This is a genomic window from Flavobacterium sp. SP2 (assembly GCF_057626655.1).
Window position 1 is genome coordinate 1 of sequence record NZ_JBVHBT010000009.1, and the last position, 115343, is coordinate 115343.

Here is a 115343-nt window from a genome sequence, read left to right on the forward strand (position 1 = left end):
AGCTTTATATGAACGTTGCCCTTAAATGCGAGTGCAAAAGTAATACTCTTTTTTAATCTCACAAGCCTTTTTTATCCCTTTTTTTAAAAGATTTTTTAAGAGCCTGAAATCAAGATATTTGAGGGCGAAAGTTTTTTTCTTCTTCTCATATATAAATTTGATTTCACAGTAATAGTATCTCTTGAAATTCAAAATCTATTCAAATGGTTTATTCTAATAGCCCCGATTGTAGTGGAAATAAAAACTGTTTTTTCTTAAAAACAGCTTTTATTGCAGCGAAAGCGGGAAATACCTTTGATGAAAATGCCCGAAACTTTCGCTGCTGAAAATACTTTAAGATATTATACCTATATATATTGTATGTGTTTTGGTAATCTTATATATTTGCAGTCCATAAAATTTAAGGAATGATAAAGATTACTCTACCTGACGGTTCGGTTAAGGAGTTCGTAAAAGATTCGACTCCGATGGATGTTGCAAAAAGCATCAGTGAAGGATTAGCAAGAAATGTGATTTCGGCTGCTTTTAATGGTACAACAATAGAAACTTCGACGGAATTGACCACCGACGGTTCTCTTATATTATATACGTGGAATGATAAAGAAGGTAAAAAAGCGTTCTGGCATTCTACTTCTCACGTAATGGCTCAGGTTTTGGAGGAAAAATACAATGGTATTAAATTGACTCTTGGGCCTGCGATTGATAATGGATTTTATTATGATGTGGATTTTGGCGATAATAAAATAACTGACGCCGATTTTAAAGCTATTGAAGATCGAGTTTTAGAAGTTTCAAGAGAGAAGCATGAGTTTAAAATGCGTCCAGTTTCAAAGGCAGATGCTTTGGAAGTATATAAAGATAATGAATATAAAACTGAATTAATATCAAATTTAGAAGATGGAACGATTACTTTTTGTGATCATGCCAACTTTTTTGATTTGTGTCGTGGTGGTCACATACCTAACACTGGGATTATCAAAGCCATGAAAATCATGAGCGTTGCTGGAGCTTATTGGCGCGGTGACGAGAAGAACAAACAGTTGACACGTGTTTACGGAGTTTCATTTCCTAAACAAAAAGATTTAACTGAATATCTAGAATTACTAGAAGAAGCAAAACGTAGAGACCACAGAAAACTAGGTAAAGAACTTGAATTATTTGCTTTCTCTCAAAAAGTAGGTCAAGGTTTGCCTTTATGGTTACCAAAAGGAGCAGCTTTGAGAGATAGATTGGAACAATTTTTGAAAAAAGCTCAGAAAAAAGGTGGTTACGAACAAGTTGTAACACCTCATATTGGTCAGAAAGAACTTTATGTAACTTCTGGACATTATGCAAAATATGGTGCAGATAGTTTTCAACCAATAACTACACCTGCAGAAGGAGAAGAGTTTTTGTTGAAACCAATGAATTGCCCGCATCACTGTGAAATCTATAATGTAAGACCATGGTCGTACAAAGATTTACCTAAACGTTACGCTGAATTCGGAACTGTTTATCGTTACGAACAATCTGGCGAACTCCACGGCTTAACTCGTGTTCGTGGATTTACTCAAGATGATGCACATATTTTCTGTACACCAGATCAATTGGACAGTGAGTTTAAAAAAGTAATAGACCTTGTCTTATATGTATTCGGTTCTTTAGGCTTTGAGAACTTTACTGCACAAGTATCTGTTCGTGATTTAGAAAATCCAGATAAATATATTGGTAGTGTTGAAAATTGGGAAAAAGCAGAGAATGCCATTATCAGTGCTGCAAAAGACAAAGGTTTAAACTATGTAATTGAAAGTGGTGAAGCTGCTTTTTATGGTCCAAAATTGGATTTCATGGTTAAAGATGCTTTAGGAAGAAGCTGGCAGCTTGGAACTATTCAGGTGGATTATAATTTACCAGAACGTTTTGAATTGACTTATAAAGGTGCTGATGATAAACTTCATAGACCAGTTATGATTCACAGAGCACCATTTGGAAGTATGGAACGATTTATAGCAATTTTACTAGAGCATACCGCAGGAAATTTCCCACTTTGGTTGATGCCTGAACAAGCTATTATCTTATCTTTAAGTGAGAAATATGAAAATTATGCTAAAAAAGTTTTAAATCTGCTAGAAAATCACGAAATTCGCGCCCTAATTGACAACCGCAACGAGACTATAGGTAAGAAAATCAGGGATGCAGAAATTCAAAAAATGCCGTTCATGCTTATCATAGGTGAGGAAGAAGAAAAAAACGGAACCGTTTCTATTCGTCGTCATGGACAAGAAGGAAAAGGAAATATCACGGTTACAATTGAAGAATTTGTGAAAATTGTAAACGAAGAGGTTGCCAAAACATTAAAAACATTTGAAGTTTAATCTACCTGTCGATAGACAGGCTAAAATAATTACGCCATAGCAATTAGAAACAACAGAGGTTATCAACCTCGAGTAGAAAAAAAAGATGAACACAGAATAAACAATTTTATTCGTGTGCCTGAAGTACGTCTTGTTGGAGACAATGTAGAACCAGGTATTTTTAAAACAGCAGATGCTATGCGTCTTGCTGATCAATTAGAATTGGATTTGGTAGAAATATCTCCAAATGCTGAACCACCTGTATGTAAAATAATGGACTATAAAAAGTTTGTTTACATGCAAAAAAAGCGCGATAAAGAATTGAAAGCTAAATCTACCCAGATTGTAGTTAAAGAAATTCGTTTTGGTCCGCAAACTGATGAGCATGATTATGAATTTAAAAGAAAAAATGCAGAAAAGTTCCTAAAAGAAGGTTCTAAACTAAAAGCATTTGTATTCTTTAAAGGACGATCAATTATTTATAAAGAGCAAGGTCAAATTTTATTATTACGATTAGCTCAGGATTTAGAAGACCACGGAAAAGTAGAAGCATTACCTGTCCTTGAAGGAAAGAGAATGATTATGTACATTGCTCCAAAAAAGAAAAAATAAGACTGTTAAAATTCGAAAGTTGGAAAGTCAAAAGTTCTTTAATGACTTTCAGACTGTAGACATTTGACTTTAGACTCAAAATAGTAAGTAAGTTAAATTTAAATAAATTAGGGAAATTATGCCTAAAATGAAAACCAAATCTAGCGCCAAGAAACGATTTAAAGTTACTGGTTCTGGAAAGATCAAAAGAAAACACGCTTTCAAAAGCCACATCTTGACTAAAAAGTCTAAGAAGCGTAAATTAGCTTTAACACATTCTGCATTGGTTCACAGTACAGATATGAAAAGCATCAAACAACAATTAAGAATCATCTAATAGTCGAAAGTTAGAAAGTCTTAAAGTCATAAAGTCCAAGACTTATGACATTCGACTTTAAAAACTTTAGACTAAAGAGTTCTTTAGGTTAAAACAATTTTAAATAACCTTGGAGTACGGCCTCAAGTTTCCTTGATTCAATTCGGAACGCCTGCTACAAAAACACAAGAAAATTATGCCAAGATCAGTAAATTCAGTTGCTAAAAGAGCAAGAAGAAAAAAGATAATGAAACAAGCCAAAGGTTTCTTTGGTCGTCGTAAAAACGTTTGGACTGTTGCTAAAAACGCAGTTGAAAAAGCGATGGTTTATGCTTATCGCGATAGAAAACAAAACAAGAGAAACTTCCGTGCTCTTTGGATCATGCGTATCAACGCTGGTGCAAGATTAGAAGGATTAAGTTACTCTCAATTCATGGGATTAGTTAAGAAAAACGGAATCGAATTGAACCGTAAAGTATTAGCAGATTTAGCAATGAATCACCCAGAAGCTTTCAAAGCTGTTGTGAATAAAGTAAAATAAAAAACGTTTGTACAACCTGTTTAACTTACTTACAAATAAAAAATCCCGGTCGAAAGATTGGGATTTTTTTGTTAACATAATAATTATGTTATCTTAATTTTCAATTAACAATCATGTAATAAACTTTGTAATAATTAAATTATATGACAAAAAACGAAAAACTATTGTGGGAAAAAGTTTCTCAATTCAATTTTAACGATGATGATAACGATTTCAAATTTTCAAATCGTTTAGCAAGAGAAAACGATTGGTCTCTTGATTATGCAAATAAGGTGATTGAAGAATACAAAAAGTTTATATTCTTATGCCACATTACCACTACTGGAGTGACACCTTCAGATCAAGTAGATCAAGCTTGGCATCTACATCTAACTTACACCAAATCCTACTGGATAGATTTATGTAAAAATACTTTAGAGAAAGAAATTCATCACAATCCTACAAAAGGAGGTACTTCTGAAGCGACTAAATTCGACTCTTTTTACTCACAAACTAAAGAAGATTACAAAGCAATTTTCAAAGTCGAACCGCCAATAGAAATTTGGCCAAATAATGAAACTCGCTTCAACGACATTCATTTCAAGCGCATTAACATCAATCGCAATTGGATTATTAAAAAGCCGTCTTTTCAACAAAAAAACATCTTTACGACGCTAATTATCGCATTAACATCACTGCTCTTTATCAAAGCTACTAACTACAGTGAAACATTTATAACTATACTAATCATTATAGTAATAGCAATTTTATTGTATAACGCTTCAAAGGATGGTAAAAACAATGGAAATGGTGGATCAGGTTGCTCAGCAGGATGCTATACTGATTCTAGTCACAGCGGATGCTCTGGAGATAGTGGCTGTTCGGGTGGTTGTGGTGGTTGTGGTGGTGGAGACTAATTCCTACCCAAAAACTTCTTCCTTCTTTCCATCAAAACTTGCATAAACCATACTTGGATGTGAATCTTGGTGGAATATATTTCCGTTTTTATCAATAGCGATTGCGCCTGCAAAACCATCGTAAGGTTTCAATTCAGTAAAAGTTTTCTCGAATGCTTTATCCAACGAAAAACCATCTGTAACTCGAGTTACAATTTTGGCTGCCGTAGCATTACTTACAATGTCTTCACCTACTCCAGTTAAGCTCACACCACAATATTCATTAGCATAATTTCCTGCAACAGTAGCACTATCGGATATTCGTCCTGGAATTTCAAATCCTTTTCCACCAGTTGATGTTGCTGCTGCGAGATTTCCATTTTTATCCAATGCTACACAGCCTACTGTTCCTGTACCAGTTGCGGCTAATTTTGCTTCATATTCGGCTCTTCGTTGTGGAATTTCTGTAGAAAATTTTTCAAATCCGTGTAGTCTAGCAAAATTCGTAGCTCCACTTCCACCCAAAACTCTATCATCAACTTTCATCAACTGTAAAGCAACCTGAATCGGATTTTTAACTTCTTCTATATTAATAACGCCACTAAATTTCTGAGAAGTTCCATCCATCAAAGAAGCACTCATTCTAATCTTCCCATCGCTCTGAATCTGCGAGCCAATACCAGCATTAAACAAAGCATCATCTTCTAATAAAGATACGGCATAAACAACAGTTTCAACAGCTGAATGACTTTGTAAATATGCATAGGCATCTTTCACAATTCGAAGTAAGGCCTCTTGCTTTGCAACTTTAGTTTCCTGATTAGTAGAAGATTCTGAAAAAAAACCACCGTGAATTATTATTTTCATTTTTTATATTAGATTTTAAATATTTGATATTAGATATCTAATATGTAATTAAATGTACTGTGAAGATTTAATAGTCATTTTGAAAGTATGGATATTAAATGTATCATTCATACTCATCACATGAGTAACCAGATGATTTATTGAAATCGGCTGACCTAATTCTACTTGAGTCAAATTGGTATCTTTAATCTCACGTCCATCAACTAAAATTACCAGTCCTGATCCTATAGCTTCCATCTCATTGTTGTTTTTTATTAATAATCCGGTATCTTCACCTAGACCAATTCCAAGCACTTTAGGATTTCCTACTACACTTTGAAAAAGTCTACCAATTCTACCTCTTTGTACAAAATGAGTATCAATAATTACTCCATCAATAAGTCCAAGACCACTTGTAATTTTCACTTCACCTTTCAGCAATGCTTCGCTACTACTTCCTTGATAAATCATGTTATTACTTGCCGCAGCCGCACCTGCCGATGTTCCGGCATAAATAAACTCCTCATTTTTATACTTCTCCAATAAAATATCATGAAAAGGAGTTCCACCAAGAATCGAGGTAAGTCGCAACTGATCGCCGCCTGTAAACATAACTACATCGGCAACTCTCAAACGCTCCAAAATTTCAGGATCCATAGCTTGTTCTCTACGAACAACATCTAAAATATCAACATTCTTTGCACCCAAATAACTCAAAGCTTTTACATATTCTGGACCAATCTCCTTAGGGATTTTAGATGCAGTTGTAACAACTTCAATTCTCGAATTTTCTTTATGTTTGGATTCGCTTATCAAGCGTTTCAAAATTCCTGTTTCAAAAAAATTTAAGTTCTTAGCCGCATTTTTATCCAAATCGGTTTCTGTAAAACTGCCTTTATCAACAGCACCACCTATAATAATTAATTTTCCAAGTATTTTCATTTTGTAAAAATAGAAAAATCTAATTTTAAACCAACTAAATATTTACTTTTTGAAGCATTATGGCAAGCGCTTTTTCAACAATGGCAATTCCTGCTTTCCGTTTTAGTGCCGTAAAAACGGCAGCTATCACTGCAATCAGGGCTAATAAGTTTAGATCTTACATCAAATAAAAAAGAAACAATACCTTGAAAATCAACCTAAAAATAGAAAATACAAATAAAACATTTAAAAATATTGATTAAACTCAATAAAAATTAGCGCTATATAACAAATATTTTTTATTTTTAACAAAATCATTACAACCTATTCAATAATACAAGTAGCAATACCCATGGAAATTTTAAAAATACAAGCATTACGAGGACCAAACATTTGGAGTGTACAACGCAAGAAACTAATTCAAATGCGACTGGACCTTCAAGAAATGGAGCAATTTCCTACCAACAAAATCGAAGGTTTTCGCGAACGAATCGAAGCCATGTTTCCTACCATGATCGAACACCGATGTTCCGAAGGTTGTCGCGGTGGTTTTTTCTCAAGAGTAGAACGTGGTACTTGGATGGGACATGTCATAGAACATATTGCCTTAGAAATACAATCGCTAGCTGGAATGGAAACCGGTTTTGGACGCACTCGAGAAACCAAAACTTCTGGAATATACAACGTAGTATTTAGCTACACCGAAGAAAATGTGGGAATGTTTGCTGCCGAAAGTTCTGTTGCAATTGCAGAAGCTTTAATTGCAGGTACCGAATACGACGTAGAAGCTGATATTCAAAAAATGCGCGAAATTCGCGAACGCGTCCGTCTAGGTCCAAGTACAGGAAGTATCGTTGAAGAAGCCGTTGCTAGAGATATTCCATGGATACGTTTGGGAACAAACTCTTTAGTACAATTAGGTTATGGCGTAAACCAAATGCGTTTTCAAGCCACAATAACCTGCAAAACAAGTAGCATTGCTGTAGATATAGCTTGCAATAAAGAACAAACCAAACGAATGCTAGATCAAGCATCTATCCCAGTAGCTAATGGTGGCATTTGTGTTGAAGAAGAAGATCTAGAGGCTATTATCAATAAAATTGGTTATCCCATAGTAATAAAACCACTAGACGGTAATCACGGCAAAGGTGCTTCAATAAATGTAAAAAATATTGAAGATGCAAAATCGGGTTTAGCTTATGCAAAAAAATACAGCCATCGTGTAATCGTAGAAAAATTTATAACAGGATTCGATTTCAGAGTATTAGTAATCGACAATAAACTAGTTGCTGCAGCAAAAAGAGAACCTGCACACGTAATAGGAAATGGCAAAGACAGCATTCAACATTTAATAGATATAACTAATCAAGATCCTAAAAGAGGTTACGGACACGAAAATGTACTAACACAAATCGACGTTGATAGAGACACATTAGATTTATTAGAAAAATTAAACTACACCTTAGAAACAGTTCCAAAAGCTGGAGAAACTGTATATCTAAAATCGACTGCCAACCTAAGTACTGGCGGAACTTCTGTTGATGTTACAGACATGATGCATCCCGAAAATATTTTCCTTTGCGAACGAATTTCAAGAGTGATAGGATTAGACATTTGCGGCGTAGATATTATGGCCGAAAACCTAACCCAACCTTTAAAAGAAAATGGCGGTTGCATACTAGAAGTAAATGCAGCGCCAGGATTTAGAATGCACTTAGCGCCAAGCGAAGGATTACCAAGAAACGTAGCTGCACCAGTTATAGACATGCTATATCCACCAGGAAAGCCAAGTAGAATTCCGATTATTGCAGTTACTGGAACTAATGGGAAAACCACAACTACACGACTAATTGCTCATATTGTAAAAAATAATGGTTACCGTGTTGGCTTTACAACTTCTGACGGAATTTATGTACAAAATCATTTGATGGAAAAAGGCGATACAACAGGTCCAATTTCTGCCGAGTATATTCTAAAAGACCCAACGGTAGAATTTGCTGTTCTCGAAACCGCTCGAGGTGGTATTCTTCGTTCTGGTTTAGGATTTAGCCGTTGTGATATCGGAATCATAACCAACATTCAAGAAGACCATCTTGGGTTGTCAGATATTCATACCCTAGACGATTTAGCAAGAGTTAAAGCCACCGTAGTCCGTAGTGTAAAAAAAGACGGTTGGGCAATTTTAAACGCCGAAGATGATCAATGTATGAAAATTGCCAACGATTTGAGCTGCAACATTGCTTATTTTAGTTTGAACGAAGACCATCCAAGAGTACAACAATTTGCCAAAGAAGGAAAAATTGTAGCAGTTTTTGAAAACGGATTTATAACAATCAAAAAAGGAGAATGGAAAATACGTGTAGAACGAGCAACCCATGTTCCGTTAACGTTGGGCGGAAAGGCCAAATTTATGATTGCCAATGTTCTTGCAGCTACTTTAGCCGCCTATTTGCAAGGTTTTAAAACAGAAGATATTAGTTTATCATTACAAACATTCATCCCGAGTGCGGCACAAACACCAGGTAGAATGAACATTTTTGAATTCAAAAAATTCAAAGTTCTAATTGATTTTGCTCATAATGCATCGGGATATCGTGGTGTTGAAGAATATTTAAGCAGTGTTGAAGCCACCAAAAAAATCGGAATCATTGCCGGAGTTGGTGATCGTCGCGATGAAGATATTAAAGAATGTGCTAAAATTGCAGGACGAATGTTTGATCATATCATTATCAGACAAGAAAAATACCTTCGTGGTAGAACCGAAGACGAGATAATTAATCTTATACTTGAAGGAATTTCAGAAAGCGGAAGAACAGTTACTCATGAAATTATTCCTAAAGAAGTTGAAGCAATTAAACACGCTATAAACAATGCTGTCGAAGGAAGTTTCATCACCGCTTTAAGCGATGTGGTTACCAATGCTATCAATATTGTCCAAGAATATTTAGATAAAGAACAAGAAGAGAATATTTAATAATTAGTATAAGAAATGGCAAATATCTGCTTGAATTTGAGTGGATGTGTCAATTTATTTTAGATATAAATATTTGAAAACAACAAAAAGACTATTAATGAAACATCTTTATTTAGTAATAATTTTAGTTCTCACTATCAGCTGTAATAATGAAAGACCAGAACCAAATTTTTATAAAAATCTTTACACTGGAGAAATTTTGAACAAAACTGAATTTGAAGAATTTAGGAAAACTCTATCTAAGGAAAATTCGAATTCAAAAGAGAAAACTAATTTAAATTTTGTTTTTTTTAAATTAGAAATGTCCTCTGACTCTATCATTCAGAATTTTAAGTACGACCTTAGAATTGGAGATGAGTATAAAAAGCGCGCGAATAAATATGAAAAAGTCGGAATGAAAATTCCACAACAAGATTTCACATCAATGAATGGAGAAAAAATAACTATTGGTGGTAAACAGAAAAAACCAACATTAATTAATCTATGGTTTATTCATTGTCCGGGCTGTGTAGCAGAAATTCCTGCTTTAAATAGACTTAAAGAAAAATATTCGGATAAAGTTAATTTTGTTGCTATAACTTATGAAAATAAAAATGACGTAACTGAATTCTTGAAAAATAGAAAATTTGAATTTACTCATATAGTAAATGTCGAAAACTACATTAAAGAAATTGGCTCATATCCATATCCTGAAAATATATTTATTGATAAAGAAGGATTTATAAAGAATATTGAAGGTCCAATTCCAAATCATAATGATAAAGATTTAGATAAATCAATCGAATATTATGAGCAAATATTGCAAAAATTACTATAAAAAAAACTATGTTTAAAATTGAAAATTATTGAAAGCATATAATAATAGGCTTCCAATTTCCCAGCTAGCGTGAGCTTCAAGCTCGTGCACACAAAAAATATAAAACTTAATATTACCACAGCTAGCGCGCGCTTCTAGCTCGTGCACACAAAAAATATAAAACTTAATATTACAACTTTAGAAATAGATATGAATTAGAGTGTGGGCACGAGCTAGAAGCTCGCGCTAGCAAATGAACAATTTAATTTTGTTATAAAAATTATAAAGCCTGTTTGAATAAAAATCAATCAGGCTTTTTTTATTAATTTAAATACAACAAAAACAATATGTTAACATTAAAACAGAAAGCTTTCCATCAGAATTAGTTATCTTTATGTAACTAAATCAAAATAGGATGAAAATCAATTGGGTACTCATTTCAATAATAATCTTTTTTGCACTACTACTAATTACCTTTCTTATTAAAAGAAATAGGAAAGATGAAAAAAATCTTGAAAAGTTTTATAACAAGCAAAGTAAATTAGAAGAAAATGAATCGGAATTGAATGAAGATGAAGAAAACTAAAGTCTAAAAAATACTTGAAAGATTAAATTAAGACGACCGTTTTTAAATAAATTACGTAAAACCACAAAAAAACATAAGACTGAATTAGAAATCTCCAATAAAATATAAGAACTTTGCAGACTTTTTAGCGTAAAAAACAACACGTTAAGACTAAGCAATTTCAAAAAATGAAAAAGAAGATAGAAATACTAGCTCCTGCAAAAGATTTAATTCACGGAATGGCAGCTATTAATGCTGGTGCAGATGCAGTGTATATTGGTGCACCGCAATTTGGAGCGCGATCAAATGCCCACAATTCACTTGAAGATGTAGCAGAATTGGTAAAATATGCACATCTATTTAATGCCCAAGTTTTTGTAGTGATCAATACCATTATATATGATAATGAACTGGAAACTTGTCGACTACTTATTTGGGATTTATACAAAATTGGAGTTGACGCTCTAATCATACAAGACATGGCAATTTTAGAAATGGATTTGCCACCAATTGTACTTCATGCCAGTACGCAAGCAAACAATCGTGATGCAAACAAAATAAAATTCCTAAAAGATGCAGGAATGAAGCGCGTAGTTTTAGCTCGAGAATTGAATTTGCATCAAATAAAAGAAATTAGCGAAGCAAGCGATGTAGAACTAGAATTTTTTGTAACTGGTGCATTATGTGTTTCGTTTAGCGGAAATTGCTATATGAGTGTTGCCAACGGAGAACGTTCTGCCAATCGTGGTTCGTGTGCTCAAAACTGCCGCTTGCCTTACAATTTAATTGATGGGCATGGCGATACTTTAATAAAAAACAGCCACTTACTTTCTATCAAAGACTTCGATGTTTCAGACCAAATTCCGAATTTAATTGAAGCTGGAATAGTGTCCTTTAAAATTGAAGGTCGATTGAAAGACATGGTATATGTAAAAAATAACGTGTCCTATTTACGTCAAAAATTGGATGCCTTCCTCGAAAAAAATAGTGATAAATATACCAAAGCATCATCTGGAAAAAGCACTTACACTTTTGAATCATCATTAGACAGAACATTCAATAGAGGTTATACCGATTATTTTGTAAACGAAAGACACCAAGCTATCGGATCTTGGGAAAGCCCAAAATCGAAAGGACAATACATCGGAAAACTAATTAGAACCTTAGGAAATTCGTATGAAATTGAAAACGGTCACGTGTTGAATAATGGTGACGGACTTTGTTTCATCAACGAGAACAATGAAGCCGATGGAATTTATGTCAATCGAGCTGAAAATGGACTTGTATTTCCAAATGTTCTTAAAGAAATTAAAGACGGAACCTTTATTTACCGTAATAATGATGCTGCTTTTATCAAAATTGTAGAACGCGAAGACAGCGCAGTTCGAAAAATAAGTACTAGTTTATTATTATTTGAATATGAAAACGGATTTGAATTAACCGCAACTGACGAAGACGGAAACGTAAGCTCGGTAAAGTTATCACATCCTAAAGAAACTACTAAAAACAACGAATCTCTAGAAGAAAACTTCAAGGTCAATCTTGCAAAAACTGGTTTTACACCTTATACTGCCGATGAAATAAACATTGTGTTTTCAGAAAATTGGTTCATTCCTATTTCAAAAATCAATGAAATGCGTCGTAATGTATACGAGCAATTATCAGAAATTAGATTGGCAAATTATCACAGAGAAGAGCATCAAATAAAAAAAACATCGCATCCATATCCCGAAACCAAATTGGATTTCATGTATAATGTTGCCAACAAACTGGCTCGTCAATTTTATGAAAGACACGGCGTTACTGAAATTGAAAAGGCATTTGAATTGCAATGGGATCCAGGAAAATCTCGCGTAATGACAACTAAATATTGTATTAAATACGAATTAGAAAAATGTCCTAAATACCACCGAGATACCATGGAAACTAAGTTAAAAGAACCTCTGGTATTGAAGCAAGGCGAATTAGAATACAAATTAAAATTCAATTGTAAACCTTGCGAAATGGAGATTTGGGAGAAAGATGCCGAATTTGAAATTGAAGAAGATTAGGTTTTAGATTGCAGAATAAGCAATATTATTTAAACAGTATAAGCAAGGATAATGATTTTAGTCTAACTAATCATTATCCTTTTTTTATACCTTTACAAAACAACAAAAAAATAGTAATCATGAACAAAAAAATTATTGTTTTCTTTAGCTTATTACTAGCTTTTACAGCGCAAGCACAATTAAAGAAAATCACATTAGAAGATGGCGTTTTACAACAAGGACGAAAATTTGGAGCCGATAAATTAACTGGTTTTCAGTGGATTCCAAACTCAAACAAATACGTTTATTACACCGATGGTTGGAGCAAAATGGTTACTGCAACTACTTCTGATAAAAAAACATCTGAATTAGTAACTCTTGCAGAAATTAATTCGGGCTTAGGTACGAAACTGAAAAATTTCTTCGGATTGCAATGGATTGATGCCAATACAATCATAATTTCGGAAAACGGAAACTATTATACCTACTCATTAACCTCAAAAACGGGTAAAAAAATTCAAGATGCTGTTGAAAATGCTGAGAATCTAACCTTTGATAAAGCCAATCAAAACCTTGCTTTTACTGAAGGAAACAACTTATACATTTTAAATAAAAACAAAGAAAAAATTGCAATAACTTCTAATTCTGATAAAAACATCGTTTCGGGACAAACTATTTCTAGAAGTGAATTCGGAATTTCAGGTGGAATTTTCTGGTCGCCAAAAGCAACCTTACTAGCTTTTTACCAAAAAGATGAAACCGATGTTGCCGATTATCCTTTATTAGACATTAATCAAACTCCAGGAAAATTGGTTTCGATTAAATATCCTATGATTGGTCAAAAATCAGAAAAACCTAAGGTTGGAATTTATAATCTAGCGACAGGAAAAACAGTTTTCATCAGTCCAAGAACTAATTCTGATGATTACTTAACTAATCTTTCGTGGACACCAGACGAGAAATATGTATTGATTGCTGAGTTAAACCGAGGTCAGAACGACATGAACCTGAATTTATACGATGCAAATACTGGTAAATTCATCAAAACGTTACTAAATGAAACCAATCCAAAATGGGTAGAACCAGAACACGATGCTTTTTTTCCAAGTGAGAAATCTAATAATTTTGTGTGGCACAGTGAAAAAGATGGATTTCAAAATTTATACTATTATACAATTGAAGGCAAATTGATTAAACAATTGACCAATAATAAATTTGTCACCAGAGATATCATTGGAACTAATACTGCTGGAACCGAAATATATTTCAAAGCAACAGGACCAAATCCGACGAATATGCTAGTTTATAAAGTAGATTTAAAAGGGAGACAAACTTTAATTACGAAAGACGAAGGCGTTCACAACGTTTCAATTTCATCTGATGGGAACTGGTTTTTTGATGAATATACCAATCATTCTACTCCATCAAAATCGGTTTTGTATGATAAAAATTTAAAAGCTACTACTTTATTAGAAAGCAAAAACAAATACGACGGCTATGAAATGGGTTCGGCTGAAATTAAAACAATTAAATCGGCCGATGGAACAACCGATTTATACACGCGATTAATAAAACCGAGTAACTTCGATGCTACTAAAAAATATCCGGTGATGGTGTATGTTTATGGCGGACCGCATGCGCAAATGATTACAAATTCCTATTTAGACGGAGCGAATTTATGGATGTATTGGATGGCAGAGCAAGGCTATTTAGTATTTACCGTTGATAATCGTGGTTCAGACAATCGCGGATTTGCATTTGAAAGCGTGATTCATGGAAAATGTGGAACCAACGAAATTGAAGATCAAATAAAAGGAATAGAATATTTAAAATCGTTACCTTTTGTTGATGGAAATCGTCTTGCTGTTCACGGATGGAGTTACGGCGGATTTATGACTAACTCCTTAATGTTAAGAAAACCAGACGCATTTAAAGTGGGTGTTGCCGGCGGACCAGTTGTAGATTGGAAATGGTATGAAGCTATGTACGGCGAGCGCTACATGGATACACCAGCAGAAAATGCAAAAGGTTTTGAAGAAGCGAGTTTGCTAACTTATGTAAAAGATTTGAAAGGAAAATTACTCTTAATTCACGGTACAAATGATGATGTCGTGGTTGAACAACACAATTTATCATTAGTGAAAAAGTTTGTAGAAGCGGGAAAACAAGTCGATTATTTTCCTTATCCTATGCACAAACACAATGTCACTGGAAAAGATCGTGTGCATTTAATGACTAAAGTATTGAATTATATCATTGATAATAACAAGTAAAATAAATTTCAACATAAAAAAATTCCAAATTCCATTATTTACGTTTTGGAATTTGGAATTTCTTTTTTGGTATTTATTTAAAAGATTATGTTTTTTGTTTTTTCTTTTTCGCAGCTGGAAATAATACATTATTCAAAATAAGTCTAAAACCAGGAGAATTTGGATGTAAGTCTAATACTGTTGGCTCATCTCCTACTCTATGTTGGTAATCCTCGGGATCATGACCACCGTAAAAAGTAAAAAAGCCTTTACCTTTTTGTCCATGAACATATCTTGCTTCTTCATTTAATTGATTTTCTCCTAAAACTAAGACGTTGGATTTGATTAACTCCCTTTCAAATGAAGTAGTTTGTCCCATAAATCCTTTTACCAACTGGGTATGATTTTGACATAACATACTTGGAATCACATCCCATTTGGCAGAATACTCCATCAGAGTAAAATAATCTTTTTCCATCGGAATTCGTCGCTTTTCGGTCATATCAAGATCAGAAAACTCGTAGTGATCGGGCTTACGATCTAGTATAAAGTTTTTAAAAGCGAAAGTTTTATTGTAATCTATTTTAGATTGGTAATTTGCTTCACTATCATCACCATCAAACATCGGCTCACAGATATCTACACCTTCGGCAGCAAGTGCAATATCAAAACTATCAGTTGCTGAACACATAGCAAACATAAATCCACCACCAATAACAAAATCTCTAATTTTTTTAGCAACAGCCAATTTTTCTTGAGAAACTTTAGAAAAACCCAACTTTTTGGCTAATGCTTCAGCTTCTTTTTTCTGATCAATATACCACGGTGCATTTTTATAAATTCCATAAAATTTACCATATTGACCTGTAAAATCTTCGTGATGCAAATGCAACCAATCATACAACAGCAATTGATCGGACAAAACTTCTTCGTCATATATTGCGGTAAACGGAATTTCAGCATAGGTCAAAACCATAGTTACTGCATCATCCCAAGGTTGTTTCCCTTTTGGAGTATAAACCGCAACTTTTGGCGCTTTTTCCAACACCACAGTTTCCATATTTTGTGAAGGCGATGCAATTTCATCCAGAATTTGATTGGCTTCACTGTCAGAAAGCAATTCAAAACTAACTCCGCGTATTTGACATTCTTTACGAATTTCTGACGCATCGGGTAAAAGAAATGAACCACCTCTATAATTAAGTAGCCAACTTGCTTTGTATTGTTTGTCTAAACACCAATAAGTAATTCCGTATGCTTTAAGATGATTTTTTTGACTTACATCATCCATTGGAAGCAATATAAAATTAGCTTTGGCTTGAAGAGCAAAAACTAAAAAGAGTAGTAAATATAGTGACTTACAAGATTTCATTTTTAAAAATATTTTATTCGAAGATACCATTTTACTATCAAATACCAAACCAATATGAAGTTAAAAAAAATTAGATAAAAATTAAAAAACAGGTAGAAATACGTATATCCAGTTTAAAATATCTCTTTACTTTTGACATTATTAATTAACCAAAAGATTATGAACAACAACGAAATATTTGAAAAAAACAATTATGGAAGACTTAAAGTAGTTCAAAAAATTGGATTATGCCTCTTTATCATTATTGCACTTGTATATTTGGTTCTATCAATCAAATTTATACTTTCATAAACTATCATCAATCAGTTTTAAAACTTTCAAACGAAATAGTGTCTTCGGCAAGATTATCGAGAGAAATAATTTTATTTTGAATTGCATAAACTACTAATCCGGCAACATTTCGTGTTCCAGATTTTAGTAAAATATTGTTACGATGTCCTTCAACTGTTCTTGCACTAATAAAGAGTTTTTCTGCAATCTCACTTGTATTAAACTGTTCGCATACAAGTTGTAAAATTTCTTTCTCTCTTACAGTAAAAAATTCTGAGTCCAACAAACTTCTGGTAGTCGAAGATTTTATAATATCTTCTTGAATTACTTGTAAAACAGTTTGGTTGTAAAAAAATCCTTTTACCGCAACTTCATTGATGGTATCAATCATTTCTTTTGGTGAAGCACTTTTAACTAAATAAGATGCGGCACCAACGTCTATCATGTTGGCAATAAACGATTTTGTATTATAACTGGTTAAAGCGATTATTTTTACACCAGCAAAATTTTTAAGTATCATTTTAGTAGCTTCAACACCGTTTATCAAGGGCATTTTTAAATCCATCAAGATAATATCAGGATAGGTATCGTTTTCGTTTAAAAAGTCGATTAACTCTTTCCCATTGGATGCTTCATATAAAATTTCTATATTTTCTTCCCGTTGAAGCAAAAAAGAAACACCTTTGCGAAACAATTCTTCATCGTCAGCTAGGATAATTTTTATTTTATTCTCCATATCTAAAAATTAAATTGTACTTCAATTCCGTTATTTAATGATGATTTTATTTTTAAATTTCCGTTCAAAAAGCTTACTCTACTCTCTATATTTTTCATTCCCAATCCCTTTTGGCATTGTGCGTTTTTTTGATCAAAACCTACTCCATTATCTGTATACAAGCAGGTTTCTCGACCGTCTATAGTATCAAATTTTATGGAAATGTGGGTTGCTTTACCGTGTCGCATGGAATTATTGATTAGCTCTTGCAAAATTCTAAAAATATGCAAATGGCGTTCTGTTTGTTCAAAATCGAATTTTAAATTGTTTTGATAATCTACGTTGACCGTTTTTCCACTGGTAACCTCAACAACTAATTCTTCAATACCCGAGTGCAATCCAAACTTTTCAAGTACTGGTGGTAATAAATCATGGGCAATTCGTCTTGAATTTTCTAGTGCTTTCTTGGTCAAATTAATAATATTATCGGTGATTTCTGAAAATTCTACAACCGACAAATTAGGTGTTTTGAGCAAATGACTGTTAAGCGAAACAATATTTAGCTTGGAACTAATATCGTCATGTAAGTCCTGAGCAATTCGCCTACGTTCGTCTTCTTGAGTAATAATTATAGAACGTAATAACGATTTTTGATGCTTTATTTCTAAGTCTTTTTTCTCTAATTCATTCTTGATAATTTTTTTTCTAGAAAAGTAAAAAAACAAAATCACGACGGAAGCCATGAGCAAAAAAGCCAGGAAAATGAATCCCACAACTTCATTAATTTCATTTTCAAAAAATGCTAAGTTTTTAGTTTCTTTCATAACTATTTTTTGATATTCTGTGCTTCCATTCAATAAAAATAAGAGTTAAGTATACAATATACAGTACAATATTCAACATTTGTAAAACAAAACTAAAATTTCGTCCATAAAATACGTGTAAATTTCTCAATAAAAAAGTAAGAGTACTACCAAATAGATAAATGAGGATACCACAATTGATAAAGTAAAATTCTTTTTTTCTAGATAACATATTGTAAAAATGGAAAGTACTGTATGTAATTAAAGTTATTGAGGTTAAAATAATTTCAATTAATGAAAACTCATGAAGTTGATCAGGATTAAGTATAAAATTTACAAGCAAAATAATGGGCACAGCGATTAATGCGTAATTTATTATTTTTCTTTGATTACTTTCATTTAAAAGTTCTAAAAAAAACAAACTCAATAAAATAAATTGTCCTGTGAAATAAACGTGTGAAAAAATTAAATTCTCATAACCTAATAGTACTACTACTCTTATTGTAATTTCAATTAAAACAATTATACCTAGATATATTGTAAATATTTTATATGCTTTTGTCTCTTTTTTAAAACGAAAAAGAAACAGCAAAAAATTTACTATCAAAAATATAGTAGAAAAGTATCGTATTAGATTAAATACCTCTTTCATAATTTAAACAAAGGACTATTAAAATCACAATCAGGTTTGCAAGCAGATGAGAAATCATAAATATATTGACCTCTACTATCATCAATTAAATCATTTCCATTAGAATCTACACCAACAATCATTAATTTGCATCTATCATTTTCGTCTATGCCTAAGTAGGTTCTTACATTAACCGTTTCAGGCTCAGCAATAACTTGCGTTAAGTCAATTTCTGGAATCAAAAATGCGATAACGTCAGGATTTGGATTTTTTCTCCAATTTGCAGCCCATAGTTGTGCTTGCTCTAAAGTAATTGTGTTTTGTGTCATTGTTTAGTTTTTTAGGGTTAAAAATAGTACTTGTTACTCGTCACCACTATAAATTCTTTTCCTTGAGGTATTGAAAATAACTATTAAAAGGATGGCAAGCGAAACAAATATAAAAAATAGAATGGTTACAGATTCAATTATTGTCGATTCATTTACATTGATCAATTTCATGCTACTATTTTTTTAGAGAAACTTTGTTTCCATTCAACAAATAGTAACAGTTGATACACAATGTAAGCCGACATATTAATATAAAATAATAAAGTGCTCGTGTCGGTTGTAATATTCACAATAATATTTCCGGCAAGAAAAATTACTAAAGTTCCTAATAAATAAATCAAAAGACCAACATTGGTATAATAAAACTTCTTTTTAGAATCCAACATGTTGTAAAAATGAAGGACAGCAAAAACTATTATGGGAACATAAGTAATAAAAACTTCTAGAGTATTGAAATTACTAAAAATAAAATTTTCTGAAAAGTAGGTGTAAATTAAGATTAGTAAAACAACAGGTATCGTTAATAAAACTGCTACTTTTTGTTGTTTTTTAGTAAACAAAGAATAAAAAAATAGACTCAATAACACAAATTGAAATACAAATAAAAAATGCGAAAAGAAAACGGAACTAATGTTAAGATTAAAATAAACAATAGATGCAATTTGCAAAACAAAAAATCCGACTAAATAGACCGTAAAAATTTTATAGGAATTACTGCTATCATAACGCAATCGTATGAGATACAAAATTACGTTTAATGCCAAAACAACAGTACCAAAATAGGCGAAAAATTCTAAAATCATAAACTAGTTTCTTTAGTCAAAATGTATAATCGATACTAAAATTATAATAATATTGTAACACTAAAAAATTTAGGACTAAAAACAGGTAGTTTTACGTGGTCAAATTGTAAGAATAAAAAACAAAAAAAATCCCGATATTTTCGGGATTTATAAGTTAAAAAGGAACATCGCTATCATCAATATCCGAGTTGATGTTGCTTCCAAAAGCTTCGTTTGCAGAAGGTAAATTCTTGGTTAAGAAAGGATTATCATCAAGATTCATTTTGGATGGCAAATCGTCAAACCCACCACTGTAATCTTCAAGATTGTCAAATTTACCTAAATTTCCAATAAACTTTAATCTTACATTTTCTAAACTACCATTACGGTGTTTTGCAATGATAAATTCGGCTTGACCAGCTGTTGGCGATTGTTCGTCATCATCCCATTCATCAATTTTATAATATTCTGGTCTGTAAATAAACGATACAATATCGGCATCTTGCTCAATCGCTCCAGATTCACGTAAGTCGGAAAGTAGTGGTCGTTTACTAGAACCACGTGTTTCTACCGCACGCGATAATTGCGACAAGGCAATTACAGGAACTTCAAGTTCTTTGGCCAATGCTTTTAAGTTTCTTGAAATTGTTGAAATTTCTTGTTCACGATTTCCGCCTCCTTTACCATTTCCACCTGCTGTCATTAATTGAAGGTAATCTACAATAATAAGTTTTATTCCGTGCTGAGAAGACAAACGTCTTGCCTTGGCACGCAAGTCAAAAATAGAAAGTGAAGGTGTATCGTCAATAAATAAAGGTGCTTTTTCTAAATCTTTTACTTTAACAGAAAGTTGTTCCCATTCGTGTTTTTCTAGTTTTCCCGTTCTCAGTTTCTCAGAAGACAAACCCGTTTCGGATGAAATCAAACGTGTAATCAACTGAACTGAGGACATCTCCAAAGAAAACAACGCTACAGGATGCCCAAAATCTATAGCTACATTTCGCGCCATTGAAAGTACAAATGCGGTTTTACCCATACCCGGACGCGCAGCAATAATTACCAAATCGGAAGGTTGCCAACCCGAAGTAACTTTGTCTAACTTCTCAAAACCAGTCGCAATTCCAGACAAACCTTCTTTTCCAGCTATTTCCTCGATTCGTTTCTTAGCTTGAATTACTAAACTCTGTGCTGTTTCAGAACTTCGTTTGATATTTCCTTGTGTAACTTCGTAGAGTTTGGATTCAGCTTTATCTAATAAATCAAAAACATCTGTTGTTTCATCGTACGATTCTTCTATAATTTCGGATGAAATTCGAATAAGACTACGCTGTATGAATTTTTGAAGAATAATTCTAGAGTGGAACTCAATATGCGCTGATGAGGAAATCTTTTGTGTAAGCTGAATCAAATAAAAATCACCTCCAGCTAATTCCAACTTTGCGTTCTTTTTTAGTTGTGCCGAAACTGTTAATAAGTCAACCGGCTGCGAATCTGTGAACAACTGAAAAATAGCTTCAAATATATGCTTGTGCGCATCTTTATAAAATGCTTCAGATTGCAAAATATCTATCACATCATCCACACCTTTTTTATCAATCATCATGGCACCAAGAACCGCTTCTTCAAGGTCTAGCGCTTGTGGTGGTAACTTGCCTTTTTCTAAATTAATAATGGTTGTTTTATCAATTTTTATTGGGCTGATATTTTGCATATTTTCCATAAAGCGAAAGTAACTAATTTTATAAAAAGTACACCATCTAGTTGTTAGTGCAAATTGTTTATAAGTAAATAAATATTGTTGATAACCAAAAAAAAATCCGAAACCATTGGGCTTCGGATTAAGTATAAATTTGTAAGAATTTACTCTTTATATTCGCCCATTTTGCTGTATTTGTCCATTCTTTGCGCTACTAAATCAGTTGTTGATAAATCTTTCAACTCATTATACGCTTTGGTAATGTATTGTTCAACAGTTTTAAAAGTGGTTTCCCGATCATAATGTGCGCCACCAAGTGGTTCTGGAATAATATCATCAACCAACTTCTGTTTTTTCATGTCTGACGAAGTAAGTTTCAATGCTTCTGCTGCTTGCTCTTTGTATTCCCAACTTTTCCATAATATTGAAGAACAAGATTCTGGCGAAATTACCGAATACCAAGTATTCTCCATCATCAAAACTTTATCTCCAACACCAATTCCTAACGCTCCACCCGATGCTCCTTCACCTACGATAACGCAAATAATTGGCACTTTTAAACGGCACATTTCCAGAATATTTCGGGCAATAGCTTCACCTTGTCCGCGTTCCTCAGCTTCTAATCCAGGATAAGCTCCAGGTGTATCGATAAATGTTACTACAGGAACTCCAAATTTTTCGGCCATTTTCATCAAGCGTAATGCTTTTCTGTAACCTTCCGGATTTGCCATTCCGAAATTTCTAAACTGACGGGTTTTGGTATTGTATCCTTTTTGTTGTCCAACAATCATAAACGATTGCCCACCAATTTTTCCTAATCCGCCAATCATGGCTTTATCATCTTTAAAGCTTCTGTCACCAAATAGTTCTAAGAAAGTATCGCCACACAAAGCTCTAACATGATCCATTGTATACGGACGATTGGGATGACGTGATAATTGCACACGTTGCCAAGCTGTTAGATTTTTATATATTTTGCGTTTAGTTTCTTCTAATTTCTTTTCTATTTGTTTACAAGTATTGGTTACATCAACATCTGATTCTAAACCAATAACTTGACATTTATCCAGTTGGTCTTCCAATTCTTTAATAGGAAGTTCAAAATCTAAATATTCCATAAAGTTTTATTATTCTTATTAGGTTGTACAAAGATAAAATTTTATATCGTCTGTAAAAGAAAATTTATGTTTTAAGTTTCAAACAATTGTTAAGTCGCTTTGGTTCTGCTTTTTATAATTCCGTTTAAAATTACTGTAATCAATATTATAGCGGCACCAATGTAAAATTCGGTACTCATTTTCTCTTTGTCTTCAAAAATAAGTACTGCCAAAATAATTCCGTAAATAGGTTCGAGATTTATGGTAAGCATTACGGTATATGGTGAAAGATATTTCATTACCGCTGTTGAGGCTATAAAGGCATAGGCGGTACAAACAGAACTTAAAATTAATAGATAAAATAAATCGGAAACCGATAATTGAAAAAATGACACAGAGAAACTATTGGTAAACGCCAACATTATCGAAAGGAAAAGTACGCCACCGCCGAGTTCATAAAATGATATTGTTGTCGGATTGTGTTTTTTTACAAATTTACTATTGATAACTGCAAAAAGTGCCGATAAAAAAGCAGATGTTAAAGCCAAAAGCATGCCTTCGAGATAACTACCTTCTACATTAAAAATAATATAAAGTCCGAAAACGACAAGTAAACCAAAGAATACTTCATACCAAACTACTTTTTTTCCGAAGAAAATGGGTTCTATCAACGAGGTAAAAAAAGCTCCAGTTGAAAGACACGCCAACGTAATTGAAACATTACTTACCTTAATAGCTTTAAAAAAGGTAAACCAATGCATGGCTATGATAAATCCAGCGACTAAGAATTGCAGTAATGTCTTCTTGGAAACTTGCATCGGTATTTTTTTCCATTTGATGTAAACGAAAATAAATCCAACGGCAAACAACATTCTAAACCATACAAGTGGCAAGGCATCTAATGATATCAATGCGCCTAGAATTGCTGTAAATCCCCATATAAAAACTATTAAATGAAGATGTAAATAACTTTTAAGATTATCGTTTGGCATTGCGTAATAAAAATATAGCTAAAATTCCGAAAACAAAATTTGGAATCCAAACAGCAATTATTGGTGGCCACGTAGATTTTTCAGCCAATACACCAAAAACTTTATCTAAAAATACAAAGGCAAATGCTAATAAGATTCCGATAGCAAGATTCATTCCCATTCCGCCACGACGTTTCATTGACGAAACAGAAACAGCAATAATTGTTAAAATAAAAGCCGAAACTGGAATACTATATTTTTTATAAAGTACCACCAAATATGTGTTTATGTTCGACGAACCTCTTTCTCGTTCCTTATCAATAAATTTTGTCAATTCAAAATATGGAAGTGTTTCAGCGATATACACAACAGGAGTTAAATCTTCTAAATCAAATTTAAAAACGGTATCTTTTTTTTCTTCTGAAAATAATTGATCGTTAACTTCGCCTATTTTTCGTTTTTTATAATTAAAAAGTGTGTATGTTTTTTTCTTTTCATTCCACTTAATTCTACTTGCAGTAACTTTATATTTTAGCTTGTCTTTGTCAAATTTTTCCATAGAAAAATCGAAAGCCATTTGAGAAACATTGTTAAAACTACTTACAAATATATATTCATCTTTACTGATTTGTCTAAATACATTCGAGCTTTCTCTCATTTCACTTTGGCCACCACCAATTAAGTACATGTATCTAAAGTTTTTAAATCCATCACTGGCTTTCGGTACTAAGAAAAAGCCCATCAAAAGGGCAAATATTGAAACAATTACCGCTCCAAAAATGTACGGTCGTAAGAATCTAGTAAACGAGATACCAGAACTTAGTATGGCAATAATTTCGGTATTATTGGCTAATTTAGAAGTAAACCAAATGATTGAAAGAAACAGAAAAATAGGAAAAAGTAAATTGGCAAAGTAAATTGTAAAGTCCACATAATAGGAAGCAATAGCTTTGAAAGGAACTTTATTCTCAATCATTTTATTGACTTTTTCGGATACGTCAATTACAATTCCGATAGGAATAAACATAAGCAACATGACCGAAAATGTAGCCAAATACCGTTTTAAAATGTACTTATCAATAATGCTTAAAAACTTCATCTACTCTATTTTGTGAAATTAAAAACTTATAAACGCTGACTCATATTTTTAACCATCATGTCTTTCCAAACCCTAAAATCGCCAGCAATGATGTGTTTTCTAGCTTCGCGAACCAACCACATATAAAATCCTAGATTATGAATAGTCGCAATTTGTTTTCCTAAATATTCATTAGAAGCAAATAAATGTCGCAAATACGCTTTTGTATATTCTGTGTCAACAAACGTGATTCCCATTTCATCTACTGGAGAAAAATCGGCTTCCCATTTTTTATTTTTAATATTTATGGTTCCGTTAGCGGTAAATAGCATTCCATTTCTTGCATTACGAGTTGGCATAACGCAATCAAACATATCAATTCCGAGTGCAATGTTCTCCAAAATATTAATTGGCGTTCCAACACCCATTAAATATCGAGGTTTGTCTTCTGGTAAAATTTCGGTCACCACTTCGGTCATGGCATACATTTCTTCGGCAGGTTCGCCTACTGAAAGTCCGCCAATTGCATTTCCTTGCTGATTAGAATTGGCAATATATTCGGCCGATTGTTTTCTTAAATCTTTATAGGTACTTCCTTGAACTATCGGAAAAAATGTTTGCTCGTAACCATATTTGAAAGGCAATTTATCCAAATGATTGATACATCGATCCAACCAACGGTGCGTCATTTTCATTGAGCGCTGTGCATATCTGTAATCGCATGGATAGGGTGTACATTCATCAAATGCCATGATAATATCAGCCCCAATAGTGCGCTGAATTTCCATTACATTTTCTGGTGTAAAAAAATGATAAGAACCATCAATATGCGATTTAAACTTAACACCTTCTTCTTTAATTTTTCTATTTGCGGAAAGCGAATACACTTGATAACCACCAGAATCAGTTAAGATATTACGATCCCAATTCATAAATTTGTGTAAACCGCCAGCCTTTTCTAAAATTTCGGTTTGCGGACGTAAGTACAAATGATAGGTGTTTCCTAAAATAATATCAGGATTGATGTCATTTTTTAACTCGCGTTGGTGCACACCTTTAACCGATGCAACAGTACCAACAGGCATAAATATTGGCGTTTCAATAACACCGTGATCAGTAGTTATTTTTCCAGCTCTAGCTTTAGAATTTGGGTCTTTTTGTAATAATTCAAACTTCATATAACATTTTTACAGTTGGCAAAGATAACAGAAATACGAATTATGGATTACGAATTCTTATTTTTTAATATTGATTTGTGATTTTGATCCCAAAATGAAATGTAATAAGGTAATAATATAACATAAAACCATAATAATATAAGAACTAAAATAAGTAAAATTAGGAACTTTGATTCAATCAAAAATTAACAATTTAAAACCAAAATATCATGAAAAATTTACTCAAAAAAATCATCCCGTTGTTTTTAATCTCGTTTCTATTTACAAGTTGTTCGGTAATTGAAGGTATTTTTAAAGCAGGAATGGGTGTTGGAATATTCATCGTAGTAGCTGTTATTGCAATTATAATTTGGATATTAAGCCGATTCATGAAAAAATAGTACTATTCAACTTAAAATCAGAACTAATTTTACAATACTTTTTATAAATCATAAATACCTAGTTTACACATGTCACTAAAATCTATCAATCCATATACATTTGAAACACTCAAAACATTTGAAGAAACAACCGACGCTCAAGTAGAAAAAGCGATAGATGATGCACACGATGCTTACAACAAGTGGAAGCTAACTAGTTATGAAGAACGTGCTGCGTTACTTGCAAAAATAGCATCAACTTTTAGAGCTAAAAAGAAAGAATTGGCGGAGCTAATTACTAGTGAAATTGGGAAATTAATAGCGCAATCAGAATATGAAATTGATTATTGCGCCAATATTTTTGATTATTATGCTACAAATGGTGCTGCATTTCTTCAGGACGAAAAAATCACAACTGATGTTGGAGAAGCTGTAATAACTAAAGCACCTATTGGAGTTATTCTTGCAGTAGAACCATGGAATTTTCCGTTCTATCAAGTTGCTCGTGTTGTAGCACCAAATTTAATGGTTGGAAATACGATTTTGTTAAAACACGCGTCCAATGTACCACAATGTGCTCAAGCGTTTCAAGACTTATTTACCGAAAATAATGCACCAAAAGGATTATTCACTAATTTATTTTTAGCATCAAAAAAAATAAAGAAAATTATTGAAAATCCTAAAATTCAGGGCGCCTGTCTTACAGGAAGTGAAAATGCTGGAGCATCACTAGCCGAAATTGCTGGAAAAAACATTAAAAAATCAGTACTAGAATTAGGCGGAAATGATCCGTTTATTGTATTAGAAGATGCTGATATAGATCGTGCAACTGATTTGGCCATAAAAGGTAGATTGGTCAATAATGGCCAAAGCTGTGTTGCGTCAAAACGTTTTATAGTTTTAGAAAAAGTTGCCGACGAATTTTTAGAAAAATTTACCAAAAAAATGGAAGCTATTAAACTTGGTGATCCAATGGATTCAGGAACACAACTTGGTCCATTATCAAGTCAAGACGCGCTAGACACACTTTTGGAACAAGTAAATACTACAATCAAACAAGGTGCTAAAGTAGTAACTGGCGGAAAACAAGCTGATTTAAAAGGCGCGTTTATGCAACCTACAATTCTGACCAATTTAAAACCGAACATGCTGGCCTATCAAGAAGAATTATTTGGTCCTGTAGCAAGTTTTTATAGTGTTAAAAGCGAAGAAGAAGCAATTGAATTGGCTAACGCAACCCGATTTGGTTTAGGAAGTTCCATCTTTTCAAAAGATATTGAACGAGCTAAAAAAATAGCTCGACAAATTGATTCAGGTATGGTATTCATCAATCAACCCACAAGATCAAACGAAAAATTGCCTTTTGGCGGAACAAAACGATCCGGTTATGGTAGAGAACTTTCGGCTTTGGGAATTGATGAATTTGTAAATAAAAAATTAATTCACACGGTTACCGAAACCGATAAAATTTAATCACTTTTTTAAAATCCCACTTAGTTGGGATTTTTTTATTTTAAACTATTTTGTTTTTTCTTAAAAGCGCTTAACATTTTAAGGCTTAAAGTACTGTAAACACAAAACGTATAATTTTTATTAGAATATCTAATAGTAAACTTAATAGAAAATTGTAATTTTGAAAGTAAGTTTAATCAAAACCAACCTGTTAAAATGAAGATAAAATTATTTTTTTTGATATTTTTTTGTGGATTTCTTGTAAGTTGTAGTTCGAAAATCGATGAGGAGAAAGCCATTACAGATTTACTCGAAAAAGAATCGGCAACATGGCGTTCTGGCGATAGTGAAGGGCATGCTTCTTGTTGGAAAATCCAGCCTTACAGTAAGGTTTTGGTTTCAACAGCAGATGGAATCGCACTAGACATTCCTCCAACTGCAATGATTGCTCCTATTAAAAACAGCGGTGGTGGAAGTTCAAAAAATACGAATTACAAAATAAAAATTGACAACAACATTGCCTATGTAAGTCATGATGAAGAATCTACCAACAGCAAAGGTGAAAAAACCTATTCTTACGAAATTAGACTATTAGAAAAATTTGATGGAAATTGGAAACTTGTTGGGCAATCCATCCATGCTTACAAGAGAGAATAATTCTACATAAAATCAATCCTGCTACGGCGGGATTTTTTTTGTAGATAACTTTTTAAAACTCTAAAAATTCAATAATCTAAAAATCGAATTATCTGATTATCTTTGCCGAAGTTTAACTTTAACAAACAAAATGAAAACTAGCACACAACAACTACACGATTTTACAACACAAGTACGAAGAGACATTTTAAGAATGGTTCATGCTGTAAATTCTGGACATCCAGGAGGTTCATTAGGCTGTACCGAATTTTTGGTTACTCTATACCAAGAATTGATGGATAGAAAAGAAGGCTTTGACATGAACGGAATTGGTGAAGACTTATTTTTCCTTTCAAACGGTCATATTTCTCCAGTTTTTTATAGCGTATTGGCTAGAAGCGGTTACTTTCCTGTTTCAGAATTAGCAACATTTAGAAAACTAAATACGCGCTTACAAGGACATCCAACAACACATGAAGGTTTGCCAGGAGTTCGAATTGCATCGGGTTCACTAGGACAAGGATTGTCTGTAGCAATTGGAGCAGCACAAGCTAAAAAATTAAACCAATGCAATCATTTAATTTATGCTCTTTTAGGCGATGGAGAATTGCAAGAAGGACAAAATTGGGAAGCAATAATGTATGCTTCTGCTAAAAAAGTAGATAATTTAATTGCTACAATCGATTTAAATGGAAAGCAAATTGACGGTACAACTGACGAAGTTTTAAACATGGGAAGTGTTCGTGCTAAGTTTGAAGCATTTGGTTGGGATGTTCTAGAAATTAAAGAAGGAAATAATATTGAAGCCATCGTTGCTGGAATGAACGATGCTAAATCTAGAACCGGAAAAGGAAATCCAGTTTGCGTTTTATTGCATACCGAAATGGGTAATGGAGTTGACTATATGATGCACACCCACGCTTGGCACGGAAAAGCACCAAATGATGAACAACTAGCAAATGCACTTGCACAAAACGCTGAAACTTTAGGAGATTATTAATTTTAGATTGCAGATTTTAGATTTCAGATTTCAGATATCTCTCTGAATCTTCAATTTTAAAATCTTTTATCTTTCAATTTATTAAAATGAAAAAATATACAAACACAGGAAGTAAAGATACCCGTTCAGGATTTGGAGCAGGAATGACCGAATTGGGACAAAAAAATGAAAACGTAGTTGCATTATGTGCCGATTTAATTGGTTCATTAAAATTTGACGATTTCAAAAAAAATCATCCAGAACGTTTTTTCCAAATTGGAATTGCCGAAGCCAACATGATTGGAATTGCAGCTGGATTAACTATTGGTGGTAAAATCCCGTTTACTGGAACATTTGCTAACTTCTCTACTGGAAGAGTTTACGATCAAATTCGTCAATCGGTAGCTTATTCTGATAAAAATGTAAAAATTTGTGCTTCTCATGCTGGATTAACATTAGGAGAAGATGGAGCAACACACCAAATATTAGAAGATATTGGTTTGATGAAAATGTTACCAGGAATGACTGTTATCAATACTTGCGATTACAATCAAACAAAAGCAGCTACTTTAGCTTTAGCCGATCATCATGGTCCAGCTTATTTGCGTTTTGGTCGTCCAGTTGTGCCTAATTTTATGCCTGCCGATGAACCATTTGTAATTGGAAAAGCAATAGTATTAAACGAAGGTTCAGATGTTACAATCATTGCAACAGGACATTTAGTTTGGGAAGCATTAATTGCAGCAGAAGCTCTTGAAGCAAAAGGAATTTCGGCAGAAGTAATAAATATTCACACAATAAAACCGTTAGATGAAGAAGCGATACTAAAATCGGTTGGTAAAACAGGTTGTGTAGTTACTGCTGAAGAACACAATATTCTAGGTGGTTTGGGAGAAAGCGTTGCTAGAACTTTATCTTTAAACAATCCAACACCTCAAGAATTTGTAGCAGTTCAAGATTCATTTGGCGAAAGCGGAACTCCAGAGCAATTAATGGAAAAATACAAACTAAACAACCAGGCAATTGTTGAAGCTGTAGAAAAAGTTATTAAGAGAAAATAATAAAATTAAGATCCAATCATATCAGCTCTACTTTTTTTAAGTAGGGCTTTTTTTTTGCATTCATACATTTGTTAATCCTATATTAAAGTAACATTATTTATAAGAAAAAACGCCTAATTTTGATTTAAAATTACTACTATAAAAGCTAGAGTAAATCTACTTTAAAAACATACCATAATAAATGATTACCCCAAAAATCCCTACAGATGAAAAAGAACGATTAAAAGCGCTTCTTTCTTATCAAATTTTAGATTCAGCAGCAGAAAAAGATTTTGATGATATTGTTCAACTTGCTTCAGAAATTTGTGAAACTCCAATTTCTACCATTACTTTAATTGACAGTACAAGGCAATGGTTTAAAGCTAAAGTTGGAATTGATTTTACTCAAGATCCACGTGAACATTCTTTTTGTGCACATGCTATAAATGATCCCAAAAAAATATTTGAAGTACAAGACACTCACAAAGACATTCGCTTTCAAAACTATCCAAATGTAGTGGGATATCCACACATTAGATCGTACGTTGGCATACCCTTAATCGACAACGAAGGCTTTGCTTTAGGTTCGCTTTGTGTTATAGACAATAAACCCAAAATTTTAAATTCATTTCAAAAAAGAGCGCTCGAGAAGCTTGCCAATCAAGTTATAAAACTGCTGGAACTTCGCAAAAAAAACTTTGAATTGGTTGAAAACCATAATCTGCTACTAGCAAAATATAAAGATTTAGAGCAATTTGCAGCAATAGTTTCACACGACATAAAATCGCCTTTAAACAACATAAGTTCCTTAACAACTTTAATAAAAGAATCCCCTACTTGTAAACTTGATGAAGAAGGACTGGAAATGCTTTCTTACATCGAAACCTCATCAGACGAACTAAAAAAGCTGGTAGATGCCATTTTATATTATTATAAATATGATAATTTGGAAGTAAATGTTACCGAAAACATTAGACTGAACGACATGCTGTTGTATCTTTTCGATTTACTTGACACCAAAAAAGAATTTCAATTGATACTGCCTGAGAAAAATTACAAAATCAAATCAAATAAAACTGCACTTGGTCAAATAGTATACAATTTACTTAGTAACGCCATAAAATATAATGATAAAGCGGTAGGAGTCATTTCAGTAACATTTTCATCAACTACCGAATTTGATATCATTTCAATAAAAGATAATGGAATAGGAATTGACAAAGCTAATTTTGAGAAAATATTCAAAATTTTTGAAACCCTAGGAAAAAAAGATCGCGCTGCTAATAAAGGAACTGGAATTGGACTATCAACAGTACAAAAACTAATTCAAAAACTAGATGGTAAAATTGAAGTTCAATCTGAAATAGGAATTGGAAGCGAATTTAAAATATATCTAAAAAAAGTTATATAAAAAGCTAACAGCATTCTGAAAAGACTACCTTACAAAAAAAATGACACTAATTAGTAAGGTTGAATTAGTAGAACAATTATTTGCAAAGTTGGAAATTGAAATTAATACTTTTCAAAAAGCCAGTTCATTACACTGCCTCTCTGGCTGCGGAAAATGTTGCACAACTCCCAATATTGATGCTTCACCTTTAGAGTTTTTACCTTGGGCACTTCATCTTTTTGTGAATAATGAAGCAGAAAACATGTTGGAACAGTTAAGTCAAAAAACAACATCTTTATGCACTATTTACAAACCATTAAGCATCGTAGATCAAGAAAATGGCAGGTGTACCAACTATAAATACCGTGGATTAATTTGTCGGCTTTTTGGATATGCTGCAAGTAAAAATCAATATGGTAAATTAAAACTTGCAACTTGCAACTTAATTAAAGAAAATCAAAAAGAACAATACCAACAAACTGCCGAAGCAATATCTAAAGGAATCTACGTTCCAATTTTTTCTGATTATTACATGCAGCTGGCCCAAATTGACTTCGAACTAGCACTAAAACTTGTCCCAATTAACGAAGCTTTAAAATATGCAATAGAAGAAGTTTTACAGTATTATTCCTACCGACCTTTTCCAACTGATTTAAAGGACATTGCTTAAATAAATTTTATAATATGTACTAACTAGTCATTTATTAAAAAAAAGTACATAACGCTAAACAGTTCATAAAATTTTCATAACTTCGTTAACTTTAAGAAGCTGCCCTAATCTTAAACCTAACCAATTACAAATTATATGAATTCCGCTATCCACAAACTACTTTTAGCTGATGATGATGCTGACGATTGCCTTTTTTTTAAAGAAGCTTTGGAGGAATTACCAGTTACATCTTCATTAAAAACTGTTTATGACGGTGAAGAACTAATGAATTGGTTGTATAAGAGTTACGACAATTTACCCGATGCACTCTTTCTAGATTTAAATATGCCTCGAAAAAGTGGTTTTGAATGTTTGGCCGAAATAAAACTTATTTCAGAACTTCAAAATCTTCCAATAATTATTTTCTCAACCTCTATGGATATGGATGTTGTAGACACTTTATACAATAATGGAGCTCATTATTACTTAAGAAAACCAGGAGATTTTTCAAAGTTAAAAAAAGTTATTCATGATGTGATTACGATCATATCTACTAATAATTTTATAAAACCTTCTAAAGATAAATTTATACTCCAATCATAATAAGTTTATGAGTGCTTCAGAAAAAAACAGCTTATATTTTCTCCAAAATGGTGGAGAAATGGGAAAACTTATTAGAGAAAAAGACTGGAGCAAAACAACTTTAGGAAAACCAGAAAACTGGCCATCAAGTTTAAAAACTATGATCTCAGTTATAATAAACAATCCATTTGCAATGATGATTGTCTGGGGAAAAGATTTTATACAATTTTATAATGATGCCTATCGTCCGATACTTGGGTCTACAAAACATCCACAAGTATTAGGACAAAGTTCGTTCGATACTTTCGAAGAAGTGTGGGATATTCTTAGCCCAATGTTCGACGATGCTATGAACGGTAAAATTGTACGACAATCTGATTTCTTTTTGCAATTACATAGAAACGGATCGCTCGACGATTGTTATTTTGACTTTGCTTACAGTCCGATTCATAAAGAAGATGGAACAATCGGAGGAATGCTGGTTACAGTACTCGAAACTACCGAAAAAAACCTAACTTCCAAGCATTTAAAAAAAAGTAATTCTAGATATTTTAAAAACATAATGCAAGCGCCAGTTGCTATGTGTTTTCTGCGTGGCGCAACTTATATCGTTGATATCGCTAATCAATTTATGCTTGATATTTGGGATAAAAAACAAGAAGACATTTTAAACAAACCTCTTTTTGAAGGTCTACAAGAAGTTAAAGATCAAGGCTTAGAAGAATTACTTCAACAAGTTTTTTTAAGCGGCGAAAAATATACAGCTTACGAACGCCCGGTTACACTGCTTCGAAATCAAGTTTTAGAAACTATTTATGTAAATTTTGTTTACGAAGCTTTTCGAGAAGAAGACAACAGTATCAATGGTATTGTAGTGATTGCCAATGATGTTACTACACAAGTAATAGCTAGACAAAAACTAGAAGAAAGTGATCAAAAACTTAGAAGTATTGTAGAAAATGCACCTTTTCCAATTGCACTTTACAAAGGAAAAGAAATGCAAATTGAATTTGCCAACGATGCCTTAAAAAAAGCTTGGGGAAAAGGACCAAACCTTATAGGAAAACGCTTTAAAGACGTTATGCCCGAGATGAAAAGTCAAAATATAAACGAACAACTTGATCAAGTTTTTACATCTGGAAAACCCTATTATGGGAAAAACAGAGAAGTTCAAGTTAGCATAAATGGAAATCTAGAAACTTTTTTTTACAACTATACCTACACACCCATCTTCAATTCTGATGGAAGCGTGTATGGCGTTATGAATACTTCTACCAACGTTACCGATCTAAATTTAGCCAAGAAAAAAGCGGAAGAAGTTGATGAACGATTTAGAAATACCGTAAAGCAAGCTCCAATAGGAATCACTATTTTAAGAGGAGAAGACTTTGTCGTCGAAATGGCTAACGATACCTACTTACTTCTAGTAGACAGAAAAGAGGAAACATTTGTTGGAAAACCTTTATTCGAATCATTACCAGAAGTTAAAGAATCAGTTGAAAAATTACTTTTAAATGTACTAGAAACAGGTAAACCGTATCATGGTATTGAGTATCCTTTAAATGTAAATCGATACGGAAGTAACGAATTATCCTACTTTGATTTTTTATATTCACCTTTACGAGAAGATGATGGATCAATTTCTGGAATAATTGTTACTGCAAGCGAAGTAACTCAATCGGTAAAAGCAAAACATTTCATAGCCGAAAGCGAAAAGCAATTCAGAACTATGGTTATGAATTCGCCTATTCCAATGACAATTCTACGAGGTAGTGAATTTATTATAGAAATGGCAAACAAAGCCATGTTTGAAACCATTTGGAGAAAGAAAGAACACGAAGTTGTTGGCATTGGAATTATCGACGTTTTCCCTGAACTTAAAGAACAAAAATACGTCGAACTGCTCAAGAATGTTTTTAACTCAGGTGTTGCCCATCGCGAAGTTGAATCGGCAGCGCTTGTTAGTGGAGATGATGGTATAAAGAAATTTTATCTTGATTATGAATATGCACCGCTTTTTGAAACAACAGGTGAAATTTCAGGTATTATGATTACCGTAAATGATGTAACCGATAAAGTTGAAGCACGAATAAAAACAGAAGACAGTGAAAAAAAATTTAGACTCCTTGCCGATTCCATGCCGCAACAAATTTGGACATCAGATACAAATGGAAATATAAATTATTTCAATAAATCGGTTTTTGAATTTTCTGGATTTTCTAAAAAACAAATAGACAAAGTTGGCTGGATCGAAATTGTTCATCCAGACGAACGCCAGAAAAACATTGAAGAATGGACCAAAGCAATACGTACAGGTAATGACTTTTTATTTGAACATCGCTTTCGAAGACATGATGGTGCGTATAGATGGCAACTAAGTCGTGCAATACCACAAAAAGACGAAGAGGGAAAGATTGTGATGTGGGTTGGAACCAGCACCGATATTCAAGACCAAAAAAATTTCGTTAACGAATTAGAACGACAAGTAAAACAACGAACTCAAGAATTACAACTTCTAAATAAAAATTTAAAAAGTAGCGAAGAACGATACCATTTAATGGTCGAAGAGGTTCAAGATTACGCCATATTGTATATTAACGCCGATGGAATTGTAGAAAACTGGAACAAAGGTGCCGAAAAAATTAAAGGGTATTCAGCAGAAGAAATCATTGGAAAAAGCTTTACAACTTTTTATACAGAAACAGATAGAGAAAATAATTTACCCGAAGAATTATTAAAAAAAGCATTTCAAACTGGAAGAGCTGTTCAAGAAGGTTGGCGTGTTCGCAAAGACAAATCTCATTTCTGGGCAAACGTAGTGATAACAGCCGTTCGCAATGATTCTGGTGACGTTATAGGATACTCAAAATTTACGCACGACCTTACGCAAAAGAAAAATGCCGAAGATACACTGCGTAAAAATGCCGAAGAACTTCAACACAAAAATGATGCGTTGGAAAAAATGAATAAAGAACTTCAATCATTTGCTTATATTTCAAGTCATGATTTGCAAGAACCTTTACGGAAAATTCAAATTTTCTCAACACAGATAATAGAAAAGGAGTTTGAAAATTTATCAGAAAATGGAAAAGATAAATTTCATAGAATGCAGAATGCAGCAAAAAGAATGCAAACATTAATTGAAGATTTATTAGCCTATTCTCGAACAAACACGAACGAAAAAAAATTAGAAAAAGTTAACTTAAAAACTATTATTGATGATGTAAAAGAGGATTTAGCAGAAGAAATTGCTGCTAAAAATGCGCATGTCGAAATCATTGAAGTATGTGAAGTAAAAATTATAACCTTCCAATTTCGTCAACTTTTATACAATCTTATTAGCAATTCAATTAAATTTTCAAACGAATCTGAAAAGCCGCATATAAAAATAGAATGCAGAATTGCAAAAGGAATAGAACTTAACAAGAGTAATCTTCAACCCAATATAAATTACTGTAACATCAAAATTTCTGACAATGGAATTGGTTTCGATCAACAATATGGTGAACGAATTTTTGAAGTCTTTCAACGACTTCACGGTAAAGAAAAATACTTAGGAACCGGAATTGGACTTGCCATTGTAAAGAAGATTGTCGAAAACCATGACGGTTATATCACCGCCACGGGCGAAATTAATAAAGGAGCATCGTTCGACATTTACTTTCCCGCAATTAAATAAAAAAATCCCAACTTAATTGGGATTTTTTATGAATTCTTTTTAGAAAACTCGGTATAGTTTAAAGCTAAAAATCAGCGGACTGTACGCAGGAATTGAACCTGCAGGACTAAAGTTGTAATATCCAAAAGCAGAAGGCAAGAACATTGCTCCAGCACCAAAATCTTCATACTGATTGGTGCCGATTACTGTTCCCATTTTGAACTCTGGGAAAATTTGTTGCCATCCACCAATTAATTGGTTTAAAGTAAAAGTTGCACCAGTTGAAGCATCGAACGCCGAATTATTTGTCAGAAACCCGTTGTAAGCAACAGTAATTTGATTAGTACTTGACGGACTTGTACCTACTCCTTCGCGAAATTTTAAATAATACAATTTGTGAACCACATTAGCAAAAGTCACATTTTTGACCAATAAGCTAGCTTTTGGAACTGTAGGATTGCTTCCCCAAATTGATTCTTCGCTTAAACTAGGAACCTCAGTGAAAACCGCATTCTGATCGTTCGCTGCTCCAGGATTATTCGTTACAGTTACCGAATGTGTTTTTAAGTAATTTTCAATTTTAGCAATATCAATGTTGTATTGTGTAGCATAGTCAACAGGTGCTGGCGTGGAGTTATTTTCTTCGTCTTTGTTGCAGGAAGCAAATAAAAGTGAAACTGCGATAGCAAGGGCGCTTTTTTTAATTAGATTCATTACAGTCATTTTTTAAATTTTATTTACTTAAATACATTTTTCGTCTAGAATACAATTCATAAAACTGATCGTCTTTTAAATCGTCTATAAACAAAATGCTTTCGCCTGTCGATTTCATTTCTGGTCCGAGTGCCTTGTTCACATCTTTAAACTTACTGAAAGAGAAAACTGGTTGCTTAATCGCGTAACCTTTCAACTGCGGATTGAACGTAAAATCGGTAACTTTATTTTCACCAAGCATTACTTTGGTTGCATAATTTACATAAGGTTCGCCATAGGCTTTTGCAATAAACGGAACCGTTCTCGAGGCTCTTGGATTGGCTTCGATGATATAAACCGTATCATCTTTTATCGCAAATTGAATGTTTATCAAACCAACAGTTCGTAAAGCCAAAGCGATTTTCTTAGTATGATCTTTTATTTGCTGCATTACAAATTCACCTAAATTAAATGGTGGCAAAGTCGCATTCGAATCACCTGAGTGAATTCCGCAAGGCTCGATGTGTTCCATAATTCCGATGATGTACACATTTTCACCATCGCAAATAGCATCGGCTTCTGCTTCAATTGCGCCATCCAAATAATGGTCAAGCAATAATTTATTTCCCGGAATTGATTTCAATAAATCAATTACATGTTCTTCTAATTCTTGTTTGTTGATGACAATTTTCATTCCTTGTCCACCCAAAACATAAGAAGGACGAACTAACAACGGAAAGTCTAAAGTATCTGCTAATTTCGAAGCTTCATCAGCACTTTCAGCAATTCCGAATTGCGGAAACGGAATATTTAATTCGGTTAACAATTCTGAAAAACGACCTCTGTCTTCGGCTAAATCTAAAGCGTCAAATGACGTTCCTAGAATTTTAATTCCGTATTTAGATAATTTTTCTGCTAGTTTTAAAGCGGTTTGTCCACCCAATTGCACAATTACACCTTCTGGTTTTTCGTGACGAATGATGTCGTAAATGTGTTCCCAAAAAACAGGCTCAAAATATAATTTATCGGCTGTATCAAAATCGGTAGAAACCGTTTCTGGATTACAGTTGATCATAATCGTTTCGTAACCGCATTCTTTCGCAGCCAAAACACCATGAACACAAGAATAGTCAAATTCAATTCCTTGTCCGATTCTATTTGGTCCTGAACCTAAGACTACTACTTTCTTTTTATCGGTTACAATACTTTCGTTATGAACGTATCGTTCGCCATTTGCTGTTTGAATTTCAGCTTCAAAAGTCGAATAGTAATAAGGTGTTTGTGCCTTAAATTCGGCAGCACAAGTATCAACTAATTTATAAACACGTTTGATGTTCATGTCATCACGCAATTTATAAACCTGACTTTCCAAACAACTCAACATGTGTGCAATTTGTCGGTCGCCGTAACCTTTCTGCTTTGCTTCAAGCAATAATTCTTTTGGTAAAGTGTCAATTTTATAGTTTGTGATTTCTCTTTCCAACAAATACAATTCTTCGTATTGTTTCAAGAACCACATATCGATTTTGGTAATTTCATGAATTCTGCTCAACGGAATTCCCATTGCGATAGCATCATAAATTACGAAAACTCGATCCCAACTTGCGAACGTTAATTTCTCAATAATTTGTTCGTAGTTTTTATATCCTTTTCCGTCTGCTCCTAACCCATTTCGTTTAATTTCAAGTGATTGTGTTGCTTTGTGCAGCGCTTCTTGAAACGAACGACCAATTCCCATAACTTCACCAACCGATTTCATTTGAAGACCTAAAGTTCTATCAGCACCTTCAAATTTGTCGAAATTCCATCTTGGTATTTTTACGATTACGTAATCTAAAGTTGGTTCGAATAACGCTGAAGTTGATTTGGTAATTTGGTTTTGAAGTTCATCTAAATGATAACCCAAAGCTAGTTTCGAAGCGATTTTTGCAATTGGATAACCAGTAGCTTTTGACGCTAATGCAGATGAACGAGAAACTCTCGGATTGATTTCGATGGCCACAATATCTTCTTTTTCGTCTGGAGAAACGGCAAATTGCACGTTACAACCGCCAGCAAAGTTTCCAATGGAACGCATCATCAAGATTGCCATGTCACGCATCTTTTGGAACGTTGTATCCGATAAAGTCATTGCTGGTGCAACGGTAATCGAATCTCCTGTATGAATTCCCATTGGATCCATATTTTCTATCGAACAGATGATGACTACGTTGTCGTTCTTATCGCGTAAAAGTTCCAATTCGTATTCTTTCCAACCCAATAAAGCTTTGTCAATCAAAACTTCATGAATTGGTGACATTTCTAAACCGTAAGTTAGTTTTTCGTCAAATTCTTCTTTGCTGTGTACAAATGCTGCTCCGGTTCCACCAAGTGTAAATGATGGACGAATTACTAATGGAAATCCGAATTCTTGAGCAATTTCTTTACCTTTTAAAAACGAAGTTGCTGTTTTTGCTGGTGCTGCTGGAATACCTATCTTCTCTAATAATTGTTTGAATTGTTCACGATCTTCGGTAATATTGATGGCATTTACATCGACACCAATCATTCTCACATTAAAGTCTTCCCAAATTCCTTTTTCATCTGCTTCTAAACAAAGATTTAACGCTGTTTGTCCTCCCATTGTTGGAAGAACAGCATCAATTTGAGGATGTTCTTTTAAAATTTGAATGATCGATTTGGTTGTCAATGGCAATAAATACACATGATCTGCCATACTTGGATCTGTCATGATGGTTGCCGGATTGGAATTGATAAGTATTACTTCAATTCCTTCTTCGCGGATAGAACGTGCCGATTGTGAACCTGCATAGTCGAATTCGCATGCTTGCCCAATAACGATTGGACCTGAACCAATAATTAAAACCGATTTGATTGAATTGTCTTTTGGCATTGTAGTTAGTTTGTTGTTGTGTGTTGTATTTTTATTTCAAAATTCGTTATTCCTTATTCATCTGTTCAACATTACATTTTAAAGTTTGAATAACGATTAACGAATGTTGAATTTTGAAGATTTATTCTAGCCCAGATTACCTCACTAAAACATTTATTTTCATAGGTGTTCGGTGAACACTTCGTGTTTGTAATGGAAATCCTTTTAAATTTTTCTTTAAAATTAAAAAGATTGCAATGAATAGCTGGAAATAGCTCCTAAAAATTATTAAAATTTATGAACAAGTTTAAAAAAAAGCCGCTACTAATAAAAGTAACGGCTTGATATTGATTATTGCTAATCATTATTTTTTGTGTCTTGGTTCGCAAGAAACAGTCAATTTATGTCTTCCTTTTGCTCTACGACGCGCAAGTACTTTTCTTCCATTTGGAGTTTCCATTCTGTCCATAAATCCGTGTTTATTTCTTCTTTTTCTTTTCGATGGTTGAAACGTTCTTTTGCTCATGACGTGGTATCTTTAAAATATGATGATAATAATGTTAATAGGTATTGAAAATTTGTCCTTTCAAAACCGAGTGCAAATATACAAACCTTTTTTTTTCTGGCAAGTAGTTTTATAAAAAATATTTTGAAAAACTTTATTACCTTTGTAGCTTAAATATTTTAATTATGTTTCACAAAAATATCAAACTTGTTCTTGCAGGTTTAATCTTAGTTACAGCGGTTTGGCAATTTACAGAAAGTAATATTGGTAATGGGATTTTTCTTATAATAGTGTCGTTAATTCCTGTTTTTTTATACTTTAAAAACGAATTTATACTATTAGCTTTTTTACAATTGCGTAAACAAAACTTTCCTGGAGCTCAAAAATGGCTTTCGAAAATTACTAATCCAGAAACGGCTTTGGTACAGAAACAACAAGGTTACTACAATTATTTGCAAGGTTTAATGCTTTCGCAAACCAATTTATTACAAGCTGAAAAATATTTCAAAAAAGCAATTCAACTTGGATTGAATATGGATATGGATTTGGCTGTAGCAAAATTAAACTTAGCTGGAATTGCAATGTCTAGAAGAAGAAAAATCGAAGCGACAAATCTAATTGCAGAAGTAAAAAAACTGGATAAGCAAGGCATGCTAAAAGATCAAATTACGATGATGAAAGAACAAATGAAGAAAATTTAATCATTATCCATCAATTTCAATAGTCTTAAAAAACGTCTAGATAATTTCTCGGCGTTTTTTTTATCCAATTATTTGGGCGAATAAGTCTTGTTTTTCATTAAGGTATTTGAATTCAAATCCATGTTGTTTCATATTCGTCTTGATAGGTTCAATATCATTTTTATTTTTTAATTCCAATCCAACGACAACCGAACCCATTTCACGACTGGTTTTCTTGGCAAACTGAAAATAAGTAATGTCGTCGTCTTCGCCCAAAATGGTGTTTACAAATTCCTTCAACGCACCAGGACGTTGCGGAAACTGAATCATAAAATAGTGCATCAATCCTTCGTAAAGGAGTGAACGTTCCTTGATTTCGGCAGTGCGTTCGATGTCATTATTGCTTCCAGAAACGATACAAACTACGTTTTTTCCTTTAATTTTTTCTTTGTAAAAATCCAATGCAGCGATTGTTAATGCGCCAGCAGGTTCGACAACCATAGCTTCTTCGTTGTACAAACGTAAAATTGTGGTGCACACTTTTCCTTCTGGAACCAAAATAATATCGTCTAGATTCTCTTTGCAAATTTCAAAAGTCAAATCGCCGACTTGCTTTACCGCGGCGCCATCAACAAATTTATCAATACTTTCTAGCGGACTATTTTCTCCATTTTCAATAGCCGTTTTCATCGATGGCGCGCCCAAAGGTTCAACACCAATGATTTTAGTTTTCGGACTTAATTCTCTAAAAACTGTTGAAAGTCCAGCCGCCAAACCGCCACCACCAATGGGAACAAAAACATAATCTATAAGTTGATTTGTGGCACTCAGAATTTCTAAACCAACCGTTCCTTGACCGGCAATGACTTTATAATCATCAAACGGATGAATGAATTTCTTATAATTTTCTGTAGCAAATTCAACTGCTGATGCATAAGCATCATCAAAAGTATCGCCAACCAAAACAATTTCTACAAACGATTTTCCGAACAATTGCACTTGTTTTATTTTTTGCTTCGGAGTGGTTTTTGGCATGTAAATCACACCGTGAATTTGAAGTAAATGACACGAATAAGCAACACCTTGCGCATGATTTCCAGCACTTGCACAAACAATTCCATGTGACTTTTCGGCGTCAGGAAGCGAACTCATTTTGTTGTAAGCACCACGAATTTTATACGAACGAACTATTTGCAAATCTTCACGTTTTAGTAAAATTGTTGCGTCAAATTCATCGGATAAATTTCGGTTTTCAATCAGTGGCGTGTTTTGAACTACGCCATCCAATTGATTTCTTGCTTGTACTATTTCGTTAAATAAATTCATTTATTTTTTCTTTAAACCATTAAGAAATTAAGAAAATTAAGTTCAAAGTCTATTCTCTATTTTCTATATTCTTTTCTCTATATTCTTTTCTCTATATTCTTTTCTCTTTTCACTCTTTTTACTCCACAATTTTCTTCATCGCAGTCATTGCTTCGCGCAATTCGGCTCCGCAAATTTCAATGGAATGATTTCTAATGGCAGCGTTTATTTTTACCAATTCGAAATTATCTACATTGTTATTACCTGTTGTATTGTAGTTTTTTCCAATCAAATTAGTGTCAACTTTTTTCATAAAATCAGCCAAAAGTGGTTTGCAAGCATGATCAAATAAATAGCAACCATATTCAGCCGTATCCGAAATTACACGGTTCATTTCAAATAATTTTTTCCTAGCAATGGTGTTGGCAATTAATGGCGCTTCGTGCAATGACTCATAATACGCCGATTCGTTTTTAATTCCTGCAGAAGTCATGGTTTCGTAAGCCAATTCCACACCCGATTTTACAAAAGCCACCATCAAAGTTGCATTATCAAAATAGTCTTGTTCGGTAATTTCCACAGTTCCGGCAGGCGTTTTTTCAAAATCCGTTTCGCCTGTTGCTTCTCGCCAAGTCAGTAAATTTTTATCACCATTTGCCCAATCTTCCATCATGGTTTGCGAAAATTGTCCCGATAAAATATCGTCCATGTGTTTGTTGAATAATGGTGTCATAATTTGCTTCAACTCCTCAGCAAGTTTAAAGGATTCTACTTTTGCAGGATTCGAAAGTCGGTCCATCATGTTGGTAATTCCGCCAATTTTCAAGGCTTCGGTAATGACTTCCCAACCATATTGCACGAGTTTTGACGCATAACCAGCATCGATTCCGTTTTCAATCATTTTGTTAAAACTCAAAATCGAACCGGTTTGCAACAAGCCGCACAAAATGGTTTGTTCGCCCATCAAATCCGATTTTACTTCTGCGACAAACGACGACAACAAAACGCCAGCTTTATCGCCACCAGTTCCAACGCAATACGCTTTTGCAATTTCCAATCCGTCACCATCTGGATCGTTATCAGAATGCACTGCGATTAATGTTGGCACACCAAAACCGCGTAAATACTCCGCTCGGACTTCACTCGCAGGCGATTTTGGTGCAATCATAACCACTGTAATATCTTCCCGAATTTGCGTTCCTTCTTCCACAATATTAAATCCATGCGAATACGACAAACACGCACCTTTTTTCATCAAAGGCACAATTTTATTGATTACAGCCGTGTGCTGTTTGTCTGGAGCTAAATTCGAAACCAAGTCGGCAGTTGGAATTATTTCCTCAAAAGTTCCTACTTCAAATCCGTTTTCGGTCGCATTTATAAACGATGCTCTTTTGTTATCAATCGCTTCCTGACGCAATGCATAGGCAACTTCCAATCCGCTATCACGCAAATTTTGACCTTGCGCCAAACCTTGAGCACCACAACCTATAATTACTATTTTTTTACCTTTTAATTTGGCTACACCATTTGCAAATTCGGAGCTTTGCATAAAATCACACTTTCCTAACTCTTGCACTTTTAGTCGATGCGGAAGTGAATTGAAATAATTTGACATTGTATCTATTTTTATATTTGTATTGTTATGGAATTTTGCATTTGATTTTTGATACTGCAATTGAATTTTGACATTGCCATTGAAATCTTACATTTCAAAAATCATACTTTTATGATTCAGAAATTCGTTGTTAATTGGTTGTTTCGTCGGATCATTTTTTTCCATATCCAACACTTTTTTATGAACGCCTTCGCTCGATTTGATAATGGCGATTCTTGAACTTCTAACAAATTCAATCAAGCCATATTTATCCAATTCTTTCAGTAAATTATTCACTTCTTCATCATGACCTGTCGCTTCAAAAACTGTGTAATCTTCTCTAATCACAACCGCTTTTGCACCAAATTCTCTCAGTAAACGTTCTACTTTTACATCTTTCATGATTACAGCTGTTGGCACTTTGTACAACGCCATTTGTTGCCAAATAATTTCGTCGTTGGTATTGTAATACACTTTAAAAACGTCTACGATTTTCTCTAATTGGCGCACTAAATTTTTAACTACCGTTTCGGTTTCTCTAACGACTAATGTAAATCTATAAATGTCTTTTATTTCGCTTGGAGAAGTGTTCAAACTTTCTAAACTAATCTTTCTGCGCGAAAACATAATCGCTATTTTGTTGATTAAACCTACTTGATTTTCGGTGTAAATGGTCAATGTAAATTCTTCTTTCATTGTTTTTTAGTTTAAAGTTTAAAGTTTCAAATTACTTAATCATTTAATAAATAATTCAAATTTCACGACCAACTTCTATATTGTATTATCAAAAATCAGATAATGGTTTTTACAAGAATTTCACTAATTTACACGAATCATTATCTTCAATGATTTCACGAATCTGTTCAAGGCACATAAAATTGATGTGAATTAATTTATACATTTTTTAATTCGTGAAAATTAGTGAAATTCGTGTCTAATTATTTTAATTCGATTGTTCAAGCTAAATTTCATCTTTCGATAAAACAATTTCAGCAACTCCTTTTCCTTGCGGCACCATCGGAAAAACATTGTCTTCGTGAATTACCGCTACTTCCAAAAGAAACGAACTTTCGTGATCTAGCATTTCTTTCAATCCTTGTCGTAATTCTTCACGTTTGGATATTTGCTTTCCATCAATATTGTATCCTTTAGCAACTTGCACAAAATTCGGACTCTGAATGTCCGTAAACGAATAGCGTTTTTCATGAAAAAGTTCTTGCCATTGACGCACCATTCCAAGAAAACTATTGTTTAGAATTAGGATTTTTACATTCGGTTGAAATTGCATAATCGTTCCCAGTTCCTGAATATTCATCTGCGCACCACCATCACCCATAATGGCAACCACTTGACGTTCTGGCGCACCAAATTTGGCTCCAATTGCAGCAGGAAGCGCATAACCCATGGTTCCCAAACCGCCACTTGTAATATTGCTACGAGTTTTATTTTGCTTGGCATAACGACACGCGACCATTTGATGCTGACCAACATCGGTTACTATTACTGCTTCACCATTGGTCAATTCGTTTAGAACATTAATTACTTCGCCCATGGTCAATCCGCCATCGGTTGGATTTAATTCTTTTTCAATTAAAAAAGTGGTTTCTCTTTCTCGTTTAATTTCAAATTCCTTGAACCATTCAGGATGCGTTTTTTGTTCTAACAAATTAGTTAGTAACGGTAAAGTTTCTTTGCAATTTCCCCAAACAGGAATAGTTGTTTGCACGTTTTTATCGATTTCGGCTGGATCAATATCTAGATGAATGATTTTTGCCTGCTTGGCGTATTTGTCTAATCTGCCAGTAACTCGGTCGTCAAATCGCATTCCGACTGCAATAAGAACATCACATTCGTTGGTTAGAAAATTCGGACCGTAATTGCCGTGCATACCTAACATTCCAACGCCAAGCGGATGATCGGTTGGAATTCCGCTCATTCCCATAATCGTCCAAGCTGTTGGCAAACCTGCTTTTTCTATGAAATTTTGAAATTCTTTTTCGGCAGTGCCCAATAAAACGCCTTGACCAAAAATCACAAATGGTTTTTTCGCTTGATTGATTAAAGTTGCGGCTTTTTCGATGTATTCTAATCGAACAATTGGTTCAGGGCGATAACTTCTCACGTGAATGCAAGGACGATAGCCAATATATTCAAACAGTTGGAGTTGTGCGTTTTTAGTAATATCAATCAAAACTGGACCTGGACGACCTGTTTTTGCAAGGTAAAATGCTTTTGCTAGAACTTCTGGAATTTCTTTCGCATCGGTTATTTGGTAATTCCATTTTGTAATTGGAATTGTAATGTTGATGATATCCGTTTCCTGAAAAGCATCGGTTCCTAATAAATGTGCAAAAACTTGACCTGTAATACAAACTAAAGGTGTGGAATCAATTAAAGCATCGGCCAAACCAGTGACTAAATTTGTCGCACCTGGACCACTTGTTGCAAATACAACTCCAGTTTTTCCGCTAACTCTGGCGTAACCTTGCGCTGCATGAATTGCACCTTGTTCGTGACGTACCAAAATGTGATTTAACTTGTTTTTAAAATCATACAAAGCATCATAAATAGGCATGATTGCGCCGCCAGGATATCCAAAAATAGTATCTACATTTTCAGATAATAAAGCATCAATAACAGCTAAACTTCCTGAAGTGGAAATGGGTTGTTTCTGTGCTTTTTCGATGGTGTCAAGTTCTAATGTTTTCATAGTATTTGTATTTTAATCTTCATCAGTTACACAACCTTCAGAAGCATCTTTAACCAATTTTACGTATTTGTATAAAACTCCATTTGTAACTTTTAGTGGCGGAATTAATAGACTTTTTCTTCGTTCATCCAATTCAGAATCGGATACTTTTAAGTTAATGGTATTCGAAACAGCGTCAAGTTCAATGATATCGTTATCCTTTACAAGTGCGATTGTTCCGCCATCGAACGCTTCTGGTGTGATGTGACCAACCACAAAACCGTGTGTGCCACCGCTGAATCTTCCATCTGTAATTAAAGCGACACTTTTTCCTAATCCTGCGCCAATAATTGCCGAAGTTGGTTTGAGCATTTCGGGCATTCCTGGTCCGCCTTTTGGTCCGACATATCTGATGACAATTACATCGCCAGCTTGAATTTTTTTGTCTTCAATTCCTTGAATTAATTCTTTTTCACCGTCAAAAACTTTGGCTGGACCAACAAATTTTTCGCCTTCTTTTCCTGTGATTTTTGCAACCGAACCTTTTGTCGCTAGATTTCCATAAAGTACTTGAAGATGACCTGTTTCCTTAATTGGATTTTCCAATGGTCGGATGATATTTTGATCTTCAAAATTGATAGCTGCAACATTTTCGAGGTTTTCAGCTAAAGTTTTTCCGGTCACGGTTAAGCAATCGCCGTGTAATTTTCCTTTGGATAATAAATACTTTAAAACCATTGGAACTCCACCTTTTTCGTGAAGGTTTTGCATTAAATAATTTCCGCCTGGTTTGAAATCGGCAATTAAAGGAGTTGTATTGCTGATTCTTTGAAAATCGTCTTGAGTGATTTTTACACCAACGCTTTTCGCCATAGCAATCATGTGTAAAACCGCATTGGTACTTCCGCCAAGCGCAATTAATGTTGTGATGGCATTTTCAAAAGCCTTGAACGTCATGATGTCTTTGGGACAAATATTTTTCTCTAATAATAATTTTATATACTGAGCCGCTTGCTTGCATTCTTCGATTTTTTCATCGCTAATGGCAGGATTTGAACTGGAATACGGCAAACTCATTCCGAGTGCTTCAATTGCAATTGCCATTGTATTTGCAGTGTACATTCCGCCACAAGCGCCAGCGCCAGGACAGGAGTTTTTGATAATTCCTTTGAAATCTTCTTCAGATATTTTGCCAGCAATTTTTTCGCCTAAAGCTTCAAAAGCTGAAACGATATTCAAATCTTTTCCTTGGTATTTCCCCGGAGCAATTGTACCACCATATACCATTATCGAAGGACGATTTAATCTTCCCATCGCTATGATTGAACCGGGCATATTTTTGTCACAACCTGGAATTGCAATCACCGCATCATAATAATGTCCAGCAACAACACTTTCAATACTGTCGGCTATGATTTCTCGGCTCACAAGCGAGTAACGCATTCCGTCTGTTCCATTGGTAATTCCGTCGCTGATGCCAATGGTGTTAAAAATTAAACCCACCATGTCTGTGGCATTTACTTCAACTTTTATATAGGAAGCCAAATGATTGAGATGCATGTTGCAGGTATTTCCATCGTAACCCATCGAGGCAATTCCGACGAAAGGTTGTGCCAATTGTGTGTCATTCAAACCAATTCCGTACAGCATGGCTTGTGCCGCAGGTTGCGTTGGATCTTGAGTTACGGTTTTACTGTATTTATTTAATTCCATTAGTAATTTGTTTCTTGTAATTCTTTTTCTAGAACTAAATTTTTATAAGCAGTTTGTAGTTTTTTACCTAAAGTATCGTTCCATTCTTTGGTAAATTTTTTATTTTCTAGTGATTGTAATCCGATGACTTCAGCAGCTGTTCCGCATAAAAAAGCACCATCAGCATTGGCTAAATCTTCGGGTAGAAATTCGCCTTCCACCAATTCGATTTCAAGATTTCTACATAAATCCATAACTGTTGCACGTGTTATTCCTGGAAGAATATTTCCAGTTTTTGGAGTGAATAGTTTTCCATCTTTTTCAAAAAATAAATTGGAACCTGGACCTTCTGCAAGAAATCCTTCGGTATCTAAAAGAATGGCTTCATCAAATCCTTTTTCTTTAGCTTCGGAAGCAGCAAGGATTGAGTTTACATAATGTCCGCAAACTTTAGCTTCGATTTTAGTAGATTTTGGATGCGGTCTGCTGAAGGAAGAAATGGTTACGTTTAGTAAATTATCTCCAAGATAAGCACCCCATTCCCATGCGCAAATCATTATGGAAACGCTATTTGGTTTTGTCAAGCTCATATTTGGACTGCAATAAACTAAAGGTCGAACGTACGCGTTTTTAAAGTTGTTTAATTCTAGGACTTTGTAGGTTTGATCAATTAAATCATCAACATCGTATTCGAATGGAATATTTATTAATTCACAAGAATTTTTCAGCCGTTCATAATGTTCTTTAGCTTTAAAAACGCGAGTTCCGTTATGTGTGTCATAGGCTCGGATTCCTTCAAATACGCCGTATCCGTAGTGTAAAGTTTGACTGTATAAATCGGTAGTTGCATCCGTTGCCTTTATAAAATCGCCATTTAAATAAATTGTAGTTTTTTCGTTGAAATACATTTTCAAAAAGTTTTGGTTAAAAAAAAACCTTTCTCAATTTGGTTAGAGAAAGGTTGGTATAGAGATACAATGTCCTGACTCGTCACGTAATGCGAATAATGATAATCACGACAATAATACTAGTTGCTAAATTTTTCATATATGTAAAATTTATTTGTTATTTGTCATATATGGTATCGCCTTTTTATTTATTGGAGTTTGCTTACGCAAACGTTTTGTTAATGGCGATTTCATGTTTACAAATAAAAAAAACCTCCTAAATTTTAGGAGGTTTCTATATGATTAAATACAACAACATCTCCTATTCCATTTCTGGAATGACAATAATTGAGATGATAATGTTGTTGGTGTTTTTCATTTTGAATTCTAATTTCTTTGACAAATATATTTTATTTATTCTTTTTAATACCATTTAATTCAAATTTATTCTCAAATTCATTAATTTTTATTAATAATTTAATAAAATAAATCAAAATAATAAAATATGTAATTTTACAATATAATAAATCATAATTATATAAAAAAATTAATATCCAGAAAGAGGAATTTCAATTTCGTATTTCTTTTTGGTCGGATTAGATAATTTTTTATCTCTTAACCAAGGATTATGAATTTTTAAAATCTTGTAATTAATCCCTTGTGTTTTAGCAAAAACAGCCAAATCGGTTATGGTAGAATCGACCTCCAATTTTTTGGTCGGAATGATTTCATACAACTCATTATTAGACAATTGAAATCCGTATAATGTTGGATTTTTCATAATTTCTTTCAACGCTAAAATTCTAAAAACGTATCTTGAAGTTTCATCAGTTAAGAGTAAATCATAATAATTGTCAACTTTTTGTTCTGCAATTTTATTGTTTACTCCTGTCATACCGCCATTATAAGATGCTGCGGCTAAAGTCCAAGATCCGAACTTTTGCTTTGCTGACAATAAATATTTACACGCTGCTTCGGTAGCTTTAATTAAGTGGTAACGTTCATCCACAATTTCGTTAACTTCCATACCTTTTTCTTTAGCAGTTTCGGGCATAAATTGCCATATGCCTTTGGCTCCAGAAGGTGAAACAGCATTTGTCAAAGCACTTTCTATTACGGCGAGATATTTAAAATCATCGGGAACTCCATACTGCTTTAAAATGGGTTCAATTATCGGAAACACGCGATTAGCTCGTTTTATAATCAATATTGTGGACGAATGTAAGTTCGCATTTACTAATAATTCTCGGTCAAAACGTTCTTTAACATCTGCAATTTGAAGCGGTGCTTTTTCTCCAGAGAAATCTACTTCAACAGGAAAATATTGCGAAGTACCTTCGTGTAATTGTTTCTTTTTCTCTTCGGTCGATGTTGCGAAAATAAATAATCCGCTTGTAAAAATAATAAATGCAACAGCACCAATAACTTGTATCTTTTTCATAATTTAAAATTTCCTTATTATGGATTTTTTCTTATTCTATTCAGGTATAACGGTAAAACTACAACAATTGAGCCGAAAGTTACAATTCTTGACCTAAAATTATTTTAGGTAAATTTTGATTAAGCCATTTAAATCGGTTCAAAATCATGATGTGCGTTCCACCTTTAATATTTACGAATTTTTTTATGTATTTGGATGGAAAAACCTCATCGGCATCGCCGTGAATGTGAATTACATTTGGATCAATCTTTGTTCGCTCCCAGCATACAACTTGCTCAATTGCCCAATCTAAATATTCTTTGTTACTCATAGATAAATACCTTTCATACAGCTTTAACCGTTGTTTCATTAAATCACCAAAAGCATATTTAACCAGCAAATCCATATTTCCTAAAAGACTAGTTGGCACTAACTTATAGGCTTTTGTAGTTTTGGCAATTTTCATTCTTCTTGGTAATTCTGTATTGCATTTTACACTAGAAATTATGATAATTTTTCTAACTTTAAGAAACTGTGCCATTTCTTGAACCAATATTCCACCAAAAGAAACTCCAATTAAAACTACATCTTCATGCTTAACATTTTCGGACATTCTTTTAGCATAACTAGTAAGTGTTTCCTGTTTTTCTGGTAAAAACCAATCCAATAAATGGATTTCAAAAACATCTTTTGGCAACTCAATTCGTTCAAAAATTGACGAACCAGCGGCTAAACCTGGCATAAAATAGACTGGAATCTTACTCATAATTTTTATATAATTTCGGTTACATATCCATAATTTATTCCGAAATTTGCATAAAATTACTTCTTTTGATTGATTCAGTTATAAAGCGAATGTTATTTTTAACTTAAAATGGAAATTAAAGACAATACTTTTTCACGACAATTTGAAACCTTGGTAGATGGAAAATTGATTTCAGTAGAATATTCTTTTCAAGAAAAGAAAATTTTTCTAACTAGAATCAATGTGCCAGAAGGTTTTACGGATGAAGACTTCATTAACGATTTACTGAAAAACATTATGGAGATTGCATACGAACGCAAGTTAAAAGTGGTTCCTATTCTTCCTAAGATTGCTTTGTTTTTTAGAAAAAATTCTATTTACAAAGATTTATTACCACCAGGAATTAAAATTTAGTTAGCTGGTAGTAGTTAGCAGATAGCAGATAGTAGTTAGCAGATAGTATTTAGCAGTTAGTAGTTAGTAGTTAGTAGTTAGCAGATAGTAGTTAGCAGATAGCAGGTAGCAGATAGCAGATAGCAGATAGTAGTTAGTAGTTAGCAGATAGCAGTTAGTAAAAATAATATATCATAAATAAACGTTTCAGAAATGAAGCGTTTTTTTTATTTTAATAAATTTTATACATTTATCAAATGGATTCTGGAGAACTAAATTTAAAGCTGCTTTCATTTTTTGAGACTATCGACAAATATTATGGATGCAAAACCGAAATTACCGAAGGTTTGTTTTGTAACACAAATACATTAGAAGCAGCCAATACCACTTGGAATTTATCGGAATTTGATTTAAGTCGCTCTGCATACCGAAAAAATGGCGGACGATTTATGTTTGAAGGAAACAAAATGTACTACGAAATTTCAGGCGAAAGAATCATCGATTTCAAACAACCTGGAAGGAACAAATTTGAATTTATTGAACAATATAGTGAGACCGTTTTTAGAATTACAAAAATTCGTTTTCACTATAAATATTAGTTTTATAAAAACACAGTTCTAATTCTGAAACCTCTTATTTATCTCAACTTTTTTAGTTATTTCCATACATTATTCTTTTATTTTACAGCATTTTATTATAAAAATTGAAAATGCAAAAATATTTGGCATCAAATTTGAATTGTCAAAAAATTGTAAATAATTCTCCTAGTAAATCCGGAATGCTAGAAATTATTTGATCAAAAAAAATCAATCTTAATTTCTAAAACCAATTTTAAATGAAAAATTTCCATTTTTATTTAATGGCATCTCTATTGCTATTATTTACCAATTGCAAAAATGCAAATTACTCTGAATCAGCCACAACCGATTCAACTTCAACAGAATCAATTGTAATTACCGAAACCGAATTCTCTGATAATGCATTGCCCGAAGCCAATGATGAAAGTTACGCTGCATTAGAAGAAAACCAATTTGAATCACCAACAAAATCGCCACTTTCTACCTTTTCCATCGACGTTGATAATGCTTCTTACACCAACATTAGACGATTTATAAACAGCGGACAACCAGTTCCTAAAGATGCTGTTCGAGTTGAAGAAATGATGAACTTTTTTAAGTATCAGTATCCTCAGCCGGAAGGCCAACATCCATTTTCAATTAATACAGAATACAGCCAAAGTCCGTGGAATACCAATCACAAACTTTTAAAAATTGGTTTGCAAGGAAAAAACATTCCGATGACCCATTTACCTGCTTCTAACTTAGTATTTCTGGTCGACGTTTCTGGTTCGATGAGTGACGATAATAAATTACCGTTACTAAAAGAATCGATGAAAATTTTGGTAAAAGAACTTCGCGACAAAGACAAAGTTTCTATTGTAGTTTATGCAGGTTCGGCAGGAGTCGTATTGGAACCAACATCGGGTGATGAAAAAGAAAAAATTATGGATGCCTTTGATGATTTACAAAGTGGCGGAAGTACCGCTGGTGGTGAAGGAATTGAATTGGCGTACAAATTAGCGCAACAAAATTTCATTAAAGAAGGAAATAATCGTGTGATAATTGCTACCGATGGCGATTTTAATGTTGGCGCGTCCTCCGATTCTGAAATGGAAGATTTGATTGAAGAAAAAAGAAAATCGGGTGTGTTTTTAACGGTTTTAGGGTACGGAATGGGTAATTATAAAGACAGCAAAATGGAAATTCTAGCCGATAAAGGCAACGGAAATTACGCCTACATCGATAACATTCAAGAAGCTAACCGATTTTTAGGAAAAGAATTTAAAGGCTCTATGTTTGCCATTGCAAAAGATGTAAAAATTCAAATTGAATTCAATCCGAAACACGTTCAAGCTTACAGATTAATAGGTTATGAAAATCGAAAACTAAATGCCGAAGATTTTAAAAATGATGCTATTGATGCTGGAGAACTTGGAAGTGGACACACGGTAACGGCTTTGTACGAGATCATTCCTGTTGGAGTTGAAAGTAATTTTACACCATCTGACTTAAAATATACCAAAGTTAAAAAAGAAGATGTGAATTATGAGGACGAATTGGCAACCATTAAATTTAGATATAAAAAACCTGATGGAGATAAAAGTCTTGAAATGATAAATACGATCGAAAATAAGTCGATTGCCTTAGAAAATAGTTCGGCTGATTTTAAATTTGGTTCTGCTGTGGCTTGGTTCGGTTTGAAATTGAGAGAATCCAAATTAATTACAAATAACTCCTCTGATGCAATTAAAAAATTAGCAAAATCAGGATTATCAAATGATGACGAAGGTTATAAATCGGAGTTTATTAGATTAGTTGATGCTGTAAATTAATAAGATATATATATCTAAAAAAAAGAAACCCTGAAAAATTATTTTCAGGGTTTTATATTTTAAACTTCTACGTTCAAAAATTCTAACCGTACACTTCCGTCTTCATCAATTTTGGTCAAATTAATTTTGTGCAATGTATTTACTAATTCTGGATTCCAAGGCGTTTTCACTTTGACATAATTTTCGGTGAAGCCGTGAATGTAACCTTCTTTATTATCAGATTCAAAAAGTACAGTCCTGTTGGTTCCTATTTGATTTTCATAAAAAGCGCGACGTTTTTTAACCGACAAACCTCGTAGCATTTTACTTCTTTTGTTTCTAACATTCATCGGAACTGGATTTTCCATAGTTGCAGCTTCGGTATTATCTCGTTCAGAATACGTAAAAACGTGCAAATAAGAAATATCCATTTCGTTTAAGAAATTATAAGTTTCCAAGAAATGTTCGTCGGTTTCACCAGGAAAACCAACAATTACATCAACACCAATGCAAGCATGAGGCATCACTTTTCTGATGTTTTCAACTCTATCGGTATACACTTCTCTTTGGTAACGGCGTTTCATTTTACCTAAGATTTCATTACTTCCGGATTGCAACGGAATATGAAAATGCGGTACAAAAGTTCTGCTTTTAGAAACAAAATCTATCGTTTCGTTTTTCAATAAATTCGGTTCTATAGAGGAAATTCTCAAACGTTCAATTCCTTCCACTTCATCTAATGCTTTTACCAAATCAAGAAAAGTATGTTCGTGTTTTTTATTTCCGAATTCGCCTTTTCCATAATCACCAATATTTACACCGGTTAAAACGATTTCTTTAATTCCTTGTTTCGAAATATCGGAAGCATTTTTTAATACATTTTCTAACGCATCACTTCTAGAAATTCCTCTTGCCAGTGGAATTGTGCAATACGTACATTTATAATCGCAACCGTCTTGCACTTTTAAAAACGCACGAGTTCTATCTCCAATGGAATAACTTCCTACGTAGAAATCGGCTTCTTCAATTTCGCAACTGTGCACTTCGCCCATATCATTTTTGGACAAATCGTTTATGTAATCGGTGATTTTAAATTTTTCTGTCGCACCAAGAACTAGGTCAACGCCATCAACAGCAGCAAGTTCTTCGGGTTTTAGTTGTGCATAACAACCAACGGCAGCAACGAATGCTTTATCGTTGAGTTTCATGGCTTTTTTTACAATTTGCTTGAATTGTTTGTCGGCATTTTCTGTAACCGAGCACGTATTGATCACGTACATATCGGCAACTTCTTCAAAATCAACTCGTTCAAAACCTTCGTCTTGAAAATTTCTAGCAATTGTAGAGGTTTCTGAGAAGTTCAATTTGCATCCTAAAGTGTAGAATGCTACTTTCTTTTTATTTTCCATAAGTAAGCTCAATTGATGAAATCGTTGTCAAATAATTGAGACTGCAAATTTAGGTAAAAAATTATAATAAAAGAGCCACAGATTCACGGATTAAAATAAATTCAAAATCTGTGAATCTGTGGCTAAAGAAATGTAATTACTCTTTTCTATACTTCTTCGTTTCTTCAAAAACGTGTTCTAAAATTTTAGCATCTTCATCCGAAAATTCTACATTTCGTCTTGCCATAACAATTTTGGCGGTTTGAAAAGCTTTAGATGTTAAGTAAGTTGTAAATCCAGAAGCGCCACCCCAAGAAAAACTTGGTACAAAATTTCTAGGAAAACCACTTCCAAATATATTGGTAGAAACTCCGACAACAGTTCCAGTATTGAACATGGTGTTGATTCCGCATTTGCTGTGATCGCCCATCATTAATCCGCAGAATTGTAATCCAGTTTTGGCAAAATTCTCTGTTTCATAACTCCACAATTTAACTTCTTCGTAATTGTTTTTTAGATTAGAATTGTTAGAATCGGCACCAATATTACACCATTCACCCAAAACAGAATTTCCTAAAAATCCATCATGACCTTTGTTAGAATAACCCATTAAAATCGAATTACTAACTTCGCCACCAATTACAGAATGTGGTCCAACGGTTGTTGCGCCATAAACTTTCGAAGCCAATTTTACTCTTCCAAATTCGCACAAGGCAAATGGTCCGCGAATTACAGAACCTTCCATAATTTCGGCATTTTTTCCTATGTAAATTGGTCCGGTTGATGCATTTAATGTTACAAATTCTAGCTTTGCTCCTTCTTCAATAAATATATATTCTGGTGCGATTACGTTTACCGATTTTGGAATTGGTTGTGAAGTTCTATCTTCGGTTAATAACTCAAAATCTTCTCTTAATGCCGCGTCATTTTTGGCGAAAATATCCCAAGTATGTTCTACAGTAAGACAATCTTCATTGAAATCTATGATTTCGTAGGTATCAAAATCTACCTGTTCTTGAGATTCATTTGTAAAAAAAGCAATTACTTCATCGCCTTTAAAAATGGCTTGGTTGGTTTCGAGATTTCTCACCATTTCTGACAGCACTTCGTTAGGAAGAAACGAAGCATTTATCATTATATTTTCTTCCAACTCTACCATAGGAAACTTTTCAGAAAGGTATTCTTCGGTCAAAGTTGTAGTGGTCGAACCCAAATATTTCTCCCATTTTTCACGAATAGTTAAAATTCCGATTCGAATATCGGCAACTGGTCTTGTGAATGTAAATGGCAAAAGTGCGTTACGAACGGTTCCGTCAAAAAGTATATAGTTCATTTTAATTTCAGATTTCAGATTTCAGATTTCAGATTTCAGTTTAATGGCTAAACGCAAAATTTTAAATCATTTGTAATGTTTTGCCAAAGTTACAAAAGTTTGTTGCATAAAAAAACCTCGAATAAATTCGAGGTCTTAATAAAGTTTGAACACTTATACAACAATTATTATTTTGCGTGTTTCGCGTATTTTGTTTTGAATTTATCAATACGTCCTGCAGTATCGATAAGTTTAGATTTACCTGTGTAAAATGGATGTGATGTTCTAGAAATCTCCATTTTAAATACTGGATATTCAACTCCTTCGTGAATAATAGTTTCTTTAGTGTCTACTGTAGATTTAGTAATAAAAACATCTTCGTTTGACATGTCTTTAAAAGCAACTAATCTGTAATTGTCTGGGTGAATTCCTTGTTTCATCTTGTAAATCTTTATTTGTTTATGGAATAACTTGTCTTGATGCTTTCTGAAAAAAGGTATCGACTTGCTATAACTTTTAATTATTATTTTTAATTTCAGTTTGCAAAAGTACAATAATATTTCAAATTTCAAATAAATACTTTGCTTTTTTTCATCATTGCAATAAATATTTTTTCGCTTTCGATGTGTGGATAATTGTTATATTTGTAGATTAATTTAAAACACCTCTAAACATGGAACAAAAAACTTCTGCAGCTAAGTCAGGCTTGCAATTTGCCTTACTTTTCGGAGTAATTATGATTTTTGAATTTATTGTAGGTTATGTTTTAAACATCGATCCTCAAACAAACCAGACGTACGGCATATCAATTCAAGTACTTAACTTTCTCGTTTTACCACTCCTATTTATATACTTAGGTTGTACAAATTATAAAATGAAACTTAATTCCGGTTTTATTTCTTTTGGCGAATGTCTTAAAATTGGCGTTTCAATTTGTGTTATTGGAGCTTTACTATACTCATTATTTCAAGCTGCATTTGTTTTAATTTATCCAGAATATTTTGAAGAAATGTTTAAAAAAATGAGAAGTGTAATGTTAGAAAAAAATCCTGCAATAACTTCAGAACAAATTGACATGACCATATCATTTAGCAGAAAATTTATGAATCCAGCCATTGCAATTCCAGCAACTTGCGTGATGTATGCGTTTATTGGCTTGATTTACTCCTTAATAATTGGTGCAATTGTAAAAAAAGACGCCAATCAAAGTTTCTAAGAATTAATGAATCTATCTATAATTATCCCATTATTAAACGAACAAGAATCGTTACCCGAGTTGCATTCATGGATTGAAAGAGTCATGAAAAGTAATAATTATTCGTACGAAGTTATCTTTATAGATGATGGAAGTACCGATGATTCTTGGAATGTTATTGAAAAATTATCTAACGAAAATCCATTTGTTAAGGGAATTCGTTTTCTGAGAAATTACGGAAAATCGCAAGCACTTCATGCCGGTTTTGCAAAAGCTCAAGGCGATGTTATCATTACAATGGATGCCGATTTACAAGACAGTCCAGATGAAATTCCTGGATTGTATGAAATGATAACGCAACAGAAATTCGATTTAGTTTCTGGCTGGAAAAAGAAACGATACGACTCGGTTGTTGCCAAAAATTTACCCTCAAAATTATTTAATTGGGCTGCAAGAAAAACATCTGGAGTTGAATTGAATGATTTTAACTGCGGACTGAAAGCCTACAAAAATGTTGTAATTAAAAACATTGAGGTTTCGGGTGAAATGCATCGATACATTCCAGTACTGGCAAAAAATGCAGGCTTTGGAAAAATTGGTGAAAAAGTGGTTATCCATCAGGCAAGAAAATACGGCGAATCGAAGTTTGGAATGAGTCGTTTTATTAACGGATTTCTCGATTTGATTACCATTTGGTTTTTATCACGCTACGGCAAGCGTCCAATGCATCTTTTTGGTGCCTTTGGAGTAATCATGTTTTTGATTGGTTTTTTATCGACAGCTTTAATCATTATTTTAAAACTTGTCAAATTATACAACGGTTATGAAACCATTTTGGTTGCCAATAATCCGTTATTTTATATAGCATTAACCGCCATGATTATTGGAACACAATTATTTTTAGCTGGATTTTTAGGCGAAATAATATTACGAACCAAAAACAACGAAGAACGTTACAAAATTGCAACTGAAATAAATCTTAATTAATTAAAATTTAGAAAAATGCACATCGAACAAAACATATTAGACAAAGTAAATGAATGGCTTACGCCGACATTTGATGAAGCTACGCACAATGAAATTAAGGAAATGATGACTTCGTCTCCTAAAAATCTGGAAGAAAGTTTTTATAAAAACCTAGAATTCGGAACCGGTGGAATGCGCGGTATAATGGGCGTTGGAACCAATAGAATAAATAAATATACCTTAGGAAAAAATACGCAAGGAATTTCTGATTATTTAAAAAAAGCGTTTCCTAGTGAACAAATAAAAGTGGCGATTGCGTATGACTGCCGTCATAATAGTAATACTTTGGCTAAAATAGTTGCCGATGTGTTTTCTGCCAATGGTATTCATGTATATTTATTTTCGGATATGCGAACTACTCCTGAACTGTCATTTACGGTGAAACATTTAAAATGTCATGCAGGAATTGTATTAACCGCATCACACAACCCACCGGAATATAACGGATACAAAGTATATTGGCAAGATGGCGGACAATTAGTTCCTCCACAAGATGGCGAAATTATTCAGCTAATTGAAGCGTTGAATTATGACGAAATTAAGTTTGAAGCCAACGAAAATCTGATAGAATATATCGATACCGAAGTTGACGCAGCTTTTGAAAAATCTACAGTAGAAAATTGTAGTTTCAACACGCCAACATCTGCTAAAGAAAATTTAAAAATAGTTTACACGTCATTACACGGAACTTCGATCAAATCGATTCCAAGTGTTTTGGCAAAAGCAGGTTATACTGATGTAAATAGTGTTGCAGAACAAGCCGAACCAAATGGAAATTTCCCAACTGTAAAATCTCCAAATCCAGAAGAACCAGAAGCGTTGACGATGGCATTGGCACTAGCCGAAAAAACAAATGCGGATATTGTTATTGGAACCGATCCTGATTCTGACCGACTTGGCGTTGCTGTGAGAAATAATGAAGGAGAAATGATTTTGCTTAACGGAAATCAAACCATGATTATCATGACTGCTTTTTTATTGGAGCAATGGAAACGCGCCGGAAAAATTACTGGAACCGAATTTATAGGTTCGACTATAGTTTCTACTCCAATGATGCAAGAATTAGCATCGGCATACGGAATTGAATGCAAAGTTGGATTAACCGGATTCAAATGGATTGCCAAAATGATTAAAGATTTTCCGAACCAAAAATTTATTGGAGGTGGCGAAGAAAGTTTTGGATTTATGGTTGGCGATGCGGTTCGAGATAAAGATGCTGTTGGTGCTACTTTATTGGTTTGCGAAATTGCAGCACAAGCCAAAGCATCTGGAAGTTCTCTATATAAAGAATTGCTGAATTTATACGTAGATCATGGATTTTACAAAGAATATTTAATTTCCCTTACCAAAAAAGGAATTGCCGGATTGGAAGAAATCAATCAGATGATGGTTGATTTGCGTGAAAATCCAGTTTCTGAAATTGATGGTCAACGTGTAGTTTGTATTGAAGATTACGACAATTCGACATCAAGAAATATGTTTTCTGGAGAAATTGAAACGTTGAATATTCCACAATCCAACGTGTTAATTTACTATCTTGAAGATGGTTCTAAAATTTGTGCTCGCCCAAGCGGAACTGAGCCAAAAATTAAATTCTATTTTAGTGTGAATACTACTTTAGACTCAGTTGAAAATGCCGACAAAGTAGCAGCTGAATTGGACGAAAAAATTAAAAATATAATCGCTGGAATGAATTTAATCTAATGGATGAAAATTTAAAAAAACTTATTCCTTTTGTCAAAGTTTATAAAAAAGACATCCTTTTAAATATTTTCTATAATATTTTTTATGCCTTTTTCTCTACTTTACTAATGGTTTCGATGATTCCAACTTTAAATGTTATTTTTGGATTGAATGAACAAATTTCATCACCACCAAAATATACAGAATTTGGAGAGATAAAGGCCTATGCTGAAGATTATCTTAATTATAAGGTTACAGAATTAACAAACAGTAATGGGTTTGAATATGCCATACTATTTGTAATTTCAATAATAATCATAACCGCATTTTTAAAAAATTTAACAAATTATTTTGCATCCTATCATGTTACAAGATTGCGTAACGGAGTTTTAAAAGATTTACGAGAAAAACTCTACAATGTGATTATCAACTTACCTATCTCCTATTATTCTGAAAGAAGAAAAGGCGACGTAATGTCGAGAATGTTAGGCGATGTCAACGAAGTTAAGAATTCATTTTTTCAAGTTTTAGAACTTGTGGTTAGAGAACCTTTAACCATTTTATTTTCAATAATTGCAATGTTTGTAATTAGTGCAAAGCTTACACTATTTGTTTTTATTTTTATTCCAATTTCAGGCATCATCATCTCAAGGGTTGGTAAAAATTTAAAATCTAAATCAACTAAAGCTCAAGAAGAAAATGGTGTGCAAATCTCAATTTTAGATGAAACTCTTGGCGGATTAAAAGTTGTTAAAGGATATAATTCAGAAAATATCTTTATCTCAAAATTCAATATTTCTTTGCAAAAACTCTTAAGATTATCCAACAGTATTGGAAACAAAAACAATTTAGCGTCACCATTAAGTGAATTTTTAGGTATTGTAACAATTGCTGTTTTACTTTGGTATGGAGGTCAACTTGTTATTGTAGACAAATCATTATCACCAACAACTTTCATAGCCTATATAGCTTTAGCATACACGATTTTGACTCCAGCGAAAGCAATTTCAAAAGCATCTTATCAAGTTAAAACTGGATTAGCGGCTGCAGAACGTGTTTTTACTTTACTTGAACAAGAAAACACCATAATTGACTCACCAGATGCAATTGAAAAAGAAGATTTTAATGATAAAATAACTATTGATAATATTAATTTCAAATATGAAAATGATAATGTTTTAAGTAATTTTTCTCTAGAAATCCCAAAAGGAAAAACAATTGCATTAGTTGGACAATCTGGTTCTGGAAAAAGTACTATTGCTAATTTGCTAACTCGTTTTTATGATGTTCACGAAGGAACTATAAAAATTGATGGAATAGACATTAAAGATATGTCGTTGAAATCATTACGTGATTTAATGGGATTAGTAACACAAGATTCTATTTTATTTAATGATTCCATAAAAAATAACATTCGACTAGGAAAACAAGATGCTACAGACGAAGAGATCATTGAAGCCTTAAAAATTGCAAATGCCTACGAATTCGTAAAAGAATTACCAAACGGAATTGAAACCAACATTGGAGACAGTGGAAATAAACTTTCTGGTGGACAAAAACAACGTCTTTCAATTGCACGAGCAGTTTTAAAAAATCCACCAATAATGATTTTGGACGAAGCTACATCGGCATTGGATACTGAAAGTGAAAAATTTGTTCAGGTTGCTTTGGAAAATATGATGCAAAATAGAACTTCGATTGTAATTGCACACCGACTTTCTACCATTCAAAAAGCAGATAACATTGTGGTCATGAATAAAGGAAAAATTGTCGAGCAAGGAACACATGATGAATTGCTAGCAATAAACGGAACTTATTCTAAATTGGTTATGATGCAAAGCTTTGAGTAAACGTTAAAAGACGAGAATAATGTACTGAATCATAAATTACTGAGACTAAAAAAATTTATTCTAATTCGTACTCCAATTAATGTATAAAAGTAATTCAAATAGTACGCTATCCGAAAATCCAGACACAGTTGTTTGGAAATATTTGGATTTGTCTAAATTTTTGGATTTACTTCTTTCTCGAAAATTATTCATGTCGCGGTCGGACAAATTTGAAGACCAATACGAAGGAACTTTTAGCGAACCAACCTACGAGGAAATAAAAAAACTATCTGAAAACAATCCTGAATTTTTAAATTATTATAAATCGCAGCGTGAAAAAGTAGTCATAAGCAGCTGGCATATCAACGAATACGAATCGTTTGCCATGTGGCAAATTTTTACACAAAACAGCGAAGGATTGGCAATCCAATCTACTATCGGACGGTTGCAAAAAGCGATGGAAGTCGAAAAAGATTTTGATCAATATATAGGAGAAGTAAATTATATCGATTATAAAAAAGAGTACATTCCGTTTAACGATAGCTTCTTCCCTTTTTTGTTTAAAAGAAAAAGTTTTCAGTACGAAAGAGAAGTTCGAATTATTGCCGATTTATCAAATCAAGAAATCAAAATCAATGATGGTTTGAAAATTGAGGTAGATATTACGCAATTGATAGAAAAAATATACATTCATCCCAAATCAGAAAATTGGTATAAAAAATTGGTCATTGAACTAGTTGACAAACTCGGATTTGACTTTGAAATAGAAAAATCTGATTTAGAAAGTGATATTCTAATATAAATGACGATTCATCCTAAAATAATTACACTTCGGTAGTATTTATTTAAGTTCAATTGTTGTTAGTCCTACTTTTACATTATCAATTTATAAGTAAAAAAACTTTGGATATAAAATTCTTTAAACCAAAAAACGAAATTCTTCAAAACTACATTGAAGGTTACTATTTTTTGACTAACTCCAAGCAAGATCAACCTGTAGAATACTTCACCTTTCCTAATAATTACAGTATTGTTTCAATCATTGAAAATGCCGAAATTACTTATTCAGAAAATCAAGGAACTATAACTGAAAAAAAAGGAACTTCATTGCAATCCGATTTAATATGTCACTATAAAAAACCTATAAAACTGAGTTATAGTGGCACTATTAACGAAATTACATTTTATTTCAAACCACTTGGTATTAATGCATTCATAACAAAATCACTTTGCCATTATTCTGCCGATTTTTTTGCAAATTTTATTCCTTATGATGATTACACAACTACATTTAGTTCAATTTTAAAAGAATCAAATCTTGATGTAAAACGTGAAAAAATAGAAGACTATTGGTTATCAAAACTCGTTGGCTTCAATCATCCCTTTTTACATGAATTACTAGTGGATTTTAAAAATGATTATTCGATGAGTGAACTGGCAAAAAAATATACCATTTCGCGGCAAAATATCAATAAACATTTTGAAACTAACTTGTGTAAATCGCCATCTGAATTTAAAAAAACACAACGGTTTAGAGAGGCTTTAAAAATGCAAATGAATAGTAAAAATAAAAACAATTTAACATCTTTATGTTATGACATGCTCTTTTATGATCAATCGCATTTGATAAAAGATTTTAAATCGTTAACAGGAATGACTCCTAAAAAATTTTTCAAAAACATTTCATCTCAAGAAAATAATGAAGTCAATTGGTTGTTTATTTAAGATTACATTTTTACAATTTTTATATTGATAAATAAATTATTTTTACTGAACTCTAATTACAAAAATTTATATTATGATAAATCTAATTGTAAAAATCGTTGTTGCTGCAATAACAATTGTTGTAAGTTGCTTGTTTTAAATTTCTGAAATAAAGAAAAAAAATCAACCAACTCAATAATTTATTTTATTAAATTAACCATTAATAAATAAAAACATGAAAAAGATATTTCCGCTTTTATGTTTGTTATTGCTACTTTCTTGTACAAATCATTCGAAGATTACTGAAACCAAAGCACTGGAAAACAAAAAATTAGTTGCAACCTACTTTGAACATTTCAACAATCACAGATGGAAAGAAATGGCAGAAATGTATACTGAAACTGCAGAATTTAAAGACCCATCTCTTGGTAACGGAATTGTTAAACAAACTCGAAAACAAACAACTAAAAAATATTCAGAACTCAATAAAACATTTCCCGATTTGAAAGACAAAGTGCTTTCGGTGTATACATCAGGTGAAAATCATGTTGTTGTAGAATTCATTTCGACCGGAACTGCGCCCGATAATTCGAAATTTGAGTTGCCAATTTGCACCATTTTCACCATCGAAAACGGAAAAATTACTAAAGATTTTACGTATTATGATAATTTTGAACAATAATGAATTTTAGATACATTCTTTTCGCACTAGTCATTTCAACAGGTTTGTTGGCACAAACTAAAAATCAAAAAATTAAAGTCGTACTTCTCGGAACTTTTCATTATGGAGCTACATCTGATAGAAATTCGACTAAATTTGAAGATTTATTTTCAGAAAAGCGTCAAACTGAATTGGACTCTTTATCCCATAAATTAAGTAATCTTGGTGTGAATAAAATCTTTATTGAAGATATTCCCAGCAATCAAAATCTACAAGACAAAGAATTTGAGCTATATAAATCTGGAAAGTTAACTGATGAAACAAAACTGAAAGACGAAATCGTTCAAATAGCCTACCGCACCTCAGTTTTAAGTAATGCAAAAATTGTTGCTGCCGATTTTAAACAAGAATTGCCTTATGACAAAATAAGTGAATATGAAAAAATTCATGAAAATGATGTCAATCCCTATTTGTTTTTTGAAGCTGAATATCCTTTTAAAGAAAAGAGAAAAAAATTGACCTATACACCATTAATGGAATATTACATCCAACTAAATAATTTGTATTCGCGACAAGCAACTATGTATGACTATCTTCACTATGCTTTGGGTTATGGCGTTAACGAAGACTACACAGGAGTTGCATTTGCAACCTCTTTTTACGACAGAAATTTAAAAATATTTACTAATATTCTTAGAAATATTGATTTAAAAACAGATAAAACGATTGTAGTTTTATTTGGCGCTAGTCACACAACTTTTTTGAGACAGTATTTTGAAAACCATCCCTATTTTGAAATAATAGAATTAGAAACAGTTTTTAAATAATTCTATTATAATCCAATAAAGACTACTGAGATACTAAGCCCTTACACAAAAAAAGTTAAAAGTAGAATGTATTTAGAATACATATATTCAAATCTAAATCGGATTGTACTCTAAGACTTTTAAATCTTTAGATAGTAAGTTCACAAAGTGATAATGAATTTTATCATCTTTATCGAAAGCCCCATTTTTATTACTATCATCAATACTTCTAAAGTATAATTTTCCAGTCGAATCAATAACATTCCAATCGATTAATTCACTCAAATCAGAAGAAATTTTAGTAAAATTTGAACCATCTGCAGTACTTATGTACAATGATTGAATATCATTTCTATCCAACTTCCCATCTTTATTTGTATCCGAATCTGACAAGGTATAAACCATAAATTGAAGTTTGCTTTTGTCAGCAAATGTCTTTAAATAAGTTGCTGTTTCAATAACAATAGGCTTTTCAGAAAGCACTTTTAACGAATCTGAATTTACAGCTTGAAACTTTAAGTTTGTCAAAAAACCTGTTATTTGAAAATCATTGGTGTTGGAAACTGTAAAACTTGGATTGTTTCTAGAACTTGCTGCATCATAAGCTCTACTTCTATCACCAGTTGTAACAGAACCTATTGGATGAATTAAAAAGTTAACACCATCAAAATGAATTGGTAAATCAGCAACAGCTAAAACTGAAGTATCTGCAACCGCTTGTACTTTTTCTTTTGCTGTTTTATCGTACCGCACTTTAGGCATCTCTTTCTCTTGTTTACAACTAATAAAAAGGATCAAAACAGTAAAAAACAAAATATATTTAGACATAACTATTTTTTATCAAATTTAATGAAAATTACAATCTAGCCGACAATTTTATGTTAAAAACTCGCTGGGTAAGATAATTGGGAATTCCATATTGATTTTTAGTCAGTGCATCGCGAACCCAAGTATTGGTAATTGCATTCTGATTATTAAACATATTAAAAATTTCGAATCCTACCGATAAATCTTTGAATTTTTTAAGCCAATGATTATCTGGACGTTCATTATTTTTTTCGGTTAATACATAAGAAAAACCAACATCTGCACGACGATAATCGCGTAATCGAGATTGGTATTGATACACATCAGCATACGATGGTGAACCACCTGGAAGTCCAGTGTTGTAAACCAAATTCAAATACAATTTTACATTTGGTAAATTAGGCATATAGTCCTGAAACAACATTCCAAATTTTAATCTTTGATCGGTTGGACGCGCTATATAACCGCGATTGTCTTGATTTTCTTCTGTTTTCAAATAACCAAAACTAAACCATGATTCAGTGCCAGGAACAAACTGTCCGTTCAAACGACAATCAAATCCGTAGGTGTAAGCAACGGCGTCATTATTGGCGCGATATCTTATCCTTACATTTTCCAAAGTGTAGGTATTAACATCGGTCATGTCTTTGTAATAAAGCTCTGAAACTAACTTGAAAGGTCGGTTCCACATTTTAAAGCTATAATCATTACTCAATACAAAATGCACCGATTTTTGCGCTTTCACATTAGGTTGCACTACTCCATTATCATCGCGAAGTTCTCTGTAAAATGGAGGTTGATAATAAAAACCAGAAGAAAATCTAAAAACCATATCGCGATTCCAATTCGGTTTTAGTGCAATTTGCGCTCGAGGAGAAAATACAGTTTGCGTTTTGGCGTTCGTAATTTCGTCACCAGAAACGGTCCAGTTGTGCGCTCTAATTCCGGCATTCAGCCACAATTGGCTTTCACCCAAACTAGTTTTGGTACTCCATTGTGCAAATCCAGACAAACGATCGATGTTTACAAAATTAATAGCACGTATGTTTTTATAAGGAACTAACGGACCAACATACGGATTGTAAGGTTGATCGTTTACTGGCAAATCTAAAATAGGATTGTTTAATGAAAACCCAGCTGAATCCACTACTTCGTATTCTACAATTCGGTCGCGGATGCTTTCATGTGTGTATTTGAAACCCCAATCTATTTGATGTTGCTTCTTGATGTTGTGGTTTCCTTTAATTTCGGCATTTACAATTACGGCGTCTAAATCATTTCTTGCATGTGTCAATTGTGATCCTGCAGCTCGATTAAATGTAACTTCACCCAGTGTTTCTGAACCAATATTAGTATCTACATCACCAAGAAAATAAGATGCATCAATATCGAAATATTCTTGTTCTTGTGTATGGTAAGCAGAAGCAATGAACTTATAAGTACTTGTTTCGTTTGCAACAAACGTTGATTTTATTGCACCAAAATAAGTTTGATATTCATCTTTTTCTTGACCTTCATAAAAAATTTGTAAAGCAATTGGCTCATCAATTGTACCAAAATTAGTCTGACGTGTTAACGGTTGGTAATTGTATTTATTCTGAGAAATATTTCCTAGAAAACTCCATTGCCATTTGGTAGAAGCATTATAGTTCACACTCGTTTGCACATCGGCAAATGTAGGTCTAAAATTAGTTTGCGTTTCTTGACTGTTCACCAAAAGCGAATTGTCGCGGTAACGAACTCCAGTAATGTTACTCCATTTCTGATTTTTAGAAACGCCTTCAACAGAAAGGCTTCCACCAAGAAAGCTAGCTTCTGCAGAAGCACCAAACTTCGTTGGTTTACGATACGTGATATCTAAAACAGACGACATTTTATCTCCATATTTGGCTTGAAATCCTCCAGCAGAAAAATCTACATTACCTACCATATCGCTGTTGGTAAAACTCAAACCTTCTTGTTGCCCAGATCGAATTAAAAACGGACGGTAAATTTCAATTTCATTAACGTAAACCAAATTCTCGTCGTAATTTCCTCCACGAACTGAATATTGGGTGCTTAGTGCGTTATTGGAATTAACACCAGGAAGGGTTTTTAATATATTTTCTATACCAGCATTTGCGCCAACCATTTTTCGTATAGTTTCTGGTTCAATGCTTATAATATTTTGAACCCTTCTTCTATTACTTGTGATTACCACATCTTCCAATTGTTCTGCACCAGTTGTCATAACCGGATTGAATTCGAAATCCTCATTAGGTTTTAACTGAAAAGTTCCCGTGATTTTAGACAAAGAAACATGTGAAAATACCAAAACCACTTTTTGCTTAGCAGGAACAGTAATGATGTAAAAACCACTGGCATCGGTAATGGAAGATTTACTTTGATAACTTACCGTCACACCTTCTACAGGCTGGTTGTTCTCGTCTAAAATGACTCCTTTAATTCTGGCGTTTTGCGAAAATGAAACTACCGATACCAGTAGAAAATAGAGACAGACTAATTTATTTTTTGCTTTCAAACTTTACTTTTTTTGACTTCTGTTAAATTGCGTTTCAAATATAGTTGAATTTCCTACATTATCGGTAACGACTACTTTCAAATTATTTTTCCCTTCCAACAACAAATTATCATCGAAAACGTGGGTTAATCGTTTGAGTTTGCTTTCGTATTCAAACAATACCCATTGATCATTGATATAACCGTTATAGGTTTTTATTCCTGATAAATCGTCTGAAATGGTTACTACTACACTTTTCTGACTTGAAATCCATTTGTCTTGAATCGGTTTAGCAATAGTTATTTTTGGTGCAATAGTATCTTTAGCTAACTTAAATTGCCCTAGAGTTCGAGCTTTACAAGTAAATGTGTTGTCGTTAAGTCTTGTCGAGATGTAGTATAATTTGGAACCACTTACGCTGGCAATGAACATTTTCTTTTTTTCCTCAACCGTTGAAGTTGTATCTTCAATAGAAATTGTAAAATTAGAATGAGCCGGAATTACATCTTCATGCAAAAATAACGTATTGTTCTTCACATCAAAATTCATGTAAAAATCATCGTAAAAAGTATTGGCTGGAAAAAAAACCGACATATTATCTTTCTCAAAATTAGTGTCGTTTTTAGCCTTTACAAAATATTTGGTCGGTTTACTTTCTATCGGAACTATGGTCGGACCAGTAGAATAGACAATTGGCACAGAAATTTCAGTTTTATTCCCATCAAAATCAGACACTATAATCTTTTCAGTTTCCATATAATTGGGAATAACGTTGATAATTCCGTTATTAAAATTATTTTTTATGTTACTCAATCCGTAGAAGTTTTTCATAAACAATTTTTGAACACGATGGCGCATTTTTTTATACCGGTCATAGTCTATAAAAGCGTTTACATATCGTGCTTCGTCAAAAGCCATGATATCAAATTCATAACCAAAAATAGGTTTACCACTGCTTAATAATTGTGCTTTATAAACGCCATTATTATTATAGGAAACATCATCATAATCGGATGTAATAATCCCAAAACCGATTTTTCCTATCGCAAATAATTTCTCGGCAACATAAGTGCCATCACTTTGTAACGATAAATTCAAAGCTACAGGTCGTTTGGACTGATTTACAACAGCAACATCGTCAATTGGATACGCAAGCAAACTATTTACAATTGGTTTTTTGGTATCTTTTACTTCTAAACCAAAAAAAAGTGGATTTATTATTTTTTCGGTTTTATTATCACGAAATTCAAAATGCAAGTGCGGACCTTCAGAACCTCCAGTATTTCCAGATAATGCAATAATTTCGCCTTTTTTGACCACCAATTCATCAGGCTTAAAAAAAACTTCTATTTCATAATTTTTTTCAGCGTACTGCAATTCGATAATCTTTTCTTCAATTTTTCCAACTGCTTTTTGCAAATGTCCATATACAGTGGTATATCCGTTGTTGTGCGTTACATATATTGCTTTTCCGTAACCTGAAGTTGAGATTTTAATTCTAGAAACATACCCATCAGCGGCAGCATACACATTAAGTCCTTCTTTTTGATTGGTTTTCAAATCGAATCCGGCATGAAAATGATTGGGACGTAATTCTCCAAAATTACCAGACAATTTAATAGGAATATCCAACGGTGATCTAAAATAATCTTTAGGGTAGTTTTCTTGTGATACTGCAGAAAAAGAAACTAAAATGGCGAATACAATACATTTCATGCTTAAAGGTTTTTGCTAAAATATAAAAAAGTTTAGTACTACTCAAAAAAAATAAAACTTCTCAATGATAACAAGCTATTTTACAAATTATTACAAGTGAAACTAAAAATAAATTAATTTTTTTGTTTAAAATATTGCTTTAATTGATTGAGAATTATAAATTTGTATGATTAAGTAATGAATAACGTCATCGATGAGTGGAATTGCAGAAATAATTGATACTCTTGAAATTAAAATCGAAAAACTATTTAGCAAAATTGATAGTTTGGAAGAAAATAATAAAATTTTAAGAGACGAATTAAAAAATGCTGTTCGTTCCAATAAAAATCATCTAGAAGAAATTGCCTCTTTGAAAAAAGAACATGAAACTTTAAAAATGGCAAATTCGTTACTAGGCAGTGAAGATTATAAAAGAGATACAAAACTGAAAATAAATTCTTTAATTCGTGAAATTGATTATTGCATAGCGCAACTATCTGATTAACACTATGGATGAGAAACTAAAAATTAAAATATCAATTGCAGATCGAGTTTATCCGTTAACGGTAGATTTTTCGCAGGAAGAAGGATTGAGAAGTGCTTCAAAAAAAATTGATGTGATGATTAAACAGTTTGAAGAAAATTATGCAGTACGAGATAAACAAGACGTTTTAGCCATGTGTGCGTTACAATTTGCATCACAGGTTGAACAAAAAAAAGTGGATAATGCTATCGATGGAACCGCATCTTTAGAACGATTATCAAAATTAAATAGTCGAGTTGACGCGTATCTTAATAAGTAATAAATACAAGAAATAAACGTTCATTTACATAAACTAAAAATACTGCCTACATTAGTACATTTTTGGTAAACTCAACACTAACAAATTAAAATGAGTAAATCGTCGCTACTATAGCATGCCATCCTTGAGTTGGAAGCTTGAACAGCGAGTTAGCTCAAAACTTGTCGATTCGAGTTTATGCAATCGCCTAATGTAGGTTTTTTTATATCTAAATTTTAACAAACATGAGTACAACATTATTTATAATTTTTGCAGTTCTAGCTGGAATCGGAGGTGGTTTCGCAATTGCAAAATTCTTGGAAAAAAGCAACGTTTCCAACATGATTAAAAACGCTAAAAAAGAAGCAGCTTCGATTTTGAAAGATGCTAATCTTGAAGCCGAAAATACTAAACAAACCAAACTACTTCAAGCTAAAGAAAAGTTTTTAGAATTAAAATCAGAACACGAAAAAGAAATTTTATCGAAAGATAAAAAACTAGCTGAAGTTGAAAAAAGAATACGCGACAAAGAATCACAAGTTTCTAGCGAATTATCAAAAGCTAAAAAAGTAAATGATGATTACGAAGCGAAAACTAAAGAATACAATTCAAAAATAGAATTGCTTGATAAAAAGCAAACCGAAATTGAAAAAATGCATAAAAGCCAAGTAGAACAACTAGAAGTAATTTCTGGATTGTCTGCCGATGAAGCTAAAGAACAATTGGTTGAAAGCCTTAAAGCTGAGGCTAAAACTAAAGCTATGGCGCACATTCAAGATACTATTGAAGAAGCCAAACTTACAGCAGCTCAAGAAGCAAAAAAGGTAATTATTTCAACTATTCAGCGCGTTGGAACAGAAGAAGCAGTAGAGAATTGCGTTTCTGTTTTCAACATTGAATCGGATGATGTAAAAGGTAGAATTATTGGTCGTGAAGGACGTAACATTCGTGCTCTTGAAGCAGCGACTGGTGTTGAAATTATTGTTGATGATACTCCAGAAGCCATTATTTTATCGTGTTTTGACCCTGTACGAAGAGAAATTGCACGACTTGCTTTGCACAAATTAGTTACCGACGGTCGAATTCACCCAGCGCGAATTGAAGAAGTTGTAGCAAAAACAACCAAACAAATTGACGACGAAATTATAGAAGTAGGAAAACGAACAGTTATCGATTTAGGAATACACGGTTTGCATCCTGAATTGATAAAAGTAGTTGGTAGAATGAAATACCGCTCTTCATACGGACAAAACTTATTGCAACACTCAAGAGAAGTTGCTAAGTTGTGTGGAATTATGGCGGCCGAATTGGGATTGAATGTAAAACTAGCAAAACGTGCAGGATTACTTCATGATATTGGAAAAGTTCCAGACGCTGAAAGTGATTTACCTCACGCATTACTTGGAATGCAATGGGCAGAGAAATTTGGCGAGAAAGAAGAAGTTTGCAACGCAATTGGTGCACACCATGATGAAATTGAAATGAAGTATTTAATTTCACCAATTATTCAAGTTTGTGATGCTATTTCTGGAGCACGACCTGGCGCACGACGTCAAGTATTGGATTCTTACATTCAACGTTTAAAAGATTTAGAAGAAATAGCTTTTGGATTTAATGGCGTTAAAAATGCTTATGCAATTCAAGCAGGACGAGAACTAAGAGTTATTGTAGAAAGTGAAAAAGTAAGCGACGAAATGGCGTCAGGATTATCGTTTGATATTTCGCAAAAAATCCAAACTGAAATGACTTATCCAGGTCAAGTAAAAATTACAGTAATTAGAGAAACACGTGCAGTAAATATTGCAAAATAATTTAGTTTAAAAACATAAAAAAAGGTTCATCTTAATTGATGAACCTTTTTTCATTTAAGCTAATGAAGGAAATATTGACTTAAAATTGTCAAACGTCATGGGCTTGTTCAAATACTTCTGAACCTCGTTTTTAAATTGTTCACATTTACTAGTATCAGCAATATCGTTAGATGAACTAACAAGATATACCAAAACATTTTTGGTTAATGATTGTTTGATAGTTTTAAATTCTTCCAGAAATTGCCATCCATCACAGATTGGCATATTGATATCTAAGAGAATTAAATCCGGAATTGTTTTGTTTTGTTTAATTTCTTCAATCGCTTGCAAACCATTAAAGAAATAAGTTGTAGTGACGTTTAATTCAGTTTTAGCAAAAAGTTTTTTCATAATAAAATGATAAACTAAATCATCGTCGACAATAAAAATAGAATTAAAATTTTTCATGAAATAAAAACAAAATATAAATTGGTTATTTAACCAAATATAGTTGTTTTTTAACATAATTAACAAGTTCCACAACATTTTTTAAGAAATGATAATGTTGCTAAGCAAAAGTTTACAATTTAATTAAATTTCATTAAAAATTTTCTCAAATTCCTCCATTGTAATGGGCTTATTGCAATATCTTTTGATATCATCTTTATAACTAGAAGCCTTATTGATATCAGAAATATCATCGGAAGAACTGATAAGATAAATTACAATCTCTTTGTTAAACGATTTTTTTATTTTTTTAAATTCATCCAAAAATTGCCAACCATCGTAAACTGGCATATTAATGTCCAATAAAATCAAATCTGGTGCTACATTAGTTTCTTTAATTTCTTCTAGAGCTTCAAAACCATTTAAAAAATAACTGGTATTGAATTTCATGCTGCATTTAGCAAACAATTTTTTAATAATGAAATGAAATACTAAATCATCGTCTACAATAAAAATATCATTAAACTTCCTCATTGAAATTAATTTTAAATGTTGTACCTTGATTTACTTTACTTTCAACCTCAATAGTGCCACCCATTGATTCAACTTGATTTTTGGTTATAAACAATCCAATTCCGCGAGCATTTTGATTCTTATGAAATGTTTTATACATCCCAAAAAGCTTTTCTCCATACTTTTCAAGATTTATTCCTAAACCATTATCGTGTATAGACAAAATACCTTTTTTATTTTCTCTTTTAAAGGAGTAAGTAATTACTGGAATTCTATCTGGATGCGAATATTTTATAGCATTGGTAGTAAAATTTAAAAAAATGCTATCCAAATACGCTGGGTTAAAATTGACCGTTTGATTGATGTCAATTTCATTAACTATGTGTACCTTATTCTCTTTAATCTCGTTACTTAAAATCTCTAATGTGCGGTTTAAATAACTATTTAGATTAAGATTTTCTTTTTTATGAATTACCGTCGAATGTATATCTACCAATTCTTTCAAATGCTCTATAGTATCCGATAATGCTTCAGAAGTGGTGCGCAAATGATTAAAACATTCTTCTTTGGTTTCTTGGTCATCGTCTGATTCAATAATATTTAAAAGCATCTTAAGATTTCCTGTATGCGATCTTAAATTATGCGAAACTATATGAGCAAAATTGAGTAAACGATTGTTTTGCTCATTAATAATATCGAGATTTCCTAAAAGTTCAACTTCTTTTTCTTTTTCTAAAGTAACATCGGTATGCGTTCCTATTATACGAATTGCATTATTATTAACATCACGTGCAATAACTTTACCACGACTTAAAACCCATTTATAAACCCCATTTCTTGATAAAACTCGTTTAGAATTCTCAAAAAATGATGTTTTACCGTGCATGTGCAGTTCAATATCATTTCGATAGTCTAACAAATCTTCTGGATGAATTCTTGAATCCCATTGGTCGTTGGTAGTAATTCCATCTGTTTCGTTAAAACCAATGATTGCTAAAGACTCTGTTGAAAAAAATACTTGACCAGTGGTAAGATTATAATCCCAAACACCACTTTTAGAAGCTTCTAGAGCAAAATGATAACGCTCTTCAGAAGCTTTAACTTCGAATTCTCGTTTCTTAGTATCATTTATATCGGTTAACCGACCAAAAAATACACTTTCTTGGTTATCATTAATTTCAATTTCGGCATCAACTTTAAGCCAAGTTTCTTGTTTTTCATTAATCTGGACTCTAAATTCATACGACCATGGTTTTTGCTCTCTTTTAGCTTGATGTATAGAATTAAAAAAACCCTCTCTATCTTGATGAAAAATTTTACTCGAAATTACTTTTTTTGGGTTTTGCAAAAGCTCATATTCTGTAATTTCAAAAAAAGACACAATACTACTGTTCACATAAGAGAAGTAGAATTTATCGTCTGAATCAATAGTTAGCTGAAATATTAAATCTGGAATTCGATTTAATAATTTTCTATAAAAACTATTCTTTTCTTCTAATAAGTAGTCCTTAGAATACCAAGTAGATTTCACCATGTACTGTAGGTTTGGGTATTTTATTTGTTAAATACGATTTGGAAGTAGTAACAAACGTTAACAAAAGTAACAATTCATTCGACAAAACGCAATAAATATCGATAAAAAACATATTTAATGAAATTTTAACACCTAATATCGTTAAAATCAGACTATCATGTTTATCTTATAAAAATAAAAATAAAAAATTAATAAGAATTTTACTTTCTTGGATGAAAGCTGTTCACTACTTCAGACAAATGTTTTCTATCTAAATGCACATAAATCTCGGTTGTAGTGATCGATTCGTGCCCCAACATTAATTGTATCGATTTTAAATCGGCGCCATTTTCTAATAAATGGGTTGCAAAAGAATGCCTAAAAGTATGCGGACTAATGGTCTTGTTGAGATCTATTTTTAAAGCTAATTCTTTAATAATAGTAAAAATCATAGCTCGTGTAAGCTGCCTACCTCTACGGTTTAAAAATAAAGTATCTTCATGCCCTTTCTGAATGGGTAAAAAAACACGTTTTTCATTTTTATAAATATTGATGTACTTTTTGGTAAGGCCACCAATGGGAACAAACCGTTGTTTATTTCCCTTACCTGTTATTTTTATAAAATCTTCATCAAAAAAAAGATCGGATATTTTTAAGGCAATCAATTCAGAAACTCGTAAACCGCAACCGTACAATGTTTCTAGCATGGCGCGATTTCGTTCACCTTCTTCTTTAGATAAATCTACTGCATTGATTAGGGCATCTATTTCTTGAATGGATAAAGTATCTGGAAGTTTTCTACCTAGTCTTGGCGCTTCAATTAATTCCATTGGAGAGTTAGACCGATAATCTTCAAAAATTAGATAGGAGAAAAAACTTTTTAAACCTGATATAATTCGAGCTTGAGAGCGCGCGTTAACCTCTTTAGACACGGCATAAATAAATTGCTGCACCTCATCTTCAGAAATTGTAATGGGCGAGACATTGAAATTATTAAATTCTAAAAAAGAACACAATCGCTCTAAATCAAACGAATAATTATCAATAGTATTTTTAGATAATCCACGCTCAATTTTTAAATAAGACTGAAAACTTTTAATATAACTATTCCAATTCATTACTACAAAGAAACGTAAAATTATAGCATAAAAAAACCACTTAATTGCTTAAGTGGTTTCTAATAAATTACTTTTTTATTTACAATTTTAAAACGGCACCTAAATTAAATGCTCCGAAAGAATTTTTTGCATCAAAATCAAATTCTTTTTTGTAAACATCTGAAAAACCACTTAATCCTTGGTAATCAATAAGAATACTAAATTTTTCACTTACTTCAATTTTATAACCAATACCAATATTTAACGAAATTTGCGTAGAATTAAAAGCATCTTTATTATCTCCAAAATTATCTTCTGCACCAGTTAAAAAACTTACGCTTGGACCAAAATTTAAATTCCATTTTCTTGTCGATCCAAAATGCCAGTTTGCATTTACTGGAATTGTAAGATACTTTACTTTTTGCTCATAACCACCATCACCTTCTGCTCCCATTACCTGATAATGTAATCCAGAACGCAAACTCCATCTTCCATTAAAAAAATAATCTCCACCAACACCAAATGTAACATCTGAATGAGCTTCTGGATCGATATCAATATCTCCATAAAAAGTAGAGGACGAGTAACCAATTTGAGGAATCAATTCAATCGTTCCCTTTTCTCTCTCTTGTCCATTGGCAAAGCCGAAAGCACAAACAGCCGCAACTGTTAATAATACTTTTTTCATTTTTGTTATTGTTTATAAATTAGTTAAGTAAAAATATTGTTTTGATTTTTTACTGTAAATAAACAGTAATACAGTTGTTAACAAAGTTATTAACAATTAAAAGTCTTAAATATTTACAAAACTTGAGACAACGTATACTGCTATTATATACATTTACACAAACCAATTTACTTTTATGAAATTACTTATTATAAACGGACCCAATTTAAATCTGTTAGGAAAAAGAGAACCCGAAGTATATGGAACTCAAACTTTCGAAGAATTTTTTCAAACATTACAATCCAAATTTTCAAATATTGAACTGAGTTACTTTCAGAGCAATATTGAAGGTGAACTTGTTTCGAAAATACAAGAAGTCGGATTTACTATAGACGGAATAATTTTAAACGCTGCTGCATACACCCACACATCGGTAGCCATTGGAGACGCAGTAAAAGCAATTACAACTCCAGTGATAGAAGTACACATTTCAAACACATTTTCAAGAGAAGAATTTCGTCACACATCGTACATTTCCAATCATGCAAAAGGAGTGATTCTTGGCTTCGGACTGCAAAGTTATGATTTGGCAATTCAATCGTTTTTATAAAAATATTTTTTTTCATACAACCAATTTGCTTTGAAAAGCGTCTCTAAATAAACTCTAAACCATGAACAAAATTACTTGCTTGCTAATGCTATTACTATGTAGTATTAGTTTTTCTCAAATTAAAGGAAAAGTTACCGACAAAGATGGATTGCCAATTCCGTTTGCAAATATCTATGTCAAAGACACCTACATTAGCACCACTTCCAATGAGCAAGGCTCTTACGAATTGAATGTCAAAATCCCAGGAAATTATGTAATTCTCTATCAATATCTTGGTTACAAAACTCATAAAGAAGTGGTGAATTTTCAAAACACAACTGTAAACTTAAGTGTAACTTTACAAGAAGAAGATTTTCAATTGAACGAAGTTGTGGTATCGGCTAAAAACAATCCGGCAATTTCTATTATCAAAAATGCTATTGCTAGTAGAAAACGAAATTCTGATAAAACTGCTAAGTTTACTGCCGACTTTTATTCAAGAGGAATATTTAGAGTAAAAGAGCTTCCTAAAACCATTATGGGACAAAAACTAGACATGTTTGACGAAATTATCGATTCTACTCGTAGCGGTATTTTATACCTTTCAGAAACTGTGTCCAAACTTAGTTTTCAAAAACCAGATAAAATGAAAGAAACTATTGTAGCCTCAAAAGTTAGTGGTAATGATAGCGGTTTTAGTTTTAATAATGCGGCATCTGTAAATTTTGACTTTTATGAAAACTTTCTAGAGTTTGATGTAAATGTTATTTCGCCTATTGCCGATGGTGCTTTCAATTACTACAAATACAAGTTAGACGGAACATTTGTAGATGAAAACAATCAAGTTATAAATAAAATTAAAGTTACACCAAAACGAGAATCTGAACCAGCATTTGAAGGATACATCTATATTGTTGAAGATTCTTGGGCTATTTATGCAGCAGATGTCAGTATCAAAGGAAGTCAATTGCAAAATCCAGCCTTGAATGTTTTAACACTTAAACAAAATTTCAGCTACAATTCGATCAATAAAATTTGGACAAAAAACACCCAAACCTTAGATTTTAATGCTGGTTTTTTTGGAGTTAACTTCAACGGAAAATTTACCCACGTGTATTCTAATTTTACTTTTCCAGAGAAATTTGAGAAAAAAACATTCTCTAGCGAAGTTTTAAAATTTGAGGAAGGCGCCAACAAAAAAGAAGATGCCTTTTGGGAAACCATCAGACCAGTTCCTTTAACTAGTGAAGAAACTACCGATTATACCAAAAAAGATGCTTTACAAGAGAAGAAAAAATCACAAAAATATTTAGATTCCATTGATGCTAAACGCAATCGTTTTGGATTTTCTGACGTATTGATGGGGTATTCTTATAAAAATTCGTTTAAAAAATGGTCGATAGATTATGATGGATTACTAATGAACACTTCGTTTAACACCGTTCAAGGTTGGAATACCCATACCGGAATATCGTACACCAAGCGCAACGAAGAAAAACGAACTTACACTAGATTAAGCTCCAAATTTGACTACGGATTTTCAGAAGAAAAACTGCGTGTTTCAGGAAGTTTTATTCACAAGTTCAACAATCTAAACAATGCTACATTGAGTATCTATGGTGGTAGCAGCGTAAATCAATTTAACCCAAATAATCCAATTTCAACAATTGTAAACTCGGTTAGTACTTTGTTTTTCAAAAACAACTTCATGAAGTTATATGAAAAAAATGCTATTGCAGCTTTTTACAGTCAGGAAATAACTAACGGTCTAAACCTTAGCGCAAACATAGAATATGCCGAACGCAAATCGTTATTTAATACTTCTGATTATACTGTGATAAAGAATGACGATTTATATACTTCTAACAATCCGTTACTTCCTAATGACAACATCACTCCTATTTTTGACAAACACAATTTGGTAAAAACCGCTGTCTCTGCAAGAATAAAATTTGGACAACAATATTGGACGCGTCCTGATGGAAAATTTAATATCGGAAACGACAAGTATCCAACAATTTTAATTGGCTATCAGAAAGCATTTGCTGCTACTGATAAAAAATACGAATTCGATTTAATAAATGCCACTGTAACGCACGATATTACTTTAGGAAATAAAGGCGAAATGAGATTTAACCTTAAAGGAGGAAAGTTTTTTAATGCTGAAAATATTGCCTTTGCAGATTACAAACATTTTAACGGAAACCAAACTCATATAGGTCTTGGAGAAAGTTATACCAACGTATTTAACTTACTACCCTATTATACAGCAAGTACCAATAACAGCTATTGGGAAACGCACATTGAGCACAATGATAAAGGATATTTTATGAACAAAGTACCGTTATTAAACAAATTAAAATCGCAACTGGTTTTAGGATTTCACAATTTGGCAGTTGCCGACAGAAAACCATATCAAGAATTTACCGTAGGATTGGATAACTTAGGATTCGGAAAATTTAGATTGTTACGAATAGATTATGTTCGTTCGTATCAAAATGGCTTTGTAGGCGATGGCGTAGTTTTCGGATTGAAATTTTTAGGTATTTTAGAATAATTTCATGAAACAACTGATCCTGCTTTCTACACTTTTATTTTTTAATATTGGCTTAGGTCAAAGTAGCATTGAAAATCTTAACACGAAATTAGATTCTATTTACAAAAAATCTAGTTTTCCTGGATTTGCAATTGCTGTAGTAAACGAAAAAGGTATATTGTTTCAAAATGCATATGGCTTTTCGGATTTAAAAAACAAAGAAAAATTTAGCGTAAATTCAGTTCAGAATATTGGCTCTATTAGTAAAACGTTTATTGGCGTAGCACTCATGAAATGTATTGAGTTAGGATATTTTGATTTAGAAACAGAAATTAATGCTGTTCTACCCTATTCGATTACAAATCCAAACAATGATGGTGCGCCAATAAAAATTAAGAATTTAACAACTCACACTTCTGGCATTCTTGATGATGAAGAAGTATATACTAAATCATTTTACGAAAATAAATTTACCGATAAGAAAAATAAACTTTATAAAGCATTTATAAAACGAAATACGATCTCAAATCGCACCGATTTGGAATTGGAATATTTTCTTAAAAATTATTTAGAGCCGAATGGAAAATGGTATAAAAAAAGTAATTTCAATACGAGTAAAGTTGGATTGGAATACAATTATTCGAACATTGCATCGGCACTTGCGGCACATTTAATAGAAATTAAAAGTAAAATGTCTTACGAAGAATTTTGTAAAAAATATATTTTCAAACCCTTACAACTTACTTCTACAAGCTTTCATCTAAGCGATACGATTGTACAAAAACATGTAAAAATATACAATCAAAAAAGACAAAATTATCCGTTGTATTCAGAAATTACCTATCCCGACGGTAGTTTAAAAACTACTTGTAACGACTTATCTATTTATTTATTAGAAATGATAAAAGGTTATGATGGAACTTCGCAATTACTAAATAAGGAATCGTTTCAGATGCTGTTTAAAAAACAATTTGATGATGCTAGTTTACCGGAACATTTCGATAAAAAAGAGCCTAATAGTGGTATTTTTTGGCGTATTAAAAAAAATGGATGGATTGGTCACTCAGGAAGTGATTTAGGCATTACAACCTTTATGTTTTTTGATCCTAAAACTAAAATTGGAAAAATTTTCATGACCAATATTGAGTTTGACAATCCTGACAACAATTCGATAAACGAAAAATTAGTGGCACAATTTATCGCAATTTGGTCAGCCATAGATAAAATTTAAATTCTAGTTATTTGTAAAAAACATCATATCCAAATCGAATTAATGTCAGAATTACAACTATAAGGAAAAAAATTCTAATAAAACCGTTTCCTTTTTTTATGGCAAATTTTGCTCCAAGCCAACCACCAAAAGCATTACAAACCGCCATTGGAAGTGCAAAAGCCCAAATAATTTTTCCTTTAAAAGCAAATAAGCAAATCGACCCTAAATTGGTTGCTAAATTTACCATTTTAGCATTTGCAGAAGCATGCAAAAAGTCGAAACCTAAAATCGTTACAAAAGCTACAACCAAAAAACTACCGGTTCCTGGACCAATAAATCCGTCATAAAAACCAACACAAATGCTTATAAAAAAAGCATAAATTAATTGTCGTTTTACTGATAAATTTTTCTCTTGATGTAAGCCAAAATTCTTTTTTAGAAAAGTATAAATTGCTAATAGAATCAAAATTATAAACAGCAACGGTTTCATAAAATCGTTACTAACATTAGTTAACAACATCGAACCGAAAAACGAGGCTGTAAATGCAAAAACTGCCATTATTGCAAGTAATTTCCAATTCATTTGCACTTTTTTCAAATATTGAAAAGCGGCAAAACTAGTACCACTAAAAGCTGGTATTTTCAACGAACCAATAATCGTTGCTACAGCATATTGAGGCATTAAAATTAGAGCAACTGGCGTTTGAATTAATCCACCGCCACCAACAACAGCATCTACAAATCCTGCAAAAAACGATGCTAAACACAATAAAATGATAATGTAGTTCTCCACTATATAAATTAAAAATCCCAATTCACATCAAGTAAATTGGGATTGTGTTATTTTTTATGAGGTGTATATTCGTCTTTCCATTCTTTCCATATAATTCCATGAAATTTCCCATCAGTACCAAGCCAAATACGAATTTCATTAACAAATTCGTTTCTCTCGAAATTACCTTTAAATCTGAAAATCTTTGTGTTTCCTATGAACGTATCATCAATAACCTCTATAAGTTTCATGCTAATAAACTTACCATTACGATTATTTAGAACATCGCACGCATACTGCATTTCTTGCAAGGAAAGTTTACTAAGTCCTTTGGTTACCTCTTTTTCTGTTAGCGGAACAAATTTTCTTGTTTCACAGGTTTCGAGTATCCTTTTTCCAAAATCATAAACTTTCTCCCTTTCTTTTTCAGAAATAGAATTTATCGGAACTCTTTGAAAAGTAGTTTTACACGAAGCAAAAAGTAAGATTATAAAAAAATATAATATTCTCATTAAGCTTCTCTAACAATATTAGCGCCAAGAGCACGAAGACGTTCATCTATTCTTTCGTAACCTCTATCAATTTGCTCAATATTTTGAATAACACTTGTTCCTTTAGCAGAAAGCGCGGCTATTAATAATGAAATTCCTGCTCTAATGTCTGGCGAACTCATTGTAGTAGCTTTAAGAATCGATTCAAAATTATGTCCCATAACTACAGCACGGTGTGGATCGCACAACATGATTTTAGCACCCATATCAATTAATTTATCAACGAAAAATAAGCGACTTTCAAACATTTTTTGATGAATAAGCACATCACCTTTAGATTGTGTGGCAACTACCAAGACAATACTTAGTAAATCTGGCGTAAATCCAGGCCAAGGTGCATCAGCAACTGTAAGTATTGATCCATCAATATCTGTTTTTATTTCGTATCCATCAAGATGAGCTGGAATATAAATATCGTCGCCTCTTCGTTCTAAAGTTATTCCTAATTTTCTAAAAGTATTCGGAATTACCCCAAGATTATCCCAAGAAACATTTTTTATGGTAATTTCACTTTTTGTCATGGCTGCAAGACCAATCCAAGAACCAATTTCTATCATATCTGGTAGAATTCTGTGTTTACAACCACCAAGAGCAGCTACACCTTCAATGGTTAATAAATTAGAACCGATTCCAGATACCTTGGCACCCATTGCGTTCATCATTTTACACAATTGCTGTAAATAAGGTTCGCAAGCGGCATTATATATTGTAGTTGTACCTTCGGCTAAAACTGCTGCCATAACAATATTGGCTGTTCCAGTTACCGATGCTTCGTCTAAAAGCATGTAAGCACCTTTTAGCTTTCCTTCAGTTTCTACTCCGTAAAAATGATCTTCACGATTGTATCTAAATTTAGCACCAAGATTTATAAATCCTTCAAAATGGGTATCCAATCTTCTTCTTCCAATTTTATCACCTCCAGGTTTTGGAATATATCCTTTTCCGAAGCGGGCTAAAAGCGGACCAACAATCATAATAGAACCTCTTAAAGAACCACCTTCTTTTTTAAAAGCTTCCGTTTCAAGATATCCTACATTAACCTCATCGGCTTGAAAAGTGTAAGCACCGTGACCAATTTTTTCAATTTTAACTCCTAAATTTCCAAGAAGTTTTATCAATTTATTGACATCAATAATGTCTGGTATATTGGTAATCGTTACTTTTTCTGGTGTTAAAAGTACTGCGCATAAAATTTGTAACGCTTCGTTTTTGGCACCTTGTGGTGTAACATCACCTTTTAGTTGAATGCCTCCTTCAATTTTAAAAGTTCCCATTTCTTCTGTTCTAAGTTATAGCTTATAAGATGTAAATTATAGATTATGTCTAAAAAACACATCCTACAACACCCATTTATTTTGGATTATTGTTATTGTTGTTATTTTTAATAAAAGGTTTTTTGCCATTTTGTGGCTTTTTAAACGCTTGGATTTTTAAGTTTTTTTGCTGTGGCAAAAGTGTTTTATTGGAAATCTTTTTGTTGGTACGAATTAAATCATTGGTAGTAGTAAGCTCTTCTTCGCTTTGTAACAAATTTAATTTACCATCTGAAAGTTCGTATAAATGCTGAAAAATGACTGAATCTTCTACCATATCTTTATTCCAACTCAGGTATGATTTCTTCATATGATTGGCGATTACCTTCACCAAAGCAGCTTTCATATCACTTTCTTCCCATTTGTTAGCAACATCGATCATAAACTTGATGTTATTACCGTAAAAACGGTATTTAGGAAATTTCTGAGGGTAACTTAAAATTTCAGGTTTTAAGTTGATGACATCTCGCGTTGGTATTGGATAAGGAGAATCGGCCACCAATCTGAAATCGGACATAATAAACAATTGATCCCACAGTTTATGTTGGAAATCTGGTACATCTCGCAAATGCGGATTTAAACTTCCCATTACTTGAATAATGTATTTAGCAGCTTTATTTCGCTCTACATCATCCATAATAATAGTAGCCTGATCGATTAGTTTTTGCAAATGACGACCATATTCAGGAATTATTAAATGTGGTCGTTCGGCATTGTATTCCATATTGAACACAACATCGTTGGCATTTTCTTTTATATATTTATCAGTCATAATTAAAACGATATAATTCCTTCAATTTTAGAAACTTGCAAATATTTCTCAATCACTTTATCAGGATTTTCCATCATTACATTTATAGAAATACTTGTAAACTTTCCAGTTTTGGATTGGTGTGTTTTAATAACCGCTCCAAGATTATTAAAGGTATTTTCAACTTCCATCACATTTTCAATACTTGTGGGAACGATAAATTTATACAAATATTCTGATGGCCAAGTAGAAGTATTTTGTAATTCTTCTTTTAAACGTATATAAAATTCTTCGGTTTTCTTATCCATTATTAATTTAAAATAAAGGCAAATATACATTTTTGATATTAGATTTTAGAGATTACAGACTAGATTTTTAAGAAATAGGACTGAACACTATTTTAACATCAACAGCAAAATATTTAGAATTTTAAATTAGTAAGAGTAGCAACCCATCTTGTTTTAAAAAATAAATAATCAAACACCATTCACAATCTAATAACTTTCAATAAATTTGCAACTTATTTCAAAATTTTGGAAAAAGAAATCGTAGTCATTATTGGCGGTCCAGGAACCGGAAAAACAACTGTTATAGATCATTTAGTAAGTAAAGGATACTGTTGTTATCCTGAAATTTCTCGCGAGGTAACCATGGAAGCCAAGCAACAAGGAATTGAACAATTGTTTTTAGAAAATCCGTTATTGTTTAGCGAACTACTTTTAGAAGGTAGAAAAAAACAATTTCACAACGCCGTAGCCGAACCCCATGCTGTAGTTTTTCTAGACCGTGGAATTCCAGATGTTCTAGCCTATATGCACTACATTGGTGATAGTTATCCTGCTTTTTTTGACCAAGCTTGTCGTGAACATAAATATACCAACATTTTTATTTTACCACCTTGGGAAGAAATATATGTAAGTGATGAAGCGCGTTATGAAAACTTTGAACAAGCCAAACTCATTTACAATCACCTTACCGAAACCTATCAAAAATATGGCTACAATCTAATTGAAGTTCCGCGTGACACTGTTGAAAACAGAGTGGAGTTTATTTTGAAAACACTGAAATAGAATTTTCTAAACCAATATAAATAAGTCTTTTCTTTAAAAGCGATGACAGCATAAGTAAACTTATTGTACATGCTATCTATTTTTTATATAGATTTATATTTTCAAATACATTTTCATTGACTCCATTAGAAACGCTTCAAAAATATTGGAAACACGATGCCTTTAGAACACCACAAGAAGAAATAATTACTTCTGTTTTAAACGGCAAAGATACTTTTGCACTCATGCCAACAGGCGGAGGAAAATCAGTAACTTTTCAAATACCTGCCATGATGATGGACGGAATTTGTTTGGTATTATCTCCATTAGTCGCTTTGATGAAAGACCAAGTTGCTAATTTACAAAGTCGAGGAATTAAAGCAATTGCATTAACAGGCGGAATTAGTGCTAACGAAATGATCGATTTGTTGGATAATTGCATGTATGGAAATTATAAATTTTTATATATTTCGCCTGAAAGACTTCAAAATGATTGGGTTTTAGATCGAATAAAAACGTTACCCATTAATCTTATCGCAATAGACGAGGCACACTGTGTATCGCAATGGGGTCATGATTTTAGACCAGCATACCTAAAAATTGCAGTATTAAAAAAACATTTCACTACAACTCCATTTTTAGCTTTAACTGCATCGGCAACGCAGCGGGTTCAAGAAGACATTGTACAGCAATTAGAACTTGAAAATCCGATACTTTTCTCAAAATCATTTGCTCGTGAAAACTTGGCTTATATGGTTTTTAATGTAGAAGACAAACTGCATTTGATGCAACAAATCTTGACTAAAAATAAGCAACCTTCCATAATATACGTAAGCAACAGAAAATCGTGTACCGATGTTGTTCGACAATTAGAAGGTTTGAATAGTACTGCAATACATTATCACGGTGGCTTATCATCTAAAGAAAAAGAAAATAACATGATGCTTTGGATGGATGAAAAAGTACAAGTAATGGTGGCTACAAATGCTTTCGGAATGGGAATCGACAAAGCTAATGTAAAGACCGTTATACATTTGAATATACCACAAAATTTAGAGAACTATTATCAAGAAGCTGGTCGTGCTGGTAGAAACGGTGAAAAAGCATTTGCAATAATGTTGGTAAATTCCTCCGATATCATTCATGCAGAAGCGCAATTTTTGAGCATCTTATCTGATAAAGCATTTCTGAATTTAGTTTTTGTAAAACTTTGCAATTACTTTCAAATTGCTTATGGTGAAGGAATTAATGAGAAGTTTAGCTTTAACATCAATCATTTCTGCACCAAATACAATTTATCTATTTTAAAAGTTTACAATGCCTTACAGTTTTTAGATCGTCAAGGAATACTAAGCCTTTCGCAGGAGTTTTCAGAAAAAATAATGCTTCAATTCATCATTTCATCTAAAGAAGTGTTACGCTATATGAGCCTAAATCCAAAAGATGAAGAAATAATCTTAACTATATTAAGAACTAATCCCGGAATTTATGATGCGCAAAGCGTGGTGAATATTTCGTTGATAGCCAAAAAATCAAATACTACTGAACAAGAAGTTTTGGCTGTATTGCACCAATTACACAAAAAGCAAATTATTGATTTAAATGCCAAAAATAATGATGCTACAATTACTTTAAACGAAGTTCGAGAAGATGACAAAACGATTAATCGAGTTGTAAAATATCTAGAAACCCAAAACAAATTAAAAACAGAGCAACTTCAATCGGTACTGCATTATATAAAAGAAGATAAAATTTGCAAAAGCAAGCTACTTCTTGCCTATTTTGGAGAAACTACTGCAACAGATTGTGGTGTTTGTTCTTATTGCATTGGCAAAAACAAATCAAGTGTAAAAACTGATGACTTAAATGATAAAATAATAAGATTACTAAAAATACAGGATTTGAATTCGAGAGACATTCAAAAACTGACAAAAAATTCAAAAGACGATGTTATCTTTGCTTTACAAAATCTGTTGGAAAATGATGAAATTATCATAAAGACCAACAATTTATATTCGATAAAAAAATAGGAATGGAAAAATTAAGAATTGTATTTATGGGAACTCCAGAATTTGCAGTAGGCATACTGGATACCATTTTAAAAAATAATTATGAAGTAGTTGGCGTTGTTACTGCAGCAGATAAACCAGCAGGTAGAGGACAAAAAATAAAATATTCTGCGGTAAAAGAATATGCTTTAGCAAATAATTTAAGTTTGTTGCAACCTACCAATCTAAAAGATGAAACTTTTTTAGAAGAACTGAAAAGTTTGAATGCCAATTTACAAGTAGTAGTTGCCTTTAGAATGTTGCCTGAAGTGGTTTGGAAGATGCCAAAATTGGGAACATTCAATTTGCATGCTTCACTCCTACCCAATTATCGTGGCGCTGCTCCAATAAACTGGGCGATTATCAACGGCGAAAACAAAACCGGAGTTACTACCTTCTTTATAGATGATAAAATTGATACTGGTGCGATGATTTTAAGTAAAGAAACTACAATTTCATTAAATGAAAATGCTGGAGAATTACATGACAGGTTGATGAATTTAGGATGTGAAACTGTTGTTGAAACATTACACTTAATAGAAAACAAATCTGTAAGTACTACAATACAAACCGAAAATGCCGAAATAAAAACAGCTTATAAACTCAACAAAGAGAATTGTAAAATTGATTTTTCAAAACCAGGAATAGTAATATACAATTTAATTCGTGGATTATCGCCCTATCCAACTGCTTGGTGTACTTTTCAAGATGGTTCGCAGGAGTGGAATGTAAAAATTTACGAAACTTTATGGATCGAAGAAAAACATGATTACAAAATTGGACAACTTATATGCACCAAAAAAGAGTTAAAAATTGCAGTTACTAATGGTTATCTAGAAATCAGAAGTTTACAATTTCCAGGAAAAAAACAGATGAAAACGGCAGAATTGTTAAACGGAATCTCTTTTTCTGACGAAGCAAAAGCGTTGTAAACCCACGTAATCACTGAAAAAAATAAATTATTTCCGATGAAATACATGTATTTATTAACAAATAGCTATACTTATCAACAAAAACAGTAAAAAATACGCTCAACGCTTGTGTAGTGTGTAATTTCTACTAAATTTGTTTTGAGTAAAAATAAAGTTTAACCAACAATTAATAACTATTATTATGAACAAATCAGAATTAATCGATGCTATTGCTGCTGATGCAGGAATCACAAAAGCTGCTGCAAAATTAGCTTTAGAATCATTTTTAGGAAACGTAGGTGCTACTTTGAAAAAAGGTGGTAGAGTTTCTTTAGTAGGTTTTGGATCTTGGTCTGTATCTAACAGAGCTGCAAGAGATGGAAGAAATCCACAAACTGGAAAAACTATTCAAATTGCTGCTAAAAATGTAGTGAAATTTAAAGCTGGTGCAGAATTAGAAGGTTCTGTAAACTAATCAGTTTTATTTTGATATAAGAATGATCACGCCAATGGCGTGATTTTTTTTGCAATAAAATTTGGATTTATCATAATAAATTGTAATTTTAATAAAAAATGATAGCTAATGACATCAGAAAAATTAAAAAAAGGGCAACTTCTTCTTGCTGAACCTTCTATATTTGGTGATGTATCTTTTAATAGATCTGTAGTTTTATTAGCTGATCATAATAAAGACGGTTCGGTTGGTTTTATTTTAAATAAGCCTTTAGAATACTCAATAAACGATTTACTACCCGAAATTAATTCATCGTTCAAAATTTACAATGGCGGTCCAGTAGAACAAGACAATTTGTACTTTATTCATACCGTTCCCGAATTAATTACAAATAGTATTGAAATTTCTAATGGAATTTTTTGGGGTGGTGATTTTGAGTTGACTAAAAACTTAATTAATGAAGGAAAAATCACCAAAGAAGACATTCGGTTTTTCTTAGGTTATTCTGGTTGGTCTGCCAATCAGTTAGAAGACGAATTAAATGCTAATTCTTGGATTATTACGCATAATAAACATCAGTCAGAAATTTTGAAAAAATCTTCCTTACACTTTTGGAAAGAAAAAATTAGTGAACTCGGCGGTGATTATTTAATATGGTCTAATGCACCTGAAAATCCTGTTTTAAATTAAATAATTAGTGAATTTAATTTTTCTAAAAGCACTTTAGCTATCGCATTTTTAAACTCTTTTTTTCGATATTTAGTAATCGATTGAATACCAACAATTACATTTGAAACAAATAACTCGTCAGCTTTCTGCAAATCAAATGGTGATATTATTTCTTCCGCAACTTCAATAAAATCAAGCTCTTTAGCAATTTTAAGAATTTGTTTTCTCATTATCCCATTCAAGCAACCTTCAGAAATTGGTGGAGTTATTAATTTATTATTTAAAACCATAAACAAGTTTCCGTTTAAGGCTTCTACCACATTTTTTTCGTTATTGACTAAAATGCAATTTTGTAAATCATTTTCTTCAGCAAAAATACTACCAGTGACATTAATCATTTTATTGGTAGTTTTTAACGTCGATACTAGTTGTTTGGAAATAAAAAAATCCTTGTATAAATCTACTTCATATGCTATTTCTGCAAAAATATAATTTTTACTTTCTAATTTTGTTGCTTCAATAACATACGAAATCGTCCTTGTTTTCGGTAAATAAAGCCCTCCATCATTTCTAAAAACGCTAAAACGCACTCTGGCTGAATCCTGAATATGTAACGTGCTGACTAATTGTAAAATTTCACTTTCAATAAATTCTAAGGTAAAATTTGAAGGAATTTGCATTCTCACAATTCGCATTGAAGCCATTAATCGAAAATAATGATCTTCCAAATAAAGAATTTTATTATTTACAATTTTCAAAGTTTCAAATAGTGCATCGCCGTAAAGAAATGCGCGATTGCTAGAAGTTAAAACTGTATTGGAAGTTTGGATTTCTCCATTAAAATTTATCATAAAAAAGTCCCGATTATTAGTCGGGACAAATATAAGTGTAAAATACTAATTTTAGGCAGAACCTATAACGTGTTTTAAGTCGGAAACTTGATTTTCCCAAAGTTGTGTCGATTCTTCAATCTCATCTTCAATTGCAAAATCTACTACCATCAGCGAAACATCTTTCGTAATCTCGTCCTCAAGAATTCTTAATTCAAAATAATAATCGGTGTCTTTATTATTTTCATCAAGCCATTTAAATTTTACTTTCTCACCAGATTTTTTAGAAACAAGCCTTGCATTTTCTTCAGAATCGTTCCATTCGAAAGTAAAATATTCACCTCTAGAGTTTACTGTATCAGCAAACCACTCTTGTAATCCTGAAGGAGTTGAAATGTATTGATATAAAAGTTGTGGTGATGAATTTATTGGAAATTCAATTTCGTAACGCACTTTTGAGGACATAATCTTAATTTTTTGGAAATATATAATTTTTATTTAAAAAAACACGTCTAGAAAAAAAATATTTTTTTTCAAATTAAAATTTGGACAATGTTATATTAGTAGTATATTTGCACGCTCAATAAAATTAGCACCAACAAATGGCGAGGTAGCTCAGTTGGTTAGAGCGCAGGATTCATAACCCTGAGGTCGAGAGTTCAAATCTCTCTCTCGCTACAAAAGACTGTCTGAAAAGGCAGTCTTTTTTTATTTCCTTACTTTATAAACTCAACAAAACACTAAACAACACCATCTTACAAAATAACATCCAAAAAATAATTGTATTTTGTAAGATAATTATTAAATTTATTATTTATTAATGTATTTTATCGATAATATATGCTTTTTATCGATAAAATATTTTTTTAAAATTGAAGTATTATTTATGTTTGTAGTCTTAAACCCTAACAGATCATGAAAAAAATTACTTTACTTTTAATCTTAAGTATTTTATTATCAAACTTTTCGATTGCTCAAAACAGTAACGTTAAAGAGAAAAAGATTAATCATAACGAAATCTCGACCTCGGAACAAATGTTATACAAAAGAGTTAAAATAGATCTTAAAACTCCCAATCTATTTAAAAATCTTAACGAAGCAGGTATAGACGTAGCTTGTGGAGTTTATTTCACAGAAACTCATATCCAGATTGAATTGTCAGAATATGAACTATCAAGAATATCAGAATACAATATTCCCTATACAATATTAATAGAGGATATGACCAAATTTTACTCTGAAAGAGCTGCTAAAGATATGCCACGTGCTCAATTAGAACTCTCTCGAGAAATACAATATACAGTATCCAATAAATCATCTAGTGTAAAAAACACAGTGATAAAGAATATTGGACAACACGATGACTGCAGTGAAATTGTTTGGAATACGCCAACTAATTTTAGTATACCTTCAACACATGGTGGTTGCTTTACTTATGCTGGAATGGCTGCTGAATTGGATAAAATGCGAAATTTATATCCAAATTTAATATCTGTAAAAGCGAACGCTTCACCAACAAATCAACTAACGCACGAAGGACGAGTTGTATATGTAGTAAAAATATCTGATAATCCAGATACAAATGAATCAGAACCACAAGCCTTAACGACTGGAATGACACATTCTAGAGAAGTTTCAAGTTTGATGAATCAGATTTTTTACATGTGGTATTTACTAGAAAATTACGAATCCGATCCTTTTATTAAAAATTTGGTGGACAATACAGAATTGTACTTTATTCCTGTTGTCAATCCAGATGGTTTAGTATGGAATCAAACTATAGCTCCTAATGGTGGAGGAATGCAAAGAAAGAATTTAAGACCTGGAGTTTGTAATGCAGGTACTACAGCGTCTAATAACAATACTAGAGGTGTTGATATTAATAGAAACTTTGGCTACCAATACGGTTTAGTTGGCTCTACAGCTACACCTTGTGACAATACATACCGAGGTACAGGAGCATTCTCAGAACCTGAAACGCAAATAATGCGAGATTTTATTTTATCTAAAAATATAAAAACCGCTCTTAACCACCATGCCTATTCCAACTTACTACCACATCCTGTAAATGGTAAAGATGCGGTTCAAACAGGAAGAGAAAATGAATATGCAAAATTCTGTCATGATATGACGCAATACAATAGATATGTTTATGGACCAGCACCAAGCGTTTTATATGCTGCTAGTGGAGATGCAAGCGATTGGATGGCAGGCGGACCAGCTGATGCGCAGGGAAATACTGGAAGTGGTAAAAACGTATTAGCAGTTTCTCCTGAAAATGGAGCACCATCTGGGGAAGGTAATTTTTGGCCGTCACCAACGCAAATAACATCTATTGCTAAAAGAGCAATGAGAATGAACTTTATTAACTCATATTACACTGGAAAATATGCAAAACTGCATGATTTAACACAATCTAATATAGGTTCTTTAAGTTCTAACTTAACTTTTGGTATTGAACGACTTGGACAAACAGCTTCTGATTTTACTCTAACTGTTACCCCAATTTCATCAAATATAACTTCAATAACTGCACCCACAACTCAAACAGGAATGGCTATTCTTGAGCAAAGAAATGTAACCGCTGCAATAGTTTTATCACCTTCAATTTTACCAAATCAAAAAATTGAATATAAAGTAACGTTGAGCAATGGTGATTACACCTTGTACGAGGCAAACTATGTTAAAATATATTCTCCAACAGTACTGTTTAATAATACAGATAGCGATGTATTAACTAAATGGACTGCAAATCCAGCAAATTCATGGAGAACAACTACTAGCCCTTTTTCAGGAGCAAATTCAATTAGCGATAGCCCTGTGGGAACTGCATACGCAAATAATACATCGAAAACTTTAACAACTACCAATAACATAAATTTATCAGGTTCTCAAAAAGTTTTAATTCAGTACTATGCGAAGTGGGATTTGGAAAGAAATTTTGATTTAGTGCAAATTGAAGGTTCGACAAATGGAACCAATTGGACCGCTTTATGTGGAAATTATACTAAGCCTACATCAACAGCATCTACAAATCCTCATGCTACAAAAGCAGCAAATAATGATTTCCAAAACACAAACGGAAATGGTGGCGTCCTATATGATGGCGATACAAGAGGTAAATGGGCTATGGAAGAAATAGTTATTGATGCATCTAACAACTCTTTTTTATTAGGCAGCACTACTGCAAAGTTTCGATTCAAATTAGCAACAGACAGCAGTAATGATGCAGATCAATACAATACTACTTTTGACGGTTTCTATTTCGACGAGTTTAGAGTAATTAAACAAATCTCAGAACCACCAGTAGCAAATTGTAAAAATGCAACTTTAGCACTTGGTGCTGGAGGAACTTTAACTGTTTTGCCTGCTGATGTAAACAATGGTTCTACAGATGATATTGCAATTACATCAATTACGGTATCACCTAATACTTTTAATTGTACGCACAGAAATACAACGCAAAATGTAACACTAACTGTTACTGATGCAGATGGTCAAACAAGTACTTGTGTTGCACAAGTAACAATTACTGATCCAAATCCTGTAACAGGAACTGTTTCTGCAAATCAAATTATTTGCGCTGGAACACAACCAACAAACATTACTTTAACAGGAAGTACTGGAACTATACAATGGCAATCTTCAATAAATAATTCAACATTTACTAACATAGCTGGACAAACTAACGCTACGCTACTTGGTTCAACTATTGGAACATTAACTGCAACACGCTATTATCGTGCGGTTATTACTAATGGGAATTGTGCTACTACTGCAACATCAGACGTGGTAACAGTTACTGTTAATCCAGCGCCTACAGCTCCTACAGCTACAAATTCGACTCAATATTCAACACAAATTCCTACAGCATCGGTATCTGATGTAAACGGATTTGTTACGCCAACTTTTACTTGGTATGCTGATAATACAACAACAACTGTATTACAATCAAGTACATCAAACACTTACCAAACAGCTGTAGCAACAACGACTACTTTTTATGTAAGTGTTACCAACCCAACTACTGGCTGTTTGAGTTCTAGAACACCTGTCACAGTAACTGTTTCGAGCATAACTTGGAATGGTAGTACAAATGGTCAGTGGACAACAGCTACTAACTGGACACCTAATATAGTGCCAAATGGAACTCAAAACGTGTTGATTTCATCAGGAACACCAAGTTTAAATACTGATTTTACTTTGTCTGCTGGCAACACCTTAACAATAAACGGTACCGGAGGTATTGTAGTAGAACCAAATAGAGTATTAAAAGTTGCTGGAACTGCAAATTTTAACAACCAACCTATTTTATTCAAATCAGACGCAACCGGAACTGGAATATTAGGCGAAATAACTGGAACTGTAACTGGAGTTGCTAATGCTACTGTACAACGTTATATTTCTGGAAGAAGAGCATTCCGCTTTTTAACTCCTGGTGTTACCACTACCACTTCTATATTTGAAAATTGGCAGAATAACGGTGCAACAACACCAAGCATTGGAACACATATAACTGGTGGAACTACTGGAGGATTTGATGCTACACAAACGAATAATCCATCATTACATACCTACAATGCGCAAGCAACTGCCAATAATACTGGTTTCACAGTTGTGCCAAATACCAATGCTACCTTCTTAAAAGCAGGAGTTGGTTATAGATTATTAGTAAGAGGCGATAGAAATGTAAATTTAAATATGACCTCTGCAGATAATATGAATGTTCCAACAACACTATTTGCAAAAGGTACCTTAACAACTGGTAATGTAACATTTAATACAAGCGGTGGATCGCCAGTATTGATGAACAACACAACGAATACGCAAACTAATGGTTATACATTAATTGGTAATCCATATGTTAGTCCGGTTGACTGGCATGCCGTTGCGAAAACTGGTGTAAACAATAATGCTTATTATACTTGGGATCCTACTTTGGGAACAATGGCACAGAGAGGTCGTTATGTAGTGTATTCTGCTAATACTGGAACTTCTAATATATATTTACCAAGTACTGGTACTGATATGGTTTCTAATCGAAGATACTTACAATCTGGACAAGCAGTATTTGTAAAAAATGCTGTATCAGGAACTCCTGCAACATTAACATTTGCTGAAAGTAACAAGGCTACAAATTCTTCCTATGTATTTCGTTCAACTTCAGAATTAGCAACAAGTAACAACAATTCATCGTTATATTTAACCGTTTACGAACCAAACGAACTAGCAATAGGCGGTATGCCAATAGACGGTGCACTGGCAATGTTTGGAACAGATTATGACACTGCTTTAGATACTAATGATGTAGTAAAACTTAATGCATCGGGAGAAAACATTGCTTTTACGAGAGAAAATAAAGATTTAGCAATTGAAACTCTTGCACCTGTTGTTCCAAATGACGAATTATACATCAAGACTACACAATTACAATCGAATAAAAATTATACTTTTAAAGTAAATACTGAAAATTTCGATACGGCAGTAAGTGCTATGATGGTTGATTTATATTTAAATTCACAAACCCCAATAGATTTAACACAATCTAGTTATGTATCATTTACAACCTCAACTGATGCAGCTTCTTATAGTGCAAATCGATTTAAAATTGTATTTACAAGCTCAACACTAGCTAACGAATCGTTCAATGATTCATCGTTAACAATTTATCCAAATCCGATATCAAACAATGAGTTTAACATTGCTTTGCCTAAATCAATTACAGGACAAGTTAAAGTGTCGGTAAGCAATATGTTAGGGCAAGAGATCTACAACGTTTCGCATGATGCTACTCCAACAATGTTAATTTCACCAAAACAACATTTAGAAGAAGGCATTTATATTGTAAGTATTACAAATAATGGACAAGTAGCACAAGGTAAAATAATTGTAAAAAAATAATATTGAATCGCTCACAAAATGAAAAATAAACTTAGAAAATCAATAATATTTTTGGTACTCTTAACACTACCGTTTTCAACTTTCGCAGATGATATTGACAACGGAAATGGTAATGGTGATGTTCAAGACGTTACTGCAGCACCTATAGACACATATATTCCTATTGCAATAATTACAGTACTTATTTCTAGCTACATAATTTTGCATAGAAGAAAAATTAGAATCTAAATTCTTAATTTTTACTACTAATTCTATAAACCGTCTCAAAAAACATGAGACGGTTTTTAATTTTATTAATTATTTTTGTAAGAATAATACTTATTATACACATATAATAATGTATTTCATCGATTATTTTATTCACTTTATCGATTATATTGAAAGTCTAACTTATATTTGCAGTGTAAAATTAAAATCAAAATTTACATCACATCATATACTAAACCCTAAGAGTTATGAATCGAATATTACTTTACAATTTACAACTTACAAAAAGACATTGTATTTACTTAATAGTATTACTACTCTCATTGACAGGCTATTCGCAATCAAAAACAATCTACTATGAGAATTTCGATGCGAATAATGGAAGTTGGACATCAAGCACTGCACTACTAAGAAGTGGTTCTTGGGCTTACAACGCTAATCCTATTGTAGGAGAAGGAAGTTACTGGAGTTTAAATAACTACAATAATTATGCAAATAATTATTTCACCTATTTAACAAGTCCTGTAATTTCAACTACTGGATTTAATAATGTAACATTCCTAATTGACATTCGATATAAAACCGAATCTGGTAACGACGGTATGAATATTGAATACACCACAGATCCTCTTGGATTAACTGGATGGACTAGACTTGGAAGCACCGGACAAGGTACAAACTGGTATAATGATAATGATGTAGATGCCATTGCAAACAACATGCACGGTTGGTCTGGTACTAACCTTGAAGTAGCAGCAAGTCCGTCAAAATTTATAGAATCGTCTATTACTAGTGCCTCGGTTTCTCAATTAAATAATGCAACTTCTTTACGATTTAGAATAGTATTTGCATCAGATAACAATGGTACTAACGACGACGGAGTAGCGATTGACAACGTCATTCTTAAAGGAGACCATTTAGTAGCTCCAGCTGATCCAGTTCGTGGACCAGGAAATATCAATAATAATTTAAAACTATGGTTGAAAGCCAATGTTGGAACCAACTCTTCAACTGACAATACAAATGTAACCTCTTGGGCTGATCAAGCATATGATAACCATGCCAACAGTTATGGAACTGTTACTCCAAAATACAGAAATGATGCAAGTCGAAATATTAATTTTAATCCAGTTATCGATTTCTCAAGAAGTAGTAGTAACGTACTAAAAGGAAAAGGCGGATATTGGTCTCAAGATTATTACGTTGTTGTTAAAACTAACAGTCTTGTTGATAAAACTACGGCAAATTCTCAAGAAGTAATTTCTGGAAGAATTAATAAAGACAATATGGGTCAAGATGGAACTGGACTAGGTTTTGGTAGAATTTCATCAAGATTTAATAGCAACAATCTAATCTCTCACATGATTGGAACTTATCTAAATGCTGATAATCCGATGAATCCTTCTTTACCTGATTCATATGGTAGATCCTACGCACCAGCAGCACCAGTAAATACAATTGGTGGTGATGTGATGATTTTAAATGTAAAATCTAATACTTCTGTAACTCCTAATGTTACTGAAATCTATTTAAATGGTAAAAAAATTGACAACCACACTGGAACAAGAGGATTATCTGGAACAGGAACACCATTAGTTCACTCCGATTTTAACAACTCAGTATACCAATTAGGTGTTGGAAGATTTACATTAAATGGATTTGCCTTAAACACCTATCTTGATGGTAGAATTACAGAATTAGCAAGTTATTCAACCGCAAGAAATGCAACGGACCAAAAGAAAATACTATCTTATTTAGCTCTAAAAAATGGTGTAACATTACATGATATTAACAGCACAACTGCCGACAATCTAGGCGATACCGATTATTTGGATTCTAATGGAACTGTTATTTGGAGTACTACTGCAAATGCTGGTTTTAATTATGACATTGCAGGAATTGGTAGAGATGACAACACCCAATTAAACCAAAAACAATCCAAAAGTGAAAACCCAAATACAGTTTTAACAATTGGTATTGGAGATATCGCTGCTACAAATAGTTTAAACACCAATACTTTTTCTACAGACAGAAGCTATCTAATTTGGGGTGCAAATGGTGCAACTATGGTAGATTCTGGTGTGAACTTAAACATTGACCTTGGTCCAACTACAATTACAACAATTACTGAAGTTGTAAACAGAAGATGGAAAGTAAATGAAGTTAATGGCGATGTTCCAACAACAAGGGTTTCTATACCAACAGCAGCATTCGTAAGCGGATTACCAGCACTTGGACCAAATGATGCTTACGTAATGGTTGTGTCTACAAATGCAACTTTCACTACTGGATTAGAAACAGTATTCATGTCGACAATAGGAAGTAACGAAACTTGTTTGTATGATTTTGACGGAACAAAATTCATAACTTTTGGTGTAGCTCACAGAGCAAACAATTCATTACACGTTACTCTTGATGGTTTTGATGATTACATTAGAATAGCTGACGCCAACGAAATTGGTTCTACATTTTCAATCATGACATGGATTAGACCTAATGGTACCAATACTCTAAATAACGAGAGAACCATAATTGCCAAAACTACAGCTACTAATGGATACAAATTAGTTTTGCAAAACGATAATAGAATTAGAATGGAATGGACAGTAGCTGGTGTTACACAATCGGCTGTAACAGCTACCGCAATACCAAATGCTAAATGGCATAATATTGCTGTATCCTATGATTCTAATACTATCAGAATTTATATTGACGGACTATTAGATTTCACTAAAGTTATTGCTATTCCACCTGTAAATACAACTAGTACTTTTAGTATCGGAGCGCAATATGTAAATAAAACTACCATAAACAACTTATTTAAAGGAGATATCGATGAAGTAAGAATGTGGAACAGAGTTGTTACAGAAACTGAAATTCGTTTCATAATGAACCAAGAAATAGCTCAAAATGGAACTGGTACAATAGGTACAATAATTCCATCATCGGTTACTAAAAATGATATTTCGACTTTACTATGGTCTAACCTTTTTGCTTATTACTCGATGAATTCTTACATAGGTACGCACCTTGATGACGATTCGTTTAACAAAAATAGAGGTAGTTTGGTTATTCCAGATAAAATTTCAATCAACGCGCAAACAGCACCAATGCCTTACACTTCTGCAGCTAACGGATTGTGGTCAAGTAATGCTAGCTGGACAAATGGCGCAACACAAGATTTACCTTATAGCTTATCAATTATCAATAATTTAACTCCTATTGACTGGAATATAGTAAAAACTACGCACAACATCAACTCTACTGGTAATAAATTACTTTTAGGACTTTTTGTAGATGCCAATACATTATCGCAATCAAATGATTCTGGTTTAGAAGTATCACATTACTTAAAATTAACTGGGAAAATTGATTTAGTTGGTAAATCACAATTAATTCAAAGACTTAATAGTGACTTAGATCCAACAAGTCCAGGATCAATAGAACGAGATCAACAAGGTCAAAAAAGCATTTACAATTACAACTATTGGTCATCACCAGTTGGCGCTATTAATGCAACTACCAATAACAATTCGTACACGGTAGCTAGCGTTTTTAAAGATGGCACAACTAGTACACCACAGAACATTACTTGGACAGGTTCTTATAACGGAAGTCCTACATCTCCAATTACATTAAGTAATTATTGGATTTATAAATTCCAAAATGTAAGTGCAGTGTATGCCAATTGGCAATATGCTGGACCAAACGGAACTTTAACAGCTAGTCAAGGTTTTACACTAAAAGGAAGTGGTTCAGCTACAAGTCAAAATTACACCTTTGTAGGTAAGCCAAATAACGGATTAATTACAACTCCGATTGCAGCAAACAACCAAAATTTAAGTGGTAATCCGTATGCATCTGCTTTAGATAGTAATGCTTTTATTACAGCAAACTCTAGCTCATTAACAGGAACATTATATTTCTGGGAACATTATGCTACCAACAATTCACATAATTTAGGAGCTTACCAAGGAGGTTATGCAACCCGAACAATGGTTGGAGGTACGCCACCAGTTGCACCAGTTGGAATAAGTGGTTCAGGTTCAAGTTCAAAAATACCTAGCCGCTATATACCAGTAGGTCAAGGATTCTTTGTTAAAGGAAGTGCTACCGGAGGAAATATAGTTTTCAATAATAATCAAAGAGAATTTGTTAAAGAAGACAACGTAAACTCTTATACATTATTTAAAAATACTAATGCAATGGTTACTGCTGCACAACATTTTTCTGACAATACCGATTATGAATTACGTGAAGATGAATTTGCAAAAATTAGACTTGGTTACGATTCTGCTGATGGTTTTCATAGACAAACATTAATTGGATTCATGAATGAAAATGCAACTAATGCAATTGACCCAGGTTATGATGGAGAACTAATCGACAATCAGCCAAGTGACATGTACATTCTCAATAATACTGTGAAACTGAACATTGTCGGAGAAGGATATTTTAATCAAAGTCAAATATTTCCTTTAGGAATTAAAGCAAATACTGCAGGAGACATAAAATTTGTAGTTGATGGATTGGAAAATTTCCCTGAAAACGTATCAATTTACATCCATGATAATCAGACTAATATTTATCACAATATAACCACAAGTGAAACTCAAATATCGGTTCCACAAGGTGTAAATGACACAAGATTTTCTCTTAGATTTATGAATGCACAAGAGTTATTAGGAAATGATAATTTTAATAACAACAATGCAATTAATGTTCTTTATACTGCAACAAATAATACGATTTCTATCAATAATAATTCAACAAACACAACTGTCGAAACTGTTGAACTCTATAATATGCTAGGACAACAAATGGGTACTTTTGATGTTAAAAACCAAACACAAACTAACATTACCTTGCCATTAAAAGCACTAAGTACCGGCACATATATTGTAAAAATTAAAACAGATAAAGGTTTTAGCAGCAAAAAAATCATTATTAATTAGGGTTTAACTATGATTTTATACCGAAAAGCCTCGCAATTGCGAGGCTTTTCTAGTTTATCTAAAATAAATTATTTCAACCGTTCAAGCAATTCTTCATAAGTAACTAGCAACTGCTCACCAGATATAATATTTTTTAAAGTAAATTTATCCTCAATTATTTCTTTAACCACAAATGGAATAGTACGTCGTTCAGCATGTTTAAATTGTTTGTCAATCTTAGTATTATCTGGATACAAATCCACTTTTATATTCTGTGCTCTTAATTTCTGAATAACTTGCATCGCCTCAAAAGCTTGAGTTTCTCCATAATTTAAAAACATAGCTTTAACTGAAGTTGTAACGGTTTGAGGAAACAAATTCAACTCTTCCAAAACCAAATAAATTCGGTCTAAACCAAATGAAATTCCAACACCACTCATCTTTTTTAAGCCAAAAATGCCAGTCAAGTCGTCATAACGTCCGCCACCGCCAATACTTCCCATGGCAACTTCTTTAGGAGCTGCAACCTCAAATATTGCTCCAGTATAATAATTTAATCCGCGAGCCAAAGTTACATCCAAATCTAAAACTGCATTTTGCAATCCCAATTTAGCAACGTTATTACAAATAAATTGCAATTCTTCAATACCTTTTTTACCTTCTTCAGACGACGAAAGCAAGTCAGATAATTTTGATAATTTCTCTTCAATTGTTCCTGTAAAATTAAACAACGGTTGCACTTTTATCAACGCTTCTTCTGGAATTCCTTTTTCAATCATTTCCTTCTTTACGCCGTCCTCACCTATCTTGTCTAATTTATCTAATGCAACTGTAAAATCAATTAATTTATCTGATGCACCAATCACCTCAGCAATTCCAGATAATATTTTTCGATTATTAATTTTAATAGTAACACCGTTCAATCCCAATTGAGAAAAAACACTATCATACAATTGCACCAATTCTACTTCTTGCCACAATGAAGTTGAACCAACCACATCGGCATCACACTGAAAAAACTCTCTAAAACGTCCTTTTTGCGGTCTATCAGCACGCCAAACTGGCTGAATTTGATAGCGTTTAAAAGGAAACTCAATTTCGTTTTGGTGTTGTACGACATAGCGTGCAAAAGGAACAGTCAAGTCATAACGCAATGCTTTTTCGGAAATTTTACTTGTAAATCTATTCAGTTCTACTCGTTCTTCTAAAGTCAAATTATCTGCATCTTTCTCTTGTAAATTTGCAAGTGCAGCTGGCAATTCAATTTTTGATTTATTGAAGAAAAAATTACCCGAATTCAAAATCTTGAATATCAATCGATCGCCTTCTTCACCATATTTACCCATCAACGTATCCGAATTTTCAAAGCTTGGTGTTTCAATAGGTTGGTAACCAAATTTTTCGAAATTACTGCGCATAATGCCCATAATGTAATTTCGTTTAAAAACTTCAACTGGTGAAAAATCACGGGTACCTTTAGGAATACTTGGTTTTGATGCCATTTTACTATTAAATTTTTTAGGTATTAAATTTCAAATATCTACTATCTAAAATGTGATATCTGATATTCATTCTGCAAATATCATACTTTTACAATTATTTTTTAAATGATACGAAACAAACTTGTAACAAAACTTGTAATTTCGTGACAAATACTAATTATGAAAGGTATATTTAAAGAAAACATCAAAATTGCATTTGGTTCCATACGAACTCAATTGTTACGAACCGTTTTAACTATTGTCATCATTGCCATCGGGATTACTGCATTGGTGGGAATTCTTACCATAGTTTCGGCTTTGGAAAATACGCTAAATTCCAACTTTGCTTCGATGGGCGCCAATACTTTTACCATTAACCAATACGAATTTACAACTCGAAATAATGGTGGTGGCGAAATTGAAAAAATAAATCCAATCATTTCCTACCCTGAAGCAGTACAATATAAAAACAGATACAATTATCCATTAACACATACGTCTATATCATTTACTGCAACATCGGCAGCCGAAGTAAAATTTGAAAACGAAAAAACCGATCCAGAAATTTCTGTAATTGGTGTTGATGATTATTTTACTGTCAACTCAGGTCTTGAAGTGGTTCAAGGTAGAAATTTTACCAACTTTGACATTTCCAATAATGCTTATGTATGTATCGTTGGAAGTGATTTTGCAAGCAAAGGATTGCTTAAAGATGTAAATCCAATTGATAAAATTATATCGATTCGCGGCGCAAAATTTAAAGTAATTGGCGTTTTAAAAGAAAAAGGTTCTACGTTTGGAAACAGCCAAGATTTACGTGTTTTAATTCCTATTCAAGTAGCTAGATCTTTATTTTCTGCTCCCAACATCAATTACACCGTAAGCACGATGATTGATAAAAAAGAATTTCTTGATGATGCTGTAAACGACGCTTTGCTTGCCATGCGTCAAGTCAGAAAACTTTCGCCAGTTCAAGACAACAACTTTGGCGTTTCTCGAAGCGATGATTTAGTGAATAGAATTGCAGAAATGACAGGTGTTTTAAGTTTGTCGGCTTGGGTAATTGGTATTATCACCATACTTGGATCGTCTATTGCGCTTATGAATATCATGATTGTTTCGGTTACCGAGCGAACTAGAGAAATTGGCGTACGCAAATCACTTGGAGCTAAAAAGACAACTATCGCTTGGCAGTTTTTTATGGAAACGTTGATTATTGGCCAAATTGGAGGATTTGTTGGTATTATTTTCGGAATTCTAATTGGTTACGGAATATCTTCTGCTATAGATTTTAAATTTGCAATACCATGGATGGCTATTTTTGCAGCAGTAATAACAAGTTTTATTGTAGCGATTGTTTCTGGTTCTTATCCAGCATTGAAAGCCGCTAAACTAGATCCGATTGAAGCCTTGAGATACGAATAAATACAATTGAAAATATTATTTATCGGCAGCTATCATTCGGTCGTTGCCGTAAATATCTTGTTTAAGAACAATATTTTTAAAGCCTAGCCCTTCAAGTAATTGCACCGTTTCTTTACCCAAATACTGATTTATTTCAAAATACAATTTTCCTTTATCTGAAAGCTGTTCTTTCGCTAGTTGTGCTATTTTTCTATAAAAAAGTAAAGCATCTTCATCGTCTACAAATAATGCTACATGCGGTTCAAATTCTAAAACATTAGGTTTTATTTCTACCTTTTCAAGATTTCGAACATACGGCGGATTGGAAACAATAACATCAAATGTACTAGTTTCCCCAAATTCAAAACTCGAAAGTTTTAAAACATCAGCAAGAATAAAATCGACCGTAACGTCATTGTTTGCAGCATTTTTTTTGGCGGTTTCTAATGCTTTCTCCGAAACATCTAATGCCGAAACCTTAGCATTTAAAAGATTCTTAGCTAGTGAAACAGCAATACAACCACTACCTGTTCCAATATCAAGGATTCGGATACTTTCCTCTTCTAACTTTCGACTTTCAACTAAAATAAGTTCAACCAATTCCTCTGTTTCTGGCCTAGGAATTAATGTATTTTCGTTTACTACAAACGGCAAACCAAAAAATTCTGTTTCGCCTAATATATATTGTATTGGTCTATGAGTTTTTAGTTCCGATACAATTGCTTCCCATTTTAGTAAATCGTCATCAGACAATTCTAAATCGGGTTGCAAGGCCAAATCAATTCTTTTTAAATCGTGTAGCTTTTCTAATATCAAATAAAAAAAACTCTCCGCTTCACCCGCATCATTTAGAAACGAAAGTTCTTCAAGAAAAATTGATTTGTAGTTTTTTAATAACATGATTATGTAGTTAACGCTTTCAGCATCCAGACTGGGCAACTCGTGTGACCTGTATTTCCCAAGGGTTCGCAAATGTATTCAAATCCTACTTTTTTATATAATTTTTGAGCATTTTGCATCTCGGGTAAGGTTTCCAAATAACAGTGCTCATAACCAAATTCCGTTGCTTTTTCTAAACATTTCAAAATCATTTGATGTCCGAAACCTTTACCTCGCTCTTCCTCTAGAAAATACATTTTTTGCAATTCACAGATATTTTGTGTCGAATTTTCTAACTGACTTACTCCTGCACCACCGATAATTTTGCCATTCTCTTCAAAAACAAAATAGGCAGCTTTAGGAACATCGTAGGTTTCGAATAAAAAATCGAGTTGTGTATCGGCAAATGCAGTTCCTGTTTTTGGATAATTATCGGAAACAAAAACTTTGCGAATTACAGCTGCTATTGCCGCGTTATCCTCTTTTTTTAATAATCGTATTGACATTAAATGAATTTAAATTTGATTGTACTATTGTGCTACTTTACCAATTTTTGGATTAAAATTTCTAAAACAATAAACAATAAGGTTAAGATGACGAACCATTTCCAAAGTTGATTATCACTTCTATCTGCATTTAAAGTATCAAAAATAGCATCAACACTACTAATTTCTTTATAATCGGAAGCAATAGATGAATTGGTATTTGTCAAATTACTCTCAGCTCGATTGTAATTAAAACTAATATTTTCTAAAGATTGTGAATTGTTAAATACACCAAAATTTCCAGCCTCGCTTGGGTTTTCATTAAAGGTCAGTTTGACTTTACTATTCAATATTTGCTGTACAGGAATAAAATCTTCCGTACCATTTTTTATCGTTACTATTTCGTCTTTTCCCAAAGTTGCATTCACCACAAAAGGCTTAGATTCGTTTATAATCAACGCACTTACACCTGCTTTCTGAGCATTTTGCGCCATGTTGTAGAATGCTGGCACAATTAACGGAGAATTCTGAAAGTTACTGTTTGCTTTGTTAATTGGCGCTGCAAAAATATAAACTGATGAAATTCCGTTTTGAATTGCGCTTAAAAAAGATGTTTGATCGCTGTAACCTAATACCATTGGTGCCGAATTAGTAATCTCAAACGACGTTTTAGTACTTGGGTATTGAAAATTATCCACTTTCTTTTCAAAGACACCTGAAAACAAAGGATGGGAATAATTGATTTTTGTAATCATTTTTTCGGAATTCGACATGCCTTTAAACTGAACAGCACCAAAAGTACTTAAGAACGAATTCAAATTAGAAATTGTACTTTCTGCACAAGGAATTACGACAACATTTCCTCCTTTTTCTACAAAAGATTTTAAGGTTGTTTGTAAGGCTTGCGGAATATCTTTTAGCTCGTTTAAGACAATGGCATCTTGCTTTTCGATTAAATTGTAATCTAAAGATTGCAAACTGAAATTTTGATAATTGAATTCTGTCGAAGTGTAAATTCTAGAAAGAAAAGTACTTATTTCAGCTTCGCCAATACTAATTACATTACTTTTTTCTGGTTTTGAAATACTAAAATAATACGTGTTATCGTACTCCAAACCAGTATCTGAAATAGAAACATAACCATGAAAATCTTCTTTTGGAATAGTAAAATTCACCGTTTTGCTACTGGCTTCAAAACTCACTAATGTCTTAGCAATCAATTTTTTATTGTTATATAATGCAATTGGAATTTCTTTAAAATCGTCTCCAAAGGCATTCAGCTTCACTCCTAATTCATAAAAATTATCCAGTGTTTGATTTATAAAAACACTATCAATTGCAATATTGTCTTTATTTTCTGCTTCAGGAATGATGAAGTATAAATTTTCAGTTTCTTTATCAACTTTAATTTGATTGGCTTGTACTCCAACGGCATCCGTTACAATTACAATATCTTTGTTAAAAGCCGTTTTATGTGCTTTTATTTTGGACAAAATTGTTTCTATTTGAAAAGACGACGCGCTGTATTTTAAATTTTGCAATTCTTTTTGAATTGATTTTATGTCGGTATTCCAATAATTTTCTGAACAAGTAAGCAACGAAAAATTGGCGTTCTCAGGTGCATGCTCTAATAAATCTTGAACTGCACGTTTTAGCAACTCGCCTTTTTGTCCTTTTGCCTGCATACTGAAGGAATTGTCTAAAACAATGTACAATTCATTGCTTGCATTTTTACTGTCTTTGGCTTTAAAAAATGGCTGTGCAAAAGCCAAAATCAAAAAAGTTAAAAGCAATAATCGGGTTGCAAGAAGTAAATATTTTTTTATTTTCGAACTTTTTCGGGTTTGAATGGTAAGTTCTTTAAGAAACTTTACGTTGGTAAAATATTCGGTTTTAAATTTTCGTAACTGAAAAAGATGAACCAAAATTGGAATAATCAATAAAAAAAGAAAATAGAGAATTTCAGGATGTTTGAACTGCATTTAATTAAGATTTATCGTGCCAAATAATTGTTTGTTTAAAAGGAGTTCACTTGTACTTCTGGTCAAAAGTAACAAAAACTTTATTGCTTTAAAAGTTATACAGATTAAAAATTTAATTGATTTTACTTCTTGAAATAATGCTGAAGCAAAATTGCCGCAGCTGCAAAAGGAGATATTTTATCAGAATCTATTTGATGTTTATATTTCTCGAGCATATCAGCAATTTCGGGTTGATTGTAAAAATTACTTTTCAATTGCTCATTGATTGTTTCGATCATCCAATATTGATTTTGATCGTGTCGCTTTTTATCGAAAAAATGATTGCTTTTAGTAAGCTCAAAATACTTAGAAATCGTTTCCCACACACCTTCAATACCCGCTTTGGTTATGGCGCTACAAGTTGAAACTGTAGGTTGCCAACCTGAACTTTTTGGTGGAAACATGTGTAATGCTCTATTGAATTCGGTTTTGGCAAGTTTGGCTTTATTGATATTATCGCCATCGGCTTTATTGATAACAATAGCATCAGCCATTTCCATTATTCCTCTTTTTATTCCTTGCAGCTCATCGCCTGCACCGGAGATTTTTAGGAGTAAAAAGAAATCAACCATTCCATGCACCGCAGTTTCACTTTGTCCGACACCTACTGTTTCAATAATAATTACATCAAATCCAGCAGCTTCACAAAGCACTATTGCTTCACGCGTTTTGCGAGCTACACCACCAAGAGTTGCACCAGATGCGCTTGGTCTTATGTATGCATTTTCATCTTTCACCAGTTCTTCCATTCTTGTTTTATCACCAAGAATACTTCCGTGCGAAACTGAACTACTTGGATCAACAGCTAAAACGGCTACTTTTTTTCCTTTTTGTGTTAAAAACTGTCCGAAAGATTCTATAAATGTACTTTTACCAACTCCAGGAACACCTGTTATTCCTATTCGTACCGATTTATTTGCGTAAGGTAAACAACCATTTATAACTTCGTTCGCCTTTTGAAGATGTTGTTCGTTGGTACTTTCCACCAAAGTTATAGCACGACTTAAAGCTACTTTATCGTGATTTAATATTCCAGTAATTAAATCAGAAGCAGTCGGTTGGATTTTTCTAAAACCAACAATTCTTTGCATCGATTGTTGATTTAGAATTTCAGGTTGCTGAATTCCTTCTCGTTCATGTAATGCCGAATTATTGGATTGCTCTTGTTTCACTCTTTTCATTATATGAAGTAAAATTAAATAAAAATGTCCATTTGAAGCGCATACAATTCAATATAAATTCATTTCCGAAAAAAGTATTTTAAAAGCATTTTTAATAGTATTTTTGTGTGACATCATTTCAAAATGGAAAATATTTTACTTCTTTTTACTTGTTTACTTCTTGGATTTTTAATGCAAAAAGTCAAAGATTTTCCGCCATACAGTTATAAAACTCTAAATCAATTTGTAATTTACATTGCCTTACCAGCTTTGGCATTATTTCACATTCCAAAAATCGAAATTAGCAGTAAACTTCTGTATCCACTTGGAATTGCATGGATTGGCTTTTTACTATCCTTCTTGTTTTTTTATGTTCTTGGAACCAAAATGGGTTGGTCTAAAAAATTGATTGGATGCCTAACATTAACCGCTGGATTAGGCAATACCTCGTTTGTAGGATTTCCAATTATTGCCGCATTATACGGAGAGGAAGGTTTAAAAACTGCCATAATTGTAGATCAACCGGGAACATTTGTAGTAATGGCGACATTGGGTGTTTTTACAGCTGCATTTTTTTCTAAAGGAGAAACAAGCGCTAAACAAATGGCTTCCAAGATTCTGCTTTTTCCACCTTTCATAGCATTTGCAATTGCTTGCTTACTTTCTGTTTTAAAAACTGATTTTCCCTTAGAAATTCAATCAGTATTTCAAAAAATCAGTGTAACGGTTACTCCAATAGCCTTAGTTTCTGTTGGTTTACAACTTAAGATTGAAAAACGAAGTAAGCATTGGCAATTTCTTGGTTTAGGTTTGTTTTTCAAACTCCTCATTACACCAGCATTTTTCTATTTATTGTATAAAATTATACTAAACGGAAACGGAATTGAAATTGATGTTTCGATAATGGAATCGGCAATGGCACCGATGATAACTGGCGCAATACTAGCTACCACATACGGATTAAAACCCAAATTAAGCAGCATGATGATTGGCATTGGAATTCCGATTTCATTCATAACATTAGCTATCTGGTATTTCATTCTGAGTCTTTGATTATAAATTATCATCACCAGAAAGCTGAATTAAAGAGTTAGTTTTTAAAATGAATTGCAAAAATCTTCTGCATTACAATTGGTAATCTGTATCTAAATATATAATTTTACTATTCAATTTACTATAAATGTCATTAACACCTGAAATAATAGATAAACTTACTGCAATCATTGGTGGCAGTTTTGTTTTTACCGATCAAGATACGCGCAACCAATACGGACGCGACGAAACCGAAGATTATGTTTTTCCGCCTAGCGTAGTTGTAAAACCAGCCAATGCATTTGAAATTTCTGAAATTATGAAATTGGCAAATGAGTATAAAATTCCGGTTACACCTATTGGCGGACGAACGGGTTTGAGTGGTGGTGCTTTATCACTGCATCAAGGCATCGGACTTTCTATGGAACGTTTCAATAAAATCATGAACATAGACGACTTAAATTTACAAGTAACTGTTGAACCAGCGGTAATCACCCAAGTTCTTCGTGAAGCTGTGGCAGAAAAAGGTCTGTTTTATCCGCCAGATCCAAGTAGTCAAGGTAGCTGCTGGATTGGAGGAAATGTAGCCGAAAACGCTGGTGGCGCAAGAGCTGTAAAATATGGTGTTACTAAAGATTATGTATTAAATTTAGAAGTTGTACTACCCAACGGAGAAATTATTTGGACTGGTGCCAATACCCTAAAAAATGCTACTGGTTATAACTTGACACAATTGATGGTCGGAAGCGAAGGAACACTTGGTATAATTACCAAAATTGTTTTGAAATTATTACCTCAAAATTCAAGCAATGTATTGTTATTGGTTCCGTTTTACAAAGCCAATCAAGCTTGTGAAGCGGTTTCTGCAATTTTTAGAGCCGGAATTATTCCTAGTGCTTTAGAATTTATGGAGCGTGATGCCATCGATTGGACTTTAAAATTCATAACCGGATTAAATGTCCACGTTAAAGACACTATTCAGGCACATTTGCTAATTGAAGTTGATGGAAATTATCCAGAAATCTTAATGGCAGAAGCCGAAAAAATAATGAGCGTTGTAGAGAAATTTGAAATTGACGACGTTCTTTTTGCCGATACCGAAGACCAAAAAAATGCTTTATGGAAAATGCGAAGAAGTGTTGCCGAAGCAGTAAAAGCAAATTCTATTTACAAAGAAGAAGATACTGTGGTACCACGATATGAACTTCCAAAACTACTTTTGGGAATAAAAGAAATTGGTGCTAAATATGGCTTTAAATCGGTTTGCTACGGACATGCTGGCGATGGAAATCTGCATGTAAATATCATTAAAGGCGACATGACCGACGAGAATTGGAATACCGAAGTTACCAAAGGTATTCGGGAAATATTTGAACTAACTGTAGCTTTAAAAGGAACCATTTCGGGCGAACATGGCATCGGATTTGTTCAAAAAAACTATATGGATATCGCCTTTTCGAAAACCCATTTGGAATTGATGGAACGAATAAAATATGTTTTTGATCCGAATGGAATTTTAAATCCTGGTAAAATATTTCCAGATAATTTATAACAAATGATAAAAAACCCTTTCAACTTTGTAAGTGAAAGGGTTTTATTTTTAGTCTCTTTTAGGACTGTTTTTCTTATCTCTTTTTTCTGCTTTCTTTTCTTTTGCAGTCTTCAATGGCTCTTTCTTAACTGTTTTCTTTGCATCTTGACTTTTTGCCATAGTAGTATGTTTTTAAAATTATTATTTTTTGTATGTAGTAAATGTAATAAATTTTAAAATTAAAGCCAACTATTTTTACTCTACTACAATTTTTTTAGAAACTTTATCTTTTTCAGTTGTCAAAACTCCTAAGTAAATTCCTTTAGAAAAACCTGATAGAGAAACAGATTCAATTTGTTTCGCATCAGTAAAATCCTTAGAAAAAATTGTTTTTCCGTTTACATCAACTAAAGAAAAAGTATAATTTTTTTCGGCAATTGAGCCTAAATTAATGTTTAAAGTATCTTTAGTTGGATTTGGAAAAAAGCTAACGTTATAATCGGTTGCATCAATTGATGTAGATAAAGTAGCGGTATTAGCAACCGCAAAATGCATGGTTGATGCAATGGCACCTTTCGCAACATTATAATTATACACTGGATCCATATTTACCAATAAATCAGTAGCTGTATGCTTGTGAGTAGTTTCATTGGTTTCAAAAAGTCCTGTTATCACATCATTATTGCTTTGAAACGACATATAATCTGATGCATAAGCATACGATAAAACGGTTTGTAATGGCGTGTACAATTGAAACAAGTTTCTCATTTGATTCGTAAAAGTCAATGACGCTGCATTATTAGAAGTTGGCGTACTTGTATCTCTCTCGCAAGTTATGGTATTGTTATTGGCTCCAGCAACGCCACCAATTTCATCCATATTAAAAACCAAACGAATATCCATTTTCGGCGTTGTTGCATTGACTACGGTTGAAACGAAATTTTGACTTCCTTTCAAACCGTCTTCTTCACCACTAAAGTTGATGAATTTTATAGAATATTCTGTTGGGATATTTTGTAGCAATCGTGCAATTTCTAATATGGTAACCACACCGCTACCATTATCATTAGTACCTGTTCCAACAATCGAATCATAATGTCCGCAAACAATTAAAAAAGTATTTGGATACAATGTTCCAACTTTGGTGACGACTAGATTTTTACAAACTGCAGTCGAACCAGTATAAGTATAAGAATATTCCTGAAGTTGTGCTGACGTGTAGCCGTAACTCAAGTATTTGTTTTTTAGCCAATCCAGTGTATTCTGCAACGCTGCAGTACCTCTTCGCTTTACACCCAATGCTTCATACTCTGTCAAATTGGTAGTAATATTGCTTTGCGAACATTGATTAACTATCGAAGCATAACCCGAATTGTAGGTTTGTGCTACCGACATATTTGCAAAAAAAGTAAACAAAAAACAGAAAACTAAGTTGGTTGTAACGAATTTCATAATAGAATTTGGAAATTATTTGAATAATTAAAAACAAAAGTACTAAAATTATTGAGCTAAAAAAAAGAATTTTCGCATTCAAAAATCTATATTACAATTAGTTAATTTTCATTAACAAATCGTTGACATCTCATTTACTATCCTTTGGCACGCATCTTGAAATGTACCTTACATCAGAACAACAATCTGATCGAAGAAGCCGAAAATCGAAAGAGTAAGCAAGTTTTTAAATTCGATTTATCATGAAAAAAATTACCCTTTTAGTAGCAAGCATTTTACTGTTAGGAAGTGCTGCGAACGCATCAGAAATCAAAATTACTGATGAAGTATTAAAAACCAGAATGAGTTTCGACGAGCCAATCTCATTCACCGAAAGAGGAATAGAATTTTTTGTATTTCCAAATGGCGATTTCGATTTCAACACACGAGCAGATGATTCTCAAGGAGATTATCACTATAAAAGCGCAGGAAAAAGAACCTCAGCTGTAAACAAAAACAATCGTCCAGTAAATTATGGCGTTTTAATAGAACACGACAGCTTTGGTAGAGTTAGAAGAGTTGGAAACACCTTTATCAACTACGACCGCGACGATAGAGTTTCTAGAATTGGAACTGTGTACATGAAATACAACAGGTTTGCGCTAGACCAAATTGGTAACATGAAACTCATCTACAACCGTTACGGAGAACTAGTAGATACCGTTGGAAGTATAAAAGGAAGAAAATACCAAGGTTATGCGTACAATACCAACAACACTTATACGCCAGTAGTAACCTATAACAACAACGATTACTACTACTATAAAGCCGATGGTACAAGAGCAAAAATTGAAGAAAAAAAATAAAGATTTGGTTGGTTAAGTTTGGTTAAAAATCCTATGACGCTGAAAAGCTGATTAGGATTTTTTTTGCAGCTAGATCCAGCTCTACACTGCAATTGCTTGTCAAAACCAAGCATTTTAAAAGTTTAAAAAGAGCTTCTAGGGTCGCTTTTTTAAACTAAAAAATGCATTGGTTTTTTCCTGCGCAATTTCCGTTACTATCTGGGCTAAACCTATCGAAGCTTTTGGAGTATCGAGTTGATTACGGTATTTACCTCAAGTGAAATCTTCAATTTATAATTCAAAAACACGTACAGCAACGTAACCAAAATCGATTTTAATAGAATATTTATAACAGGATAAAAAGTAAAATCCCAA

Annotated in this window: 97 protein-coding genes and 1 tRNA gene (1 of these 98 running past the window's edge); 50 read left to right on the forward strand and 48 right to left on the reverse strand. The window is 32.9% G+C overall.

The genetic code is table 11. The annotated features are described in order from the left end of the window. Positions 1-407 precede the first annotated feature (407 nt). The 5 genes from thrS (at position 408) to ACZ098_RS15165 (ending at position 4677) form a co-directional block, all read left to right on the forward strand. The gene (gene thrS / locus ACZ098_RS15145) at positions 408-2354 is read left to right on the forward strand and encodes a threonine--tRNA ligase (protein ID WP_487312611.1); all 1947 of its coding nucleotides are present in this window, start codon (positions 408-410) and stop codon (positions 2352-2354) included. A 42-nt stretch (positions 2355-2396) separates the two neighbouring features. Beyond that, entirely contained in the window at positions 2397-2945 is a 549-nt protein-coding gene (gene infC / locus ACZ098_RS15150; protein ID WP_290831363.1) for a translation initiation factor IF-3, read from the forward strand. Positions 2946-3063: 118 nt separating this feature from the next. Next, a complete protein-coding gene (gene rpmI, locus ACZ098_RS15155) occupies positions 3064-3261 on the forward strand; it encodes a 50S ribosomal protein L35 (protein WP_007810722.1) in 198 nt (65 codons plus the stop codon). A gap of 175 nt (positions 3262-3436) precedes the next feature. Next, positions 3437-3781, forward strand: coding sequence for a 50S ribosomal protein L20 (rplT, locus tag ACZ098_RS15160; RefSeq protein WP_035124202.1), 345 nt, complete (start codon positions 3437-3439; stop codon positions 3779-3781). A gap of 143 nt (positions 3782-3924) precedes the next feature. Then, positions 3925-4677 (forward strand): glycine-rich domain-containing protein, encoded by a 753-nt coding sequence (locus tag ACZ098_RS15165; protein WP_487312612.1) that lies wholly within the window; start codon positions 3925-3927, stop codon positions 4675-4677. A gap of 3 nt (positions 4678-4680) precedes the next feature. Here the strand turns inward: ACZ098_RS15165 and ACZ098_RS15170 are convergent, their stop codons facing one another. Beyond that, entirely contained in the window at positions 4681-5523 is an 843-nt protein-coding gene (locus ACZ098_RS15170) for an isoaspartyl peptidase/L-asparaginase (RefSeq protein WP_487312613.1), read from the reverse strand. A gap of 48 nt (positions 5524-5571) precedes the next feature. After that, positions 5572-6444, reverse strand: a complete 873-nt coding sequence (locus ACZ098_RS15175; protein ID WP_487312614.1) for a cyanophycinase — start codon at positions 6442-6444, stop codon at positions 5572-5574. 331 nt (positions 6445-6775) lie between these two features. Here ACZ098_RS15175 and cphA point away from each other — a divergent pair, with 331 nt between their 5' ends. The 5 genes from cphA to ACZ098_RS15200 all read left to right on the forward strand — a co-directional run bounded on the left by cphA (position 6776) and on the right by ACZ098_RS15200 (position 15061). Beyond that, a complete protein-coding gene (gene cphA / locus ACZ098_RS15180; protein ID WP_487312615.1) occupies positions 6776-9397 on the forward strand; it encodes a cyanophycin synthetase in 2622 nt (873 codons plus the stop codon). Between the two features lie 97 nt (positions 9398-9494). Then, positions 9495-10214, forward strand: coding sequence for a TlpA family protein disulfide reductase (locus tag ACZ098_RS15185; RefSeq protein WP_487312616.1), 720 nt, complete (start codon positions 9495-9497; stop codon positions 10212-10214). A gap of 394 nt (positions 10215-10608) precedes the next feature. Beyond that, positions 10609-10779 carry a hypothetical protein gene (locus ACZ098_RS15190; protein ID WP_487312617.1) on the forward strand — a complete coding sequence of 57 codons (171 nt, stop codon included), beginning with the start codon at positions 10609-10611 and terminating at the stop codon, positions 10777-10779. Between the two features lie 167 nt (positions 10780-10946). Further along, complete coding sequence (locus ACZ098_RS15195) at positions 10947-12809, forward strand: peptidase U32 family protein (protein WP_487312618.1); 1863 nt, start codon at positions 10947-10949, stop codon at positions 12807-12809. A gap of 119 nt (positions 12810-12928) precedes the next feature. Further along, positions 12929-15061, forward strand: a complete 2133-nt coding sequence (locus ACZ098_RS15200) for a S9 family peptidase (protein ID WP_487312619.1) — start codon at positions 12929-12931, stop codon at positions 15059-15061. Positions 15062-15146: 85 nt separating this feature from the next. On the opposite strand, the gene ACZ098_RS15205 is transcribed toward ACZ098_RS15200, so the two are convergent. From ACZ098_RS15205 to tgt, 10 genes are all read right to left on the reverse strand, one after another. Then, a complete protein-coding gene (locus tag ACZ098_RS15205; RefSeq protein ID WP_487312620.1) occupies positions 15147-16412 on the reverse strand; it encodes an asparagine synthetase B in 1266 nt (421 codons plus the stop codon). A 298-nt stretch (positions 16413-16710) separates the two neighbouring features. Beyond that, on the reverse strand, positions 16711-17418 hold the full coding sequence (locus ACZ098_RS15210; RefSeq protein WP_487312621.1) for a response regulator transcription factor: 708 nt from the start codon (positions 17416-17418) through the stop codon (positions 16711-16713). Between the two features lie 2 nt (positions 17419-17420). Further along, positions 17421-18221, reverse strand: a complete 801-nt coding sequence (locus tag ACZ098_RS15215) for a sensor histidine kinase (protein WP_487312622.1) — start codon at positions 18219-18221, stop codon at positions 17421-17423. A gap of 627 nt (positions 18222-18848) precedes the next feature. Further along, complete coding sequence (locus ACZ098_RS15220) at positions 18849-19160, reverse strand: hypothetical protein (protein WP_487312623.1); 312 nt, start codon at positions 19158-19160, stop codon at positions 18849-18851. A gap of 167 nt (positions 19161-19327) precedes the next feature. Continuing rightward, a complete protein-coding gene (locus tag ACZ098_RS15225) occupies positions 19328-19963 on the reverse strand; it encodes a hypothetical protein (protein WP_487312624.1) in 636 nt (211 codons plus the stop codon). Between the two features lie 154 nt (positions 19964-20117). Beyond that, entirely contained in the window at positions 20118-21662 is a 1545-nt protein-coding gene (dnaB, locus tag ACZ098_RS15230; RefSeq protein WP_487312625.1) for a replicative DNA helicase, read from the reverse strand. A 140-nt stretch (positions 21663-21802) separates the two neighbouring features. Further along, the gene (locus ACZ098_RS15235) at positions 21803-22756 is read right to left on the reverse strand and encodes an acetyl-CoA carboxylase carboxyltransferase subunit alpha (RefSeq protein ID WP_487312626.1); all 954 of its coding nucleotides are present in this window, start codon (positions 22754-22756) and stop codon (positions 21803-21805) included. Between the two features lie 89 nt (positions 22757-22845). Further along, positions 22846-23727: a DMT family transporter gene (locus tag ACZ098_RS15240; RefSeq protein WP_487312627.1), complete on the reverse strand. Its 882-nt coding sequence runs from the start codon at positions 23725-23727 to the stop codon at positions 22846-22848. Beyond that, positions 23714-24805 (reverse strand): LptF/LptG family permease, encoded by a 1092-nt coding sequence (locus ACZ098_RS15245; protein ID WP_487312628.1) that lies wholly within the window; start codon positions 24803-24805, stop codon positions 23714-23716. The genes ACZ098_RS15240 and ACZ098_RS15245 overlap by 14 nt, the downstream gene beginning before the upstream one ends. Before the next feature lie 26 nt (positions 24806-24831). Next, the gene (gene tgt / locus ACZ098_RS15250) at positions 24832-25962 is read right to left on the reverse strand and encodes a tRNA guanosine(34) transglycosylase Tgt (protein WP_487312629.1); all 1131 of its coding nucleotides are present in this window, start codon (positions 25960-25962) and stop codon (positions 24832-24834) included. 209 nt (positions 25963-26171) lie between these two features. Here tgt and ACZ098_RS15255 point away from each other — a divergent pair, with 209 nt between their 5' ends. The 9 genes from ACZ098_RS15255 (at position 26172) to ACZ098_RS15295 (ending at position 36728) form a co-directional block, all read left to right on the forward strand. Next, positions 26172-26342 carry a hypothetical protein gene (locus tag ACZ098_RS15255; protein WP_487312630.1) on the forward strand — a complete coding sequence of 57 codons (171 nt, stop codon included), beginning with the start codon at positions 26172-26174 and terminating at the stop codon, positions 26340-26342. A gap of 69 nt (positions 26343-26411) precedes the next feature. Next, the gene (locus ACZ098_RS15260) at positions 26412-27794 is read left to right on the forward strand and encodes an NAD-dependent succinate-semialdehyde dehydrogenase (protein ID WP_487312631.1); all 1383 of its coding nucleotides are present in this window, start codon (positions 26412-26414) and stop codon (positions 27792-27794) included. A gap of 195 nt (positions 27795-27989) precedes the next feature. Further along, entirely contained in the window at positions 27990-28430 is a 441-nt protein-coding gene (locus ACZ098_RS15265) for an endo-arabinase (RefSeq protein WP_487312632.1), read from the forward strand. A 130-nt stretch (positions 28431-28560) separates the two neighbouring features. Then, entirely contained in the window at positions 28561-29409 is an 849-nt protein-coding gene (locus tag ACZ098_RS15270; RefSeq protein ID WP_487312633.1) for a transketolase, read from the forward strand. An 86-nt stretch (positions 29410-29495) separates the two neighbouring features. Next, positions 29496-30449 carry a transketolase family protein gene (locus ACZ098_RS15275; protein WP_487312634.1) on the forward strand — a complete coding sequence of 318 codons (954 nt, stop codon included), beginning with the start codon at positions 29496-29498 and terminating at the stop codon, positions 30447-30449. A gap of 181 nt (positions 30450-30630) precedes the next feature. Next, on the forward strand, positions 30631-31839 hold the full coding sequence (locus ACZ098_RS15280) for a GAF domain-containing sensor histidine kinase (protein ID WP_487312635.1): 1209 nt from the start codon (positions 30631-30633) through the stop codon (positions 31837-31839). A 40-nt stretch (positions 31840-31879) separates the two neighbouring features. After that, positions 31880-32488 (forward strand): YkgJ family cysteine cluster protein, encoded by a 609-nt coding sequence (locus tag ACZ098_RS15285; RefSeq protein ID WP_487312636.1) that lies wholly within the window; start codon positions 31880-31882, stop codon positions 32486-32488. Positions 32489-32623: 135 nt separating this feature from the next. Next, entirely contained in the window at positions 32624-33070 is a 447-nt protein-coding gene (locus tag ACZ098_RS15290) for a response regulator (protein ID WP_487312637.1), read from the forward strand. A 58-nt stretch (positions 33071-33128) separates the two neighbouring features. Then, entirely contained in the window at positions 33129-36728 is a 3600-nt protein-coding gene (locus tag ACZ098_RS15295; protein ID WP_487312638.1) for a PAS domain S-box protein, read from the forward strand. A gap of 39 nt (positions 36729-36767) precedes the next feature. Here ACZ098_RS15295 and ACZ098_RS15300 read toward each other — a convergent pair whose 3' ends face one another. From ACZ098_RS15300 to rpmH, 3 genes are all read right to left on the reverse strand, one after another. Beyond that, positions 36768-37421, reverse strand: a complete 654-nt coding sequence (locus tag ACZ098_RS15300) for an FKBP-type peptidyl-prolyl cis-trans isomerase (protein ID WP_487312639.1) — start codon at positions 37419-37421, stop codon at positions 36768-36770. Between the two features lie 19 nt (positions 37422-37440). Then, entirely contained in the window at positions 37441-40293 is a 2853-nt protein-coding gene (gene carB, locus ACZ098_RS15305; protein WP_487312640.1) for a carbamoyl-phosphate synthase large subunit, read from the reverse strand. Positions 40294-40636: 343 nt separating this feature from the next. After that, complete coding sequence (rpmH, locus tag ACZ098_RS15310; RefSeq protein ID WP_074723512.1) at positions 40637-40798, reverse strand: 50S ribosomal protein L34; 162 nt, start codon at positions 40796-40798, stop codon at positions 40637-40639. A 164-nt stretch (positions 40799-40962) separates the two neighbouring features. Here rpmH and ACZ098_RS15315 point away from each other — a divergent pair, with 164 nt between their 5' ends. Further along, positions 40963-41478, forward strand: a complete 516-nt coding sequence (locus ACZ098_RS15315) for a DUF2892 domain-containing protein (RefSeq protein ID WP_487312641.1) — start codon at positions 40963-40965, stop codon at positions 41476-41478. A gap of 60 nt (positions 41479-41538) precedes the next feature. Here ACZ098_RS15315 and ilvA read toward each other — a convergent pair whose 3' ends face one another. The 8 genes from ilvA to ACZ098_RS15355 all read right to left on the reverse strand — a co-directional run bounded on the left by ilvA (position 41539) and on the right by ACZ098_RS15355 (position 51813). Then, positions 41539-42783: a threonine ammonia-lyase IlvA gene (gene ilvA, locus ACZ098_RS15320; protein WP_487312642.1), complete on the reverse strand. Its 1245-nt coding sequence runs from the start codon at positions 42781-42783 to the stop codon at positions 41539-41541. 118 nt (positions 42784-42901) lie between these two features. Then, positions 42902-44380 (reverse strand): ketol-acid reductoisomerase, encoded by a 1479-nt coding sequence (ilvC, locus tag ACZ098_RS15325; protein WP_487312643.1) that lies wholly within the window; start codon positions 44378-44380, stop codon positions 42902-42904. Between the two features lie 87 nt (positions 44381-44467). Further along, positions 44468-45055, reverse strand: a complete 588-nt coding sequence (gene ilvN, locus ACZ098_RS15330) for an acetolactate synthase small subunit (protein WP_487312644.1) — start codon at positions 45053-45055, stop codon at positions 44468-44470. Between the two features lie 265 nt (positions 45056-45320). Beyond that, positions 45321-47069, reverse strand: coding sequence for a biosynthetic-type acetolactate synthase large subunit (gene ilvB, locus ACZ098_RS15335; protein ID WP_487312645.1), 1749 nt, complete (start codon positions 47067-47069; stop codon positions 45321-45323). 12 nt (positions 47070-47081) lie between these two features. Continuing rightward, positions 47082-48761: a dihydroxy-acid dehydratase gene (ilvD, locus tag ACZ098_RS15340; RefSeq protein WP_487312646.1), complete on the reverse strand. Its 1680-nt coding sequence runs from the start codon at positions 48759-48761 to the stop codon at positions 47082-47084. Next, positions 48761-49648, reverse strand: coding sequence for a branched-chain amino acid transaminase (locus tag ACZ098_RS15345; RefSeq protein WP_487312647.1), 888 nt, complete (start codon positions 49646-49648; stop codon positions 48761-48763). Before ACZ098_RS15345 ends, ilvD begins: the two co-directional genes overlap by 1 nt. 526 nt (positions 49649-50174) lie before the next feature. Then, positions 50175-51068: a lytic transglycosylase domain-containing protein gene (locus tag ACZ098_RS15350; RefSeq protein WP_487312648.1), complete on the reverse strand. Its 894-nt coding sequence runs from the start codon at positions 51066-51068 to the stop codon at positions 50175-50177. A 79-nt stretch (positions 51069-51147) separates the two neighbouring features. Beyond that, a complete protein-coding gene (locus ACZ098_RS15355; RefSeq protein ID WP_487312649.1) occupies positions 51148-51813 on the reverse strand; it encodes an acyl-CoA thioester hydrolase/BAAT C-terminal domain-containing protein in 666 nt (221 codons plus the stop codon). Between the two features lie 108 nt (positions 51814-51921). Between ACZ098_RS15355 and ACZ098_RS15360 the strand changes: the two genes are divergently transcribed. From ACZ098_RS15360 to ACZ098_RS15370, 3 genes are all read left to right on the forward strand, one after another. Then, positions 51922-52206, forward strand: coding sequence for a GNAT family N-acetyltransferase (locus tag ACZ098_RS15360; RefSeq protein ID WP_487312650.1), 285 nt, complete (start codon positions 51922-51924; stop codon positions 52204-52206). 236 nt (positions 52207-52442) lie between these two features. Then, on the forward strand, positions 52443-52784 hold the full coding sequence (locus ACZ098_RS15365; protein ID WP_487312651.1) for a hypothetical protein: 342 nt from the start codon (positions 52443-52445) through the stop codon (positions 52782-52784). A gap of 236 nt (positions 52785-53020) precedes the next feature. Further along, positions 53021-54577 carry a vWA domain-containing protein gene (locus ACZ098_RS15370; RefSeq protein WP_487312652.1) on the forward strand — a complete coding sequence of 519 codons (1557 nt, stop codon included), beginning with the start codon at positions 53021-53023 and terminating at the stop codon, positions 54575-54577. A 59-nt stretch (positions 54578-54636) separates the two neighbouring features. Here the strand turns inward: ACZ098_RS15370 and mtaB are convergent, their stop codons facing one another. From mtaB to ACZ098_RS15385, 3 genes are all read right to left on the reverse strand, one after another. Continuing rightward, a complete protein-coding gene (gene mtaB / locus ACZ098_RS15375) occupies positions 54637-55965 on the reverse strand; it encodes a tRNA (N(6)-L-threonylcarbamoyladenosine(37)-C(2))-methylthiotransferase MtaB (RefSeq protein ID WP_487312653.1) in 1329 nt (442 codons plus the stop codon). 136 nt (positions 55966-56101) lie between these two features. Next, positions 56102-57277 carry a GlmU family protein gene (locus ACZ098_RS15380; protein WP_487312654.1) on the reverse strand — a complete coding sequence of 392 codons (1176 nt, stop codon included), beginning with the start codon at positions 57275-57277 and terminating at the stop codon, positions 56102-56104. 167 nt (positions 57278-57444) lie between these two features. Next, on the reverse strand, positions 57445-57696 hold the full coding sequence (locus ACZ098_RS15385) for a type B 50S ribosomal protein L31 (RefSeq protein ID WP_487312655.1): 252 nt from the start codon (positions 57694-57696) through the stop codon (positions 57445-57447). Positions 57697-57929: 233 nt separating this feature from the next. Between ACZ098_RS15385 and ACZ098_RS15390 the strand changes: the two genes are divergently transcribed. The 8 genes from ACZ098_RS15390 to ACZ098_RS15425 all read left to right on the forward strand — a co-directional run bounded on the left by ACZ098_RS15390 (position 57930) and on the right by ACZ098_RS15425 (position 66181). Then, the gene (locus tag ACZ098_RS15390) at positions 57930-58472 is read left to right on the forward strand and encodes a DUF4199 domain-containing protein (RefSeq protein ID WP_487312656.1); all 543 of its coding nucleotides are present in this window, start codon (positions 57930-57932) and stop codon (positions 58470-58472) included. 6 nt (positions 58473-58478) lie between these two features. Next, a complete protein-coding gene (locus ACZ098_RS15395) occupies positions 58479-59438 on the forward strand; it encodes a glycosyltransferase family 2 protein (protein ID WP_487312657.1) in 960 nt (319 codons plus the stop codon). Positions 59439-59453: 15 nt separating this feature from the next. Further along, positions 59454-61181: a phospho-sugar mutase gene (locus ACZ098_RS15400; RefSeq protein WP_487312658.1), complete on the forward strand. Its 1728-nt coding sequence runs from the start codon at positions 59454-59456 to the stop codon at positions 61179-61181. Continuing rightward, positions 61181-63010, forward strand: a complete 1830-nt coding sequence (locus tag ACZ098_RS15405; RefSeq protein ID WP_487312659.1) for an ABC transporter ATP-binding protein — start codon at positions 61181-61183, stop codon at positions 63008-63010. Before ACZ098_RS15400 ends, ACZ098_RS15405 begins: the two co-directional genes overlap by 1 nt. A 79-nt stretch (positions 63011-63089) precedes the next feature. Further along, positions 63090-63791, forward strand: a complete 702-nt coding sequence (locus ACZ098_RS15410) for a hypothetical protein (RefSeq protein ID WP_487312660.1) — start codon at positions 63090-63092, stop codon at positions 63789-63791. Between the two features lie 101 nt (positions 63792-63892). Continuing rightward, the gene (locus tag ACZ098_RS15415) at positions 63893-64714 is read left to right on the forward strand and encodes a helix-turn-helix domain-containing protein (protein ID WP_487312661.1); all 822 of its coding nucleotides are present in this window, start codon (positions 63893-63895) and stop codon (positions 64712-64714) included. A 214-nt stretch (positions 64715-64928) separates the two neighbouring features. Continuing rightward, positions 64929-65375 carry a nuclear transport factor 2 family protein gene (locus ACZ098_RS15420; RefSeq protein ID WP_487312662.1) on the forward strand — a complete coding sequence of 149 codons (447 nt, stop codon included), beginning with the start codon at positions 64929-64931 and terminating at the stop codon, positions 65373-65375. Further along, the gene (locus tag ACZ098_RS15425; protein WP_487312663.1) at positions 65375-66181 is read left to right on the forward strand and encodes a DUF5694 domain-containing protein; all 807 of its coding nucleotides are present in this window, start codon (positions 65375-65377) and stop codon (positions 66179-66181) included. The genes ACZ098_RS15420 and ACZ098_RS15425 overlap by 1 nt, the downstream gene beginning before the upstream one ends. Positions 66182-66274: 93 nt before the next feature. On the opposite strand, the gene ACZ098_RS15430 is transcribed toward ACZ098_RS15425, so the two are convergent. From ACZ098_RS15430 to ACZ098_RS15440, 3 genes are read right to left on the reverse strand one after another with little or no spacing between them, the layout of a single operon-like run. After that, positions 66275-66988: a hypothetical protein gene (locus ACZ098_RS15430; protein ID WP_487312664.1), complete on the reverse strand. Its 714-nt coding sequence runs from the start codon at positions 66986-66988 to the stop codon at positions 66275-66277. A 28-nt stretch (positions 66989-67016) separates the two neighbouring features. Further along, complete coding sequence (locus ACZ098_RS15435) at positions 67017-69488, reverse strand: TonB-dependent receptor (protein ID WP_487312665.1); 2472 nt, start codon at positions 69486-69488, stop codon at positions 67017-67019. Between the two features lie 3 nt (positions 69489-69491). Beyond that, complete coding sequence (locus tag ACZ098_RS15440) at positions 69492-71183, reverse strand: M23 family metallopeptidase (protein ID WP_487312666.1); 1692 nt, start codon at positions 71181-71183, stop codon at positions 69492-69494. Positions 71184-71376: 193 nt separating this feature from the next. On the opposite strand from ACZ098_RS15440, the gene ACZ098_RS15445 reads away from it, so the two are divergent. From ACZ098_RS15445 to rny, 3 genes are all read left to right on the forward strand, one after another. After that, on the forward strand, positions 71377-71667 hold the full coding sequence (locus ACZ098_RS15445; RefSeq protein ID WP_487312667.1) for a hypothetical protein: 291 nt from the start codon (positions 71377-71379) through the stop codon (positions 71665-71667). A gap of 4 nt (positions 71668-71671) precedes the next feature. Further along, entirely contained in the window at positions 71672-71965 is a 294-nt protein-coding gene (locus tag ACZ098_RS15450; RefSeq protein ID WP_487312668.1) for a cell division protein ZapA, read from the forward strand. A gap of 224 nt (positions 71966-72189) precedes the next feature. Beyond that, a complete protein-coding gene (rny, locus tag ACZ098_RS15455) occupies positions 72190-73755 on the forward strand; it encodes a ribonuclease Y (RefSeq protein WP_487312669.1) in 1566 nt (521 codons plus the stop codon). 54 nt (positions 73756-73809) lie between these two features. On the opposite strand, the gene ACZ098_RS15460 is transcribed toward rny, so the two are convergent. The 5 genes from ACZ098_RS15460 to ACZ098_RS15480 form a co-directional block, all read right to left on the reverse strand. Further along, positions 73810-74202, reverse strand: coding sequence for a response regulator (locus ACZ098_RS15460; RefSeq protein ID WP_487312670.1), 393 nt, complete (start codon positions 74200-74202; stop codon positions 73810-73812). 123 nt (positions 74203-74325) lie between these two features. Continuing rightward, positions 74326-74715 carry a response regulator gene (locus ACZ098_RS15465; RefSeq protein WP_487312671.1) on the reverse strand — a complete coding sequence of 130 codons (390 nt, stop codon included), beginning with the start codon at positions 74713-74715 and terminating at the stop codon, positions 74326-74328. Continuing rightward, positions 74702-76228, reverse strand: coding sequence for a sensor histidine kinase (locus tag ACZ098_RS15470; protein ID WP_487312672.1), 1527 nt, complete (start codon positions 76226-76228; stop codon positions 74702-74704). The genes ACZ098_RS15465 and ACZ098_RS15470 overlap by 14 nt, the downstream gene beginning before the upstream one ends. A 200-nt stretch (positions 76229-76428) precedes the next feature. Further along, a complete protein-coding gene (gene xerD / locus ACZ098_RS15475) occupies positions 76429-77325 on the reverse strand; it encodes a site-specific tyrosine recombinase XerD (protein ID WP_487312673.1) in 897 nt (298 codons plus the stop codon). A gap of 79 nt (positions 77326-77404) precedes the next feature. After that, positions 77405-77992: an outer membrane beta-barrel protein gene (locus ACZ098_RS15480; RefSeq protein ID WP_487312674.1), complete on the reverse strand. Its 588-nt coding sequence runs from the start codon at positions 77990-77992 to the stop codon at positions 77405-77407. 175 nt (positions 77993-78167) lie between these two features. On the opposite strand from ACZ098_RS15480, the gene aroQ reads away from it, so the two are divergent. From aroQ to ACZ098_RS15495, 3 genes are all read left to right on the forward strand, one after another. Beyond that, positions 78168-78581 (forward strand): type II 3-dehydroquinate dehydratase, encoded by a 414-nt coding sequence (aroQ, locus tag ACZ098_RS15485; RefSeq protein ID WP_487312675.1) that lies wholly within the window; start codon positions 78168-78170, stop codon positions 78579-78581. Between the two features lie 61 nt (positions 78582-78642). Beyond that, positions 78643-81117 carry a DUF5686 and carboxypeptidase regulatory-like domain-containing protein gene (locus tag ACZ098_RS15490; RefSeq protein ID WP_487312676.1) on the forward strand — a complete coding sequence of 825 codons (2475 nt, stop codon included), beginning with the start codon at positions 78643-78645 and terminating at the stop codon, positions 81115-81117. 4 nt (positions 81118-81121) lie between these two features. Further along, entirely contained in the window at positions 81122-82327 is a 1206-nt protein-coding gene (locus ACZ098_RS15495) for a serine hydrolase domain-containing protein (protein ID WP_487312677.1), read from the forward strand. Between the two features lie 7 nt (positions 82328-82334). On the opposite strand, the gene ACZ098_RS15500 is transcribed toward ACZ098_RS15495, so the two are convergent. The 5 genes from ACZ098_RS15500 to ACZ098_RS15520 form a co-directional block, all read right to left on the reverse strand. Beyond that, positions 82335-83102 (reverse strand): sulfite exporter TauE/SafE family protein, encoded by a 768-nt coding sequence (locus ACZ098_RS15500; RefSeq protein WP_487312678.1) that lies wholly within the window; start codon positions 83100-83102, stop codon positions 82335-82337. A gap of 47 nt (positions 83103-83149) precedes the next feature. Next, entirely contained in the window at positions 83150-83593 is a 444-nt protein-coding gene (locus tag ACZ098_RS15505) for a hypothetical protein (protein ID WP_487312679.1), read from the reverse strand. Next, a complete protein-coding gene (gene murA, locus ACZ098_RS15510; RefSeq protein WP_487312680.1) occupies positions 83593-84906 on the reverse strand; it encodes a UDP-N-acetylglucosamine 1-carboxyvinyltransferase in 1314 nt (437 codons plus the stop codon). Before murA ends, ACZ098_RS15505 begins: the two co-directional genes overlap by 1 nt. Before the next feature lie 76 nt (positions 84907-84982). Beyond that, positions 84983-85717, reverse strand: coding sequence for a DUF4290 domain-containing protein (locus tag ACZ098_RS15515; RefSeq protein ID WP_487312681.1), 735 nt, complete (start codon positions 85715-85717; stop codon positions 84983-84985). 2 nt (positions 85718-85719) lie between these two features. Further along, entirely contained in the window at positions 85720-86004 is a 285-nt protein-coding gene (locus ACZ098_RS15520; RefSeq protein ID WP_487312682.1) for a DUF493 family protein, read from the reverse strand. 225 nt (positions 86005-86229) lie between these two features. Between ACZ098_RS15520 and ACZ098_RS15525 the strand changes: the two genes are divergently transcribed. From ACZ098_RS15525 to ACZ098_RS15545, 5 genes are all read left to right on the forward strand, one after another. Beyond that, entirely contained in the window at positions 86230-86766 is a 537-nt protein-coding gene (locus ACZ098_RS15525) for an AAA family ATPase (RefSeq protein WP_487312683.1), read from the forward strand. A 116-nt stretch (positions 86767-86882) separates the two neighbouring features. Next, positions 86883-88775: a RecQ family ATP-dependent DNA helicase gene (locus ACZ098_RS15530; protein WP_487312684.1), complete on the forward strand. Its 1893-nt coding sequence runs from the start codon at positions 86883-86885 to the stop codon at positions 88773-88775. Positions 88776-88777: 2 nt separating this feature from the next. Beyond that, positions 88778-89725 carry a methionyl-tRNA formyltransferase gene (fmt, locus tag ACZ098_RS15535; RefSeq protein ID WP_487312685.1) on the forward strand — a complete coding sequence of 316 codons (948 nt, stop codon included), beginning with the start codon at positions 88778-88780 and terminating at the stop codon, positions 89723-89725. Between the two features lie 181 nt (positions 89726-89906). Continuing rightward, entirely contained in the window at positions 89907-90179 is a 273-nt protein-coding gene (locus tag ACZ098_RS15540) for an HU family DNA-binding protein (protein WP_151108424.1), read from the forward strand. Between the two features lie 108 nt (positions 90180-90287). Beyond that, the gene (locus ACZ098_RS15545; protein WP_487312686.1) at positions 90288-90848 is read left to right on the forward strand and encodes a YqgE/AlgH family protein; all 561 of its coding nucleotides are present in this window, start codon (positions 90288-90290) and stop codon (positions 90846-90848) included. Here the strand turns inward: ACZ098_RS15545 and ACZ098_RS15550 are convergent. Together ACZ098_RS15550 and ACZ098_RS15555 are read right to left on the reverse strand one after the other, a co-directional pair. Continuing rightward, a complete protein-coding gene (locus ACZ098_RS15550) occupies positions 90845-91678 on the reverse strand; it encodes an aminotransferase class IV (protein ID WP_487312687.1) in 834 nt (277 codons plus the stop codon). The genes ACZ098_RS15545 and ACZ098_RS15550 overlap by 4 nt on opposite strands. A gap of 51 nt (positions 91679-91729) precedes the next feature. Then, a complete protein-coding gene (locus ACZ098_RS15555; RefSeq protein WP_487312688.1) occupies positions 91730-92122 on the reverse strand; it encodes an START-like domain-containing protein in 393 nt (130 codons plus the stop codon). Between the two features lie 139 nt (positions 92123-92261). Here ACZ098_RS15555 and ACZ098_RS15560 point away from each other — a divergent pair. The 4 genes from ACZ098_RS15560 (at position 92262) to ACZ098_RS15575 (ending at position 102720) form a co-directional block, all read left to right on the forward strand. After that, positions 92262-92335 (forward strand) — tRNA-Met (locus tag ACZ098_RS15560). Between the two features lie 237 nt (positions 92336-92572). Continuing rightward, a complete protein-coding gene (locus ACZ098_RS15565; RefSeq protein ID WP_487312689.1) occupies positions 92573-97558 on the forward strand; it encodes a M14 family zinc carboxypeptidase in 4986 nt (1661 codons plus the stop codon). Between the two features lie 51 nt (positions 97559-97609). Beyond that, a complete protein-coding gene (locus ACZ098_RS15570; protein WP_487312690.1) occupies positions 97610-97786 on the forward strand; it encodes a hypothetical protein in 177 nt (58 codons plus the stop codon). A gap of 227 nt (positions 97787-98013) precedes the next feature. Then, positions 98014-102720: a DUF8202 domain-containing protein gene (locus ACZ098_RS15575; RefSeq protein ID WP_487312691.1), complete on the forward strand. Its 4707-nt coding sequence runs from the start codon at positions 98014-98016 to the stop codon at positions 102718-102720. 68 nt (positions 102721-102788) lie between these two features. On the opposite strand, the gene hisS is transcribed toward ACZ098_RS15575, so the two are convergent. Continuing rightward, positions 102789-104201, reverse strand: coding sequence for a histidine--tRNA ligase (gene hisS, locus ACZ098_RS15580; protein WP_487312692.1), 1413 nt, complete (start codon positions 104199-104201; stop codon positions 102789-102791). A gap of 159 nt (positions 104202-104360) precedes the next feature. On the opposite strand from hisS, the gene ACZ098_RS15585 reads away from it, so the two are divergent. Beyond that, complete coding sequence (locus ACZ098_RS15585) at positions 104361-105605, forward strand: ABC transporter permease (RefSeq protein ID WP_487312693.1); 1245 nt, start codon at positions 104361-104363, stop codon at positions 105603-105605. A gap of 15 nt (positions 105606-105620) precedes the next feature. Here ACZ098_RS15585 and prmC read toward each other — a convergent pair whose 3' ends face one another. From prmC to meaB, 4 genes are all read right to left on the reverse strand, one after another. Continuing rightward, a complete protein-coding gene (gene prmC / locus ACZ098_RS15590; protein ID WP_487312694.1) occupies positions 105621-106484 on the reverse strand; it encodes a peptide chain release factor N(5)-glutamine methyltransferase in 864 nt (287 codons plus the stop codon). A 2-nt stretch (positions 106485-106486) separates the two neighbouring features. Further along, positions 106487-106969: a GNAT family N-acetyltransferase gene (locus ACZ098_RS15595; RefSeq protein WP_487312695.1), complete on the reverse strand. Its 483-nt coding sequence runs from the start codon at positions 106967-106969 to the stop codon at positions 106487-106489. Positions 106970-107001: 32 nt separating this feature from the next. Then, on the reverse strand, positions 107002-108930 hold the full coding sequence (locus ACZ098_RS15600; protein WP_487312696.1) for a BatA domain-containing protein: 1929 nt from the start codon (positions 108928-108930) through the stop codon (positions 107002-107004). A 122-nt stretch (positions 108931-109052) separates the two neighbouring features. Next, the gene (gene meaB, locus ACZ098_RS15605) at positions 109053-110150 is read right to left on the reverse strand and encodes a methylmalonyl Co-A mutase-associated GTPase MeaB (RefSeq protein ID WP_487312697.1); all 1098 of its coding nucleotides are present in this window, start codon (positions 110148-110150) and stop codon (positions 109053-109055) included. Between the two features lie 123 nt (positions 110151-110273). On the opposite strand from meaB, the gene ACZ098_RS15610 reads away from it, so the two are divergent. Continuing rightward, the gene (locus ACZ098_RS15610) at positions 110274-111182 is read left to right on the forward strand and encodes an AEC family transporter (protein ID WP_487312698.1); all 909 of its coding nucleotides are present in this window, start codon (positions 110274-110276) and stop codon (positions 111180-111182) included. A 127-nt stretch (positions 111183-111309) separates the two neighbouring features. Next, complete coding sequence (locus tag ACZ098_RS15615; protein WP_487312699.1) at positions 111310-112713, forward strand: FAD-binding oxidoreductase; 1404 nt, start codon at positions 111310-111312, stop codon at positions 112711-112713. A 234-nt stretch (positions 112714-112947) separates the two neighbouring features. Here the strand turns inward: ACZ098_RS15615 and ACZ098_RS15620 are convergent, their stop codons facing one another. Further along, a complete protein-coding gene (locus tag ACZ098_RS15620) occupies positions 112948-114087 on the reverse strand; it encodes a M28 family peptidase (protein ID WP_487312700.1) in 1140 nt (379 codons plus the stop codon). A gap of 299 nt (positions 114088-114386) precedes the next feature. On the opposite strand from ACZ098_RS15620, the gene ACZ098_RS15625 reads away from it, so the two are divergent. Then, complete coding sequence (locus ACZ098_RS15625; protein ID WP_487312701.1) at positions 114387-114989, forward strand: hypothetical protein; 603 nt, start codon at positions 114387-114389, stop codon at positions 114987-114989. 209 nt (positions 114990-115198) lie between these two features. Here ACZ098_RS15625 and ACZ098_RS15630 read toward each other — a convergent pair whose 3' ends face one another. Continuing rightward, positions 115199-115343, reverse strand: partial view of a lipopolysaccharide biosynthesis protein gene (locus ACZ098_RS15630; protein ID WP_487312702.1) — the 3' portion only. 1316 nt of this gene lie beyond the right edge of the window; 145 of the gene's 1461 nt are visible here — the last part of the coding sequence; its start codon lies beyond the right edge, outside the window — the gene reads right to left on this strand; its stop codon occupies positions 115199-115201.

Coding starts and splice junctions, on each gene's coding strand:
- thrS (WP_487312611.1), top strand. CDS start 408: ATGATAAAGATTACTCTACCTGACGGTTCGGTTAAGGAGTTCGTAAAA.
- rpmI (WP_007810722.1), top strand. CDS start 3,064: ATGCCTAAAATGAAAACCAAATCTAGCGCCAAGAAACGATTTAAAGTT.
- rplT (WP_035124202.1), top strand. CDS start 3,437: ATGCCAAGATCAGTAAATTCAGTTGCTAAAAGAGCAAGAAGAAAAAAG.
- ACZ098_RS15165 (WP_487312612.1), top strand. CDS start 3,925: ATGACAAAAAACGAAAAACTATTGTGGGAAAAAGTTTCTCAATTCAAT.
- ACZ098_RS15170 (WP_487312613.1), bottom strand. CDS start 5,523: ATGAAAATAATAATTCACGGTGGTTTTTTTTCAGAATCTTCTACTAAT.
- ACZ098_RS15175 (WP_487312614.1), bottom strand. CDS start 6,444: ATGAAAATACTTGGAAAATTAATTATTATAGGTGGTGCTGTTGATAAA.
- cphA (WP_487312615.1), top strand. CDS start 6,776: ATGGAAATTTTAAAAATACAAGCATTACGAGGACCAAACATTTGGAGT.
- ACZ098_RS15185 (WP_487312616.1), top strand. CDS start 9,495: ATGAAACATCTTTATTTAGTAATAATTTTAGTTCTCACTATCAGCTGT.
- ACZ098_RS15190 (WP_487312617.1), top strand. CDS start 10,609: ATGAAAATCAATTGGGTACTCATTTCAATAATAATCTTTTTTGCACTA.
- ACZ098_RS15195 (WP_487312618.1), top strand. CDS start 10,947: ATGAAAAAGAAGATAGAAATACTAGCTCCTGCAAAAGATTTAATTCAC.
- ACZ098_RS15200 (WP_487312619.1), top strand. CDS start 12,929: ATGAACAAAAAAATTATTGTTTTCTTTAGCTTATTACTAGCTTTTACA.
- ACZ098_RS15205 (WP_487312620.1), bottom strand. CDS start 16,412: ATGAAATCTTGTAAGTCACTATATTTACTACTCTTTTTAGTTTTTGCT.
- ACZ098_RS15210 (WP_487312621.1), bottom strand. CDS start 17,418: ATGGAGAATAAAATAAAAATTATCCTAGCTGACGATGAAGAATTGTTT.
- ACZ098_RS15215 (WP_487312622.1), bottom strand. CDS start 18,221: ATGAAAGAAACTAAAAACTTAGCATTTTTTGAAAATGAAATTAATGAA.
- ACZ098_RS15220 (WP_487312623.1), bottom strand. CDS start 19,160: ATGACACAAAACACAATTACTTTAGAGCAAGCACAACTATGGGCTGCA.
- ACZ098_RS15225 (WP_487312624.1), bottom strand. CDS start 19,963: ATGATTTTAGAATTTTTCGCCTATTTTGGTACTGTTGTTTTGGCATTA.
- dnaB (WP_487312625.1), bottom strand. CDS start 21,662: ATGGAAAATATGCAAAATATCAGCCCAATAAAAATTGATAAAACAACC.
- ACZ098_RS15235 (WP_487312626.1), bottom strand. CDS start 22,756: ATGGAATATTTAGATTTTGAACTTCCTATTAAAGAATTGGAAGACCAA.
- ACZ098_RS15240 (WP_487312627.1), bottom strand. CDS start 23,727: ATGCCAAACGATAATCTTAAAAGTTATTTACATCTTCATTTAATAGTT.
- ACZ098_RS15245 (WP_487312628.1), bottom strand. CDS start 24,805: ATGAAGTTTTTAAGCATTATTGATAAGTACATTTTAAAACGGTATTTG.
- tgt (WP_487312629.1), bottom strand. CDS start 25,962: ATGAAGTTTGAATTATTACAAAAAGACCCAAATTCTAAAGCTAGAGCT.
- ACZ098_RS15255 (WP_487312630.1), top strand. CDS start 26,172: ATGAAAAATTTACTCAAAAAAATCATCCCGTTGTTTTTAATCTCGTTT.
- ACZ098_RS15260 (WP_487312631.1), top strand. CDS start 26,412: ATGTCACTAAAATCTATCAATCCATATACATTTGAAACACTCAAAACA.
- ACZ098_RS15265 (WP_487312632.1), top strand. CDS start 27,990: ATGAAGATAAAATTATTTTTTTTGATATTTTTTTGTGGATTTCTTGTA.
- ACZ098_RS15270 (WP_487312633.1), top strand. CDS start 28,561: ATGAAAACTAGCACACAACAACTACACGATTTTACAACACAAGTACGA.
- ACZ098_RS15275 (WP_487312634.1), top strand. CDS start 29,496: ATGAAAAAATATACAAACACAGGAAGTAAAGATACCCGTTCAGGATTT.
- ACZ098_RS15280 (WP_487312635.1), top strand. CDS start 30,631: ATGATTACCCCAAAAATCCCTACAGATGAAAAAGAACGATTAAAAGCG.
- ACZ098_RS15285 (WP_487312636.1), top strand. CDS start 31,880: ATGACACTAATTAGTAAGGTTGAATTAGTAGAACAATTATTTGCAAAG.
- ACZ098_RS15290 (WP_487312637.1), top strand. CDS start 32,624: ATGAATTCCGCTATCCACAAACTACTTTTAGCTGATGATGATGCTGAC.
- ACZ098_RS15295 (WP_487312638.1), top strand. CDS start 33,129: ATGGGAAAACTTATTAGAGAAAAAGACTGGAGCAAAACAACTTTAGGA.
- ACZ098_RS15300 (WP_487312639.1), bottom strand. CDS start 37,421: ATGAATCTAATTAAAAAAAGCGCCCTTGCTATCGCAGTTTCACTTTTA.
- carB (WP_487312640.1), bottom strand. CDS start 40,293: ATGCCAAAAGACAATTCAATCAAATCGGTTTTAATTATTGGTTCAGGT.
- rpmH (WP_074723512.1), bottom strand. CDS start 40,798: ATGAGCAAAAGAACGTTTCAACCATCGAAAAGAAAAAGAAGAAATAAA.
- ACZ098_RS15315 (WP_487312641.1), top strand. CDS start 40,963: ATGTTTCACAAAAATATCAAACTTGTTCTTGCAGGTTTAATCTTAGTT.
- ilvA (WP_487312642.1), bottom strand. CDS start 42,783: ATGAATTTATTTAACGAAATAGTACAAGCAAGAAATCAATTGGATGGC.
- ilvC (WP_487312643.1), bottom strand. CDS start 44,380: ATGTCAAATTATTTCAATTCACTTCCGCATCGACTAAAAGTGCAAGAG.
- ilvN (WP_487312644.1), bottom strand. CDS start 45,055: ATGAAAGAAGAATTTACATTGACCATTTACACCGAAAATCAAGTAGGT.
- ilvB (WP_487312645.1), bottom strand. CDS start 47,069: ATGAAAACATTAGAACTTGACACCATCGAAAAAGCACAGAAACAACCC.
- ilvD (WP_487312646.1), bottom strand. CDS start 48,761: ATGGAATTAAATAAATACAGTAAAACCGTAACTCAAGATCCAACGCAA.
- ACZ098_RS15345 (WP_487312647.1), bottom strand. CDS start 49,648: ATGTATTTCAACGAAAAAACTACAATTTATTTAAATGGCGATTTTATA.
- ACZ098_RS15350 (WP_487312648.1), bottom strand. CDS start 51,068: ATGAAAAAGATACAAGTTATTGGTGCTGTTGCATTTATTATTTTTACA.
- ACZ098_RS15355 (WP_487312649.1), bottom strand. CDS start 51,813: ATGAGTAAGATTCCAGTCTATTTTATGCCAGGTTTAGCCGCTGGTTCG.
- ACZ098_RS15360 (WP_487312650.1), top strand. CDS start 51,922: ATGGAAATTAAAGACAATACTTTTTCACGACAATTTGAAACCTTGGTA.
- ACZ098_RS15365 (WP_487312651.1), top strand. CDS start 52,443: ATGGATTCTGGAGAACTAAATTTAAAGCTGCTTTCATTTTTTGAGACT.
- ACZ098_RS15370 (WP_487312652.1), top strand. CDS start 53,021: ATGAAAAATTTCCATTTTTATTTAATGGCATCTCTATTGCTATTATTT.
- mtaB (WP_487312653.1), bottom strand. CDS start 55,965: ATGGAAAATAAAAAGAAAGTAGCATTCTACACTTTAGGATGCAAATTG.
- ACZ098_RS15380 (WP_487312654.1), bottom strand. CDS start 57,277: ATGAACTATATACTTTTTGACGGAACCGTTCGTAACGCACTTTTGCCA.
- ACZ098_RS15385 (WP_487312655.1), bottom strand. CDS start 57,696: ATGAAACAAGGAATTCACCCAGACAATTACAGATTAGTTGCTTTTAAA.
- ACZ098_RS15390 (WP_487312656.1), top strand. CDS start 57,930: ATGGAACAAAAAACTTCTGCAGCTAAGTCAGGCTTGCAATTTGCCTTA.
- ACZ098_RS15395 (WP_487312657.1), top strand. CDS start 58,479: ATGAATCTATCTATAATTATCCCATTATTAAACGAACAAGAATCGTTA.
- ACZ098_RS15400 (WP_487312658.1), top strand. CDS start 59,454: ATGCACATCGAACAAAACATATTAGACAAAGTAAATGAATGGCTTACG.
- ACZ098_RS15405 (WP_487312659.1), top strand. CDS start 61,181: ATGGATGAAAATTTAAAAAAACTTATTCCTTTTGTCAAAGTTTATAAA.
- ACZ098_RS15410 (WP_487312660.1), top strand. CDS start 63,090: ATGTATAAAAGTAATTCAAATAGTACGCTATCCGAAAATCCAGACACA.
- ACZ098_RS15420 (WP_487312662.1), top strand. CDS start 64,929: ATGAAAAAGATATTTCCGCTTTTATGTTTGTTATTGCTACTTTCTTGT.
- ACZ098_RS15425 (WP_487312663.1), top strand. CDS start 65,375: ATGAATTTTAGATACATTCTTTTCGCACTAGTCATTTCAACAGGTTTG.
- ACZ098_RS15430 (WP_487312664.1), bottom strand. CDS start 66,988: ATGTCTAAATATATTTTGTTTTTTACTGTTTTGATCCTTTTTATTAGT.
- ACZ098_RS15440 (WP_487312666.1), bottom strand. CDS start 71,183: ATGAAATGTATTGTATTCGCCATTTTAGTTTCTTTTTCTGCAGTATCA.
- ACZ098_RS15445 (WP_487312667.1), top strand. CDS start 71,377: ATGAGTGGAATTGCAGAAATAATTGATACTCTTGAAATTAAAATCGAA.
- ACZ098_RS15450 (WP_487312668.1), top strand. CDS start 71,672: ATGGATGAGAAACTAAAAATTAAAATATCAATTGCAGATCGAGTTTAT.
- rny (WP_487312669.1), top strand. CDS start 72,190: ATGAGTACAACATTATTTATAATTTTTGCAGTTCTAGCTGGAATCGGA.
- ACZ098_RS15460 (WP_487312670.1), bottom strand. CDS start 74,202: ATGAAAAATTTTAATTCTATTTTTATTGTCGACGATGATTTAGTTTAT.
- ACZ098_RS15465 (WP_487312671.1), bottom strand. CDS start 74,715: ATGAGGAAGTTTAATGATATTTTTATTGTAGACGATGATTTAGTATTT.
- ACZ098_RS15470 (WP_487312672.1), bottom strand. CDS start 76,228: ATGGTGAAATCTACTTGGTATTCTAAGGACTACTTATTAGAAGAAAAG.
- xerD (WP_487312673.1), bottom strand. CDS start 77,325: ATGAATTGGAATAGTTATATTAAAAGTTTTCAGTCTTATTTAAAAATT.
- ACZ098_RS15480 (WP_487312674.1), bottom strand. CDS start 77,992: ATGAAAAAAGTATTATTAACAGTTGCGGCTGTTTGTGCTTTCGGCTTT.
- aroQ (WP_487312675.1), top strand. CDS start 78,168: ATGAAATTACTTATTATAAACGGACCCAATTTAAATCTGTTAGGAAAA.
- ACZ098_RS15490 (WP_487312676.1), top strand. CDS start 78,643: ATGAACAAAATTACTTGCTTGCTAATGCTATTACTATGTAGTATTAGT.
- ACZ098_RS15495 (WP_487312677.1), top strand. CDS start 81,122: ATGAAACAACTGATCCTGCTTTCTACACTTTTATTTTTTAATATTGGC.
- ACZ098_RS15505 (WP_487312679.1), bottom strand. CDS start 83,593: ATGAGAATATTATATTTTTTTATAATCTTACTTTTTGCTTCGTGTAAA.
- murA (WP_487312680.1), bottom strand. CDS start 84,906: ATGGGAACTTTTAAAATTGAAGGAGGCATTCAACTAAAAGGTGATGTT.
- ACZ098_RS15515 (WP_487312681.1), bottom strand. CDS start 85,717: ATGACTGATAAATATATAAAAGAAAATGCCAACGATGTTGTGTTCAAT.
- ACZ098_RS15520 (WP_487312682.1), bottom strand. CDS start 86,004: ATGGATAAGAAAACCGAAGAATTTTATATACGTTTAAAAGAAGAATTA.
- fmt (WP_487312685.1), top strand. CDS start 88,778: ATGGAAAAATTAAGAATTGTATTTATGGGAACTCCAGAATTTGCAGTA.
- ACZ098_RS15540 (WP_151108424.1), top strand. CDS start 89,907: ATGAACAAATCAGAATTAATCGATGCTATTGCTGCTGATGCAGGAATC.
- ACZ098_RS15545 (WP_487312686.1), top strand. CDS start 90,288: ATGACATCAGAAAAATTAAAAAAAGGGCAACTTCTTCTTGCTGAACCT.
- ACZ098_RS15550 (WP_487312687.1), bottom strand. CDS start 91,678: ATGATAAATTTTAATGGAGAAATCCAAACTTCCAATACAGTTTTAACT.
- ACZ098_RS15555 (WP_487312688.1), bottom strand. CDS start 92,122: ATGTCCTCAAAAGTGCGTTACGAAATTGAATTTCCAATAAATTCATCA.
- ACZ098_RS15565 (WP_487312689.1), top strand. CDS start 92,573: ATGAAAAAAATTACTTTACTTTTAATCTTAAGTATTTTATTATCAAAC.
- ACZ098_RS15575 (WP_487312691.1), top strand. CDS start 98,014: ATGAATCGAATATTACTTTACAATTTACAACTTACAAAAAGACATTGT.
- hisS (WP_487312692.1), bottom strand. CDS start 104,201: ATGGCATCAAAACCAAGTATTCCTAAAGGTACCCGTGATTTTTCACCA.
- ACZ098_RS15585 (WP_487312693.1), top strand. CDS start 104,361: ATGAAAGGTATATTTAAAGAAAACATCAAAATTGCATTTGGTTCCATA.
- prmC (WP_487312694.1), bottom strand. CDS start 106,484: ATGTTATTAAAAAACTACAAATCAATTTTTCTTGAAGAACTTTCGTTT.
- ACZ098_RS15595 (WP_487312695.1), bottom strand. CDS start 106,969: ATGTCAATACGATTATTAAAAAAAGAGGATAACGCGGCAATAGCAGCT.
- ACZ098_RS15600 (WP_487312696.1), bottom strand. CDS start 108,930: ATGCAGTTCAAACATCCTGAAATTCTCTATTTTCTTTTTTTATTGATT.
- meaB (WP_487312697.1), bottom strand. CDS start 110,150: ATGAAAAGAGTGAAACAAGAGCAATCCAATAATTCGGCATTACATGAA.
- ACZ098_RS15610 (WP_487312698.1), top strand. CDS start 110,274: ATGGAAAATATTTTACTTCTTTTTACTTGTTTACTTCTTGGATTTTTA.
- ACZ098_RS15615 (WP_487312699.1), top strand. CDS start 111,310: ATGTCATTAACACCTGAAATAATAGATAAACTTACTGCAATCATTGGT.
- ACZ098_RS15620 (WP_487312700.1), bottom strand. CDS start 114,087: ATGTCGGTAGCACAAACCTACAATTCGGGTTATGCTTCGATAGTTAAT.
- ACZ098_RS15625 (WP_487312701.1), top strand. CDS start 114,387: ATGAAAAAAATTACCCTTTTAGTAGCAAGCATTTTACTGTTAGGAAGT.